The organism is Streptomyces sp. NPDC002580, assembly GCF_042889485.1.
Taxonomy (GTDB): domain Bacteria; phylum Actinomycetota; class Actinomycetes; order Streptomycetales; family Streptomycetaceae; genus Streptomyces.
The window spans coordinates 1-114,014 of record NZ_JBIAQZ010000007.1 but is presented as its reverse complement, the minus strand read 5'-3'; the positions used below and the strand labels follow the sequence as shown (position 1 = coordinate 114,014).

The following is a 114,014-nucleotide window of genomic DNA, read 5'->3' as shown; positions in this document are numbered from 1 at the left end:
TTCTCCGGCAGTTCCAGCAGACCCTCGCCGAGCATGCGGGCCATCCCCACCGTCACGGTGTAGGCGCCGAGGCCGGTCGCGAAGGCGATGTCACGGGCGGTCCGCCGGCCGTCCGCGTGGGCCAGTAACTCCCTCTGCGGGGCGGGCAGTCGGTCGCGGACCTCGTCCGGCAGCACGGCGGCGGGCACGGGCCGTTCACGGTCCGGCCGTACGGGCCGCGGCAGGGCGGCGACGGCGGCCAGCTTCCTCGCCGCGTCCTGCAGCAACCGCCCCGGGGCCTCCCCGAGTTCGACCGGCGCGTACGGCTCGAAGGCGGCGTCCAGCGGGTCGCACGCCTCCACGTCGCCCGCCACGACGGCGAACGCCGCGTCCTGCATGGCCATCATGCAGACGACCCGCAACTGCGCGGCCCCCGCGTACCCGTGCGCGATCAGCCCGGCCTCCGGCCAACGGGTGCCCCCGCCCTCCCGGAGCAGTTCGGCCCACTGCTCGCCGCTGATCCGGCCGGAGCGCAGCAACCGCGCCTCGGGACCGGGGGCGCCCGGACTCTCGACGGCGACGACGCAGCCGTCCCGGAGATGGAAGACTCCCCCGGGTGTTCCGGACACGCGCAGTTTCCCCGTCGCCAGCGTGCCCTGGCATTCGCTCAGCGCGTTCGACAGCAGGTCGTATCCGACCCTGCCAAGGGAATCCCGAATGCCCGCCATCACTCCCCTTGGAACTTCCGGCACTTCGCACTGATGCCTGACTCGTCACACCGAGGGGTCATGTGTACCAGTCGGGGCGCATATTCCAGCGAAAGTCGCACTACCTGACGGAAGTTGAGATTTCTCGCTTGCCGTTGGGCCTCATCGGTCGTTCGAATGACCGACTCTGTACGGGGGTTCGGGCTTTCGGGCCGACACTCCTACGGGCGGCGGACAGAACGTCTGCTCGGGCGGCCGTGCGTACGCCGGGACCCGCCCGGACCTTCGGAGCCCCGCTCACCTGGGGGTGAGCGGGGCTCCGGTCATGCTGGTTCCCGGCGGCGGCACGACCGGGGAGGAATCCCTACGGTGTCAGGCGCTGGGCCGGGGAGGCGTCCAGCGCGGTGGCGCCCCGGGGTTCGGGGGCATGGCGCAGGTCCGCCTCCCGCGCGTACGAACGCAGGTAGGCGACGACGGTGTTGGTCACCGCGACCAGCGGGACCGCGACGACCGCTCCGCCGATGCCGGCGACCATGCCGCCCGCGGCGACCGAGAGGACCACCGCGAGGGGATGGACGCGGACCGCTCGGCCGAGGATGAACGGCTGGAGGATGTGCCCCTCGATCTGCTGGACGGCGAGGACCACGGCGAGGGTCATGACGGCGACGAAGACGCCCTGGGTCACCAGCGCGACCACCACCGCCAGCGCCCCGGAGATCACCGCGCCCACCAGCGGGATGAACGCGCCGAGGAAGATGAACACGGCGAGCGGCACGGCCATCGGGACCTTGAGGAAGTAGATGCCCAGACCGATGAAGGTCGCGTCGATCAGAGCGACTATCACCGTGCCCCGGACGTAGGCCGTGAGGGTGCGCCACGCCCGCGGGCCCGCGCCCGCGACGCCGGGCCGGGCGGCGGCCGGGACGAGCTTGAGCGACCACTCCCAGATCCGCTTGCCGTCGTAGAGCAGGAAGAGGGTCGAGAACATCGTGAGCAGGATGCCGGTGAGGGCCTCGACGATCACGGTGACGCCCTGGAGGCCCGCCGAGGTGATCTGATCGGTGTTCGCGCCGACCGCCTCGCGGAGGTTCTTGGCGATCTCGTTGATCTGTTTGTCCGTCACGTGGAACGGGCCCTTGAGGAGCCATTTGCGCAGCTCGTCGATGCCGTCCTGGATCTGGCCGGAGAGGTTGTCGATGTTCTCCTGGACCTGCCAGACCACGAACCAGCCGACCAGCCCCATGATGACGAAGCCGAGGATCGCGGTGAGCGCGGTGGCGAGCCCGCGCGGTACCCCGTAACCGGTCAGCCAGGCCACCGTCGGCTGGAGCAGCGCGGTGATGAGCAGCGCGGCCACGAAGGCCAGCACCACCAGTTGCACGGCGCTGATGACCCGCATCAGCACCCAGACGGTGCCCGCGAGGATGAGCAGCCGCCAGCCGGCCTCGGCTGCGACGCGCACGCCCCACGGCACGGCGAGGGTGGGGTCGGGACGGTGCGGCGTCAGCACGTCCACGGCCGGTGCGGCCTGCACGGCCGTCTCCTCGGAGGGGCGCTGGACCGGGAGCGCGGACGGCTCGGTGTCGGTCTCCCGGCCGTCCGGGGGCTCGGGCGCCGCCGAAGGGGTGCCGGACGGGCCGGCCTGCGCACGCACGTGGGGAACGCCGTCGTCACCGAGGGCGCCCTGGGACTCCAGCTCGACCTCGGCGCGGCGTTCGTCCAACCGCTCTCCCAGCTCGGTGAGTCCGGCTCCGAGCCGGCCGAGCCATCCTGGTACTCGCGACATGATGCGTCCTCTTCCCCCGCTGCTCCCCACCACTCCCCCCAGGAGTCGTCGGGTCCGACCGTACATGGCCGAAGCCCCTCCCCCTAGGACGGGGAGGGGCTTCGGAAGGTTGAGCGGCCGGCGTGCGGCATGCGGCTCAGTACCAGTGGTTGGCCTGCCAGAACGACCAGGCCTCACACGGGCTGCCGTAACGGCCGTCCATGTAGCTGAGACCCCACTTGATCTGCGTGGCGGGGTTCGTCTGCCAGTCGGAGCCGACCGAGGACATCTTGGAGCCGGGCAGGGCCTGGAAGAGACCGTAGGCACCGGAGGAGGCGTTGACCGCCTTGTAGTTCCAGCTGGATTCGTGGTTCACGATGTTGCTGAAGCACTGGAACTGGGCACTCGGAACCATCTGGCGCGCCATGGCCTGGATCTGAGCGACGGTGTACGAGGACTGGACGGAGAAGCTGGAGGCGTCACGGGTCGCCGAGCGGCTGGCCGCCTTCTTGGCCTCCTCGCGCTCCTTGGCTTCCTTCTCGGCCTTCTCCTCCGCAGCCTGCTGCTTCGCGACGGCGTCGCCGGCAGCCTGCTTGCGGGCAGCGGCCTCCGCGTCCTTCTTGGCGCTCGCGTCGGCGGCGATGGCCTGCGCGTCCGCCTGCTGCGTCAGGGACGCGGTCTGCACCTGGGCCTGCTGGCCTGCAGGTATGTCAGCGAGGAGAGTCGAGTCGCTCGCCGTCGCCTCGGCATCGATCGAGGGCTGGGCGACGCTGCCCGAGGCAACTCCAACGACACTTCCGACAGCGGTGACCGCGGTGGCCGAAGCCACTGCGAATCCCCGGACCGAGATCCGGCTCACACGGGTTTCCTTCCAGCATCGCCCGCTTAGGTGACCCTCGCGGACGCAATCGTGCCCCTCGGCGCTGGCCTCCCAACTGCGGGGTCACGGGAGGCACGGGCCCGGTGGGCAACTCCCGCTCGGGGAGCGCCACGTGGTGCGCGGGCGGCATACGACGGCTCTATGGAGTTCTGAGGTTCCGGTGCTGCGGTACGGCTGGGGGTACAGCTGTGTCGTATGCGGGGCCTGACAGGAGTGAGACTCTAGCCGTTCCCCCGCGCCGCAAGGCAATTTCGCATCGAGTGTGAAAGCTCACACCTCGTTTGCCTCAACTGTTTCCAGGAAACCTGAGCGCAGCAAGACGCCGCCCGGCTAGGATTTTCACCTTTGCCGGACGGCGCCAACCAACATGCATCCACCACCCTTTGACCAGGTGGGGACAGTCGGGATCAGATCTGCCCGTCCTCCAGCATTTCGGTCACGAGTGCCGCAATCTGGGACCTCTCGGAACGATTCAGCGTGACATGCGCGAAGAGCGGATGGCCCTTCAATTTCTCGACGACGGCGACCACTCCGTCATATCGGCCGACACGCAGATTGTCTCTCTGCGCCACGTCGTGGGTCAGGACGACCCGCGAATTGGCACCGATCCTGGACAGAACGGTCAACAGGACGTTCCGCTCCAGGGACTGGGCCTCGTCCACGATCACGAACGCGTCGTGCAGCGAGCGGCCGCGGATGTGCGTGAGCGGCAGGACCTCCAGCATGCCGCGCGCGGTGACCTCCTCGATGACCTCGCGGCTGGTGACCGCGGAGAGCGTGTCGAAGACCGCCTGGGCCCAGGGGCTCATCTTCTCGGACTCGGAACCGGGCAGATAGCCGAGTTCCTGCCCGCCCACCGCGTACAGCGGCCGGAAGACCATCACCTTCTGGTGCTGGCGGCGTTCGAGGACGGCCTCCAGGCCCGCGCAGAGCGCGAGCGCGGACTTGCCGGTGCCGGCCCGGCCGCCCATCGACACGATCCCGATGTCCGGGTCGAGCAGCAGATCGAGCGCGATGCGCTGCTCGGCGCTGCGGCCCTTGATGCCGAACACCTCGCGGTCGCCGCGCACGAGCCGGACGTTCCCCTCGGGAGTGACGCGGCCGAGGGCCTTGCCACGCTCCGACTGGATCATCAGCCCCGTGTGCACGGGCAGGTCCGCCGCTTCGGCGGCGTAGACGCATCCCTCCTCGAAGAGGACGTCCACCTGCTCGCCGGGCAGGGTCAGTTCGGACATTCCGGTCCATCCGGAAGAACCCGTGATGGCGAGTTCCGCGCGGTACTCCTCGGCGAGGAGGCCCACCGAGGACGCCTTGATCCTGAGCGGCAGGTCCTTCGAGACGACGGTGACGTCGTATCCCTCGGCCTGGAGGTTGCGGGCGACCGCGAGGATGCGGGAGTCGTTGTCCCCGAGGCGATACCCGCTGGGCAGGACGCTGGGGTCCGAGTGGTTGAGCTCGACGCGAACCGTCCCGCCGAGGTCCCCGACGGGAATCGGGGAGTCGAGGCGGCCGTGCCGGACCCGGAACTCGTCGAGCAGGCGCAGTGCCTGCCGGGCGAAGTAGCCGAGTTCGGGATGGTGCCGCTTGGCCTCCAGCTCCGTGACCACGACGATCGGGAGCACCACTTCATGCTCGTCGAAGCGGCTCAGGGCGTTGGGATCGGCCAGCAGGACGCTGGTGTCGAGAACATAGGTGCGCCGGTCTGGCTTACGGCGCTTTGTGCTGGTCACCACGGAAGGACGTACCCCCTCGGATGAGGTCGGGGAGCGACGAAGGAGATCTGGACCGGTTCGCGGCGCCGATGCACGGGCCGAGAACCGGCCCTCCGCTTCGTCCGTACTGACCGCACGGTCGGGCTGGTGCAAAGGGCCTCCCGGGCGGACGGCCCCGTGCCGTCCGCTGAGATCCGACACCCGTGGTTCGGGTGTCGACCTGCAAGGCTTATGCCCTCGAACGAGCCAAGCCATGCCACGGCATATGACGGCGCGTTCGTTAACTCCCGATGACGTACGTCCCCTCAGGGTGCCCCGGGTGACGCGGGGCACCCCGGTGTTCAGCCTCCGTAACGGCGGTGTCGCGCCGCGTAGTCGCGCAGGGCGCGCAGGAAATCGACCTTGCGGAAGGCCGGCCAGAAGACTTCGCAGAAGTAGTACTCGGAGTGAGCGGTCTGCCAGAGCATGAATCCGGACAGTCGCTGCTCGCCGCTGGTGCGGATCACCAGGTCCGGATCGGGCTGGGCACCGGTGTAGAGGTGCTTGCCGATGAGGTCCACGTCGACGCGTTCCGCGAGGTCCTCCAGGGAGGTGCCCTTCTCGCCGGCGTCGAGGATCATCGCGCGCACGGCGTCGGCGATCTCCTGGCGGCCGCCGTAGCCGATGGCGACGTTGACGACTATCCCCTCGACATGGGCGGTGGCCTCCTCGGCCTCCTTGAGGGTCGACTGCATCCCGGACGGCAGGATGTCCCGGGTGCCGACGTGGTGCACACGCCAGCGGCCGTCGGCGGCCAGGGTGCGGACGACGCCCTCGATGATGCCGAGCAGCGGGCCGAGTTCCTCCTGCGGCCGGTCGAAGTTGTCGGTGGACAGCAGCCACAGGGTGACGACCTCGACATCGGTCTCGGAGCACCAGCCGAGGAATTCCTCGATCTTGTCGGCTCCGGCCCGATGGCCCTGGGCGGTGGTGGAACCCGCCGCCTTCGCCCAGCGGCGGTTGCCGTCCATGATGACCCCGATGTGCTTGGGCACCTGGTCGTGGTCGAGGTGGCCTTCCACCCTGCGTGCATAGAACCTGACCAGCAGACGGCGCAGGTTGTCGCGCAAGGTCACGTGTTGTCAGCCCCTCCGTGCGAATCGGACAGACGCGCCCGAGCACAGTCCCTGTCCATATGGCGGTCCCCCGGGGCGAAGCCTACCTCTGCAAAACTTCGGGGCCGCCGAGGGGGGCTCGGCCCCCGGCAGGGACGGCTCTCCGGCGTGGACGGCTCCCGACGGAGCGGCACGTCCGGGCAGGCGCCACGTCCGGCGGGTGGGCGACTCCGGGCACGATCCCCCGGCCGGACAGCACCGAGTCACCGGAATCCGCCGCCACGGGCCGCGGCCGGTCCGGGGGGGGCGCACGGGGGCGCCTGTCGGGCGGGCCGTCACGGGCACAAAAAACGGGCCGGTCCGTGGGGGGGAGACGGACCGGCCCGAGGGGGGGTTTCCACCATAACCCTTCGTAAGTGATGCTGCGCGCATCCGCGTGCCACAACTACTCTCCGGAGTCGCCCGGCGACGCCGAGATGGGCCCGGAACCATCGATTCCGGGCCTGATCATGGCCGGATCACAGCTGATTCAAAGGGAATCGCGGAGGATCGGGAGAGATCCAATGGGTCTGCACCCACTCGTGGGGTGTGGCTCCGACTTGTCCCGACGTCCTCCGGGAGGGTGACGCGCGTGGCGCGCCGCCGCTTGACGCCACCGCTAACTTCGCAGCCATGGCCACCTTCACGACGGACACCACGGAGGGGACGCGCGAGCCGGTGCCCCTGGAGGTCGCCGCGACGGCACGGGCCCGACGGCGCGGGCTGCTCGGGCGGGCGGGGATCGAGGGCGCGCTGCTGCTGACACCGGCGAACTCGGTGCACACACTGGGGATGCGCTTCGCGATCGACGTCGCCTATCTGGACCGGTCGTCGCGGGTCCTGGCGGTGCGCACGATGCGTCCGGGGCGACTGGGGCTGCCGAGGCCCCGCTCCCGGCGGGTCCTGGAGTCGGAGGCCGGGACGATGGAACGGTGGGGAGTGCGGCGCGGGACGCGGGTCATCGTCCAGGAGGACTGACGTCACGTCACCACGCAAGGCGGCACCGCGCAGCCCCCTCCGCTGCGCGGTGCCACACGCACAGCTTTGCTGACGCGAATTACCTTGGCCTGAACCTACGTGAGCCGACCGGACGGGGCGACATCCTCTCGATAACGATGTGGACAACCCGTGCAGATTCGCGGCGGACGGCCCGGAACACCGCCCGGTTCACGCCCCGTTCCCGTCCGCCATCCGGACGGGACATCTCACCCAGAGCGCCCTTCATCGGTCGGTTTTCGGTCAATCGCCCCAGACCCGCTTCGGCCGCCCCCGCACGCCGCACGGCACCCCCTCCTGACCGCCCCCGCGGCTCACCGCCGCGTTCCGCGGGCGACGACGAACGAGTGCCTCCGCCTCCCGCCGGCGGCGAGGAGCCGGGCCTTCGGAACCCGGCCGGCGCTGTCGGTGGCCACTGCTACGTTCCGGACATGACTGCGAATCCGGAAAGCGCGCCGACGCCCTACACCAGCGGAGAGAAGCAGACCCTTCACGAGAGTCTCGACTGGCATCGGGACGCCGTGCTGTGGAAGCTCGAGGGCCTGGACGACGAGCAGGTCAGAAGAGTGATGACGCCGTCGGGCACCAACCTGCTCGGGCTGGTGAAGCACCTGGCCTCGGTCGAGTACGGCTGGTTCCGCACGACCTTCGGGCGCGAGGTGGAACCGCTGTGGTTCGACCCGTTCTCCGAGGAGGACATGAGCGCGGGCCAGGGCGAGACGACGGAGCAGATCGTCGAGTTCTACGGCCGGGCCCGCGCCGCCTCCGACCGGACCATCACCGAGCTGGGGCTCGACGACACGGGCACGTCGGGGCACGGCCGCACGGTCTCACTGCGCTGGGTGCTGGTCCACATGATCGAGGAGACGGCACGGCACGCCGGCCACATGGACATCCTGCGGGAGCTGATCGACGGGGCGACGGGGGATCACCAGCCGGGCTGACCAGCGGGGTGAGCGGCCGGGCCGACCGGGATGACCGATCGGCCCGGCGCCGGCAAGGGGCACCCGGTCTCACTCGCCGGCGGGCCCCGTGGCGTCGCCGGCCGCGTCGCGTTCGTAGCGCAGGAGGACGACGCCGTTGCCGAACTCCCGCGTCCCGACGAGCCGCAGCCCGGTCAGCGCCTCGGAGTCGGGGAAGAGGGGCTTGCCCCGCCCGATGAGCACGGGGTGCACGTAGATCCGGAACTCGTCCACGAGGTCGTGCCGCAGGAACGTGGCGGCGAGGTCCGCGCCGCCGAGGCAGAGGTCGCCGCCCGGCTGCTCCTTGAGCGCCCGGATCTCCTCGGGCACGACCTCCCGGACGATGGTGGTGTGCCAGTCGGCGTGCTGGAGTGTCCGCGAGAACACCACCTTGGGGATGTTCCGCCAGATCCCGGCGAACTCGGTCATCTCCGGACCGGCCTCCGGGTCCTTGTCTGCGTTCGGCCAGTACGCGGCCATGAGTTCGTGCGTCACCCGCCCGCTGAGCAGGGCGCCGAACGTCCGGATCTCGTCGTTGAAGTGCTGGTGCAGCTCGGCGTCGACCTGATGCCAGTCGATCTCCTGGTTCGGGCCCTCGATGAAACCGTCGAGAGACACCGAACTCATCAACACGATCTTCCTCATGACGGACTCCAGCGACCTCGTGCGCGACCGATTCGTCCGAGGCATGCTGCCAGGCGACCCGGCCCTGGAGAAGGTGACGCGCTCGTCAGGCCTTGCTCCCCGCGGCCGAGCCCCTCGGGAAGGTCACCTCCACGCGCCGGTTCTTGCGGCGGCCCTGTTCGGAGGTGTTGTCGGCGATCGGGTAGTCCTCGCTGTAGCCGCGCACCTCGAAGGTGATGTCCGTCGAGCCGAGCGCGGCGGCCAGCCGGTCGTGGACCTGCTCCGCGCGCTTCTTCGAGAGGGCCAGGCCGTGCGCGTACGAGCCGAGGTTGTCGGTGAAGCCGAAGACGCGGACGGTCGTCGCTTTCTGGGCCTTGATCTCGTCCGCGATCGCCTGGATACGGGACTGGGCGTCCGGGTTGAGCTTCGAGCTGTCCTTGGGGAACAGCACCTCGGCCTGGAGCGCGAACGTCACGTCCGAGTTGGTGTCCTCCCGGCGCTCCTCTCCCCCGAGGTCCTCCACGACCGACTTGATGTCCAGCACCTTGGCGGGCGCCAGCGTCGCGCCGTCGGCGAGCTTGAGGCCGGGGCTGTTGGCGTCGACGTCGGGGGGCGGGGAGGTGGTGACGCTGCCGGGCGGGGCGCTGGGGTCGCCGTCGTCCGCGTGGGCGGGACCCGGAAGACCGAGGGTGATCAGCACGGCGAGGGCCGTGAACGTCGTCGCGGCCGCGCGGGAGGGGAGGGCCATGGCTCAGCCCTCGGAGATCTCGATGGAGGCGGGGGGCATCGAGCCGACCTGGAAGTCGACGGCGGTGGTGTCGGCGGGGGGTGCGGGGAACTGGGCGAACCATTGGGTGGTCGCGCCCTGACGGACGCCGCCGGTGAACTGCGTGCAGAGACAGCGGCCCGAGGTGTCCCGGAGGATGAAGTACCGCTTCTTGCCCTTCTGGTCGATCAAGCTGGCACCGGCGATGGATGCCCCGTTCTTCGACAACTCGCGCTCGTCGCCACGCCAGTTCGCCGCGATCCAGGTGTTGTCCGTATTGTTCGTGACCGTACCTTCGACGGTCACGAAGCCCCCTTGGTCACGCTTGGCGGACGTGACCGTCAAGGTCAGGCCGTTCTCCCCCTTGACCTCGGCAAGGACCGCCTCGGGTTCCGGCGTCCGAGACTCCGCCTTGCCGCCATCACTACTGCTCCTTGCGGCAGCGGACGGGGAAGACCCCCGGTCATCGGACTTCCCATCACCTCCCCCACCACAGCCCGCCACTGTGAGAAGTAGCCCCACAGTGATCGCCACCGCGCTCAGGGCCCTACGGCCCTTCATCGTGTGCCGAAAGTCCATCGGTGCGGCTTCCTCTCACTCGGCCAGGTGCACGGAGAAGAGCACCGACGCGTCCGGTAGGTCGTCCGGGTCGAAGTGTCCGGGGTCGATGTCCACGATCTCCCCGTCGCAGTCGAGTTCGACGGGCTTGTCTGCATCCGCGGCCGGATCGAAATCGCAACGCGGCTGGATCACAGCGATCGCATGGGCCTTCGCCTGCATGCCCTCCGTGCCGGGAATGATCGACTCGCCGACGGTGTAGTTGGTCTGGATGTCGGCCTGGAATCCCGGGTAGCCGTTCCTTCTGACGAACTGCATGCCCTGGAGAGTGGAGTCGTTCTCCCCGGCCAACTGCTGTGCCGCCGCGGCGGCTCCGGCCCCGGGTACCTCTTGGTCGCCGTCGAGCCAGTCCAGCCAGTCGTCGTCATGGCCGATGGCGCCTTCCAGGCGGGCCATCAGCTCGTCCCGGGTGTCCTGCGCGGCCGCCAACGCGGCGGCGTCCGCCGCGGATTGAGCTCCATTCCGGGCGGACGCTGCTTGAGCGAAGACGAAGAAGGCAACGGCAGAGAAGAGCAGAATCCCCGTCAACCAAATGTAGATGGGGAGAGTCTGACCCCGGTCGCTTCGTGATTGAACGAGGGTCAGCCGCCGATGACGTCGTTGACCGCGTTGAGAATCGCCGTCGAGATCAGCCCGTCCAAGCCGAGACTGTCGATCAACGTGAAGATCCCCGCAATGATGATCATCAGGCCCGCGTACTCCACGAAGCCCGCCCCCGCGTCCCGGCCCTTGCCCCGCATCCGGGAGACCACGGTTGTTGTCCACATGGTGAAGCCGCTCATCAGCACTGCCCTCCCGCTCGACGCCACTTACGACCCGAGCACCGTACGTGAGAGGCCGCCTACTCCGAGTGGGCCCAGGGGCCCAACTTCCCTGGCGGGGAAGGAGGGACGGAGTCATCGGGTCCACCCTTCCTGGGCCGTGCCCAGCCAGCGGGCGATCGCTTCGCTGCGCGAGGTGCTGTGCAGCTTCGCGAAGATCCGGTTGATGTGGTTCTTGACGGTCTTCTCGGTGATGAAGCAGGTGGCGGCGATCTGGCGGTTGTTCATGCCGGCGGCGATGAGGTCCATCACCTCCACCTCCCTTGAACTCAGGCCGAAGTCGGGCTGGTTGAGCGTGCGGCGGTGAAGTCCCGCCATCGGTACGGGCCCGACCTCCGACGACTGTGACACAGATGGTTGCAGCTGCGAAGAGGATGCGGTCGGTTGGTGCGAAAGTCCGAGTGAATCCGGGACAGCCGGGCGCCCGGCGCGAACGTCCCGCACGGCGGCGATCAGTTCGGGCGCCGTGAACTCACCATGGACGAGATAGCCGGCCGCGCCTTTGCGCAGGGCTTCCGCCACGACCTCGGGTTCGCGGCTGTATGTCAGCATCATCACCGGGGCGATCCTGGACAGTTCGGGCAGCGCGGTGAGACCGTCCGTGCCCGGCATGCGGACGTCGAGGAGGACCACGTCCGGCACGAGGCGGGCGGCGCAGGCCAGCGCCTCCTCGCCGTCCCGGGCCGCCGCGACGACCACGATGTCGGGGTGCGCGTCAAGGAGCGCGCCCAGTCCGGCTCGTACGACCGGGTTGTCGTCGGCCACGAGTACGCGCAGGGGCGGGCCGGAAAGTGCCTGTTCAGGCATGTGCGGCCTCCTCTTGGAGAGTGGGGGAAGCGGGAAGGGGCGCCGCCGGGAGCGGAAGCGTCAGACGGATCTCGGCGCCTCCCCGCGGGGATCGGTCCAGGGCGATGAGGCCGCCGAGACAGGCGGCCCGTTCCGTCATGCCGAGCAGGCCGAAATGGCCGGATCTCGTCCAGGCGGCCAGTGCGGCGGGGGTCGCCGGGGTCGGCAGCCCCACTCCGTCGTCCCTTACGCACAGCGCGAACTCGACCGCCGATACGTCGATTTCGACCGTCACTCCGTTCGCGCCCGCGTGCCGGTGGGCGTTCTCCAGGGCCTCGGACACGATCGCCAGGACGTGGTGCGCCGCGGCGCTGGGGAGAACCGGGTCCGCGCCCCGGTGCCGTACGGCGACGGGAAGGCGGGTGCGGGACTCGAAACACGCGGCGAGGGAGGCGAGTTCGGCGAGGAGTTCGGTGTCCGGGGCCGTCAGGTCCGTGTGGCGGCGCAGGTCCGACAGCAGGGTGCGGGACTCGGCGGCCGCGACGCGGGCCGCGTCGGCAACGGCCGTCGCCTGCCGTTTGAGCGTCGGGGGATCCGCGTCGTCCGCCGACGCGGCCAGCGCCTCAGCCGCCAGCGCGAGCCCGTAAAGCGTCTTGGCCACCGAGTCGTGCATCTCGCGTGCCAGGCGCGCCCGTTCGGACTCCACGGCCTCCGCCACGGCGAGGCGGGAGGTGGCCTCCGAGAGCGCCTGACTGGCCGTGCCGAAGCGGAACATCAGGTTGCGCAGGGTGACCCCGATGACGCCCGCCCCGACGCAGAAGCCCGCGATGAGGAGGGTGTTCGCGCCCGCGCCCGGCCGGTGCTCCCAGGCCCGGAACACCGTCAGCAGGACGATGAGCTGGAGCCCGGTGAAGACGCCCGCGCCGCGCCAGCCGTACAACAGGCCCGTCAGGAGCGGGGTGCAGACGGTCGCGTAGGCGAGGGGGGAGGCCGGGGACGCGGTCAGGAGCAGGACCGCGCCGAAGGTGAGGTCGAGGGCCATCAGGGTCGGGTGGGCGAGGAGGCGGGGCCCGAAACGGTCCCAGTCCCTGAGCATGGCGTAGGAGCCCATGACGCCGAGGACGGCCGCGGCGAGGACCGCGTAGCGCGGGGGGCCGTCCGTCGCGTTCGTCATCGCGAACGGGGCGCCGATCGCGATGGCCGCGAGGCGGACGCCGAAGGCCTGACGGCACAGGGCCTGCAGGGCGTTGAGCTGGAGGCGGATGCCGCCGGGGGCCGGGGCGTCGTCCGCGAGATAGCCGGTGCGCCGATCGCGGGATCGGCGCCGGGCCGACCCGGGTCCGAGCCGCTCCCCCAGTCGTTCCCTCAGCCGTCGCACGAGCCGGTGCGCACGCCGCAGCCGGCTCGTCCGCCCCGGCCGGTTCGCCGATTCCAGCCGGTTCACCGGCTCCAGCCGTTGTCCTTGGCCTTCTTCCTGACCCTGACCCTGACCCTGACCGCGGCCAGGGCCCCGGCTTTGGCCCTGGCCGAGTGAGGAGGGCCGCTGTCCGCTGTCGGCACCGATCCGCGCGTACCTGTGCCTGAGGCTGTCCATCAGCGCCCCAGGATCGAGCCGAAGTTCGTCCCCGAGCCCAGGAACATGCCCGTCGCGATCAGGATCATCGTCGCCGGGAGCATGAAGACGAGCGTGACCATCGTGGCCTTGGGGATGGTCTTGGCGGCGCGGCGGCGGGCGTTCTGGGCGTCGGTGCGGCGCATGTCGGTGGCGAGCTGGATGAGGGTCTCGGCGATCGGGGAGCCGAGTTCCTCGCCCTGCTGGAGGGCCGAGACGAACTGGGCTACCTGTTCGGAGGAGTTGCGCCTGCGGAGTTCGTCGAAGGCCTGCCGGCGGCTGACGCCCATGTCCATCTGGCGCAGGGTGATGCGCAGTTCGTCGGCCCAGGGCCCCTCGTACTTCTCGGCGACGCGGTCCAGTGCCTGGCGGAAGCCGAGGCCCGCCGAGACGACGACCGCGAGGACGTCGAGGAAGTCGGGCAGGGTGCGGTCGATGACCTCCTTGCGTTCGCGGACGGCCTGCCAGATGGCGGCGTCCGCGGCGACCAGGCCGAAGGCGAGGGTGAGCACGGCGAAGAGGAGCTGGCCGTTGGAGAGGAAGACGAGGCCGAGGACGACGCCGAAGACGCCGTACACGGCACGGCGGGCCGCGTAGCGGTTCAGGGTCAGACCGCCGGGGTTGCCCGCCATGTCGATGCGGCGGCGTTTGGCGTCCACCCGCCGGGGGCCCATCAGGCGCAGGACGGTCGGCGCGAAGCGCATGCCGAGGCGGTCGACGGCCGAGTCAGCGGCGGAGACCCGGGTGCCGCCGACCTCCAGCGCGAGCGCGAGGTCGCTGGGGAGCCTGGCATCGGCACGGATCATCCGGACGCCCAGGAGGACGCCCGCGACGCCCGCGCCCATCAGGACGGCGAGCAGCAGTGGCGGCAACATGACCCCTCCCTCACACTTCGATCTTGCCGAGCCGGCGGATGACGAAGAAGCCCACGGTGTAGAGGCCGAGGGCCAGCAGGACCAGGCCCTGGCCGAGCGGGGAGCCGGTGACCCGGGCGAGGGCTCCCTCGTTCGAGGAGTTGATCAGGACGAGGGAGCCGATGCCGAGGAAGGGGACCGTGAAAGCGGTCGCGTTGACCTCGGAGAGCATCGTGCGGACCTCGCGCCGGGTCTCCTTGCGGTCCTCCAGGGTCTGGGTGAGGTTGCGCAGGGAGCTGACCACGGAGCCGCCCGCCTTGTTGGCGAGGACGAGGGTGGTGACCAGGACGATCAGCTCGCGGGACGGCAGCCGTTCGGAGAGCTCGCCGAGGGCGTCGTCGATGGTGCGGCCCAGCATCAACTGGTCCGCCACGTGCGCGAGTTCCTCGCCGGCCGGGGCCTCCAGCTCCTCCGCGGCCATGGCCAGCGCCGTGCGCAGGGCCAGGCCCGCCGCCGTCGCGTTCGCCAGCAGGCGTGCCACGTCCGGGAGCTGGTTGATGAAGGCCTCGATGCGCTTCTGGCGCTGCCAGTTGAGGAAGAAGGCCGCGCTCCACACGCCGAGGACGCCCGCGATCGGGCCGAAGAAGGGGGCGAGCGTCGCGGCGGCGATCAGCCACAGGGCGATGACGACCGCGGTGACGTAGGTGGCGAACTCGCCCGCCGTGAGGTCGAGTCCGGTGGCCGACAGGCGCAGGTGGATCGTGCGGCCGAGGCGGGTGCGACGCAGCCGGCGGTCGATGCCCGCGAAGCGGCGCACCCGGCCGGACGCCGTGCGGAGCGGGCCGCCGCCGGCGAGCCGGTCGACGAGGGCCTGGCGCTGGGCGCGGCCCGAGGCGTAGGAGTGCACGCCTGCGACGGCGAGGGTGCCGCCGAGGACGGTCCCGCCGAGCGCGAGGAGGGCGGGGTCGTTCATGACTGCCTGCCTTCGGAGATGGGGGGCGTCATCCGATCGCCTGCCTCGGGTTGAGCACGTCGATGGCCTCGGTGACGCCGAAGGCGGGCGGCAGCGGCTCGTTGGCGACGTACAGCTTCTCCGCGATCGGGCGTGGCAGCGGGAGGTGCTCGAAGTGGCCCCGGACGACACGGTCGGGGCCGACCGGGCGGGGTACGAAGCGGGTCACCGGGACGACGCGGAACTGTTCGCGGCCGTGCGACACGAGGAGCGCGATCTCCGTGACCTTGCGGGAGCCGTCGGCGCCCCGGGACAGCTGGACGACGACGTCCACGGCGGAGTTGATCTGGTCCTTGAGCGCCTCGAAGGGGATCTGCACCTCGGACATCGAGCCGAGGGTCTGGAGGCGCATGAGGGCGTCCTCCGCGGAGTTAGCGTGGACGGTGGCGAGCGAGCCGTCGTGGCCGGTCGACATGGCCTGGAGCATGTCGAGGGTCTCGCCGCCGCGGACCTCGCCGACGATGATGCGGTCGGGGCGCATGCGCAGCGAGTTGCGGACCAGGTCGCGGATGGTGATCTGTCCCTTGCCCTCCACGTTCGGGGGGCGGGACTCGAGGCGGATGACGTGATCCTGCTGGAGCTGGAGTTCGGCGGAGTCCTCGATGGTGATGATGCGCTCGTGGGACGGGATCAGGCCGGAGAGCGCGTTCAGGAGGGTGGTCTTGCCGCTGCCGGTGCCGCCGCTGACGATGACGTTGAAGCGGGCGCGGACGAAGGCCGCGAGCAGCATGAGCATCTGCTCGTCGAGCGAACCGAGTCCGATCAGCTCCGGGAGCGTGTACGCGCGGGGGAAGCGGCGGATGGTGAGGGTGGGGCCGGTCAGGGCGAGCGGCGGGATGATGACGTTGACGCGCTCGCCGGTGGGCAGGCGGGCGTCGACCATCGGGTTGGACTCGTCGACGCGGCGGTTGACCGTCGAGACGATGCGTTCGATGGTCTGCATGAGCTGCTCGCCGGACGCGAAGCGGAGCGGGAGCTGTTCGACCCGGCCGGCTCGTTCCACGAAGATCGAGTCCGGTCCGTTGACCATGATCTCGGTGATCGAGGCGTCGGCGAGGAGCGGTTCGAGGACGCCGAGCCCGAGGGCCTCGTCGACCACCCGGCGGATCAGCTGGGAGCGTTCGGCGGTGGAGAGGACCGGGCCCTCGCGGCTGATGATGTGGCCGAGGACCCGTTCGAGACGGACCCGGCGTTCGGCGGCCGCCAGGCTGGACATCTCGGCGAGGTCGATCTCCTCGAGGAGTTTCGCGCGGTAGACCGCGACGAGGTGTCCGTCCTCTCGGTCGGGTCCCCCCTCGTCGGGGGCCGCGATACGGGAACGCAGGCTCATGGTGTCGGCTCCTCCCGGTCAGTCGTCGGTGGGCATGGTGACGCGGCGGGACACGGGGTAGGGGCCGAGAAAGGGGATGACGCCGGGGACGGTGACCTGGACGGTGGCGGTGGTCAGGTCGGACCCCGGCCCTCCCTCCGGCGACACCTGCGGGTCGAGCCAGCCGCTCACGGCGGCCTGTCCGGCCGCCGTCCCGTCGCCTCCCTGGGACTGGACCCGCGCGGCGGCCCGTGCCCCGGAACCGGCCTGGTTGACGCCGTACCCGATGAGGCCGAGCTGGACGGCGGCCATGCCGACGAGCAGCAGGATGGGCAGGAACCCGGTGAACTCCAGGATGGAGACGCCCCGGTCGCCGCGGAGTCGGCGCGTGGCCCGGAGGCCGCCTGAGCGGCCGGGCCGGGCCGCGGTCCGCGGCCGGGCCGCCGAGCGGGGCCGGACCACCGTGCCGGGCCGCCGGATCACGGCTCGGAGACCGCGCGTGGCACCGGGCCCACTCGTGGCACGGAACGCGCGCCGGAGGTGCGGCCTCATCCGTCGTCCCCCTCCAGCGCCGCGCCCGCGCTTCCGCTCACGTGCCAGCCGGCGTCGAACCCCGGGAAGAACAGCGGGACGTCCACGTCGACGGTCGCCTTCATGACGGAGCCGGCCGGACCGCAGCTGATGTCGGCGCCGCTCCACGCCCCCGGCAGATGTCCGCTCCCCGCCGCCGCGCACGCGCCCGCGACGTCACCGTTGACCGCGTACGCGGCGGTGGCGGCCCGGGCGGCCTCGTCCGCCGCGTTCCCGGCCAGCGAGTACGAGTAGCCGTACAGCACGCACTGCCACAGGATCGTCATGACGACGAGCAGCAGCGGGAACATCCCGGCGAATTCGAGGGTGACCGCGCCCCGGTCGCCACCCCGTCGCCGCGCAGCCGTCGCGCCCCGGTCCGACGGGGAGGTCTTACGGCGCCGGCCGCCGCCCCCGCCTTCCTGGGGGACCACGAGACCCAGCTCGCCCGCCAGTGCCCACAGCGCCTGCTTGACGGTGGAGCGGGCGTCCAGGTCCTGCAACCGCCCCGCGTCGACGACCGACTGGAGTTCCTTGAAGGCGGCGGGGACCGTGGAGCGGGCGACCTTGGTGCCGGTGACGCGTTCGACGAGGGACGGCTGGATCTCCGTACCTCGGCCGAAGCGGTTCACCACCGTCGTGGTCTCCTCGGCCTTGCGGATCTGGAGGCGGTCCCACATGCGGACCATGCGTTTGGCGGCGCGGACGGCGATGACGTCGGGGGTGACGAGGAGCAGTGCCTGGTCGGCCATTTCGACGGCCGCCGCGGTCGCCGCGTTCATCTGGGAGCCGCAGTCGACGACCACCACGTCGTGGCGGGAGCGCAGCGCGCCGAGCACCTGGCGGGCCACGCGGTCGGTGACCTCCTCGCCGCGTTCGCCCTCGGCGGGGGCGAGGAGCAGCGCGATGCCGCTGTCGTGGGTGTAGGCGGCGTCCTGGAGGACGCGGGGGGTGATGTCGCTGATGGCGGCCAGGTCGGCCACCGACCGGCGGAACTGCACGTCGAGGTACGAGGCCACGTCCCCGGACTGGAGGTCCAGGTCGAGCAGCGCCACGTTGTGGCCGGAGGCCTTCGCGGCGAGGGCGAGCTGGACCGCGGTGACGGTCGCGCCGACGCCGCCCTTCGCGCCGGTCACGGTGACGACGGTGCCGCCGGGGCCCGCGTACAGCTCGGGCGCGCCGCTGTGCAGGTGGCGGCGCATGCCGACGGACCAGGCGGCGGCGGCCTGGACGCGCTCGGCGAGGGCGTCGTAGCCCAGCGGCAGGCCGATGATGCCGCGGGCGCCGGAGTCCATGGCGGCGGTCAGGACGCCGGTGCTGGCGTCGGCGGTGATGAGCACGACGCCGACGGCCGGGAAGCGCATCACCAGGTCGCGTATCAGGTCCAACGCCGGTACGGGGCCGATGCGTTCGTGGACCAGGACCACTTCGGGCAGCTCGTCGAGGGATTCGGCGGCGAGGCGTGCGAGGGTGTCGAGGAGGGCGGTCGAGTCGGGGACGGGCGGGGCGGGTTCGGTGTCGGCGAGCTGGCTCAGCAGGGTGGTCAGCGCGCGGGCCGAGTCGATGTCGCCGACGGCGGGAAGGATGCGGACGGTCATAGGCCCGGCCCCTCGCACCCGCGTCGCCCGGGGGGTTCGCGACGGCTCCGCGGCGCTGGGCCGCGGAGATCCGTCGGAAGCGGCCTGCTGCGCGGCCTTCGGCGCGGCCCCGTGGGCATGGACCTCATGCGCGGCCTCCTACTTGTCCTCGTCGAGGGTGTACGTACGGTCGCCGGGCGTGACGGCCGCGTCGGAGCCGCCCGCGACCAGGGCGAGCCGGACGTGCTCGGCGAACGACTCGGCGTACGCGACGCGTTGGGCGTCCGCGGTGCCGAGCGCGAAGGTGATGGGGACGGCCTGGTTCGCGCTGTTGCGCCGGTCGGAGCTGGACTGGCCGGGGTCGAGGGCGGTGAGTTTGCCGACGTCGATGACGCGGGCGTTCTCGACGATGACCTTGGACTGGTCGACGCCCTTGTCGTTCTCGGCCTTGAAGGTGGCGTAGATGTTGACCCGCGAGCCGGGGTTGATCTTGCCCGCGACCCCGGTGGCCGCGTCGACCATGATGGCGATCTCCTGCTGTCCGGCGGCGAGCCGGGGCCGCTCCACGATCATGTCGGCCTGGAGCAGGGAGCCCTTCTCCAGCTGGGTGACGGCGATCTTGCCGCGGATCCGGGACAGGCTGGTGACGGCGGTGGACGACAGCCAGCGTTCCGGCATCGAGATCTTCTCGAACTGGTCGGGCGACAGCTCCTTGTAGGGGGCGATGTCGCTCTTCAGGCGGTACGCGGTGACCTCGGGGCCGACCTTGGAGTTCACGTCGCGGATCACCGAGAGGACTCCGGCGAAGGCGCCGAGGGCGCACAGGACCGAGAGGACCAGCAGGATGACGCCGCGGCGCTGGCGCGAGTTCACCGAATCTCACCTCGTGGAGCGGTACCGGGGACTGGACCGGGCTGTCGTGCCTGCCGGGGTTCCGGGGGTCGGCCCCCGGGGTGATGCAGCATGTTCCGGACAACCTCGATCTACGGGGACGGCGGGGTCGGGCGGGCGTGCGGGTCGGGCGGGGTCGGGCAGGTCGTTCCTGGTGCTGTTCGGGTGTGCCGGGGGGCCTAGGTGGCGCCTCGGGGCAGAGCGCGTACCGAGGAGGCTGCCCGGACCGCGGGGGCCGGAGACTCCTGTGGCGAGGGCGGCGGCAGGGGCGCGGCGCAGAACCCGCAGCGGTCGCCGATGAGTTCGAGGCCGCACCAGCGGCACTCCTCCCGCCGGACGGACGAGACGAGCTGGTAGAGGACGGAGACGTCGTACAGTCCCGCGGCGAACTCGACGAGCCGTGGCGTGCCCCACCAGCGGGCCGACTCGCCGGGCAGCGGGACGCTCGCGACGCCCTGGACCCGCCAGGCGGGCGCGAGCGTCGTGGTGACCCAGTCGGAGGGCGGCTGGCCGGCGGCCCAGAGCAGCCGCGTGCCGAACTCGGGCCCGGGCAGCTCCTCCTGACCGACTCTGATCAGTTCGGGCCGGGGATTGGCGAGTACGGCGAACTGGGCGCCCGGTACCCACGACTTGGCGTGCGACTTCAGCGAGACCGGGACCCGGTCGAGCTTGGCGACCGATCCGAGCAGGGCTCCGGCGTAGATGTAGTGGGCGAGCAGCCGGGCGGCGGAGGCCAGGACGCCGGGACTGAAGTCGCAGACGGACAGCTGGCGCAACTGCTGGGCCAGCAGGGCGATCCCGAGCGGCGGCAGGTCGATGCCGAGCAGTGCGATGCGGTCGCTCTCCAGGACGGAGCGGACCGTGTGCAGCCGCTGGACGACGGCGTTCTCGGGGGAGGACGGACCGCCGGAGGAGGACGGATAGAGGGAGATGACGTACCCGTGCTGCTCGATGAGCGCGTGCATCCCGGTGAGGGAGCTCTCCAGCGTGTCCAACGGCTGGACGACCGCCGGCGGGGTCCCCCGGTCGTGCGGTGGGAGCACCAGTTCGGGACTGGTGACGGCTATCGCGGTCGGCACGCTGCACACACCCCGTTCGCTGGGGCGGGGTGGTCAACCACCGCCTCAGATCGCCCCTTTATCGCCATGGAGCGTCACGGACGACCCGGATACGGCCGCAGATCGTCACGGTGACGTCCTCTTGCATCAGCACCATATCCACGGCATGGCCCGCTCAACACCGAATCTCCGAGATCATCTCACCGAAGGTGCGGGCGTGATCAACGGAGAGTTAGGCGGTTCCGACAACTCGACGCCCCCTCAAGGGGGTTGGTGACCCCACAGGTCTTGACAACCGGATTGGTCTGGACCAGCTTGTACCCACCGGCGGTGGCCACCGTTCCGTTCCCCCCTCCCTCCCCCACCTCCCTGGAGGCCCCAGTGGACCGCGTCACCCGTATGCCCGGACGGAGATGGGCGGGAGCCCTCGCCGCCGCCGTCACCGCGTCCGTCCTCTCCCTGACCGGTCTGGCCGGCCAGGCCCAGGCCGCCGACGTCAACAACGTCAAGAACGCCGGCTTCGAGTCGGGCCTGAGCAACTGGACCTGTTCGGCGGGCAGCGGCACGACCGTCTCCTCGCCGGTGCACGGCGGCTCGGCCGCGCTGAAGGCCACGCCCGCGGGGCAGGACTACGCCCAGTGCTCCCAGTCCGTCGCCGTGAAGCCCAACTCGACGTACACCCTGAGCGCCTGGGTGCAGGGTGGCTACACCTACCTCGGTGTGACCGGCACCGGGACGACGGACGTGTCGACCTGGACGCCCAACACCACCTGGACCCAGCTGACGACCACCTTCACCACCGGCGCCTCCACGACGTCGGTGGCGGTCTGGACCCACGGCTGGTACGGGCAGCCCGGGTACCTCGCGGACGACTTCTCGGTGTTCGGCCCCGACGGCGGCGGTGGCGGCGACCCGGCCCCGACGGTCCCGGCGACCCCGGCGGGCCTCACCGTGCCGTCCACGACCTCCTCGTCCGTCTCCCTGGCCTGGAACACGGTGTCGGGCGCGACCGGCTACAACGTCTACCAGGGCGGCTCCAAGGTCCAGGCGGTGAGCGGGACCTCCGCGACCGTCTCGGGGCTCTCCGCCTCCACCTCGTACTCCTTCCAGGTCACGGCGACCAACTCGGCCGGTGAGTCGGCGAAGTCGTCGGCCGTCACCGGGAGGACGACCGCTTCGGGCGGCGGGGGCGGCGGGACCGTTCCCGCGCACGCCGTGACGGGCTACTGGCAGAACTTCAACAACGGCGCGACCGTCCAGAAGCTCTCCGCCGTGCAGTCGCAGTACGACATCATCGCGGTCGCCTTCGCCGACGCCACGAGCACGCCGGGCGCCGTGAGCTTCACCCTCGACTCGGCCGGGCTCGGCGGCTACACCGTCGACCAGTTCAAGGCCGACATCAAGGCCAAGCAGGCCGCCGGCAAGAAGGTCATCATCTCCATCGGCGGCCAGAACGGCACCATCTCGGTGAGCGACTCGGCGTCGGCCGCGAACTTCGCCAACTCCGTCTACTCCCTGATGCAGACGTACGGCTTCGACGGCGTCGACATCGACCTGGAGAACGGCCTCAACGCGACCTACATGTCGCAGGCGCTGCGGTCCCTGTCCGCGAAGGCGGGCTCGTCCCTGGTCATCACCATGGCCCCGCAGACGATCGACATGCAGTCCACGTCGAACAGCTACTTCCAGACCGCGCTGAACATCAAGGACATCCTCACCGTCGTCAACATGCAGTACTACAACAGCGGTTCGATGCTCGGTTGCGACGGCAAGGTCTACTCGCAGGGCTCGGTCGACTTCCTGACGGCACTCGCCTGCATCCAGCTCCAGGGCGGCCTCGACCCGTCCCAGGTCGGCCTCGGCCTCCCCGCCTCCACCAGCGGCGCGGGCAGCGGCTACGTCTCCCCGGCCATCGTGAACAACGCCCTCGACTGCCTGGCCAAGCTCACCAACTGCGGTTCCTTCAAGCCCTCCAAGGCCTACCCGGGCCTGCGCGGCGCGATGACCTGGTCGACGAACTGGGACGCCTCGGCCGGCAACGCCTGGTCGAACGCGGTGGGCCCGCACGTGCACGCGATGTAGCCCCGCCCCCCTCCCGTCCTCCCCGGACCCCGTCCACCGCGACCGCGGCGGACGGGGTCCGGCTGTGCCGCCGGGGGAGAACCGCGCGCCGCACGCCGTCGCGGAGGGGGCCGCCGCACCCCGTCACGGCCGATTCCCGCCACCGGGCTCCGCGTTCTATTGACCTGCTCATGCCACGGCCTCCACCATGAGCGCCACACCCGCACCAGGCACGTCACCTTGAGCCGCCCCCCGGCTCCGCTCCCCCACAATTCCGGAGATCCCGGAATTAACGGAGAAACAAGGAGACTTCATGCGACTTCGCCCACGTGGCAGCGGAAGCGCCGACGGCAGAGGCAGAGGGGGCCGGCGCTCCGCCGCCCTCGCCGTCCTCGCGGCGCTCGCTCTCGCGGCTCCCCTGACCGCCACCGCCACCGACGCCACGGCAAGCGGGGCCAGGGCTCTTCGGCCGTCGTCCGACGACATCAGGCAGTACGAGATCCACCAGAGCTCGACCTCCGCGTCCCGTACCGAGATCCAGCGGTCGGGGGTCACCGTGGACGAGGCCGACGAGGAGACCGTCGTCGTCTCGGGCCGCGCGGACCAGATCGCCGCGCTGCGCAAGAAGGGCTACGACGTCTCACCGCTGGGCGCCGCGCCCGACCGCTCCACCGCCTCCGGCGACGTACGCCTCTTCGACTTCCCGACGGCGGACTCGAAGTACCACAACTACGCCGAGATGAACACGGAGATCAACCAGCGGCTCGCGGCGTACCCGAGCATCATGAGCAAGAAGGTGATCGGTAAGTCCTACCAGGGCCGGGACATCGTCGCCATCAAGGTGAGCGACAACGTCGCCACCGACGAGAGCGAGCCCGAGGTCCTGCTCACCTTCCACCAGCACGCCCGTGAGCACCTCACGGTGGAGATGGCGCTGTACCTGCTGCGAGAGCTCGGGGCCGGGTACGGCGGCGACTCGCGCGTCACGAACATGGTGAACAACCGCGAGATCTGGATCGTCCCGGACCTGAACCCGGACGGCGGCGAGTACGACATCGCGAGCGGTTCCTACCGCTCCTGGCGCAAGAACCGCCAGCCCAACTCCGGCTCCTCGTACGTCGGTACGGACCTGAACCGCAACTGGAACTACAAGTGGGGCTGCTGCGGCGGCTCTTCGGGTTCCACGTCCTCGGAGACCTACCGCGGCGCCTCGGCCGAGTCCGCGCCCGAGGTGAAGGTCGTCGCCGACTTCGTGCGCGGCCGGGTCGTCGGGGGAAAGCAGCAGATCAAGGCCGGCATCGACTTCCACACCTACAGCGAGCTGGTGCTGTGGCCGTTCGGGTACACCAACGCCGACACGGCGACGGGGATGACGGCGGACGACTACAACGCCTTCAAGACCGTCGGCCAGAAGATGGCCGCCAGCAACGGCTACACGGCCGAGCAGGCCAGTGACCTGTACATCACGGACGGCTCGATCGACGACTATCTCTGGGGCACCCAGAAGATCTTCGACTACACCTTCGAGATGTACCCGACGTCCAGCTCCGGCGGCGGTTTCTACCCGCCCGACGAGGTCATCGAGCGGGAGACGTCCCGCAACCGGGACGCGGTGCTCCAACTCCTGGAGAACGCCGACTGCATGTACCGGTCCATCGGCAAGGCGGCGCAGTACTGCTGACATGGGAAACCGCGCGCCCCGTGGTGACCGGGCGCGCGGTTTCCGTACCGCTCAGGCCTTTTCGGCCTTGGTGTCGGCCTTGGCCTCGGCATTGACGTCGGCCTTGGTATCGGCTTCCGCTTCGGCGTCGGCTTCCGTGTCGGCCGCCGAGCCGGACTCCTCCGCCGCCTCCGCCGCGGTGACGGACGTGCCGTTCTGGGCGTCCTCGCCGGCCTCCACGGCCTCGGTGGTGTCGTCACCGTCCTCGAAGTAGGCGTCCAGGACGGCGTCGAGCTGCTCCTCCCACTCCTTGAAGCGTGCTCGGGCGTTCGCCTCGATCTCCAGCGGGTACCAACGGCGGTCCGGCGTGTGCACCGTGACGGTGAACCGCTTGCCGAAGCGCGGCGACTCCGTCTCGACGGCGCCGATCTCGTCCCAGCGGAACTCCGCCTCCTGGTCGTCCAGACGCAGGCGTACCCCTCTGTGGTCGGCCGTGATCGACGCGCGCCGGTCGGCGGCCTCGAAGACGGGACCCTCGGGATCGGGAACGGACTCGGGCCCGGTACCGGATTCCGGTTCCGTCCCGGAGTCGGTCTCCTCCTCGGAGTCGGTCTCCTTCGGGGTCTCGGCGGCGGGCGCCTCGTCGGTCGCCGCGTCCTCGGAGACCGCCTCGTCCAAGACGGACTCCTCGGCGGCCTCCTCGGCCCGCTCGACCACGTCCTTCGGCTCCGCCGGCACGGGTGACGTAAGCCCGGGGACGTACGCCGGGTTCACCGCGGCGGCGTCCAGGGGCTGGCTCTTCGAACCTATGCGCTGCTCCACAGCGGAAGTATGGTCGAAGATCCTGTGCCGGACACAGCCAGCCCCCTGATTGGCTATGCCTCTGTTACACGAAGAGGCTCACCGCGGCGGCCACGGCGAACCCCGCGACGGACAGCACCGACTCCAGGACGGTCCAGGTCCTCAGGGTGTCGCGCTCGCTGATGCCGAAGTACTTGGCCACCATCCAGAAGCCGCCGTCGTTGACGTGCGAGGCGAAGATGGAGCCCGCCGAGATCGCCATGATGACCAGCGCGACGAAGGCCTGCGAGTGGTCGCCCTCGACGAGCAGCGGCGCGACGATGCCGGCCGTGGTGACGATCGCGACCGTGGCCGAGCCCTGGGCGACGCGCAGGACCAGCGAGATGAGGTAGGCCAGGACGATCACCGGAAGGCCCACGTCGTTGAAGGTGTCCGAGAGGGCCTGCGCGACCCCGCTCGCCTTCAGCACGGCTCCGAAGACTCCGCCGGCTCCGACCACGAGCAGGATGTTGCCGACCGGCTTCAGGGACGACGTGGACACGGTCTCCAGGGACTTGCGGGACCAGCCGCGCCGGATGCCGAGCAGGTAGTAGGCGAGCACGAGGGCGATCGTGAGGGCCACGAAGGGGCTGCCGAAGAACTCGACGACGGAGCGGAGGGTGGAGGGGTCCAGGGCGATCGACGAGAAGGTCGCCGCGAGGATCAGCACCAGCGGCGTACCGATGATGCCGAGGACGACGCCGAGCGGAACCGGCTTCTCGTGCGGCTCGACCCCGGCCGCCCGCTGTTCCTCGACGACGGCCCGCTTGGCCTCGGCGGCCGCCTCGACCATGTCCTGCGGTACGGGGACGAAGATGCGCTTGCCGACCCAGGCTGCGTACACCCAGGCGGCCAGCACGGCGGGGACGCCGCAGACGATGCCCATGAGGATGACCCAGCCGAGCTGGACGTGCAGCAGTCCGGCGGCGGCGACCGGGCCGGGGTGCGGGGGCAGGAAGGCGTGGGTCATCGACAGGCCCGCGAGCAGCGGCAGGCAGTAGAGCAGGATCGACTTGCCGGAGCGCTTGGCGGCGGCGTAGACGAGCGGCGCGAGGACGAAGATGCCGACGTCGAAGAAGACCGGGATGCCGAAGACGATGCCGGTCAGGCCCATGGCGAGCGGGGCCCGCTTCTCGCCGAAGAGATTGAGCAGCCGGGATGCCAGCACCTCCGCGCCGCCGCTGACTTCGAGGATCGCGCCGAGCATCGTGCCGAGGCCGATGATGATCGCGACATGGCCGAGGATGCCGCCCATGCCGGATTCGACGACCGACACGGCGGTGGACTTCTGGACCGTGCCGAACAGTTCGGTGACCGAGAGTCCGGCGGCGAGGCCGACGGCTATGGAGACGGCGAGCAGGGCGACGAACGGCTGGAGCCTGACCTTGATGATCAGGAGGAGGAGGAGCGCGATACCGAGGGCGGCGACGGTGAGCAGTCCGGCCGTGCCGTCGAGGAGGAGCAGGAGACCACCGGTGTGGGGTGGCGCCTCGGGAGCGGGGACGGGGGCTGTCGCTGCGAGCGGGTACGACGACATGGAGGGGGGCCTCGTTCTCGGGGGTCCATGGTGCTTTCGGGCAGGGCGGATCGCGGTGCGGCGGCCCAGGGGTGGCGGGCGCCGCACCGTGACGACGTACGAGGTGCGGGAGTTGCGCGGGCGGTGGCCCGGGGGGACGGGGTCAGCCGAGGACGGCGAGCACGTCGATCTCGACGAGGAGTCCGGCCGGCAGGCCGACGTAGACCGTCGTGCGGGCGGCGGGGGGCGCGGTGAGGCCCTGCTCCTCGAAGTACTGGTTGTAGATCTCGTTCATCTCGGCGAAGTGGCCGGTGTCCGTGAGGTAGACGCGGATCATCATCGCGTCGTCCCAGCCGGAGCCGCCCTCTTCGAGGATCGCCTTGACGTTGGCGAGGGTCTGGAGGGTCTGTTCGCGCAGGGTCGGCCCGGCGGGTGTCGGGGGCCTGCCCTCCTCGGCGGGCAGGAAGCCGACCTGGCCGGCGACCTGGAGGATGTTGCCCTTCCTGACTCCGTGCGAGAACTTCGCGGGCGGGGCGGTGTGGGTCGTGGGGGTGAGGGCGGTCTTGTCGGTCATGCGGTGATCATTCCTTCGGTGCTTCCTTCGTGGGGGCTCTGCCGGAGTAGTCGCGGCTGATGGCGTCCGCCGTACGGCGCACCAGCGGGAGCAGGGTGAGCAGTTCGTCGGCGGTGACGACGACGTTGGGCGCGGAGAGGGACATGGCGGCGGCGACGCGTCCGTCGGCACCGCGGACGGGGGCGGCGACGCAGTTGATGGACTCCTCGTGGCCGCCGAGGTCGGTGGCCCAGCCCTGTTCGCGCACCGCCGCCAGCTCCTTGAGGAAGGCGGGCGCGTTGGGGGTCGAACGGGCGGTGTACATGGGGTAGTCGAGCTTGTCGGCGAGGGCGCGGCGCTCGGCCTCGGGCAGGTCGGCGAGGAGCAGTTTGGCGACCGCCGCGACGGTGATGGCGACGGGCTTCCCGATCCGCGAGTACATGCGCACCGGGTAGCGGCTCTCCACCTTGTCGATGTAGAGCACCTCGTTCTCCTCGTGCACGGCGAGGTGGACGGTGTGTCCGCACTGCTCGTTGAGGCGGACGAGGTGGGGGTGGGCGATCTCGCGGACGTCGAGGTTCTCGACGGCCTCCTGGGCGAGGGCGAAGAGGCGGGCGCCGAGGCGGTAGCGCTGGTCGGACTGGCGGTACACGAGACCGTGTTCGTGCAGGGTGCGCAGCAGGCGCAGGGCCGTGGACTTGTGGACGCCGAGGCGGTCGGCGACCTGGCCGAGGTCGGCGGGGCCCTCGGCGAGCAGGGGCAGGATGCTCAGCGCTCGGTCGACGGTCTGGCTCATGGCGTACGTACCTCCTCGGCGGCCCGTGCGTCGGCTTCGGTCCAGCCGGGGCCGAGACGAAGTCTCCCCCACGCCTCGTCGTCCAGGGCGGCCAGCCGGTCGGCGTGGTCGCGGGAAGGCGGCTCGGCGAGGTCGCCGGGGGCGGTGAGGGCGGCGGCGGCCATGAGGTGGCCGTGGCGCAGCCGGTCGCGGACGGGCAGGCCGCGCAGGGTGGCGGAGAGGAAGCCGGCCGCGAAGGCGTCACCGGCGCCGACGGCCGCGACGACGTCGACGTGCAGGGCGCGGACGAGGGTGGCGGTGCCGTCGGCGTCCCCGGTCCCCTCGGGGGCGTCCTTGGTGAACGCGACGGCTCCGCCCCTGCCGTGCTTGACGACCAGGACGGTCGGTTCGGGCAGCGCCTCGCGGATCGCCGCGGCCCCGCTCAGCCCCCAGGCGTCGCGGGCCTCGTCCTCCCCGACGAAGACGAGGTCGGCGCCGCGCGCGAGGTCGAGCAGGACGCGCGGTCCTTCGGGGTGGTCGCGCCACAGCCCCGGGCGGTGGTTGACGTCGAAGGAGACGAGCGGCCGGCCGGGGCGCGGGGCGGTGAGTTCGCGCATCAGGGCGAGGCAGCCGTCGGAGAGCGCGGCGGTGATGCCGGACAGGTGCAGCACGCGTCCGGAGCGGGCGGCGGCCAGGTCCGTGTTCGCGGCCGTCATCGCGGAGGCGGCGGATCCGGCCCGGTAGTAGGCGACTTCGTGGGCGTCGGTGGCCCGGTCGCCCGCGGTGCGGAAGTAGACGCCGGTCGGGCGGCCGGGGTCCCGGCGCACGGCGGAGGTGTCGACGCCGTGCGCGGCGATCGCCTCGACGAGGTGGTCGCCGAACCCGTCGGCGCCGACCCGGCCGACCCAGCGGGCCGGGTGACCGGCCCGGGCGAGCACGCAGGCCACGTTCGACTCGGCGCCGCCGATGCCCCGTTCGAACGACGGCACGTCGGCGAGGCGCCCGGCGCGGGTGGGCAGGAAGGTGACCATGGACTCGCCGAGGGCCACCACGTCGAAGGTGCCGGTGCCGGTGCCGGTATCGGTGCCGACGCCGGTTCCGGTTCCGGCGTCGGGGGACGCGGCACCTGCGGGTCCGTTGCTGGTCACGGTCGTCGGGGCTCCTCGCTCTGGCGGCCGACGGCGGCGAACGGCACCGTTGACCCTGCGTTGGCTGGGATGTTAGACAGCAGTGAGCGACATACGCAATGAGCGTTGCAGACAGTGCAACGCACCTGAGAACGCCCTGGAGGCCCCATGAGCGCCGACTCCGCCGCCGCACCGCTGGCCGCTCTCGCGGCGGACCGCGTCGACCACCGCTTCAAGGGCCTCCCCCCGGACGCGGACGGGCTGAGCGTCGGTGAACTGGCCGCCCAGCGCCGCAACCTCTTCACCGGCGGCTTCACCACGCCCGTCCTCGCGCTCTCCGCCGAGCGCCTGACCCACAACCTCGAACTCATGGAGACGTACGCCACCCGGCACGGCCTCGCGTTCGCCCCGCACGGCAAGACCTCCATGGCGCCCCGGTTGTTCTGGCGGCAGATCGAGCACGGTGCCTGGGGCATCACCCTGGCGGTCCCCCACCAGGTGCGCGTGGCCCGGGAGTTCGGCATCGACCGGATCTTCCTCGCGAACGAACTCGTCGACCCCGCGGCCCTGCGCCGGATCGCCGCCGAGCTGGCCCGGGACCCGGACTTCCGGTTCGTCTGCTACGTCGACTCGGTGCGCGGGGTGGAACTGATGGACGCGGCCCTGCGCGGGAGCGCCCGCCCGGTGGACGTCGTCGTCGAACTCGCCGCGGGTGAGGGCGCCCGCACCGGCGTGCGGACGGAGGCCGGGTGCGCGGCGGTCGCGGACGCGGTGGCGGCGACGCGGACGCTCCGGCTGGCGGGCGTCGCCGGGTACGAGGGCGAGGTCCCGGACGCGGACCCCGAGCGGGTGCGCGCCTGGCTGCGGCGGCTGACCGGGCTCGCGGCGGCGTTCGACGAGGCCGGGCGGTTCAAGGGCCTGGACGAGGTGGTGGTGAGCGCGGGGGGCAGCGCCTGGTTCGACGCGGTCGCCGACGTCTTCGCGGAGATCCCCGAACTCTCGCTCCCCGTACTGAAGCTGCTGCGCTCGGGCGCGTACGTCTCGCACGACGACGGGCACTACCGGAAGCTGACCCCCTTCACCCGGGTCCCCGAGGAGGGCGCCCTGCACCCGGCGTTCCGCCTCTGGTCCCAGGTCGTCTCCCGGCCCTCCGCCGAACAGGCCTTCACCAACGCGGGCAAGCGCGACGCGGCGTACGACCTCGACCTCCCCCTCGCCCAGGTGGTGCGCCGGGACGGCCTCGAACGCCCCGCCGCCGGTATCGAGGTCACCGGCCTCTCCGACCAGCACGCGTGGCTGCGGACGGCGCCGGAGGCGGACCTGGAGGTCGGCGACTGGGTCGGCATGGGCCTGTCCCATCCGTGCACGTCCTTCGACAAGTGGCAGCTGATCCCCCTGGTCGAGGCGGACGGCACGGTCGTCGACTACATCCGCACGTTCTTCTAGAAGCGGGAGACGCTCCATGGACCACGCCGATCTCGTCATCCAGGACGTGGACGTCGCCGACGGCACCGGCGCCACCACCTACCGCGCCGACGTGGCCGTCAAGGGCGGCCGGATCGTCGCGATCGTCAAGGAGGCCGCCGCGGCCGGCTGTCAACGGCCGCGCGGCACAAGGGAGGTGGACGCCGAGGGGCTCGTCCTCTCCCCCGGCTTCATCGACATGCACGCGCACAGCGACCTCGCGCTGCTGACGGACCCGGACCACAGCGCGAAGGTCGCCCAGGGTGTGACCCTCGAAGTCCTCGGCCAGGACGGGCTGTCGTACGCGCCGGTCGACGACCGTACGCTCGCCGAGGTCCGCCGGGCGATCACCGGCTGGAACGGCCACGGCGACGACGTCGACTTCACCTGGCGCTCGGTCGGCGAGTACCTGGACCGCCTCGACCACGGCTTCGACGGCGCGGGCATCGCGGTGAACGCCGCCTACCTGATCCCGCAGGGCACCGTCCGCATGCTCGCGGTCGGCTGGGAGGACCGCGAGGCGAGCCCCCGGGAGCTGGACCGGATGCGGCGGTTGGTGGCGGACGGGCTGCGGGAGGGCGCGGTCGGCATGTCCTCCGGGCTGACGTACACGCCCGGGATGTACGCCGGGGACGCCGAACTCACCTCCCTGTGCCGGGTGGTGGCGGAGCACGGCGGCTACTACTGTCCGCACCACCGCTCCTACGGCGCGGGCGCCCTCCAGGCGTACGAGGAGATGGTGACCCTCGCCCGCGAGGCGGGCTGTCCGCTCCATCTCGCCCACGCCACCATGAACTTCGGCGTGAACGAGGGCAGGGCGCCGGATCTTCTCGCCCTGCTGGACAAGGCGCTGGCCGAGGGCGCGGACATCACCCTCGACACCTACCCGTACACCCCGGGGTGCACCACCCTCGTGGCGATGCTGCCGAGCTGGGCGGGCGAGGGCGGCCCGGAGGCGGTGCTCGCCCGGCTGCGCGACGACGCGAGCGCCGAGCGCGTCCGGCACCACATGGAGGTCGTGGGCGCGGACGGCTGCCACGGTGTCCCCATCGACTGGGACACCATCGAGATCTCGGGGGTGGGCGACCCCCGGCTCGGCGAGTACGTCGGCCGGACCGTCCAGGAGTCCGCCGGCCTGCGCGGCGAGGCACCCTGGGTCACCGCCCGCCGTCTGCTGATCGAGGACCGGCTGGGCCCGACGATCCTCCAGCACGTCGGCCACGAGGACAACGTGCGGGCGATCATGCGCCACCGGGTGCACACCGGCGGCTCCGACGGCATCCTGCGCGGCGACAAACCGCACCCCCGCGCCTACGGCACCTTCCCGCACTATCTCGGCCGGTACGCGCGGGAGTTGGGGGTCCTCTCGCTGGAGGAGTGCGTCGCCCATCTGACCGGCCGCCCGGCCGCCCGGCTGCGGCTGCCCGACCGCGGGCTCGTCCGCGAGGGGTACCGCGCCGACCTGGTGCTCTTCGACCCGGCGACGGTGGCGGCGGGTTCGACCTTCGAGGCGCCGCGCGCCCTCCCGACGGGTATCCCGCACGTCCTGATCGACGGCCGTTTCGTCGTCGAGGACGGACGCAGGACGGACGTGCTGGCGGGACGGGCGGTCCGCCGCACGGCGTGACCACCCGCCCCCGCCCGTCCCGCGGGTCCTCCTACGGCTTGGGCAGGACGCAGCCGCTCTGGTTCAGGGCGAGCCGGTTGCCCGTCGTGAAGCAGGCCGGGATCTGGTAGGTCTCCTCGGCGTAGTTGATCCCCTGGCGGACGGTGACGTTGCCGCTCGCGTCGACCTCGCAGGGGTTGTTCACCGTGCAGCGCTCACCGTCCTCGTTGCCGGTGTTGTTGACGGCGACGACCTTGCCGGTGGACTGGTCGACGACCGGCGAGCCCGAGGTGCCGCCGATGGTGTTGCAGGCGGAGGTGTAGCGGACCGAGTCCTTCCAGGTCCAGCTCCCCTCCTTGAGGCGGTAGGCGAAGCCGTCGATGGAGCAGTTGTAGAGCCTCTTCCAGTAGCCGGAGGCCACGGTGATGGCCGTCCCCGCGACCGGATGCGTGTTCTGCACGGTCAGCGCGCTGATCCCGTAGGAGTTCCTGATGGCCGCGTAGGTGGTGGTGAGCTGGTAGATCGTGATGTCCGTGTCGGTCATCGTGGAGTACGCGACCTTGCTCGCGCGCAGCGTCGCGACCTTGGTGCCCGCGGAGTTGAGCAGACCGAAGGTGCGGCTGGACGCCTGACCGACGATCACCTCACCGGGGTCGGGGAAGCCGGTCTCCAGGCAGTGGCCGTTGGAGAGCACGAGCGCCGGGTCGGTGTCGGCCGAGCCGGGGAAGCGGACGACGGATCCGGAGCAGTTGCTGAGCGCGACGGTCCCGGCGAGGCTGACGGCCTGGAGCGTGGGCGCCGCCGCCCCGGTGTCCGCCGGGACGGCCTGGGCCGAGACGTGCGCGGGGGCGGACTCGGGAGCCGCGACCGCGGGTGCCGCGCCCGCCCCGGCGATCACCAGGGCGAGGAGTGCGGCGACGAGAGGCTTTCTCATGTGGGGGTCCCCTCTTACGACATGGACGACCGGAGGTCCTCCGGTCGTCTTGCGTTGACCGGAGGTCTTCCGGCCCTCTTGTCATGCGCATTGTGAGGGGGGAGGGGAAGGCGGGCAAGGAGCGGATTCCGGCCGAACAGGCGCGAAGCGCCGCCTGTTCCGGCGCCTCCTCGGCATACCGGCCGCGCCGCGCCCCGGAACTCGGTGCCGCAAAGCCGGTGTCACGGAGCCCGGCGCCGCAGGGCCCGGTGCCGCAGGGCCCGGTGTCACGGAGGCCGGTGTCACGGAGCCCGGTGCCGCAGGGCCCGGCGCCACGGAAGAAGCCCGGTGCCGCGTAAGCCCGGTGTCACGTCAAAGCGGTGTCACGTAAGAGCGGCGCGCCGATCGTGGCGGCCCGCGCGCGGAGTTCCCGGGCGCGGGCCTCGCGGTTCGGGGTCGTACGGCTGGAGAAGGTGACGACGGGCCCGGAGTACCGCTCGCCCTCCCGTCGGCCGGTCAGGTCGCCGGGCCGCGCCACCCGGTTCGCCCCGCGCCGCGCGTCCGGGACGAGCGGGCTGGTCCGGGGGACCCCGAGGACGTGTCCGGCGCGGCCCCGCTCGACGGCGGAGCCGGTCCACCGGCACGGGAACGTGCCGGACGGCTATCCGTCTCCGTGGCCGCCGCCGTGCCCGTGGCCGGGTCCGTGCCCGCCGGCGCCGCCCGTCGCCGAGTCCGCCGGCGACGGCGAGGCCGAGTCGGTCGGCGTGGGGGAAGCGGAGACGGACGTGCTCGCGGACGCGCTCGGCGACCCGCTCGCGGACTCACCGGGGGAGACGGCGTCCGCGCTCGCGGACTCCGGGGTCGAGACGGTGACCGACGAAGTGGCCGAGGCCGTCGCCGACGGGCTGGGCGGGGGGTCGCTCCGCGGCGCGACGGAGACGGCCGCGGCGGGCGACTCGTCGCCGACCGGCTCCGCGGGGCCCGTCGCGAGACGCACGGGCCCGGCCGTCGGCCCGGGGTCGCCGCCGCCCGGCCCCTCGAGGGCCCCCGGGTCGAGCGCCCCCACCACGGCGACGCCGAGGACGACGACGCAGGCCGCGCCCCCGGCCACGGCCAGCCGCCGGGTCAGCCGCGTACGCCGGTGACCCCGCGTCCGCTCGCGCCGATCCGCCCGGCCCCCGGGCACGATGTCGAGCGCGGCGGTCTCGTCCCCGTCCCCTTCGGCGGACACCTTGCGCCAGCCGTGCGCCTCGGCCGGATCGTGGTACGCCTCGTAGGCCAGAGGTGTCTCCGCGTCGCCCTGAGGGAGGTACACCTGCGGCCGGGCTTCGGGATCTCCGGGCTGCCAGGACATGAACGCGCATTGTAGGGACCACCTGGCCTTACCGCGTAACGGGAGGACAAAGAGGCCGGTACCGCCATGTCTCACGTGGTGGAAAACACGCCCCCGTGCGCGGTGGGCGGCCGTAAGCTCACGGACATGCAGGTGATCCAGTCCACGAAGCTCGCCAACGTCTGCTACGAGATCCGGGGTCCGGTTCTTGAGGAAGCGATGCGGCTCGAAGCGGCCGGCCACCGCATCCTCAAGCTCAACACGGGCAACCCGGCCGCCTTCGGGTTCGAGTGTCCGCCCGAGATCCTGGAGGACATCCTCCGCAACGTGTCCTCGGCGCACGGCTACGGCGACGCGAAGGGCCTGCTCGCCGCCCGCCGCGCGGTCGTGATGCACAACCAGACCCTCGGCATCGAGACGGACGTCGACCACGTCTTCATCGGCAACGGCGTCTCCGAGCTCATCGTCATGGCGATGCAGGGACTGCTGGACGACGGCGACGAGGTCCTCGTGCCCGCCCCGGACTACCCGCTGTGGACGGCGGCCGTCTCGCTCTCCGGCGGCACCGCCGTGCACTACCGCTGCGACGAGCAGTCGGACTGGATGCCGGACCTCGCGGACGTGGAGCGGAAGGTCACCGACCGCACCAAGGCGATCGTCATCATCAACCCGAACAACCCGACCGGCGCGGTGTACGACGACGCGATGCTCCGGGGGCTCACGGACATCGCCCGGCGCCACAACCTGCTGGTCTGCTCCGACGAGATCTACGACAAGATCCTCTACGACGACGCCACGCACACCTCGACCGCCAAGATCGCCCCGGATCTGCTCACCCTCACCTTCAACGGCATGTCGAAGGCGTACCGGGTGGCGGGCTACCGGGTCGGCTGGATGTCGGTGTCCGGACCCCGCGCGCACGCGTCCTCCTACATCGAGGGACTGACGATCCTCGCCAACATGCGGCTGTGCGCCAACATGCCGGGACAGCACGGCGTGGTGGCGGCGCTCAGCGGGCGGCAGACGATCAACGACCTGGTCCTGCCGGGCGGGCGCCTGAAGGAGCAGCGGGACGTGGCGCACGAACTGCTGACCCAGATCCCCGGCGTGACCTGCGTGAAGCCGAAGGGGGCGCTGTACCTCTTCCCGCGCCTCGACCCGAAGGTCTTCAAGATCAAGGACGACCGGCAGATGGTGCTCGACCTGCTGCGCAGCGAGAAGATCATGGTCGTGCAGGGGACGGGCTTCAACTGGCCCGAGGCGGACCACTTCCGGGTGGTCACGCTGCCGACGGTCGCGGACCTGACGGACGCGGTGACCCGGATCGGATCGTTCCTCGACGGCTACAGCCAGCCGTGACACTCGCGGGCGGCGCCCGGCACGCTCACCGTGCGTACGCGTCGCGCCCCATTTCACGAACCGGCTCAACTTTAGATTGAATCCAAGCTAGGATGGTTTCCTGTCAGGCACAGGAGGCCACCCCATGTACGAACCGATCCGCTCGAAGTCGGTCCACACGGCGGCCGGCGCCCCCTCCTCCGATTTCCCCCACCGGTCGCGCGAGGAGGAGCTGGACATCCAGCTCGCCGGCCATCTCGCGGCGCTGCTCGCCGTCACGGACGAGATCCGCGCGCTCACGCCGTCCGCGGATCTGGACACCGGTGCCGAGCGGCTCGCCGAGCAGGTGACCAGGCTGCGCGGCGGTGCCTCACCGGTCCGCTTCCGGGCCGCCGCGGCATCCCGCGACTCCCGTCCCGCGACCCTCCACCGCCGGGCCCACGCCCTCGCGGGCCGCGCCCTCGTGGTGGCGGCCTCCCGCGCCGACACGGCCGCGGCGATCCTCTCCGCCGAACGCATGGACGCGCACGCCCTGGCCGTCGGAGCCCGCGAGCCGGCGACCCGCTGAGCCCCGGCTCCCCAGCCCGGGGCCCCCATCCGGCCCCGGTCCGCGCGCTCCCGCAGCGACGCGCGGACCGGGTGTCACAGACACCGTGGACACCCGTCACGCGGCCGCGCGCGCCGGCATAGCGGCGGTCTCCCCTCCGGTTGCGTACCGGGACCCGGTGGTCACTCCGCGTTCACCCTCCGGGACCGGGAACGTTGAATTCCGGAGTGCACTCTCCAGGCGTGAGACGTATCGCGGGAATCGTCCTGGCGGTCCTGTTGATCGGCGGAGTGGCAGCAGCCGTCGTCGAGGGCCGCACGGAACAGGACAGGAGCACGGCAACGAAGACCGTGCGCGGCATGATCGGTTCGGAGAAGGCGGAGTTCTTCGCCGACCCCGACGTGGTGAAGGCCCTGGCCGCCAAGGGCTACACCGTGAAGACGGAGACCTCCGGGTCCTGGGCCATGGACGGCCTGGACCTCGAGGGGTACGACTTCGCCTTCCCCTCCAGCCAGGCGCCGGCCGACGAGCTCGCGGACAAGTACCACGTCCGCCGGCCGCTGCCCCGGCCCTTCTACTCGCCCCTCGTGGTGGTGGCCCACCGCGGCGCGGCCCAGGTCCTCGCCGCCAACGGCCTCGCCACCCTCGACAAGCACACCGGCACGCTGAGGATGGCCGCCTATCTGGACGCGGCCCGGCACGAACGGACCTGGCAGCAGCTCAAGGGCGCCGGGGCGCACGGTGAACTGACCGGAACCCTGTACATCGCCAGCACGGACCCGGAATCCTCCAACTCCGGCGCCCTCTACCTCGCCGCCGCCTCCTACGTCGCCGACGGCGGACGCGTCGCCGCCGACACCGCGGCGATCGACCGCACGGCGCCCCTGATGCACCGGCTCATCAGCGTCCAGGGTGCCCAGCAGCCCAGCAGCGAAGCCGCGTTCGGGGACTTCGTCAGCGGCGCCGGCAACCCGCTCGTGCTCGTCTACGAGTCACAGGTCGCCGCCCTCCTCGACGAGGGCGGGGACACCGGCGACCTCACGGTCCTCTACCCGGACACCACCGCCAACAGCGACCACACGGTCGTACCGCTCACCCCGGAGGGCCGCGCGCTGGGTGAACTCCTGAGCAGCGACCCGACCCTGCGCGAGCTCGCCGTCCGGCACGGGTTCCGGCCGCAGGGCTCGACCCGCGAGTTCACGGCGGCGACCGCCGACCGTGCCTCGTACCTCAACCAGAAGCTGACCGGCGTCCGGCAGGCGCCCGTGCCCGCCTCCGAGGTGCTGCACGAGATGGCGCGCCGGGCCGGGAACCAGGGGGACAGCACATGACCACCGAAGAGACCTTCACCCTCACTCCGCCCGAGGCCGTGGCCCCCGTGCCCAGGGACAAGGCCGGCGGACTCGTTCCCGTCGACCCGGGCGTGCGGGACGAGATGGCGCGCCGCGCCGCGGAGTACATCGACGGGCTCGCCCACCTGGACGCCCGCTCCCCCGAGTTCGCCGGCAAGGTCGGGGAGATCGCGGGTCTGGGGTCCGGCGAGATGCGGGGCGCCGCCGCCCAGTCCAACCGCATGCTGGAGCGGACGATCCGCAGTCTGCCCTCGAAGGGTGAGGACGCCCAGTCGCACGTAGCTGGCTCCCTCGTCGAACTCCGGCGCGTGGTCGAGGACCTGGACCCGCGGGACCTGTCCGCGAGCAAGGGCCGGAAGTTCCTCTCCAGGCTGCCCGGCGGCAACAAGCTGCGGGACCACGTCGCCAGGTACGCCTCCGCACAAGGCACGTTGAACAAGATCGTCGGCTCGCTGCGCGGCGGGCAGGACGAACTGCGCCGGGACAACGCGGCCCTGCAGACCGAACGCGTCCGGCTCTGGGAGACGATGGGCAGGCTCCAGGAGTACGTCGTGCTGACCCAGGCCCTGGACTCCGCCGTCGAGGACCACATCGCGGGCGTCGACGCCGCCGACCCCGCCCAGGCGGACACCCTCCGCTCCGACGTGCTCTTCCCGGTCCGGCAGAAGCACCAGGACCTGCTCACCCAGCTCGCCGTGTGCGCCCAGGGCTATCTGGCGATGGACGTGGTCCGGCGCAACAACGAGGAACTCATCAAGGGCGTCGACCGGGCAGCCACCACCACGGTCTCGGCGCTGCGCATCTCCGTGATGCTCGCCTCCGCGCTCGACAACCAGCGCAAGGTCGTCGACCAGGTCAACGCCCTGCGCGGCACCACCGAGGACCTGATCCGCGGCAACGCCGAGATGCTCTCCACCCAGAGCGGCGAGATCCAGCGCATCGCCGCCGACCCGACCATCGGCGCCGAGACCCTGCGCAGCGCCTTCCAGCAGATCTACCGCACCCTCGACGCGATCGACACGTACAAGGCGCGGGCGACCGAGACGATGGCCGCGACCGTGGAGTCCCTGACGTCCGAACTCCAGAACGCCGGAACCTACTTGGAGCGCAGCCGTTCGCAGGGCGCACTGGAGGGCGGGCTCGGATGAGACGGATCCGACAGGCGGCCGGTGCCCTCGTGGCCCTGCTCGCGGTCACGGCCTGCACGGCTCAGGACGGGGGGAGGTCCGACGGCGACAAGGCCCCGGAGCCCGGCACCCTGCGCGTCCTCGCCTCCAGCGAACTCAGCGACATGAAGCCGGTGCTGGACCGGATCGGGCGGGACACCGGCATCACGGTGGAGCCCACCTACACGGGCACCCTCGCCGCGGTGGACCTGCTCGCGAAGGGCGGGGTGGACGGCAGGTACGACGCCGTGTGGCTCTCCTCCAACGACTACCTGCACCTGCGTCCGGACGCGGTACGGAAGGTCGTCTCGGAGACGCCCGTCATGTCCAGCCCGGTGGCCATCGGGGTCAGGCCGGCCACGGTGAGCGCCCTCGGCTGGAAGCCGCGGGACGTCACCTGGTCGCAGGTGGAGAAGGCCGTCGCGAACGGTCGGCTGACCTACGGCATGACCGACCCGGCCCGCTCCAACTCCGGCTTCTCCACGCTGATCTCGGTGGCCTCCGGACTGTCCGGCGCCCAGTCCGCGCTCACCGACGCCGACGTGGACAGGGCGACGCCGCGCCTGCGGGAGTTCTTCGAGGGACAGAAGCTCACCTCCGGGTCGTCGGGCTGGCTGGCCGCCTCCTACCGGCGCCGCGGCACGGTGGACGCCCTGTTCACCTACGAGTCCGTCCTCAAGGGCGTGAAGGGCCTGACGGTCATCCGCCCGCGCGACGGCGTGGTGAGTGCCGACTACCCGCTCACCTCCCTCGCCTCGTCCTCCAAGGACACCCGCGACACGGTCCGGCGCCTCACCGAGGCGCTGCGCGCACCGGCCGCGCAGAAGCTGATCACCGAGCGGACCCACCGCCGCCCGGTCGTCGCCTCCGTCACCCCCGCGGCCGGACTCGACACCGACCGACGGCGCGAACTCCCCTTCCCGGGCACCCGGTCCGTCGCCGACAAGCTCCTCGACGCCTACGAGAACAAGCTCCGCCGGCCGTCCAGGACGGTGTACGTCCTCGACACCTCGGGCTCGATGGGCGGCGAGCGCATCGAGCGGCTGAGGAAGGCGCTCGGCAATCTGACCGGCGACTTCCGCGACCGCGAGGAGGTGACCCTGATGCCGTTCGGCTCGGCGGTCAAGAGTGTCCGCACCCATGTCGTGCGCCCCGAGGCCCCCCGGACCGGACTCGACGCGATCTCCGAGGACGTCCGCGCCCTGAGCGCCTCCGGCGACACCGCGATCTACACCTCCCTGGAGAAGGCGTACGGGCATCTGGGCTCCGACGACGACACGTTCACGTCGATCGTGCTGATGACGGACGGCGAGAACACCACGGGCGCGAGCCCGGCCGACTTCGAGGCCTTCCACCGCCGGCTTCCGGGCGGACAGCGGGAGATCCCCGTCTTCCCCATCCTGTTCGGCGACTCCGACCGGAGCGAACTCCAGCACATCGCCGACCTGACCGGGGGCCGGGTCTTCGACGCCCGCAAGGACACGCTCGACGGCGCCTTCGAGGAGATCCGTGGCTACCAATAGGTTCGTCGGCTTCCTCGAGTCCCGCAAGAACCTCACCGGCAGCGCGTGCGGGATCGCCGGGCTCGCGCTCACCTTCGCCGGGATCGCGGGACCGTACTGGCCCGTCGTCGTCGCGGGCCTGTACGGCGCGGGCGCGCTGATCGCGCCGCCGGAGCGCCCGGCGCTGCCCGACTTCCCGGACCCCTCGGCCCAACTGGAGGAGCTGAGGGCCGACTTCGGCAAGCTGCGGGAGTACCTCGACGGCGTCGAGCTGCCTCCGGCGGCCAGGGGCCGGCTCACCGAGCTGACCGAGGTGCTCACCGCCCTGCTCGATCCGGGCTGGGTCGCCGAGGTTCTCGCCCAGGACCCGGAGGGCGTGCACGCCCTGTCCCGCGCCGTGCGCCAGGACGTCCCCGAGGCGGTCGACACCTTCGTCCGCACCCGGTGGTGGACCCGGCTGACCCCGGGCACCGAACCGCCCGAACGTCACCTGGAGCGTCAACTCGGGCTGCTGCACGAGGAGTCGGAGCGGCTCGCGGCGGCCCTGCGGGAGACGGAGGCACGGCGCCAGGAGTCGCACACCCGCTATCTGGAGGACCGCGGCCGCTCGCAGTGACCGGGCCGACCCCGCCCGGCTCGCTGATGCCGCCGGCCCCGGCTCACGCGTTCGCCGCGATCACCACCAGGATCACGACCACCAGGATCAGGAGGGCCACCTTCAGCGCCGCGGGCCACGGCTCCCCCGGCACCGGGGCAGCCGGGACCGGCGGTCCCGGTGCCGGCCGCGCCACCGGCCCGTTGAAGACGTCGTGCCCGGTGTGCGCGGCCCGGGCGCACCAGGGGCACGAGGCCAGGTGCGAGCCGAACGCGTGCAGCGGGCGCCCCGGGCAGACCCGTACCAGCGCCCGTTCCTTGTCCAGCGCGCGCAGCCACGCCTCCGCCGGGGGCCGCGTGGCGGGGTCGTGCACCCCGGAGCCGAACGCGGTGCGGGCGAGGGCGAGCAGTTCGGGCGGGAGCACGGAGGGGTCGATCGTGCCGCGCGGGATGACGACCCGTTCGGGGCGTACGACGTACGAGCAGCTGGCGGCGATGTTGTCCTTGACCGTCGACTCGGAGGCGCTGTCGTGCGGGACGCCGCCGAAGGGGTGGTTGCCCGCGGTCAGCAGCTGGTAGACGAGGACCGCGAGGGCGAAGTCGTCGGTGGCGCGGGTGGCCGGGCCGCCGGCCTGCCGCTCGGGGGACGAGTAGTCGGTGGTGTGCATCAGGCAGGGGAAGAGTTCCCCGGTCACCGGGTCGTCGAAGGCGATGGAGTCGCAGTCGAGGAAGGTGACGAAGCCGTTGGCGTCGACGACGACGTTGCTGCTGGAGAAGTCGCCGATGACGAGGTCGTCGTAGTGCATGCGGGCGGTCATGAAGGCCAGGTTCCAGGCGACGCCGAGCAGGAAGCGCCAGTCGGCCCGGTCGCCGAAGAGCTTGAGGCGCTGGGCGCGGGTGAACAGGCCGATCAGCTGGACGTGCTGGGGTTCGCCGAAGCGGCGCATGGCGTAGCCGAGGAACTCGCCCCCCGAGCCGCGGGCCAGCGCGGTCGGCCAGGCCAGTTCGGGCGGCTGGGAGGCGTCGGTGGGGCGGGCCGCGAGCGGGGACATCGTCAGCATCCGCGTCAGCCGCCGCTCCTGTTCGGGGCCCGGCGCCTCGCGGTAGACCTTGACGACGATGCCGTCGTCGCCGACGACCGGGTAGACGGCCGCCTGACCACCGCCCTTCAGGGGCAGCTCGGCGAGGGTGACCGGCCTGCCGTCCAGGAACACGGTGCGGCCGCTCATGGCCGCGCCTTGAGCACGGCCCGCAGCAGGGTCTTGTCGTCGGCGTTGAGGGCGGTGAGCCGGTCCGACCGGAGCAGGGTCGCGAGCCCGTCGTGGGCGCTGTCGGTCACCGGCCCCGGCACGTCGAGGGAACGGAAGACGGCCTCGGCGAACGACACGTTCGGGGACAGCGCGCCGCCCGAGGACCGGTTGAGCGCGGCCTGCGCCAGGCCGTCGGTGGACAGCAGCACCCCGTCGATCCCCGCGTCGGAGACGCAGTCGGTGTGCACCCAGCGGGCCGCGTCCGGCGAGGTGAGGAAGACCGTCTCGTTGCTGTACTCGCTGGGCGCGGCCGGCTGCGGCAGCAGATGGAACTGCCGCTCGCCCTCCTCCGTCCCGGCGCGCAGGACGACGAAGCCGTCGCCGACGGTCAGGTGGCCGAGCCAGCCTCGCGCGAGCACCACCACGGTGAGCGTGGTGGCGAAGTCCGCCGCGTCGGCGCCCGTGCGGTCCAGGAACACCTTGCAGACGTCGTGGAAGGCGTCCTCCAGCAGCTCGTGCACGGCCTCGCCCGGGCGGCGGTCCGCCGCGGTGGCGGCCCGGCGCGCGAAGTGCTCGGCCGCCAGCTCGACCGCGAGCCGCGAGCCCTCCTCGGAGCGCGGTCTGCTGCCCGCGCCGTCCGCGACCGCGAGCACCGCGACGGACGCGGTCGCCGTGTAGGCGCAGGCGTCCTGGCAGGGCAGCCCCTGGCGGCGGTGCCGGTAGCCCTCGACGCTCATGCCGTGGATCCGCCACGGCGCGTTCCGCTCGTCGACTCCGGTCATCGGTCAGGCATCCCATCCGGTCATCGGGGTCACGACTCCCAGGCCGGGCGCTGCGTCTTGAACTGGCTGAAGATCTTCTCGAAGACCTCGTCGCCCGCGCCCTTCTGCTCGGCGTTCGCGCTCGCGGACATCATCTGGAGCAGTTCACGGAACGGGAATCCCTGGAGCCGGGCGTTGAATTTCGGCGCGAACGCCCGGAGCACCTGCTCGCCCCGGTCGGTGATGCCGCCGACGCCGATCGCGTACAGCCGGAAGCGGCGGGCCCGCTGTTCGTCGGCGAGCACCGGCGTCAACCGGTGCCAGGAGTCGGTGAGATGCCCCGTGGCGTCGGTCGGGAGCCCGTCGGTGACCAGACAGATCTGCGGCCGGTAGTACTGGAGTCCGGAGGCGCGCAGTTCGGCCTTGCGGGCGGCGATGACGTGCATCGACAGTTCGAGTGCCTCGGTCATCAGGGTGACCCCGGCGGCGGCGAGCTGCGGCGGCTGGAACATGTGGGCGGGCACGAAGGGGCTCACCGGGGCGCGCGGGGCGAGGAGTTGGGGCCCGCGCCAGGCGGCGACGCCCTGGCCGCCGAAGGTGACGACGGCGACCTCGACGCTGTAGCTGAGGCTGACGTCGTCGTGCAGTTCCCGGGTCCACTCGGCGAGCGCGTTGTTGAGCGTCTGGATGGGCTGACCCGCCATGGAACTGGAGATGTCGAGGCAGAGCACGAGCGGCAGCCGCTGCGCGTTGTTCTCGAACTCGATGTCGGCGTACTCCGCCGGCAGGGTGGGCGGGTATTCGCTGTGCATGGGGTTCTCTCCTGGTGTCAGGGCCGGGCTGCTGCGGCGTGCCGCCGGGCGGTCGGCGGGAACGCGTAGAGGACGTCGGCGTCCGGCTCGCCCGCCTCGGTGACGTCGACGGGCAGGCCGGGCGCGGGCGGCGGCCGGCCCGGCTCGGCCCACACCGCCCGGTACAGCACGTGGTCGACCTCGACGTAGCCCTGCGGGTGCAGTTCGGTGCGTACGACGGCGGGCCGGACGGGTCCGCTCACGTTGCCGACCCGGCGTCCGTGGCGGGGCGCCGGTCCGGTCCTGAGCCGGGTGGTGGCCTCGTCGGGCGTCCGGGGGCGCCGTGCCGGGGCGGCCGGTGCGGGACCGACGCCGCCGACGCCCGGCGCGGCGAGCTCACGCCGGGACAGGGTGCCGACGGCTTGCGAGGAACGGCGGATCAGCAGGAGGAGCAGGGCGAGGAGGAGGACGAGCACGGCGCACAGGACGGCGAGCACCTGGGTGGCGGTGTCCCAGCCTGAATCGGCGACCGGGTCGGTGGCGTGGTCGGTGACCTTCGCGGCGCCGCCGTCCCGGTCCGTCCCGCCCTTCCCGTCGCCCTGACCCTCCTGCCCGCCCCGGTCGTCCAGGCCGTTCCCTCCCTGTTTCCCGGAGGTGGCGGTCCCGGCGGGGTTCGAGGCGTCGCCCGCCGGGTCGGCCGAGCCGGCGGTGTAGACGTGCTCGGCGAGGTCGACGGCGAAGCCCCCCGCGACGAGGTCGGCGCCCTTCAGAGGGTGTCCCTCGTGCAGCCGGGCGCACGGGTCCTTGTCGTCCTTGGGGTCGCAGGCTCCGAGGACGGCCAGCTCGTTGACGGCCTCGGTCGACAGCGGGTCGACGGCGGCGTCCTTCGCGACGAGCCTGTGCGTCGGGTCCGCCAGGATGAGGAGCACCGTTCCGCCGGCCCCGGTGTGGGCGCCCGGGGGTACCTCGACCACGAGTCTGCCGGGCCGTCGCGTCAGGTCCCGCTCGGCCGTCCTGCGGTTCCCGGCGTCGCCGTCGAACGCCACCGCCCGGTCGAGGGTGACGTGCACGGCCCCCCGGTCGATCGACCCGGACCAGCAGGCGAGGCGTTCGTCGAACCGCGCGCCGCAGGGTTCACCGGCCGCCGCGGGCGCCGCCGGAGCGAGCCCGACGAGCAGTCCGGAAAACATCGTGAAAGAAACCCGACGCCACATCCACAACCCCCCGTGGACCAAAAGAACACCCCCGCGGCCCTGAAAGGCACCCGCCCATAGTGGCGGCAACCGGCCTGCTCCCGAAAGGGTTTGAGGAAGGCAACAGGCATATCTTCTACAACTCGAACACCTGATGGCATCGGGTGAACATCTGTCTCGCCCGTTGCACCCAATCACTGGCCAAAGCATCGAAATCCGTTTGCGTCATTCGACAGGTCAGGGGAAGGTCGCACACCCCTGCGAGACAAGGGCGGGGCCCCCGCACGTCCCATACGGACAGCATGGGATGCAGTTGCTCGGTATTCCACGCGTTCGACGCGGCGGCGGCCACGGCCAATTGGTCGCGGCGCAGGTAATGCCCGTCGGTGGCGAAGGCGACCAGGAGCCTCTTGGTCGTCATGAATCGCACGGTGACCATCCGGCCCGTTTCCTCCAGGTCGAACCGCATGGAGACGGAAACGGTGTCGCTCTCGGCGCGGTAATTCCGGCCGGCCACCCAGTTCTGCACCAACCGGCGCCAATGAACGCCTATTTCGAGGATCTCCCGGCCGCGGCCCGAGGACGGCTCAGGCGTCGCCACGGCCCACCGCCTCGGCGACCATCGCGTCGGTCAGACCGGCGTCGAGCAACGCCTGGGCGTGCGACAGCAGACAGGAGGGCACGGACACGCTGGCGCTCTCCTGGCGGCGCTTCACCAGGTCCTGGGTACGCGCCTTGATGCTGTGCGCCACCGTGGGCGGCGGCCATCCGGAACCCCGGGGCTCGGCCTCCAGCAACCCGGCCAGGAGATCCTCCGGTCGGGGCCGGTCCTGTGGCCGTTTCGCCAGGCAGCGCGCGACCAGGTCCCGCATCGGCCCGGTGATGCCGGCGAGTTCGGGCGCGGCGAGGACCACCCGGCGCCGCACGCCCTCTCCGCTGCCGTGCGGCGGACGTCCGGTGAGGGCGTACACCAGGACCCCGCCGAGGGAGAAGACGTCGCTCGGCGGTCCCACCGTGGCCCCCTTGATCTGCTCGGGCGACATGAAGGGCGGGGTGCCGACGACGACACCGACCTGGGTGAGGCCGGGGGCGCCGTCCACGCGGGAGATCCCGAAGTCGATGACGCGCGGCCCGTCCGAGGCGAGGAGCACGTTCGCCGGTTTGAGGTCACGGTGCACCACGCGTGCGGCGTGGATGGCCTGCAGCGCCTCGACCAGACCGGCGCCGAGCCGTCGTACCTGCGGCTCGGGCAGGGGGCCGTCGGCCTTGACCGCTTCGGCGAGCGAGGGGCCGGGCACGTACAGGGTGGCCAGCCAGGGCAGTTCGGCCTCGGTGTCGGCGTCGACGACGGCCGCGGTGTAGGCGCCGCTGACCACGCGCGCCGCCGCGACCTCGCGCGCGAAGCGCTCCCGGAACTCGGCCTCCGCCGCGAGTTCGGGACGCACGACCTTCACCGCGACCTCGCGCCCGGCCGGCGAGCGGCCGAGGTACACCCATCCCATGCCACCGGATCCGAGCCGCCCCACGATGCGGTACGGGCCGATCTTCATGGGGTCACTGACAGGCGTGCGCACCCCCGCCCACCTCATTTCGGGGTCGACTGACGGATGTCAGGAGTGTCCCGCGAAATCCGTGCTTTTTCAGCCGTTCCGGCACGGGCAGGGGCGCAGGGGACAAAAAAGCCGGGGTCCCGCACAGATGTGCGCGGAACCCCGGCGGGGTGCTGTCACCGCGGCCGACCCCCGCTACGGTCGCAGTCAGGGCGACGCGAGTCGGCCGCGGCGGCACAGGGGGCGTCAGCCCAGGCGCTGCACCAGAGCGCGGTACTGGTCCCACAGTTCCTTCGGCGTGTGATCACCGAAGGTGTTGAGGTGCTCGGGGACCAGGGCGGCCTCCTCGCGCCAGACCTCCTTGTCGACCGTGAGCAGGAAGTCGAGGTCGGACTCGGAGAGGTCGAGACCGTCCGTGTCCAGGGCCCCCTTGGCCGGCAGGACGCCGATGGGGGTCTCGACACCCTCGGCCTTGCCGTCGAGGCGCTCCACGATCCACTTCAGGACGCGGCTGTTCTCGCCGAAGCCCGGCCACACGAACTTGCCCGCGTCGTTCTTGCGGAACCAGTTCACGTAGTAGATCTTCGGGAGCTTCGCCTGGTCCTTGCCCTTGGCGACGTCGACCCAGTGGCCCATGTAGTCGCCCATGTTGTAGCCGCAGAACGGCAGCATGGCGAAGGGGTCGCGGCGCAGTTCGCCGACCTTGCCCTCGGCGGCGGCGGTCTTCTCGGAGGCGACGTTCGCGCCGAGGAAGACACCGTGGTTCCAGTCGAAGGACTCCGTCACCAGCGGTACGGCGGTGGCGCGGCGTCCGCCGAAGAGGATCGCCGAGATCGGCACGCCCTTGGGGTCCTCCCACTCGGGCGCGATGATCGGGCACTGCGAGGCGGGCACCGTGAAGCGGGCGTTGGGGTGCGCGGCGGGCGAACCGGACTCCGGCGTCCAGTCGTTGCCCTTCCAGTCGGTCAGGTGGGCCGGAGTCTCCTCCGTCATGCCCTCCCACCAGATGTCGTTGTCGTCGGTGAGCGCGACGTTGGTGAAGACGGAGTTGCCCCACAGCGTCTTCATCGCGTTGGCGTTGGTGTGCTCACCGGTGCCGGGCGCGACACCGAAGAAGCCGGCCTCGGGGTTGATCGCGTACAGCTGGCCGTCCTCGCCGAACCGCATCCAGGCGATGTCGTCGCCGATGGTCTCGACCGTCCAGCCGGAGATCGTGGGCTCCAGCATGGCGAGGTTGGTCTTGCCGCAGGCGCTCGGGAAGGCCGCCGCGACGTACTTCGACTCACCCTGCGGGGGCGTGAGCTTGAGGATCAGCATGTGCTCGGCGAGCCAGCCCTCGTCGCGCGCCATGACGGACGCGATGCGCAGGGCGTAGCACTTCTTGCCGAGGAGCGCGTTGCCGCCGTAGCCGGAGCCGTACGACCAGATCTCCCGGCTCTCGGGGAAGTGCGAGATGTACTTCGTGGAGTTGCACGGCCACGGCACGTCCGTCTCGCCCTCGGCCAGCGGCGCTCCGAGCGTGTGCACTGCACGCACGAAGAAGCCGTCGTCGCCGAGCTCGTCCAGGACGGGCTGTCCCATCCGGGTCATGGTGCGCATGGACACCGCGACGTAGGCGGAGTCGGTGATCTCGACGCCGATCGCCGAGAGGTCCGAGCCGAGGGGACCCATGCAGAACGGGACGACGTACATCGTCCGGCCCTTCATCGAGCCGCGGAAGACACCCTGCTCGCCCGAGAAGATCTCGCGCATCTCGGCGGGGGCCTTCCAGTGGTTGGTCGGGCCCGCGTCCTCCTCCTTCTCGGAGCAGATGAACGTCCGGTCCTCGACCCGCGCGACATCGGTCGGGTCGGAGGCGGCGTAGTACGAGTTGGGGCGCTTGATCGGGTCGAGCTTCTTGAAGGTGCCCTTGCGGACGAGCTCCTCGCTCAGTCGCTCGTACTCCGCCTCGGATCCGTCACACCAGACCACGCTGTCCGGCTGGGTCAGTTCGGCGATCTCGTTGACCCACGAGATCAGGTCCTTGTGGTTGGTCGGGACGGGAGCCGCGATGTCGCGCGCCACGATTGCTCCTAAATGAGGGATTTGTTGTTGTGCCCCGTGGGGGCTGCGACCCGGATGCTTCTCGGTGAGGGAACCCTTGGCGCTCATCCGGTGCCGACCGCACTCATTTGATGATCCGACCGGCGCGCGCATATGTCCAGAGGGCCTCACACCTGAGCGGAGTGAGCATCGCCACTTCCCGGGAGGTTTCCGCCCGCTCGCCCGGGGTTCATCGCGAGTACCCCGCAAAACCCGCCCGAACGCGTGAGACCATGGCCACTGTCGCGAGTCGATCGGGTCGTACTGACACGTAACCTACGGTTCCGTAGGTACGATTCGGCGCATGACTGCGCCCGTCCCCGAAGCGCCCACGGACTCGGCGGCCGCCGGCCCCTCGTCCGTCGCGCACGCCCTGTCGGAAGAGATCAAGCCCAAGCTCCGCGGCTGGCTGCACCTCGGCATGTTTCCGGCCGCCCTCATCTCCGGCCTGGTCCTCACCGCGCTGGCGGACTCGACCCGTGGCCGCGTCGCCTGCGGAATCTTCGCCCTGACGGCCTGCCTGCTGTTCGGGGTGAGCGCCCTCTACCACCGCGGCGACTGGAGCCCGCGGATGGACGGCGTCCTGCGCAGACTCGACCACGCGAACATCTTCCTGATCATCGCGGGCACCTACACCCCCCTGACCATGCTGCTGCTGCCCGAGGCCAAGGGGCAGTGGCTCCTGTGGAGCATCTGGGCCGCCGCGGCGGCCGGCATCGTCTTCCGGGTGTTCTGGGTCGGCGCCCCGCGCTGGCTCTACACCCCCTGCTACATCGCGATGGGCTGGGCGGCCGTCTTCTTCCTGCCCGACTTCATGCGGACGGGCGGCATCGCCGTCCTCGTACTGGTGATCGTCGGCGGTCTGCTCTACAGCGCGGGCGGAGTGATCTACGGCATCAAGCGCCCGAACCCCTCACCGCGCTGGTTCGGATTCCACGAGGTCTTCCACTCCCTGACCCTCGCGGCGTTCACCGTGCACTACGTCGGCATCTCGCTGGTGGCCTACCAGCACGGCTGACCTCCTCCCTCGACTCCCCTCAGTGGCCGCGGCTCCCCAGCCGCGGCCACTGCGCGTTTCCGGCGCGGCGACCTCGCCCCTCGGCCCCCACCCCGTCCCCCGTGAATTGAGAGTCGCACTGCATTGACAGTACCCCTCTTTTGGAAGTTACTCTCATTTCATGGAGACTCTCACACAGGACGACGCCGCTCGGCGTGATCCCCGCCGCTGGTGGGCCCTCGGGGCCCTGGTCGCGAGCATGCTCGTGCTCGGCTTCGACATGACGATCCTCAACGTGGCGCTGCCGACGATCGCCCGGGACCTGGGCGCGTCCACCGGTGAACAGCAGTGGATGGCGGACGCGTACGTCGTCGTCTTCGCCGCGCTGATGCTCCCCGCGGGCCTGCTCGGCGACCGCTTCGGACGGCGCCGGATGCTCGTGACCGGCCTCGGGATCTTCCTCGCGGGTTCCCTGGTGGGCGCCCTCGTCGACGACGTGACCTGGGTGATCGCCGCCCGCGCGCTGATGGGTGTCGGCGGCGCGCTGGTGATGCCGCTCGCGCTCGCCGTGCTGCCCTCGCTGTTCGGAGCCGACGAGCGCGCCAAGGCGGTGGGAGCCGTCTCCGCCGCCTCGGCGCTCGGCCTGCCGCTCGGCCCGATCATCGGCGGCTGGCTGCTGAACCACTTCTGGTGGGGCTCGGTCTTCCTGGTCAACGTGCCGATGGCGGCCATCGGCATCACCGCCTGTCTCCTCCTGCTCCCCGAGACCCGCGACCCCGCCTCCCCGAAGGTCGACGCCGTCTCCACCGCGCTCACCGCGGTCGGCCTCAGCGCCCTGATCTACGCCATCATCGAAGCCCCGTCCCGCGGCTGGGGCGACCCTCTCGTCCTCGGCTGCTCCGCCGCCTCCGCCGTCCTGATCGCGCTCCTGGTCGTCCGCGAACGCCGCGCCACCCGCCCGATGCTGGACCTGTCCCTGCTCGCCCGGCGCGGATTCCTGCTCAACACCCTCGCCGCGACGCTCGTCATGTTCATCCTGTCCGGCCTCATGTTCGTGCTGCCCCAGTACCTCCAGGCGGTCCTCGGCCACGACGCGCTCGCCACCGGCGTGCGGATGCTGCCGATGATGGGCGGGCTGCTCGTCGCCTCCCGCGGCGCGCAGCCGCTGATCACCCGCTTCGGGGCGCGCGCGGTGATCAGCGGAGGGCTCGTCGTCCTCGCCCTCGCCGCGTTCCTCGGCAGCAGCACGACCGTCGACGACGGGTACGGCCTCACCGCCCTGTGGCTGTCCGTCGCCGGGCTCGGCTTCGGCTTCGCCGTCGTGCCCGCGATGTCCGCCGCCCTCGGCGAACTCCCCCGCGACCGGGCCGGCAGCGGCTCCGGACTGCTGATGACGGTGCGGCAGGTGGGCGGCGCGATCGGCATCGCCCTGCTCGGCTCGCTGCTGGCGAGCACCTACACCGACCGTCTGGACACCGCCGCGCTGCCGGGCGCCGCCGCGGACCTCGCCGACGGCTCGGTGGTCGGGGCCCACGTGGTCGCCGAGCGGCTCGGCGACCCCTCCCTCGCCGCCGCCGCGGACGCCGCGTACGTCCACGGCATGGACCTGACCCTGCTGGTCAGCGGGATCGCGGCGCTGGCCACGGCCCTGCTCGCGGCGACGCTGCTGCCCGCCGGCCGCCCCGCGGCCGCCGTACCGGAGGAGGACACCGACATGGCCCCGGCCCCGGCCGATGCCGGACAATGAGACGCATGGCCGCCACCGCACAGAGTTCCCCTCCCGCCGCGGAGCCCCAGCCGGGGCTCCGCGAGCGGAAGAAGATCAAGACCCGCACCGCGATCCGCGAAGCCACGTACCGGCTGATCGAGGAGCAGGGGTACGACACCACGACGATCGAGCAGATCGCGGAGGCGGCCGAGGTCTCCCCGTCCACGGTGTTCCGCTACTTCCCGACCAAGGAGGACATCGTCCTCACGGACGAGTACGACGAACGCCTGGAACAGGAACTGCGCGAGCGCCCCGACGACGAGCCGTGGTTCGAGTCCCTGCGCCATGTGCTCAAGAAGGCCATCGGCATCGGCAGCACCGAGGACCCCCAGGTCTCCCGGCTCCGGACGCGGCTGATGGTCGAGGTCCCCGCGGTGCGGTCCCGGATGATGGAGAGCATGTCCGTCACCGGGCGGCTGCTGAGCCGGGCCATCGCGGAGCGCTCCGGACTGGACCCGGACAGCCTGGAGGTCCGCGTGTTCGCGATGTCGCTGATCGGCGGACTGATGGAGACCTCCCTGTACTGGGCCGAGACCGGCCAGCGGGGCGACTTCGCCGAACTGGTCGAGCGCACCGTGAACGTCCTGGAACACGGACTGCCGTCGCGAAACCCGGAGGCCCGGAACACGCCCGCGTGACATCCTGACCGCGTGAACGGACCGGAGATCCACATCGAATTCGCCCCCGAACTGGGGCTGTTCGTCCCGCACGCGCGCCGGACCGGAGCCACCGCCGCGGGCACCGACGGCTCCTCCACGCTCGGTCACGTCGTCGAGTCGCTCGGCGTCCCGCTGACCGAGGTCGGCGCCCTGGTCGTGGACGGGCACGAGGTGCCCTTCTCCCACATCCCCGCGGCGGGCGAGTCCGTGCGGGTCCGCCCGGTCGAACGCCCGCAGCGGGTCCCCGGCGCGCCGCTGCGCTTCCTGCTCGACGTCCACCTGGGCACCCTGGCCCGCCGGATGCGCCTCCTCGGCGTCGACACGGCGTACGAGTCCACGGACATCGGCGACCCGGCCCTCGCCGCCCGGTCGGCGGCCGAGCGGCGGGTGCTGCTCAGCCGCGACCGCGGACTGCTGCGGCGCCGCGAACTGTGGGCGGGCGGTTTCGTCTACAGCACCCAGCCCGACGACCAACTCCGTGACGTGCTCGGCCGGTTCGGCCCCCAGTTGAAGCCCTGGACGCGCTGCATCGCGTGCAACGGCCTGCTGGAGACGACCACCAAGGAACAGGTCGCGGACCAACTGGAGAGCGGCACCGAGCGGTCGTACGACGTCTTCGCCCGGTGCGCGGGATGCGGGCGCGCCTACTGGAAGGGCGCGCACCACGACCGGCTGGAAGCCGTCGTGGAGCGCGCCCTCACGGAGTTCGGGCCCTGAGGACCGGCCGGTCGGCCGGCCGGTCCCGCCGGACACCTAACGCCTGATCAGATCCCTGGCACCACAGGCCAGTCCGTCCCCGTCGGGGTCGAGCCGGAGCGGATCGTCCTTGCCGTTGATCCGCAGCCTCCCGTAGTCGTTCTTCTTGAGCCACGCGCAGCGGGAGGCCGTCGTCTTCCTCACCCCGTCGGGGAAGACCGTCGGGACGCAGACGTTGATCGTGCCGTAGTGGCGGTCACAGCCGGAGATGGTGGTGGACACCTTCTGCGAGGTGCGCTTCCCGCCCGCCCCGGTGACGATGCCTTCCAGGGAGTCGGCGAAGGAGTGGACGTGCGCCGAGGCGGTGTCCGCGGCGAGCGCGGACGGGCCCTGGAGGTGCACCCACTCGGCCACCGAGGGAACGCCGTTGGCGTCGACCGCGAAGAGCATGTACCAGCCGGGCGGCGCCATGTTGGGGTTGCTCGTCACATTCAGGTCGACGTTGTTCCCGTCCACGCTCAGCGGCAGGTCGACGAACCGCTGGTTGGGGTCGGAGGAGTGCGTCACCGCGGCGGGCCGGATCAACTCCGCCTTGACGATGGGCCGGTCGACCGTGATGCGCTGCGTGTCCCCGTACACCCATTCCTTGTCGATGACCGAAGTGATCTTCGGACGGGGGCCCTTGAGGAGGTACGGCGGGGTGTAGACGGACACGTCGTGGTTCCAGGTGCCGTTGCCCGGGTTGTCGCCGGTGGCCATCACCCGGCCGTCGGGCAGCAGGAACGCGGAGGAGTGGTAGCCGCGGGCCTCGGGGTCGGCGGTCACCGGGTCGAACGTCGAGGTCGCGGGGTCGAAGATCGACGCCTCGAAGACAGGGTCGGCGCGGTTGTGCAGTCCGCCGCCCGTCTCCAGGACCTTGCCGTCGGGCAGCAGTACGGCGGAGACGTACATCTTGCCCTGGGCGCCGGTCTGGGCCACCTTGCCGTTGCCGAGGTCCACCGTGCCCTGCGGGATCTGCGGGCCCTGTGTGTACGCAGGGCTGGCGGCCTTCAGGTCGATGATGTCGGTGAGCCGGTTCGCGGCCGGGTTCGAGTCGATGTTGCCGCCGCCGAGGGTGAGGACCTTCTGGTCCTGCGCGGGAGGCAGCAGCACGCTCGCGGACTGGTCGCGTTCGTCCTTGCTCTGGAGGCCGGGGACCGCGGTCGTGGTGTTGGCGTCGTAGTCGTAGACCGCAGAGCCGGTGCCCGGGGTGCCGTTGCCGAAGACGTGGCTGCCCGAGTAGAAGAGCCGGCCGTCCTGCATCAGGATCATCGACGGGTACAGGCCCCAGAACGACCAGGTCTGGTTGACCTGCCACAGCGGCAGCCACTGCTGCCGGGCGTTCGACCAGCGCTCGGCGGTCACCGAACCCGACGAGTCCTCGCGCAGACCGCCGAAGGAGATGATGTCGCCGTTGCCCAGCTCGGTCGCCGACGGGTACCAGTGGCCGTCGTTCAGGTCATTGGTCTTGCTGTAGGTCTCGGTGACCGGGTCGAAGACGTACGAGTCCTTGTACCCCTCGTACCCGTGCCCGCCCGCGACCGGGAACGCCTTGTTGCCGCTCATCACGAGCACCCGCCCGTCGGCGAGCTGGACGTGACCTGCGCAGAACATGTCCTTGGGCGTGGGGACCACCTTGTACGCGCCGGTCGCCGGGTTGTAGACCGCCGACGTGAACGTGCCCGCGGCGAAGTTCTCCTCGCTGTTCCCGGAGCCCGCGATCAGCAGCACCTTGCCGTTCTTCAGGACGACGGAGTGCATGGAGCGCACCGGGTTCTGCGTCGGCAGGACCGTCCACCTCCCGTTCGCGCACTCCTCGGCCGTTCCCGTGCAGGTGGCCGGCGGTACGGGGTCGGAGACCTGTTCCATCGTGTAGTCGTCGGTGGTCGCGGACCCCGTGCCGTACACGGAGACGCCCCAGGTGATGCGGTCGGTGCCCGCCGGGACGGCCGGGGTGCGGACCGTCGCCTGCGTCCAGGCCGCCGCCATGTCCAGGGTCTTCAGGTCGGTCCAGTACTGCCAGCCCGCCGTGGTGTCGTGCCGGAACAGCGTGATGGCCGCGTCCGGGGTGGTCGTCTTGTAGTGGAGCCCGAGGTCGTACTGCTTGCCCACGGTGACCACCGGCGCGCACGCGGCGGACTCGGTGATCAGCGCCTTGCGGTCACCGTCGACCCGGCGGGTCAGCGTGACCTTCATGGCCTTGGAGCCGGAGTGGGCGTCGGTCACGGTCGCGAAGCTGAAGTCGTTGTCGCCCCAGCCGGACTTCTCCCAGCAGGACGGCATGCCGTCCGTGCCGGCGGTCTCGAAGCCCGGGTTCGTGACGAGGTTGGCGGCCGACGCGGGCTGCGGCGACCCGAGCAGCAGCCCGGCCGCGAGGCCCGTCACGGCCAGCAGGGCGGTTCTCCGTCGTGGTCTCACCCGGAATCTCACGTGGTTCTCCTCGCTGTGCGGCTCCCACGCCCGCTCTGGCTGCTGCGGCGCGGCAGATAGACCAGCGCTTCGGTCCCGGCGAAGCGCAGAACGAAGGTCGTCACCAGGGCCAGCGCCGTGGCGGACAGGGCACCCATGCCGAAGCGGTGGACGAAGAGCGCGATCAGCGGGATGCGCAGCACGAGATCGGCGTTGGCGAGCAGCGCGAACCGGCCCACGCGGTCCCACCAGGTGCGATGCCCCCGGCGCTCACGGAACAGCAGATGCTCGATCAGCAGGAAGTTCCAGGCCACGCCGAGCTGGTTGGCGAGGATCTCCGCCGGTACGTAGTGCAGTCCGGCGGCGGTGAGCGCGTACAGGCCGAGCAGGTTCGGCAGGAAGCCGGTGGCGCCGATCAGTCCGAAGCCCACCATGCGGGCGACCGGCGAGGCGGTGCGCAGTCCGGCGAGGTGGCGCAGGAACCGGAAGCCCTCCCGCGCCGTCGACTTGGACTCGCCGGCGAACCGGTCCTGGAAGACGAAGGGCACCTCGGTGACCCGGCGCGGACGGCTGCGCACGGCCAGTTCGAGAAGGATCTTGTAGCCGAGCGGTCGCAGGACGTCGGCGGTGACCGCGCTCCGGCGGATCGCGAAGAACCCGCTCATCGGGTCGCTGACCCCGCGCAGCTTGCGCGGGAAGAGTGCCTTGGTGAGCCAGGTCGCGCTCCGGGACACGGCGATGCGGTAGCCGCCCGCGAGCCCTTCCCGGCTGCCGCCCTTGATGTAGCGGCTGGCGACCACGAGACCCGCGTTCGCGCGTTCACCGGAGGCGACCAACTCCGGTATCAGGGACGGCGGATGCTGGCAGTCCCCGTCCATGACGACGATCCAGTCGGAGCTCGCCGCCTTCAGTCCTTCCACGACCGCGCCGCCGAGCCCGCCCTCGGGCACCTCGCGGTGCAGCACGGTCACCGGGAACGGGCAGTCCCGCGCGGCCTCGGAGATCACCGCGGGGGTGTCGTCCGTGGAGTCGTCCACGAAGATGACCTCGCAGGGCAGCCGGGCCGGCACCGACGCGGTGATCTGGTGCAGCAACTCCCGTATGTTCGCGGACTCGTTGAAGGTGGGGACGACGACGGTCACGGCGCCGGGCTCGGGGACCTCGGCGGCGCGTACCGCCGGGTCGCCCAGCTCGTCGGGGACAGTGCTCTCGAAGCTGCTCATCGACTGCCTCCGGAACGGGCCGTGGTGGTGGTCTGGTCGCTGTGGTCGATCCGCCGGATCTCGATGCGGTCCTCGCCCCTGCCGAAGGTGGCGACCGCCGTGGAGTGCTCGATCGCGGCCTTCACGTTGGGCAGGTCGACGGCGTCGCGCCGTACGGTCGGGGAGGCGACCACGTAGTCGAGGTCCTTCCAGCCGTGCGGCATCGTCTTGGCGACCGCGGGGTCGAGGTCGGCCTTGTAGAACCAGATGGCGCCGAGGCCCGGCCGGTAGCCGTCGTGCACGAGGTCGAGCCAGAGCGCGTCGTCGACCAGGACCCGGGTGTCCTCCGGGTCCGCCACCTCCGTCTTCAGCCAGGAGGAGGCCGCCCGGTAGGGGGCGTTGGCGTCGGCGGTCACGGCGGTGCGGTCGCCGTCGTACCAGTGGGGCACGACATAGGCGCCGGCGGCCACCGCGAGCACCGCCGCGAGCCCGCGGCGCCCCCAGGTCACGTACGTCCGCTCCTGTTCGGTCCGCCGCCTGCGCAGTACGGCGTGGGCGACGCTCGCGGTTCCTCCGGCGAGGACCAGGGCGAGGAACGGCAGCGCCTGGATGACGTACATCGCGGGCAGGTAGCCGTTCGGGCGCAGGGCCACCAGGGCGAGGATCGCCACGGTGAGCGCGGGTCCGGCCAGGGCCCGCGCGGTCACCGACCAGCGGAAGGTGACCAGGAGCAGCAGGGCGCCCGCGAGGCCGCCGAGCGGGAGCACCCGGTCGTAGTACAGCCAGGACCGCAGGACGCCGTACGAGCCGGTGCCGTGCTCCAGGATGAATCCGGAGCCCGGTCTGCTCATCTGGTAGGTGATGCCCTCCCAGAGCGAGACGTGTCCGCCGCCCGGGAACAACTCGCCCTTGAGCAGCGCGAACAGCGGGTACGCGGTGCCGATCAGCACACACGCGGTGATGGCGCCGGTGAGTGCGAACTTGCGGGTGTCGCGGTGGCTGTGCCGCCACATCGTGACGAGCAGCGCGGGCAGGACGACGAGCATCGTCTCCTTGGTCAGCACGCCGGCGGCGGCGGCGAGGCCCGCGCCGAAGTGGTGCCACAGATGGCGGCTCGGGGAGGCGGCCAGGCAGAACGCGAGCAGCGTCCACATCACCGCGATGTTGTCGAGGAAGATCTCCCGCTGGAGCACGACCGAGAGCGGGGAGAGTCCGAAGAGGACCATCGCGAGGCCGGCCGCCCAGCGGGGCAGCGACAGACGGCGCGCCAGGACGTACAGCAGGACCGCGCTCACCGCGCTGACCACGAGCATCGCGAAGCGCATCGAGCCGACGGTCATCGACGCCGGGCTGAGGTGCGCGGGGATCCAGGTCAGCACGGCTATCTGGATCCAGCCGAGCGGCGGATGGTCGTACCAGTACGTGTAGTGGGCCAGGCCCTTGCCCTGCTGGACGGCCCAGGCCTGGGCGAGGTAGGTGCCCTCGTCGTCGCTGAGGGTCGGGTAGGCGGAGATGTTCCAGCCCTGCACGACGAGGATCGCCGCGAGGAGCACCGCGCAGAGGATCAGATCGGCGCGCGATCTGCGAAAACGCGGGGCGGGAACGGACGTCGGGACGATTTTTGGCGCACGCGGCCGCTGCGCGGGGACCGTGGGTGTGGTCGCCGCGGGAAGGGTGGAGGTCACGCGGGAACGTCCTCTCGGGTCACTTCGGTGAGATGCGCTCCGACATGACTGGTCAACTCCCAGTCGTTACGCCCCCGTTGTTCACGCCAGACGGCGCGCACGGCGGCACCCGCGAGCAGCACCTGGTAGAAGGGACCGCCGACGACGAGCTTCAGGTAGTGCACGAAGCGGACGCGAAGCCCGTACTGCTTGCCGAAGTCGTGCAGCCCGACCAGCTCGAAGACGAAGGTGACCAGGGCGGTCACGGCCGGGAGGAACGTGATGAAGGCGATCCCGACGGGCACGTCGAGGAAGAGCGCGACCGCCACGTTGAGCGGGATGATCACACCGGAGACCGCCTGGAGGTACGGCGTCATCAGCGTGTAGCGGGCGAGCAACCGCTGCCCGAATCCCGGCAGTTGCTTCCAGTCCCGCTTGCGGTAGACCTGGAGGAAGCCCTGGTTCCACCGGGTGCGCTGCTTGAGCAGCGACATCAGGGAGCCGGGCGTCTCCTCCTTGGTCACCATGTCGGAGTCGTACGCGACGACGACCTTCTTGCCGACACTGGACAACCGTACGCCCAGATCGCAGTCCTCGGCGAGACAGTCGGGGTCCCAGCCGCCGGCCTCCCGCAGGACGTCCGTCCGGACGAAGACGGTGTTGCCGCCGAGCGGGATGAACCCTTTCTGCGCGTGCAGGTGCAGGCGGGAGCGGAACCAGAAGAAGTACTCCAGGCAGTTGCGCAGGCTGTACCAGCTGGAGTGGAAGTTGATGAGCTGCACCCCACCCTGGACGACGTCCGCCTCCGTCGTGCGGAACGCGTGGTCGACGTGGGCGAGCAGCTCCGGATGGACCTGGTCCTCGGCGTCGAAGACCCCGACCACGTCGCCGCGGCAGTGCGGCAGGGCCGTGTTCATGGCCTTCGGCTTGTTCTTCTTCTCATGGTGGTCGACGACGACCCGCACCCGCGGATCGCGCGCCTCGGCGTCCCGGGCCACCTCGGTGGTCTCCGGGTCGTCGTGCCCCACGATGACGATGATCTCGAAGTCGGTGTGGCTGGATTCCAGCAGCCGCTGGATGGTGTGGTCGAGCACCGCCTGCTCGTGCCGCGCGGGCAGCAGCAGCGAGAAGGACAGGCCCTCACCCCCGTCCGGTCTGTCGAACCGGGTGGAGGCGAGCACTTCGGGCGTACGCCACGCGTGCATCTGCCACCACAGGGTGAAGGCCGCCATCCAGAAGAGCGCCAGTGAAACGGCAGCGATGAAGACAGACGTGAGCAACAGATCCCCCCAGATCCCCAAAAACCCCCAGTCGCGACAGTGCGTCACACTTGTCGCGTCACCATGCAGAGACTATGGGTGATCTGTGAAGCGCATAGGTTGTTCTGGTGAAGAGCGTGTTTCATCACAGTCGGTCGACTTGCTGAACAATCCACACACTAAAGGCGTTTGAGCCGGTACGGGATCACACGTTTCGGCCGTTCAGAGCCGTGCGAAGCCGGTCAGGATCGGTCGTCGGGGCGTCGCAGGTGAAGTTGCGGCAGACATAGGCGGCCGGTTCACCGTCCACCAGCGGTCGGCCGGAGAGCAACGGCAGCTCACCACTTCCCGGCGCGCCCACGGCCACGACGGCACCCGGGGCGGTCCCCAGAAGTGCCGCGCGCCGCAAGGCCGTTGTGGCCGGATCGTCGGCATCCCCGACCACCGCGACCTCCCGGGGCCCGTCGAGCAGCGCCTCGGCGACCGCGAGCCCCCAGCCGATGAAGCGGGGCGCCCGCGGCCCCAGCGCCTTCACCACGCCGAGCGCCCGCTCGGCGGCGACGCGATGCGGCTGCGCACCGGCCTGCGCGGTATACGACAACAGCGCCCCGGCGGCCGCGCTCCACCCCGACGGGGTGGCGTTGTCGGTGGGGTCCTGCGGCCGGCGGATCAACCGCTCGGCGTCGGCCGCCGTGTCGTACAGCGCGCCCGACCCGGCGTCCGTGAACTGGGCCAGGACATGGTCGAGCAGGAACCCGGCGAACTCCAGCCAGACCCCTTCCCCGGTGACGGACGTCAGCGCGAGAAAGCCCTCGGCGACGTCCGCGTAGTCCTCCAGGACCCCCGCGTGGGCGCCCACCCGCCCGTCCCTGCTGGTCCGGGCCAGCCGTGCCCGGTCGTCCATGTGCAGCCGCACGAGGAGGTCGGCGGCGCCGATCGCGGCCTCCACGAGGTCGGGCCGGTCGAAGTAGGCGCCGGTCTCCGCGAGGGCGGCCACCGCGAGCCCGTTCCAGGCGGCGACCACCTTGTCGTCGCGTCCGGGGGCCGGCCGCCCGGCCCGCGCGGCCAGCAGCCGCTCCCGCAGGGAGGCCATCCTCTCCGCGTCGAACACCTGCTCCGACTGCGGGAGTTGGAGTACCGAGGCGCCTTCCTCGAAGGTGCCCTCCTCGGTGACCCCGAAGTACCGGGCGACGAGTTCGGCGTCCGCGTCCCCGAGGACCTCACGCAACTGCGCGGGCGTCCACACGTAGTAGGCGCCCTCGACGTGCCGGCCGGTGCCGTCGTCACTGTCCGCGTCGAGCGCGGAGGCGAACCCGCCCTCGTCGGTACGCAGTTCGCGCACCATGAAGTCGGCGGTCTCCAGCGCGACCCGGCGGGCCAGTTCGGACCCGGTGGACCGCCAGAGATGGGCGTAGACCCGGCACAAAAGGGCATTGTCATAGAGCATCTTCTCGAAGTGGGGCACCACCCACTCGCGATCGACCGAGTACCGGGCGAAGCCGCCTCCGAGCTGGTCGTAGAGACCGCCGCGCGCCATCCGCTCACAGGTGTCGGCGGCCATCTGCAGCGCGCCCTCGGCGCCGGTCCGCGCGTGGTGACGCAGCAGGAACTCGATCACCATGGACGGCGGGAACTTGGGCGCCCCGCCGAATCCGCCGCGTGCGGCGTCGTACTCCCGGGTGAGTCCCAGCAGCGCGCCGGCCAGGTCCTCCTCGCCCGGAACCCGGCTGTCCCCGAAGTTCATCTCCCGCTCGGCGAGATCCCGGGTGATCTTCCCGGCGACCTCGGCCACCTCGTCCCGCCGGTCGGTCCAGGCGCCGTGCACGCCCTCCAGCACCTGCCGGAAGGAGGTCATGCCGTGCCGGGGCTCGGGCGGGAAGTAGGTGCCGAAGTAGAAGGGCTCGGCGTCCGGGGTGAGGAACACCGTCATGGGCCAGCCGCCCTGTCCGGTCGCCGCCTGCACCGCCTCCATGTAGACGGCGTCGACGTCGGGGCGCTCCTCGCGGTCCACCTTGACGCTGACGAAGTGCTCGTTGAGGTACGCGGCGGTCGCGTCGTCCTCGAAGGACTCATGGGCCATGACGTGGCACCAGTGACAGCTGCTGTATCCGACGCTCAGCAGGACGGGCCTGCCGCTCCTGCGTGCCTCGTCGAAGGCCTCGGCCGACCAGGGCCACCAGTCGACGGGGTTGTCGGCGTGCTGGAGAAGGTACGGAGACGTCTCATGGGCCAGTCGGTTCGCCATGCTCCCATCCTGCCTGACGTGCTCCCGTCCGGCGCGGAACGGCCTGACGGCCCGGGCGGTCGAACCGGTGGAGAGTCGGTGTCCGTTCCGGGTGGGTGGCGGGCGTCCGCCTCCCGTCACCTCCGACCGCCCCCGGCCGCCTTCCGCCGAACGGTGATCCCCGGCCCTCTCGCGCTCGCGTCCTCTCCGAAGGACACTCATAGGCCAAGCGGTTGCCGTTGGAGGGGGACGTCACATGCGGGACAGCCATCGGGCAGAGGCCGAGCGGCTGTTGGCCCGGGCCGTCGAGGAGGAGGTGCGCCGCTCCGGGGGACGGGTGGACGGGGGTGTGCTGCTGTCGCGGGCGCGGGCCGCGCTCGACGCGATGGCGGAGACGGCCGCCGAGGAGTACACGGCGTACACCCGGGCGCTGGAGGCCTCGGAAGCGGGACGGCAGTCCTTCGGACAGCGGTACGCCCGCGAGGGGGCCGGAACTCCCCTGCTGGTGGCGGGCGTCGGCGCGCTCGCGGCCGTCGTCGCCGACCTGGCGCTGGGCACCGGAGCGGGCGCGGCCGTGGGCACCGGAGCGACGGTCGCCGTGGCGGGGGCCGCGGCCACCGTCCTGAAGGTGACGGCCACGCACCTGCCCGCCGCGAGCCGCCGGGCCGGGGCCCTGGGCCAGCCCGGAGGTCCCGAGCAACTGCGTCTGGCGTGGCTGACGGCCCTGGAGGTACGGGGCATCCGGCCGTTCCTCGATCAGCAGCGCGTCCTCAACGCCTCGACGGGCGCCAAGAAGGGCGCGCCGCAGTTACGGCGCACCGACAAGAGCGCGGCGGCCCGTCGGCGCAGCGTCCTCGAGCAGTCCTTCGGTCAACTGCCTGAGCCGGACGGCCCGTTCAGCGGGCGGCGGACCGAGATGGCGCGGATCGCGCAGTGGGTGCACGCCGCCCGGGCGAGCACGGAGACGAAGCCGACGGTCGTGGTGCTGCACGGCGCGCCGGGCTCCGGCCGCAGCACGCTCGCGGTCCGGGCGGCGCACGCCCTGCGGGACCAGTTCCGCGGCGCGTGCGTGGTGGACCTGCGGGGGGACCTCCCGGACGACCCTCCGCTTCCCACCCGCGACGCGCTGCTCCACCTGCTGAACCGGCTCGGCGCCCCGCGCGAACAGCTGCTCTTCCGTGAGCGTTCCTCGCCGGACCAGCAGGTACGACGGCTCAGCGAGCTGTACCACCAGCACCTGACGGGCCTGCCGGTGACGATCGTGCTGGACGACGCGAGCGACGTCCGGCAGGTGCGGACCCTGGTTCCCGAACGCTCGGAGAGCCTCGTGCTGGTCACCTCGCGCGAGCCCCTCGACCTGCCCGCCGATCTGGCCGCCTGGGTGCACCGGCTGCCCGTCGAGGCGCTGGACCCGGCGGGCTCCGAGGAGCTGCTGACCGCGTCGGCGCAGGACGCCTCGGGCCCGTACGACGCCGAAGCCGTGGAACGGGTAAGGGAGTTGTGCGGCGGGCTGCCGCTGGCCCTGCGCGTGGCGGGTTCCTCGATCGGCCCGCGCACCCCGCGCGCCCTGGCCACCGACCTCGCGGCGTACGGCCCCGTGGAGCCCGTCGAGCGGGTGCTGTGGCTGCGGTACACGGACCAGTCGGAGCCGGCGCGCCGGCTGTTGCGCAGACTGGCCCTGGCCGGGCGCGCCTCGATGGGCGCGGCGGCCGCGGCGTCGCTCCTGGCGACGGACGAGCCGGAGGCCACCCGCCATCTCACCGCCCTCTCCCGGGCGGGCCTGATCGATCACGTGCGCGGCAGTCGCTACCGCCTGCACGATCTCGTGCGGGCCTTCGCCTCGGCCCGCCTCCTGGACGAGGAGGAGCCCTCCGAGCGGACCGCCGCGCAGGAACGCCTGATCGTCAACTACGCGGAGCTCGCCGACTCGGTGATCCGCCTGGTGGACGGCAGGACGTCGACGCGCGCCGACCGGTTCGGGCCGCAGGGCTTCACCTCGCTGGACGCCGCGCTGCGCTGGCTGGACGACGAGTCGAGCTTCATCACGGCGGCCCTGCGGCACGCGGAGGGGGTGGACCAGGCGGCGGTGCTGCACCTCCTGGGCGCGCTGTGCGACTACTGCCTGCTGCGCGGCGACCTCTACCGCCTGGGGGAGATCAGCGAGCTGGCCCAGGCCGTCGACCAGGGGCTTCTCGTCCGCTCGGTGCAGTGGCGTACGGGCATCGCGGCCCGCCAGCTCGGCGAGCTGGACAAGGCGCGGACGACCCTGTCCTCGGTGGTGGACCTCTACTTCGAGGCCCACCACGACGCGGGGGCCGCCAGGGCGCTGTGCTCCCTCGGCATCACGCTGCACCACCAGGGCAACCTCACCGAGGCGGCGGCCAAGCTCCAGGAGGCCATGGACCTCCAGGCCTCCGAGGACCTGGCGGCCGACCGCGCCTGGACGATGCACGCGCTGGCGGCGGTGGAGCGTGACAGGTCCCGGCTGGCGCACGCCCTCGATCTCCTCACCCGGGCGCTGGTCCTGCACCGGGAGAGCGGCTCGGTGCACGGGGAGGCCTGGGCCCATTTCCAGCTCGGCCAGCTGGGCCTGCGGATGGGCGACGTGCCGCGCGCCGACCGTGAACTGCGTGCCGCGCTCGATCTGTACGGCCGTACGCGCGACGCCCGCGGCGAGGCGTGGGCGCTGACCCAGCTGGCCCGCGCCCGGCTCGTCGAGGGCGATCCGTCCTCCGCGGTCGACGGGCTGCGCCAGGCGGCCTCCCGCCACCGCGAGAACGAGGACGCGCGCGGTGAGGCCTGGACGGTCTACTACCTGGGCCAGGCGCTGGAGGAGACGGGCGACCTGAACCAGGCGGTGCGCGAGCTGGAGCGCTCCCGGACGATGTTCTCCCGCATGCGGGACGTCTACGGCCTGGCCTGCGCCCGCCACCACTCGGCGCGGGTGACCCGGGACCAGCGCGCCGCGCAGACGGGCTCGCTGCGGAACTCGGGCTTCGCCCGCCAGTTGTTCGTCGACGCCCGCGCGGACTTCCGTCGCATCGGGGTGGCGCACGGCGAGGCGTGGACGTGCCTGGAGCTCGCCGTCGTGGACGGGGGGAACGCGCGTGCCGGGCAGGCGCTGGCCCTGTGCGACGAGGCCGTCGCCCTGTTCGCCTCGTACGGCGACCGCCGGGGTGAGGACTGGGCCCGCTTCCTGCGCTGCACCCTGCTGCCCTACGCGGCCCCGGGCGGTTACGAGGTGGGTGCCGCGGTGGCCCAGGAGGAGCTGTCGCAGCTCTCGCTCGGCGGCCACCCGACCCGCGACGGCAGGCTCGACGACTTCATCGAGACGTACCAGCTGCTGTTGGAGCGGGGGATCGACCTGGACGCCGGCTGGCAGGCGTGGCGCCTGGGCATGGTGCCGGGACGGCACGCCCGCGACGTGATGGGAGTGACGGTGGTGACGTGAGGCCGATGGCGTGACGGTGCCGGCGTGCGGGCCCCGGGGGAACGCACGCCGGGCGGCCGGTCAGGGCCTGCGCGCCCGCGGGGGCCGGGGCCCCCGCGGGCGCGGGCTCAGCCCTTCGCGGGCGCGGCCCCGCCGGCGGGAGCGGAACCCGCCGCCTCGTTCTCGGGGTCCTCTTCGAAGGTGACCTTGCCCATGTGGCGGTTCATGGACTTCATCAGGCCCCAGACGGCCAGGGCCATCACCGCGAAGACGATGAAGCCGAGGACGCCGGGGGTGACCTTGTTCTCGTCGACCTCCTTGGCGAGGGGGACGAGGTGCGTCAGTGCCAGGCTTGCGCTCATGTCAGGCATTGTCGCGGATGCCCGCAAAGAGGTCGTCCTCGGGGAGGGATGTGTCCACGAGGGACTTGGCGAGCTCGTACTCCTCGGTCGGCCAGACCTCCCGCTGGATGTCCATGGGGACCTTGAACCAGCCGCCGTCGGGGTCGATCTGCGTGGCGTGCGCGATCAGCGCCTTGTCACGGATCTCGAAGAAGTCCGCGCACGGAACGTGCGTGGTCAGCGTGCGCTCGGCGCGCTCGAACTCGCTCCAGCGCTTCAGCCACTCCCCGTACGGCGACTCGAGGCCGCGGTCCAGGAGGGCGTGGTGCAGCGCCTCGGTGCGCGGACGGTTGAAGCCCTGGTTGTAGTAGAGCTTCTGCGGCTGGTACGCGGGGCCGAACTCCGACTCCGGGTACTTCTCGGTGTCGGTCGCGCCCTCGAAGGCCACCATCGAGATCTTGTGGGTCATGATGTGGTCGGGGTGCGGGTAGCCACCGTTCTCGTCGTACGTGGTGATCACCTGCGGGCGGAACGAGCGGATCCGCCTGACCAGCTCGCCGGCCGCCTTGTCGAGGTCCTCCAGGGCGAAGCAGCCCTCGGGGAGCGGCGGCAGCGGGTCGCCCTCGGGCAGGCCCGAGTCGACGAAGCCGAGCCACTGCTGCTCGACGCCGAGGATCTCGCGGGCCTCGTCCATCTCCTTCTTGCGTACCTCGTGGATGTTCTCCTCGATGTACGTGTCGCCCTGGAGCTTGGGGTTGAGGATGGAGCCGCGCTCCCCGCCCGTGCAGGTCACGACCAGCACGTCCACCCCCTCGGACACGTACTTCGCCATGGTGGCCGCGCCCTTGCTCGACTCGTCGTCGGGGTGGGCGTGCACGGCCATCAGTCGCAGCTGGTCAGTCAAGACTCAATCCTCGGTCGGTCGGCTGTCGCCTGAGTGGGTCGGCTGTCGGCGCCCGGCGTGAATCAGCGCTGAGGGCGGCTTCTATAGTGACGGAATCGGGGGGCGAATAATTCCGGGGTCCCCATCCACGGATCCCCGCCGGGAGGACGATCATGAGCACGGCGAGCACGCGGCTGCCCGAGGGCCGGTACGGCCGTTCCGCGGACCAGCGCGCCGACCGGAAGCTCAAGGTCGTCGGCGGGGTGCTGGGTGTCGCCCTGATCGCCCTGATCGGCTGGTTCGGCTACGACTACGTCGGCGGGACCGGGATCAGCGCCCAGGTGATCAGCTTCAAGGCGGTCTCGGACGGCGCGGTCGAGGCGCACCTGGAAGTGCGCAAGGACGCGGGCGTGAGCGGCTACTGCACGCTGCGTTCGCAGAACGCCGAGGGCGTCGAGGTGGGCCGGGCCGACTTCCGCTTCGGCCAGGACTCCTCCCGCGTCGACAAGGTCGTCACCCTGCGTACGACGGCCAGGGGTTCCACCGCGGAACTCCTCGGCTGCCACACGGGCTGAGCACCACCGCCCACCGGCGTCGGAGCGGGTCGGCACGGCTCCGCGTCACTCTCGGCAACCGTTGACTGACCTGCGTCGATGCAATTCTGATGTCTTATGTCCTCCCGTCCGAGCCGCTGAATTGTTAGGCTCGTGGTTTCGCCCACCCGTGAAAGAACATGCTTCTGGGTAGGGCGATGCTTTGTATTCCCAGTACCTACGAGGAGCACCTGTGACCCAGACCAGCGAGAACGTCACCTGGCTGACCCAGGAGGCGTACAACCAGCTCAGGGCCGAGCTGGAGTACCTGTCTGGTCCCGCGCGCACGGACATCACCGCCAAGATCGCGGCCGCGCGCGAGGAGGGGGACCTGCGCGAGAACGGCGGGTACCACGCGGCCAAGGAAGAGCAGGGCAAGCAGGAGCTCCGTGTGCGCCAGCTGACCCAGCTCCTGGAGAACGCCAAGGTCGGCGAGGCTCCCGCGGCGGACGGCGTGGTCGCGCCGGGCATGGTCGTCACCATCGCCTTCGACGGCGACGAGGACGACACCCTGGACTTCCTGCTCGCCTCGCGCGAGTACGCGAGCGCCGACATCGAGACGTACTCTCCGCAGTCCCCGCTGGGCTCCGGCGTGACCGGCAAGAAGGTCGGCGAGGACGCCCGGTACGAGCTGCCGAACGGCAAGCTCGCCTCGGTGAGGATCCTCAAGGCCGAGCCTTACCAGTCCTGAGCCTCGGACCAGCGACGACGATGCCCCCGGCCGCGCCGGGGGCATCATCATGTCCGCTTCCTCGTCCAGCTCCCGCTCACGCCGTCGCCGAGCGGTACTTGCGGACCGCGAGCGTCCGGAAGATCAGCACGATCAGGATCGAGTAGATGACCGAGGCCCAGATCGAGTGCCGCATGGGCCAGGCCTCGGAGTGCGACACCCCGGGGTTGGCGAACAGCACACGGCAGGCCTGGACGGTGGCGCTGAACGGGTTCCAGTCCGCGACATGCCGCAGCCAGGGCGTCATGTTGGCGGTGTCCACGAACGCGTTCGAGATGAACGTGACCGGGAAGAGCCAGATCAGACCGCCGGAGGTGGCCGCCTCGGGTGTCCGCACGGACAGGCCGATGAGCGCGCCGATCCAGGTGAACGCGTATCCCAGCAGGAGCAGCAGTCCGAAGGCTCCGAGGACGCGGAACGCGTTGGTGCTCCCGGTCGTCCCGACCCGCCAGCCGACCATGAGGGCGACCAGCGCGAGGACCAGCAGGGTCAGCGCGGTCTGCACGAGGTCGGCCAGGGTGCGTCCGGTCAGCACCGCGCCGCGTGCCATGGGCAGTGACCGGAAACGGTCGATGAGGCCCTTGTGCATGTCGTCGGCGATGCCCGCTCCGGCGCCCGCGGTGGCGAAGGTCACCGTCTGCGCGAAGATGCCCGCCATCAGGAAGTTGGTGTACGCCTCGGCGCTGGTGCTGCCGCCGATCTTCATGGACCCGCCGAAGACGTAGGTGAACAGCACCACGAACATGATCGGCTGGATGAGCCCGAAGATCACCATCTCGGGGATCCGGGACATCCTGATCAGGTTCCGCCTGGCGATGACCAGGGAGTCCCGGATCGACTGGTAGATCGGGTTCGAGGGTGCCGTGACCTGCACGGCGTCGCTGACGGCGCTCACTTCGCGGCCTCCTTCTTGTTCCTGCCCGTCCGGGCGTCGGCGGGAACGCCGTTCTCCTCGGCCGCCTCTTCGGCCACGTGGCCGGTGAGGGAGAGGAAGACGTCGTCGAGGGTCGGGCGGCGCAGACCGATGTCGTCGATCTCGATGCCGCGGGTGTCCAGCTCGCGGATCACCTCCGCGAGCAGCTTCGCGCCGCCGGTGACGGGCACGGTGAGCTTGCGGGTGTGCTCCTCGATCTTGGTCTCGCCCTTGCCGAAGCCGCGCAGCACCTCGGCGGCGGTCTCCATGTGCTCGCGCTCGTGCACGACGACCTCGACGCGTTCGCCGCCGGTCTGCGCCTTGAGCTCGTCGGCGGTGCCGCGGGCGATGACGCGGCCGTGGTCGACCACGCAGATGTCGTGCGCGAGGTGGTCGGCCTCTTCGAGGTACTGCGTGGTCAGCAGCAGCGTGGTGCCACCGGAGACCAGCTGCTTGATGACGTCCCAGAGCTGCTGGCGGTTGCGCGGGTCGAGACCGGTCGTCGGCTCGTCCATGAACATGACCGGAGGTGACACGACCAGGGCCGCGGCCAGGTCGAGGCGCCTGCGCATACCGCCCGAGTACGTCTTGGCGGTGCGGTCGGCGGCCTCGGTCAGGTGGAACTGCTCCAGGAGCTCGTCCGCGCGGGCCTTCGCGGGCTTCGCCCTCATCTGGTAGAGCTGGCCGACCATCTGGAGGTTCTCGCGGCCGGTCAGGTACTCGTCGACCGCCGCGAACTGTCCGGAGAGGCCGACCCTGCGCCGTACGGCGTCGGGGTCCTTGAGCACGTCGATGCCCGCGACGACGGCCCTGCCGCTGTCGGGGCGGAGCAGGGTCGTGAGACAGCGGACGGCGGTCGTCTTGCCCGCGCCGTTCGGCCCGAGCAGGCCGAGCACGGTCCCTTCCGGGACATCGAGGTCGACACCGTCCAGAGCCCTTACGTCACCGAAGGTCTTCACCAGGCCTTCGGCGTAGATGGCGCCCGGCATGAGAGTTCTCCACGTCGTTGGGGATTTTTCGGATATACGCGCAATGAGACCATTCTTCCGGTCTGCCCCGACCCGGGACCGACCAGGACGCGCACACCCTAACGCGATGTATCGCGTCGCTCAACGGATTTTCCCGCACCGGAGGATCGGACCACGAGGACGGTTCCGGCTCAGCCGATGACCGTGTACCCCGCCTCGCGCAGCGCCAGATTCACCTCGGCGCAGTGCTCGGGGCCCTTCGTCTCCAGGTGCAGCTCGACCTCCACCTCCGTGAGCCCGAGCCGTGGATCGGTCCGTACGTGGCTCACGTCGAGCACGTTAGCGTCCGCCACTGACAACACCCCGAGAAGCGTCGCCAGGGCTCCCGGCCGGTCGGTGAGCCGCAGGGTGACCGCCAGGTAGCGGCCGCCCGCGGCCATGCCGTGCCGCAGGATGCGCTGCATCAGCAGGGGGTCCACGTTCCCGCCCGACAGCAGCGCCACCACCGGTCCCTCGAAGGTGTCCGGAGCGCTCAGCAGTGCCGCGACGGAGCTCGCGCCGGCCGGCTCGACGACCAGCTTGGCGCGCTCCAGGCAGAGCAGCAGCGCGCTGGACAGATGGTTCTCGGAGACCGTACGGACCTCGTCGACCAGCCCTTCGACCAGCCGGAACGGCACGTCGCCGGGGCGGCCGACCTTGATGCCGTCGGCCATCGTGGCCGGGTTCTCGATCGACACCGGCCGCCCGGCCGCCAGCGAGGGCGGGTACGCCGCCGCGCCCTCCGCCTGCACCCCGATGATCCGTACGTCCGGACGCAGCGACTTCACCGCGAGGGCGACGCCCGCCGCCAGTCCGCCGCCGCCGACGCCGAGGACGATCGTCCGCACCTCGGGGCACTGGTCCAGGATCTCCAGGCCGACCGTGCCCTGGCCCGCGATGACGTCGGGGTGGTCGAAGGGGTGGATGAACACCGCTCCCGTCCGCTCCGCGTACTCCTGCGCGGCGGCCAGCGTCTCGTCGACCACCTGCCCGTGCAGCCTCACCTCGGCGCCGTAGTCACGGGTGGCCGCGACCTTCGGCAGCGGGGCGCCGGTCGGCATGAACACCGTGGAGCGCACACCGAGCAGCGCGGACGCGAGCGCGACGCCCTGCGCGTGGTTGCCCGCGCTCGCGGCGACGACACCCGCCGCGCGCTCCTCCGGAAGCAGGCCCGCGATCCGCACGTACGCGCCGCGCAGCTTGAACGAGCCCGTCCGCTGGAGGTTCTCGCACTTGAACTGCACGGGAGCGCCCACCAGCTGGGACAGGTACCTGCTGCCCTCCATCGCGGTCACCCGCGCCACACCCGCGAGCATCTTCTGCGCGCCGCGCACGTCGTCGAGAGTCACATCGGGAAAGGAGTCAGCGGTGCTGTAGCTCATGACCGCCAGTCTCGCAGTTCACGCGGGCGCACTCCGGGGGTGACCACGCACCGAGACCGGGTTTGCACAGCCCCGGTACGGCCCGCGCCCCGGCCGCGTACCCTGTCCCCCAACCCAGCTCCCCACGCATGAATTGAGCCCCCGGCCATGCCCACAACACCAGAAATGTCGATGGACATGACGACCGTCGGTGACACCGGTCTTCTCGAAGCCCTTCAGCACGAGGTCGCGGTCTTCGCGCGCCGTGCGGAACAGACCCGGCTCGGCGGGGTGGGGCAGGTGCGCAACTCCATGGACCGCGCCGCTTACCTGCTGCTCAACCGCCTCGACAAGGAAGGCCCGATGGGCGTCAAGGCGCTCGCGGCGAGCATGGGGATCGACTCCTCGACGGTCACCCGGCAGGTCGCCCCGCTGGTCGACACCGGGCTCGTCAAGCGCACCTCGCACCCCGAGGACGGCCGGGCCGTGGTGCTCCAGCTGTCCCCGCGCGGCCAGTCCCGTCTCGACGAAGTGCGCGGCTCGCGGCGTCAGTTGATGGCCGAGCTGACACACGAATGGGCGCCTGAGGAGCGTGAGGCGTTCTGCGCGCTCCTGACGCGCTTCAACAGCGCTCTCTCCGCCCGCCAGGCGACCCAGGGCACGGCGGCGCCGGAGCCCGAAGCGGCCTCCTGATCCACCCGGCGCTCCCCCGCCGCCCCCGCGCCCCGTCGCCCGGGGCCTCCGCCCCGGTTCCCCGCGCGCATGTGCGCCGCGCTCTTGACCGGAAGGCGCCCCCTGGCCTCATATGAGACCGGGTCCTCGTCGTACGCGGTGCGGCGGGCCGCACGCGGCCGCGGACCCGTTTCCTCAGGGGCACCCTCAGGGGGGAGGCGTGGTGGGAGAACGGCGCGCGACCCAAGAAGCCCGCCGGGCCCGGGAGTTCAAGGCGTTCGTCGCGGGCGCGGCAGGCCGTCTGCTGCACGCCGCGACCCTGCTCACGGCCGAGCCCCGGGACGACAACCCCCGCGCGCGGGGGCTGCTGACGCGGGCCCTCGCCCACACCTACGCCTCCTGGGACCGGCTGCACGGCGAGGATCCCTACGACAGCGCCCGTCGGCAGCTGGCCCTGCGCTTCCAGCGCGCCGCCTGGCACGAGTACGGCGGCCTGGGGCGGCCGCGCCCCGCGCCGGACAGTGTCCTGGCCCGGCTCACCCCCCAGGAGCGGCTGGTCCTGGTCCTCAGGCTCTACGAGGGGGTCGCCGAGGAGCAGACGGCGGCCCTGCTCGGGCTCTCGGGGGAACGGGTACGGGCGATCTGCGCCCGGGCGATGACGACGTTGCTGCACCCGCCGAGCGGCCCGGCGACGGCCAGGGTGGAGGTGGCGCCGTCATGAACCGTCCGGAGCGCGAGGCGACCGTACGGCGGATGCTGGACCAGCACCCGCCCGCGGTGCCCCCCGACCTGTACGGCGAGGCCGTGCGCCGCGGCGGGCGCATGCTGCGCCGCAGGACGGCCGTCCGGCGAGTGCTGTGGCTGCTGCTGTTCGCCGCGGCCGTCGCCTTCACCGTCTGGGCCGCGACGGTCCGTCCGTGGGTGGAGCCGCCGTCGGAGACGACTCCACCACTGACGGGCTGGTGACCCACCGGCCGCTCCCGGCCCAGGGTCCGTACCCGGCCGGGTACGCCGGGGATCAGCCGCCCAGTGCCTGCTGAAGGTCCTCGAGCAGGTCGTCGATGTTCTCGATGCCCACGGAGACGCGGACCAGGTCGGCGGGGACCTCCAGCGCCGAACCGACCACCGAGGCGTGCGTCATGCGTCCGGGGTGCTCGATCAGGGACTCCACACCGCCCAGCGACTCACCGAGCGTGAACACCTTGGCGCGGTTGCAGACCTCGACGGCCGCCTCCTCGCCGCCCGCGACCTGGAAGGAGACCATGCCGCCGAACGCCCGCATCTGCTTGGCGGCGACCTCGTGACCGGGGTGCTCCGGGAGACCCGGGTACAGGACACGCGACACGCGCGCGTGCCGCGTGAGCATCTCGGCGACGCGGCCCGCGTTCTCGCTGTGCCGGTCCATGCGCACGGAGAGCGTCTTGGTGCCGCGCAGCACCAGCCAGGAGTCGAAGGGCCCGGCGACCGCGCCCATCGCGTTCTGGTGGTACGCCAGCTCCTCGCCGAGTTCCTGGTCGCCGGTGATCAGGGCGCCGCCCACGACGTCCGAGTGACCGCCCATGTACTTGGTCAGGGAGTGCACGACGACGTCCGCGCCGAGCGCCAGCGGCTGCTGGAGGTAGGGCGTGGCGAACGTGTTGTCGACGACGAGCCGGGCGCCCGCCTCGCGCGCGATCTGCGCGACCGCGGCGATGTCCGTGATGCCGAGCAGCGGGTTGGAGGGCGTCTCTACCCAGATCGCCTTGGTCTTCGGGGTGAGGGCCGCCCGGACCGAGTCGGGGTCGCTGGTGTCGGCCACCGACCATTCCACGCCCCAGCGGGAGACGACCTTCGCGAAGAGGCGGAAGGTGCCACCGTACGCGTCGTCGGGGATCACCACGTGGTCACCGGGGCTCAGCAGCGTACGCAACAGGCAGTCCTCGGCCGCCAGTCCTGACGCGAACGCGAGCCCACGGCGGCCACCCTCCAGGGCGGCGAGGTTCTCCTCCAGGGCCGTCCTGGTGGGGTTGGCGCTGCGGCTGTACTCATAACCGCCGCGCAGCCCGCCGACGCCGTCCTGCTTGTAGGTCGAGACCTGGTAGATCGGCGGGACGACCGCGCCCGTGAGGGGATCGGCGGTGTTGCCCGCGTGGATCGCGAGCGTCTCGAAATGCTGACTGATGTGCCTGTCGCTCATGAGCCCCGAGCGTAGTGCTCCCCCGGGGTTCATGACGGCACACGCCCCGCGCCGAGTCCTCCCGGGCCACGCGCCGGCCCGCCGAGAACGGTCGGGAACCGTCGACGGACCCCCACGGAACCGGGCCCGTCCTCACCTCCGTCGCCGGTCGCGGGACCGGGCCGGGGGACCGGCTGGCCAATTGTCGGACCCGTCTGGTTCGCTTGAGGCATGCAGATTCTCTGGGTCCTGATGGCGCTGGCCATGTTCAGCATGGTCCTGCTGCCGGTTTTCCGGCGCAGGAGCACCGGTGTGCAGCTGGTGTCGCCGGGTGACCCGGACGCCGCGGACCCGGCGAACTACGGGTTCCTGCGGCAGGAGGAGCAGGACATCCGCATGCCGGGCCCCGACGCGGATCTGCTGAACGTCCTGGACCTGGTGCAGCGGAACCAGGACTACCGCGCGGCCTCTCAGCTGCTGGCCGGCACGGAGATCGAGGGCGAGAACCGCTGGCAGCGCGTGCAGGCCTTCGCGGGCGCCGCCTCGCTGGAGCTCCAGCAGCGTCCCGGCGGAGTCAGCGAGACGCCCGGCGGGCAGTGGCTCCGGGTGTGGCGTGCCGAGGTGCCCAAGGACGCGGGCGGCGCGGCGGTGCACGCCGAGTTCCTGGTGCAGCAGGCGTGGCGGACGTCGACGCCGGGGACCGACGACTTCCGGATCATCATGGAGGAGGCGCGGGCCGCGTGCGGCGAGGCGGCGCTGCTGTCCCCGGGCGATCCGATCCCGTACATCGTCGAACTGTCCGTGGCCCGTGGACTCTCCTACTCCCAGCCCGAGTTCGAGAAGCTGTGGCTGAAGATCCTGGACCGCGCGCCCTCCCACATGGGCGCGCATCTGGCCGCCCTCCACTACTGGTGCGAGAAGTGGCACGGCTCGCGCGAGACGGCGTACTCCTTCGCGGAGGCCGCGGCGGCCCGCGCGCCACGGGGTTCCCTCCTGGCGGCCCTGCCGCTCTTCGCGGTCTTCGAGCACCTCCCCGAGGTGAACCTGGTCCGCAGCTTCTACCAGAGCGAGGTCGTGACCAAGGCCGTCCACGGCGCGCTGCACGCGGTCCACTCGGCCCGCCCCGACGACCCGATGCTGGCCCATGTCCGCCACCTGCTGGTCTTCTTCCTCGTGCGCGGCGAGCGCTGGTCCGAGGCGATGAACCAGCTGGTGCACGTCGACGGTCACGTGGGCGCCCTGCCGTGGACCCTGACCCACGACCCGGCCGCGGACTACGCGATATACCGCGCCCTGGCGGTGGCGGGCTACGAGGCGAACGGCGGCAACCCGGCGACGCTCTCCCACTGACCACGGAACGCACGCCGGCCTCGGGCCGACCTGGCGACCTGGCGGATTCGCAGGGTGCCGGGGTGCCGGGGGCGGGATGAAGGGGATGCCGGACCACCGTAGAGCGGGCAAAACCGTTCGACGGCCGTCACCTCGCCAATCGATCATGTGTTCATGCCGTTGCGAGAGACCCTTTCCCGAGTCGACGCCGACCTGACTGCAGGCCGGATCCCCGTCGCGCGCCAGCGCCTGCGCGGTCTGGTGTCGTCCTTCCCGAACGACCTGACGCCTCGCCGCCGTCTGGCCGAGGTGTACCGGCTGTACGGGGAGTCCGCGGAAGCCGGCCGCTGGAACTACCTGGAGGAGGAGCGGGACGCGGCCGAGACCTCCGCCTTCGAGGCGAAGTACGCCACGGCTTCGCGACGCATGCGCGCGCTCGCCTGGAGCGGCCCCGAGTCGCTCGCCTCCTCGACCTTCGCGGCGGAGCAACTGGCCGCCGTCCGAGCGGCCTGCACCGAGGAGTCGGGCCACCCCGTCACATGGGAGACGGTGCCCACCGGCCGGGAGGAGGAGGGTGCGCGGGGCGGGTTCGCCGGATTCCTGGCGGGCGCCGGATGCCTGCTGGCCGTGCTCGCGTTCCTCGCGATCTGGGTGAACGGGCTCGTCGCCCTCTTCGACTGACCCGGACCGCACCACCGGAGGCCGGGCGCAGGGGCCGCAGTGCGCCGGGCCTCCGCCGTGTCTCCGCCGGGCGTTCGCCGGACCAACCGTCCAAGGTCCCCCGGTGCCGCTCGTCCCCGGTCCCGCTCGTCCCCGTGGGCCGAGCGCGGCCGGGCTGACGGAATTCCCCCGGTCCCGTCGTCGTCGGGGTGGCGCCTCGGCCGAGGCGTCCTGGCTGGTTCGGGCAAGCGGAAGGGGCCGGCTGTGAACACGCGCCCTGGCGACTCCCGCCGAGCGCCTTCGCCGGCCTCCGTGACGAAGTGGTCCCGGGCCGTGACCACCCCCTTCCACGCGCGCGATTGCTTGCATACGCCGAGTGTCGCCATGTCACTCCTGCCGAACCGCCGAGCCGAGAGGAACCGGAGAGTCGCGGGCGGAGATCGGAAGGAGGAACATCGGAGTCACGGAGACGAAGTGGTGGTGATGGGGACGCCCTCGATGCATTTCAGTGAGAGTCCGGAGGATCCGTTCGCTCTGGGGCATGCCGCTTCGGCCGTGCTCGACGATCACGGCAGAGTGGTCGGCTGGAGCGCACGTGCGCAGGAGCTGCTGGGCTACCGCGCCAAGGAAGTGATCGGACGGGCGTGGCGGGACCTCCTGGTCGACGCCCGTGACCTGCCTGTCGCGCGGTCCGTCGTCGTGGGCGCCATGAGGGCAGGGGGCTGGTTCGGAGTCCTGCCCGTCCGGCACCACGACGGACGGCGTGTGGAGATGGGTTTCCGGGCCCGCGCGATCACCCGCGACGGAGATCACCAAGAGTGGTTCCTGGTCGGTGCCCCTGCCACGGAAGTCGTTGCCTGGCAGCGGGACCGTGCACTGCTGGACGGCCTGTACCACCGGTCCCCGATCGGTCTGGCCATCCACGGCACGGACCGGAAGGTGATTCGGGTCAACCGTGCGATCCAGAAGGCGAGCGGCCTCACGGCCGAGGCGCCGGTGGGCCGTAGTCCCGGCGAATTCCTGGTCGACGAGGACGCGGGTCCGGCCGAGGAGCGGGTGCGCCACGTCTTGGAGACCGGCGAGCCGTTGATCTTCACAGAGCAGTCGGCGCGCACACGCCATGCTCCGGGGCGGGAACGGATGGTGTCCGTCTCCGCGTTCCGGATGGAAGACTCCTCGGGCCGGGTTCTCGGCGTGGCGGAGACGATCGAGGACGTGACCCAGCGCTACCGGGCCCGCCGCAGGCTCACTCTGCTGAACGAGGCGAGCGCCCGGATCGGAACCTCACTGGACGTGGCGCAGACGGCCCGGGAGCTGGCCGAGGTGGCCGTCTCCGGCTTGGCCGACCACTGCTCGGTGGACCTCCTCAAGCCGGTGGCACTGGGTGACGAACTGCCCTCGGACATGGCCGGTGCCCTGGTGCGAGTGGCCCTTTCGCCCCCGGAACCACGGGTCCCGTTCCAGGAGGGCGACGTGGTCCCGCTTCTTCCGGAGTCCGCGCAGGCGCGGTGCCTGGCCGAGCGCCGCCCGATTCTCGAACGGCTGTTGTCCCTCCGGCCCGAGTGGTACGCCATGGACCGGCGGCGGATCGAGATCGCCCTGGGGCTCGGCGTTCATTCCCTGATCGCGGTGCCCCTGATGGCACGCGGCCTGATCCTGGGCATAGTGACCTTGTGGCGCGTGCGCCATTCGGAGCCTTTCGAGGACGACGACGCCGCGGTGGCCCATGAGTTCTCCTCGCGTGCGGCCGTCTGTATCGACAACGCGCGCCGCTTCACCCAGCAGCAGAGCGCCGCTCTGACCCTGCAGCGCAGTCTGCTGCCGGGCACGGTGTCCGACCTGCCGGCCGTCGAGGTGGCCTACCGGTACCTGCCGGCGAGCGGTGAACCGGGCATCGGCGGTGACTGGTTCGACGTGATCCCGTTGTCAGGGGCCCGGGTCGCCCTCGTCGTGGGAGACGTGGTCGGCCACGGAATCCACGCCGCGGCCTCGATGGGGCGCCTGCGCGCCGCCGTGCGCACCCTGGCCAGCCTCGACCTGGAACCGGACGAGGTGGTGGCCCGGCTGGACGATCTGGTCGGTCTGCTGGCCGCCGAGGGGGAGACGAACGCCGAGGGCAACCAGTCGTCGATCGAGCAGGTGGTCGGGGCCACGTGCGTCTACGCGGTCTACGATCCGGTCTCCCGGCAATGCTCCCTGGCACGCGCCGGCCACCCGGCACCCTTGGTGTCCACACCGGACGGCCAGGTGAGCGTGCTCGACCTGCCCGCGGGTCCACCGCTCGGTCTGGGCGGACTGCCGTTCGAGATGTACCACCTGGACCTCCCTGAGGGCAGCCTGCTCACGCTCTACACCGACGGCCTCCTGGAGGCGCGCGACGGCGACATCGACGCCACGCTGGAGAACCTGGCGGAATGTCTCGCCCACAGTGCCGACGCTCTGGAGCGCACGTGCGACGGGGTGGTCGAAGCGCTGCTGCCCACAGACCGCCGCCCCACCGACGACATCGCGCTGCTCATGGCCCGTACCCGGGTACTGCCGCCGGAGAACTTCGCCACCTGGCACCTACCTCTGGAAGCGACCGCTGCCTGCCGCGCCAGGGAGCTGACCACGGCGAAACTGGCCGAATGGGGGCTGTCGGAAATGACCTTCACCACCGAACTGGTCGCCAGCGAACTCGTCACCAACGCCTACCGGTACGCGGAGGGCCCCGTCACCCTGCGCCTCATCCGTACCCACTGTCTGATCTGTGAGGTGTCCGACGCCAGCCATACGTCCCCTCACCTCCGAAGGGCCCTCAGCACGGACGAGGGTGGACGAGGGCTCTTCCTGGTCGCGCAGCTCACGGAGCGGTGGGGCACCCGCTACACCCACGACGGCAAGACAGTCTGGACGGAACAGCCTCTGCCGCCCTCCTGACCACCCACGTCCTCCACGGCCACGGCCCACCGCGACAGCCGGCTCGCCGTCCGACGGGACCGCAGTGACGGCCCCGCCGTAGTTCGCGGGCACCTCGACTCGCCCCCGGGGTTGAGAACGGGCGGAGTCGCGGTCCGCAGAGACTTCTCACCAGCCGGGCAGATGTCTGCGAACGCTGCTTGACATGGATCATCAAGCGGCGTTCACCGACCTTTGCCGCCATGTGACCCCTGAGCGATACCGGCCGTTGTGCCCGGACTGCCGGTCAGGGACACAGGTGGGACAGCAGTTCGTCACCGGCGGGGTATCCCTGCTCCTGAGGGAGCAGTCGGGCCGCTGCGTCCAGGTCGCCGCCGGTGACGTGCGCGTGGATCTCGCGGGCGAGCGGGGTCACGTCGTTGATGGACACGATCCACTCGTCCGCGTAGCGCTCCGATGCCTCGCCCGAGAGCCCCAGTTGCAGTGAGCGGTGCGGCAGGGGACGCAGGTGCAGATCGCGTTCGGGGTCCCACTGGACGCGGGCCGGCGCGCGTTTGAGGTCGCGCTGCCAGGCGCCGCGATCGGGATGCAGTCCGCGGACGTAATGCGACAGGCAGGAATGACGCAGCGCCCAGTCGAAACCGTCGCGAGTGATCTCGACGGCCAGGACGGTCTCCTGCCCCTCCTTCGTGCCCCAGCCGGAGCGGTACATCATCCACAGGAAACTGGGTTTGATCCACGTCAAGCCTTGTTCACAGACCTTTCGCGGGCTTGTATCACGCATCCCTGGCCGCGCACGAAGCCCGAAGCCAGATCTTGAGCGTCCGTCGTAGCCTTTGCCTCGTGACCAGCGAGAACCAGCAGACTGACAATCTGACGCCCGATGAACTGCCTGGGCATCAGTCGTTGTTGGACGGCACGGCTTGGGCCTCACTCGGCACCGCGAGAGGGAACGGCGGATTTCTGTCGGCCGCGCTGCCTCGCCTCCTCGACGCCGACCCGACGATTCAGATCAGGGCCATCGGCGAACTGGAGCCGGTATGTCATCAGAACAGCTTCTACGAAGCCACGCTCCCCGTGGCGCTGTATGTGGCCGCGATCCTCGCCCACCCCGCGACGGCGACCGTCGGGCCCGGCCGTCGGGCTGACTCGGAAAGAGACTGTCCGGTGAGGGCGGCTCTGCTGGACTGGCTCAGATCACTCGCCTACGACGCCGACGACGAGCGCCTTGCCGTCGCCGAGCGTCACTTCAACAGTGACGACCTCGACGATCATCCAGAAGTGCGCGTCTTCCTGGACCACCGCCCCACGTTCTACCGTGCCGTTTCAGCTTTCCTGGACCACGAAGACACTGCTGTTCGTGAGGCTGCGGTCGTTGCCGCCATCCCCTTGACCGAGCATCCAGCCCTCATTTGTCACAGGGGCGAACTCGGACGCCGCGTCCGCCGCCTCCTCGCCACCAGTACCGACCGCCACAACCGCAACCGCTGTCTGGACGCACTCAGGAACTGGGGCCACGACACCGCTGCCCTGGAGAGTCCCGCTGACGTTGCCGCACGCGCTCGATATGTCCGTGACGTCTGGACCGGCGGCTGCACGGAGGAACCTCCGTTCTGACTCCGGAGGCTACTTGGCCCGCACGAGCGACTGTCTGCCACTTGCGGTCGGCGTGCGCCGTCGCGTCACGCAACGGTCGAAAAATCGGTGGTCACCCGAGCCGGCCGAGCCCACGCTGTACGCCATGGAAGAACCGCACCGCAGGATCCGCGCGCTCCACACGGCGTCCACGATCACCGTCTACCAGGCCTACCGCCCGGAGATCGGCGGACCCGCCGCCCGCAAGGGCCGTTTCCCCGCAGCGTGGAAGCCCGACCGCATGACGTGGATCAAACCCAGTTTCCTGTGGATGATGTACCGCTCCGGCTGGGGCACGAAGGAGGGTCAGGAGACCGTCCTCGCCGTCGAGATCACCCGTGACGGTTTCGACTGGGCGCTGCGTCATTCCTGCCTGTCGCACTACGTCCGCGGACTGCATCCCGATCGGGTCACCTGGCAGCGTGACCTCAAGCGCGCACCGGCCCGCGTCCAGTGGGATCCCGAACGCGATCTGCACCTGCGTCCCCTGCCGCACCGCTCACTGCAACTCGGCCTCTCGGGCGAGGCATCGACGCGTTACGCGGACGAGTGGATCGTGTCCATCAACGACGTGACCCCGCTCGCCCACGAGATCCACGCGCACGTCACCGGCGGCGACCTGGACGCAGCCAACCGACTGCTCCCCCAGGAGCAGGGATACCCCGCCGGTGACGAACTGGTGGCCCACCTGCGTCCCTGACCGGCACCCCGGGTACAGCCGTCGGCACCATCCACGGGTCACATGGCGGCAAAGGTCTGTGAACGCCGCTTGATGATCTAGATCGTCAAGCAGCGTCCACAGCCTCTTCCGTGCTGAGGGCAGTCACCGCCCGAGGCTGCTCTGCTCCACGTCGGTGCCGTCCCGTGGCAGACGTGCGCAGGGCCGTGCGTCCGGGCCGCCTGCCGCCGTTCGGATCACTCAAGGCGGCCCTTCAGGTGACTGCCGGACGCCTCATGCGCCAGGCAGCCGTCGCAGGGGTACGACGTCTCAGCAGAGAACGAACCCGGAACGCCGTGAGGAGCTTGGCGATGTACGCAGCAGTCCGGCGGTACGAAGGGGTGACCGATTCGGCCGAGGCGGCACGTCTCGTGAACGAGGGGTTCGTGGCACTCATGCGCCAGGTCTCCGGCTTCGTGGCCTACTACTGGATCGATGCCGGGGACGGAGTGATGGTCTCGACCAGCGTCTTCCAGGACCAGGCCGGCGCCGAGGAATCGATCTCTAGGGCCGCGGACTTCGTGCGGGACAACCTTGCGTCACTGCTCCCCAACCCTCCCCAGGTCATGGCCGGCGAGGTGGTGGCTTCCGCATGACGGCGTTCGGACCGGCCACATGAAGCCTCCAGGGCTGTACCGGCCCGCAGTGCCCACGTGGTCGCCCTTCACCGCGTTGATCCCGCGAGGTGCGTCGGCCGCAAAAAGCACTGCGAACGCGGCTTGACGTGGATCAAGCCGTCCTTCACGTGGATGGTGTACCGCTGCGGCTGGGGCACCGAGGCCGGCCAGGAGACCGTCCTGGCCGTCGAGATCACCCGCGAAGGCTTCGACCGGGCGTTGCGCCACTCCTGTCTGTCGAGCTACGAGCGCGGAGCGCATCCCGACCGGGACGCCTGGCAGCGTGAACTCAAGCGCGCACCCGCTCGTGCCCGGTGGGACCCCGAACGCGACCTGCACCCGCGTCCCCTGCCGCACCGTTCGCTGCGACCGGGGCTCTCGGGCGAGGCGTCGTCGCGGTACGCGGACGAGTGGATCGTGTCCATCGGCGACGTGACCCCGCTCGCCCGGGAGATCCACGCGCGCCCTCGTCCCGGTCCCGCCGCGGCCGGGGTGATCGCCGGGATCGCCCGACGCACGAACCGTGCCGAGAGGATCGCCGGCCCTGAGGGACCGATTCGGGCTAGTTTCGGCTCATGGCGGACATCCAGGGCTCCTACGACGACCTGTTCACCGCGGTGCCCGAAGCGCTGGCCGGGATGCTGGACGACGGGGACGTCGGGGCCTCGGTCGCGGTCTTCGTGGACGGCGAGCCGGTGGCGGACGTCTGGGGCGGGTTCGCCGACGCGGACCGCACGGTCCCCTGGCGACGGGACACGATCGCCAACGTCTTCTCGGTGACCAAGACGATGACGGCACTCTGCGCGCTGGTCCTGACCGACCGCGGCGACCTCGATCCTGACGCACCGGTCGGCCGGTACTGGCCCGAGTTCACCGCGGCGGGCAAGGAGAGGGTGCTGGTGCGCCACCTGCTCTCGCACACCGCGGGCCTGCCCGACTGGGAGGGGCCGATCGAGGAGCTCTACGACTGGCGGGCCGCCACGGCCCGGCTGGCCGCGCAGGCTCCGCGTTGGGAACCGGGGACCGCGGCCGGGTACCACTCGCTCACCCAGGGATTTCTCGTCGGCGAGGTCGTACGCCGGATCACGGGCCGGAGTCTGGGCACGTTCTTCGCCGAGGAGGTGACCGGACCGCTCGGTGCCGACTTCCACATCGGACTGGCCGCCGAGCACGACCACCGGGTGGCGCTCTCGGTCCCGCCGCCCTCCCGGGACGAGGACTACGCCGCGGGCGCGCCCGATGACGACGCGTCCGCCGCCACCGCCACCGTCCTGCGGGTCCGCGACGGGAACGGCGTGGCCTGGCGCCGCGCGCAGATCCCCTCGGCGAGCGGCTTCGGCAACGCCCGCTCCGTCGCCCTCGTGCAGTCGGTGATGGCCTGCGGAGGAACCGTGGGCGGCGTGCGGCTGCTGTCGCGGGCGACCTGCGAGCGTGCGCGACGGGAGCAGTTCAGCGGCGAGGACCGGGTCCTGGGCATGCCGGCCCGCTACGGGCTGGGCTACGGCCTGTTCGGCGACAGCGTCGGCTGGGGCGGCTGGGGCGGTTCCCTCGTCATGGTCGACCCCGGGGCCCGCATGGCGGTGGCGTACGTGACCACCCAGATGCGCGAACCCGCGGACGACCAGCGGGGACTGCAACTCGTGGCCCTCGCCCACGAGGGACTCCGGGGACCCCGGGTCTGATCCGACCGGGCCCGTAGCGCCGAAGGACCGCCGGGACGCCGGTCCCGTGCCCGACCGGGCCCACCGAGGCGGCGACCGGGCCACCCCGCCCGGATCACCGAACCGCCCTCGGTCCCCGGAGCCTCCTGGCTGCCCGACGAGTTCAAAGGGTGCCCGAAGGTTCCAAAAGGCAGGCGTGAACAACCCCACCCCGTTGCAACCCAGTTGGCCACTTACGATCACTTTGGCCACCTCAAGGGAAATGGGCAGGCATTGTTTGACGCGGTCTTCGGCGACGACGTGTGGTTCCTCGCCGGGCTCACCGTCGTCGCCATCGCGACGGGACTGGCTGCGTGGGCTGCCGGCCGTCGCCTCGAAGCGGACCACGCGGTGTGGTGGCTGCCTCTGGTGTTCTGTCTCACCGGTGCGCTCGGCGTCACTCTCGCGCTGCGGGCAGGCGAGTCCGGACGGGCCGAATGCGTGATCAACCACGAGATCGCCGAGCCGTTGGCCACCACCCAGGGCTTGTGGAATCTGGCCATGTTCGTCCCGCTCGGCCTGTTCGGCGTTCTGGCGCTGCGGCGTCCGTTGCCCGTCCTCACAGGTGTACTCGCGCTGCCCGCTGTCATCGAACTCGCCCAGGCCCTGGCCCCGTTCGTGAGCGGCGTCTGCGACAGCGCCGATGTGGAGATGAACGCCGCCGGAGGGGTCCTGGGCGCGGCCGCCGCCCTCGTCCTGGTGCGGGGTCGGGTCGCGTGGCGCTCGTGGGCCAGGCCCACGCTGACGACAGCCGGGGTTCTCGCGGCGGCCGGACTGGTCGTCTTCCAGACCGCTGTCACCGCCGATCACCTGGACGGCTCCACCCTTCACGACGCGAGCGGGGACGAACGTCGGGCCGCCGAGCGGGCCGTACGTCAGGCTTTCGGCGATCGCTACCAGGTAGGCGCCGTGCGGGTCGTCCCCGGCGTCGACGGCTACAACGGCTGGCTGTCCATCCAGATCGCCGACGCGTTCCCCGCGCAGCTGATGTGGCCGGGCGGGCGTCAACTGAGTGTGAGCTTCGCGGACTCCGTCCATCCGGCCCGGGCGAGCTACCCCGTTCCCCGCGCGACCGCACCACGGGACGCGCGGGACGCGTACCGCATCGCCGTCGCCTACATGAAGGCCCACTACCCATGGGCCGGGGCAGCCTCCTGGCACGAGACGCGCCCCGTGGGCGGCCGAGCCGGGTCCGGATGGCTCACCTCGTGGCGGTTCAAGGAACGCGGGGTGACCATGCCGCGCAGCCTCGACGTGCAGATCAACCGCTCGGGCCGCGTCTCCCGGATGCTGGTCGACCTCGGACCCCGACACGTCGCCCTTCCGGGCCGGCTCATCTCGGCGAACAGGGCCGAGGCCGTCGTCCGTGACGAGCGGCGTGGGAACGACGCCGCCCTCGGCGGCCTTCGCGTCCACGCCGACCTGCTGAAGACCGAACGCGCCAAGGGCTGGCAGGGCCCCTGGCGCGTGGTGTGGTCCGTGAGCGTCACCGACACCGGGTGCACGCCCGACGCGGACGGCGACGGCTGCGACCCGGTGATCACCGCCGTCGACGCCGGCACCGGCAGGGTCCTCGACGAATGAGCCCGGCTCCCCGGTTCACCCGCTCACCGCCCCGCGCCGACGTCCCCCGGACGAGCCCCGACCGCCGGCCACGAGGTCCGTGTTCCCGCGCCGCCACCACGGCGCGAGCTGGAGGACACCGAACGCCACCTCGACTCCCAGGAACAGCCACAGCAGCCTCGACGCACCGTGGGCCAGCGCGTACGCCTGCCACGCCGCGAACAGGGAACGCGCGACACCGTCGAACAGCCCGTGCTCCGGCAGCGGTCCGACGATGCGCAGGACGGCCCAGACGACCACCACCGAGCCCATCAGATTGGCGAACAGCACCTGCCACGGGTCGAGTTCGGGCAGCGCGCCGAACCCGAGCGCGCCGCCGAGCGACGACAGCCCGTCGTGGACGAGGGCGTAGGTCCATGGTGTCGCGAATCCCGCCGTCACGACCAGGTCGTACCAGGCACTCGCTCGTACGAGGCGGAGGTAGGCGGGCTGCGCGGGCGTGCGGAAACGGCTCACGAGGGGCTCCTGCGGGGGCTCGGGACAGCGACGCCTCACGCTAAACAGTGGAGTATGGTCCAAGGTCAAGCCCGGCATCCGATGGAGGGCCATGCGCATCGGCGAACTCGCCGCACAGGCAGGCATGACCAGGGACACGATCCGGTTCTACGAGAAGGTCGGCCTCGTCTCCGGCCGACGGTTGCCCAACGGGTACCGCGACTTCGCGCCCGAGACCGTGGCCTGGTTGCAGTACATCCGCACGGCGCAGGCGCTCGGATTCTCCCTGGCGGAGATCGCGCGGAACGGCGAGAGGCTGCGTGAGGCGCCGGACACCGCGGTGGCCCTCTCCGCGCTCTTCGAGGAGAAGATCCGGGTCATCGACGCCCGGGTCGCCGAACTGGCCTCCCTGCGGGCCGACTTGACCGCACGCGTCGGCACCGGATGCCCCCTGCGGGCGGCCGGTCGGTAGCCGCCCTGAGGTCGGCCCGGGGCAGCGACGTAAGCACGTCACCGACCTGGGGGCGACACCGCCCGGACCCGCCCCGGCGGGTCGACAGCGGCCGATGGTGACGGACGCCGGCGGTGACGGACGCCGAGGACCGAGCCCGTCGCGCGGCGCGGCGGCACGGGCGGGCGCCACGGCCCTCCGCTGCCTCCGCCCTGGCCCTTGCCCCTCTTCTCGCCCCACCCCGCCCCCGGGCTGCGATCGCGTGGCTGGTCGAGTGGCTGTACGCGCGGCGCCGATCGAGTGGACTCGCCGGAACGCGCGTCGGACGCGGGCTCTCGCCAGGTGTCCGGATGGTGGTGTTGCCGTCTGCTCCCTCGACCCGGAAGAGGCGCCCCCCACATGCGACGTACCCCCTACCGCCGTCCGTTCGCCGCGGCACTGCTCGTGGCGTCCGTACTGGCCCCGCTGACCGCGACGCCCGCCGCGGCCGTCCGCACGACGGCCTTCCACCCGGCCGGCGCCTCCACGGCGGGCACCCCTTCGGCGGACGGCGATCACTGCGGCGCCGGCCGCCACGAGAAGGACGGCTGTCCGCAGCAGGCTCTCAGCCCCCGGCTGACCGCCCGGCTGGACAAGGCCGTCGAGGACGTCCGCCGGCAGGCCCACATCCCCGGCGTCATCGTCGGACTCTGGATGCCGGGCAAGGGGGACTACGTCCGCGCGACCGGTGTCGCGAACACCGCCACCCGGGCCCCGATGGACGTCCGCTCCTTCGTCCGGATCGGCAGCGAGACCAAGACGTTCACCGTCACCGCGCTGCTCAAGCTGGTCGACGACCACCGGATCGGGCTGGACGACCCGATCTCCAAGTACGTCCGCGGTGTCCCGGACGGCCGGCACATCACCCTGCGCCAGCTCGCCGGGATGCGCAGCGGTCTGTTCCCGTACACCTCCGACGCGGACTTCGAACACGACCTGCTGAGCGACCCGCAGCGCACCTTCACGCCCCGGGAACTGCTCGCGTACGGGTTCAAGCACCCGAACACCTTCGCGCCCGGCGCGGAGTTCCAGTACTCCAACACCAACCTCATCCTGCTCGGCCTGGTGATCGAGAAGGTCAGCGGTCACCCTCTCGCCGACTTCATCCACCAGCAGGTCCTCCGCCCGGCCCACCTGCGGCGCACCCTGTTCCCGCGGGGCAACGAGTTCCCCGACCCGCACCCGCACGGGTACACCGACCAGACCCTGAACGGCGGAATCGCGGACGCCACCTACTGGAACCCCAGTTGGGCCTGGGCGGCCGGGGCGATGATCTCGAACCTGCACGACCTGCGCCGCTGGGCCAAGATCGTCGCCACCGGCACGCTGCTCAGCCCCAGGACCCAGGCCCAGCGTCTCAGGACGCTGCCCACCGGCTTCCCCGGAACGACGTACGGGCTGGGCATCTTCGACGCCAACGGGTGGATCGGGCACAACGGCTCCCTGCCGGGATACGAGACCGTGACCGTGTACCTGCCGTCGGAGAAGGCCACCCTGGTGCTCATGATCAACACCGACGCCACCTCCGGCGGCCAGGAGCCGTCCACGCTGCTCGCCCGGGCCATCACCCAGATCGTCACCCCGGACCACGTCTACGACGGAGCGGTCGTCGCCCCGTAGGGGCGGCCGGAGGGCCTGGCCCGAGGGGCCGGCCCAAGGGGCCTTGACGCGCAGGGCGTACGAGGGCCTTCCTGGCGTCGGTGCGGAGACCACGATCCGCGCCGACGCCCGGAGGACCCTCACCATGACCGGGGAAGGGCCCCGCGCGCGATCGTCAGGGGACCACCACGGGAATCACCGCGCGATGCCGCCGTGCCCCCAGGCCCGCCAGGCCCGCCAGGCCCGCCAGGCCCGGCCTACTCCACCGCGATGCCGAAGTCCCGTACGAGTTCTTCCAGGCCGCCCGGGTAGCCCTTGCCGCCGAGGACGAACTTCCAGTCGCCGTCGGCCCTCCGCCGGAAGGAACCGAGCACCAGGGCCCTCTCGCCCGGCCGGCCGTCGGAGACGTCGAGCCGGTCCAGTTCGGCCAGGCCGGGATCGAGCAGCCGGACGCAGGCGTCCGTGAACCCGGCGAGGTCGGCGTCCGGGTTGACCTCGGGGTCGACGGCGGCCACGAGCACGAACCGGTCGGCCTCCGGCGGCAGCCCGTCGAAGGAGACACGGATCGCGGCCTTGTCGGGCGCCGTCGCGGGCAGCGCCCGGACCGAACCGTCCGGTGTCACGGGGTTGTTGAAGAAGACGAAGTGTTCGTCGCTCAGGACCCGGTCGCCCCGGCAGACGAGTGCGCAGACGTCCAGGGCGACGCGTCCGGTCCACGTCATGCCCAGGATGCTGAAGTCGTCGGCCGCCGGGCTCTCCGGGCCGGGCGGCGCCGGACGCGACGGCTGCGAAGACCCAGGGGGTTCCGATGGCCCCGAGGGCTGCGGCTGCCCCGACGGCCGCGTCCGCCGTGCCGCCGCCGGACGGCCACCGTCGCCCAGTCGGCCGCGCAGTCCGTGACGATGCAGCAGGTCGACCAGTTCGGGACCCGCGACGAGTTCCAGCGGCTTGCCTTCGGCGAAGCTGTGGGAGCCCGGGCCGAATCCCGAAGTCGTCACGAGCACACCCTTGTTGGCGCCCGCGTCCTGCACCGTCCCGAACAGATCGCGCACGGCGGTGGGGGGCACGGTGTGCCGGTAGCGCTTGACCTGCACGACGATCTTGCCGCCCCTGATCGGTGCCGGGTCCAGGGCGTCGACGTCCACACCGCCGTCGTTCGAGCGCTGGGTCGTCACCGCCTGCATCCCCATGGCCCGGAAGAGTTCGGCGACCAGCTCCTCGAAGGCGATCGGATCCATCGCGTACAGGTCCGGATCCTCGTCGCCGCCGTGGGCGACGACGCGGTTGCCGACGTCCTGCGGGCGCCTGCCAGGACGTACGGGAGTGAGCTGGTCCGGCCGGGCCGAGACCTGTCCGCGCAGCCCGTCGGCCAGACAGCTGCCCGCGTCCACCTGCGCGAGGTGCAGCTCCAGGAACGAGGAGCGGGAGACCATGACCGTCGTGAGGAAGATGTGGCCCGGCCGGCCCGTCGTGGGGTCGTGTCCGTCCACGAAGCCGTTCAGGACCACCGATTCCAGCGCGCCCTGTTCGTCCGCCGCGAAGAGCTCGTGCAGCACGAGGAGCACGCACTGCGCGAGGACCTCGCGGTACAGGCTCCGGCGCTGGGTCACCGGACGCGGGGTCTCCTTGTCCTGGTCGGTCCCGAACATGTACCGGACGGCCTTCGTCCCGGGGACCACGTCGTACGCGGGCAGCTCCCAGTCCAGCACCAGCTGACCGGCCGCCGCGTCGTAGGCGGCGGCCACCTGCCGCGGGAAGCCCTCGGGCCAGGCCGACGAGGAGTAGAGCGCGGCGGAGAAGTACTCGATCACCGAGTCGGGATCCCGGCGGCGGACCCCGTCGGACACTTCGACGACACCGGCGTTGTGCCGACGCACGTCCGCCAGCTGATCATCGGCCCACCGCTGGTACTCCTGCTGGTACGACGCCAGTTGCCGGAGTCGCTGCGCCTCGGCGGCCTGGGCGGCGTGCCAGTCCCGCTCGAAGCGGGACTGCGCCTCGGCCTGCGCCTGAGCTCGACGGCTCGCCGTCCAGCCGCTCTGTGCCTGGTACCGACCCGCGTCCGGCATCGGCACCGGCTGCGCCAGCGGTCCCGGGGCGAAGGCCTGGACGTGCTCGGGGCGCATGAGCGAGGAGGCCCGGAACGCGGGAGCCCGGCAGCCGGCGGCCAGCAGGGTCTGGAGTCCGGCGACCTGGGCGTCCAGTTCTTCGGTACGGCGTTGCGCCTCGGCCTGCCGGTACTCGCGGTACTCCTGGGCGGCTCGCCGCTGATGGGCCCGCGCCTGCTGGGCTTCCTGTCTCCGGCGCCTGGCTTCCAGCTCCAGCTGGCGCTGCTGCTGCCGTTGCACCTCGGCCCATACGCCGACAAAACCGGCAGAGCGACGACTCATGTGCTGCTGGCCCTCCCCAGATGTCGGCAGCCGAAAGGCGCCTTGACCGTCCCCACGACCACGCGTAAGGAAGCGACTCTATCGAGTGACGGGCCTCCCGGGCATCCACTCGGCGAGGCCTGCAGCCGCGGGGCATCCTCGCAGCTCACACGAGCCGGACACCGCGCGCCCCGGGCGACGGACCGCCCGGCCGGCCGGACCCGGCCGGCACGGGCCGACGCCGTACCGGGGAACAGCGAGGCGCCGTTCCCGTCGTACGTACGACGGGAACGGCGCCCACGGCCCACACGTCTCAGGCCGGCACACGTGCGGTCACCGGAACCGCCGGGATCTCCGGGGTCTCCGGGACGGCGGGGATCACCAGGGACTGGCCTGCGGGACCACCCGGACCCCGGACCGCCCGGACCGGGTCTAGATCGTGGCCGCGTCGATCACGAAGCGGTAGCGGACGTCGCTCGCCAGCACCCGCTCGTACGCCTCGTTGATCTCGGAGGCGCCGATCAGCTCGATCTCGGCGCCGAGGCCGTGCGCGGCGCAGAAGTCCAGCATCTCCTGGGTCTCCCGGATGCCGCCGATGCCGGAGCCCGCGAGGGTCTTGCGGCCGCCGATCACCGAGAAGAGGTTGAGGCGGACCGGCTCCTCGGGGGCGCCCACGTTCACGAAGGCGCCGTCCGTGCGCAGCAGCGCCAGGTAGGCGTCCAGGTCCAGCGGGGCCGAGACGGTGGACAGGATCAGGTCGAAGGTGCCGCGCAGCTCCTTGAAGGTCTCCGGGTCGCTGGTGGCGTGGTAGTGGTCGGCGCCGAGCTTCAGGCCGTCCTCCTTCTTGCGCAGCGACTGGGAGAGGACCGTGACCTCGGCACCGAGCGCGTGCGCGATCTTGACGCCCATGTGGCCGAGACCGCCCATGCCGAGGACGGCGACCTTCTTGCCGGGGCCGGCGTTCCAGTGCTTGAGCGGGGAGTACGTGGTGATGCCCGCGCAGAGCAGCGGCGCGGCGACGTCGAGGGATATGCCGTCGGGGATGCGCAGGGTGTAGTTCTCGTCGACGACGATCTTCTCGGAGTAGCCGCCGTAGGTGGGCTCGCCGTCCTTGCCGACGGAGTTGTACGTGCCCACGCCGCCACCGGTGCAGTACTGCTCCAGACCGGCCACGCAGTTGTCGCACTCACGGCAGGAGTCGACCAGGCAGCCGACGCCCACGCGGTCGCCGACCTTGAACCTGGTGACGGCGGAGCCGACCTCGGAGACGATGCCGGCGATCTCGTGACCCGGCACCATCGGGAAGGCTGCCTTCCCCCAGCCCTCGCGGGCCTGGTGGATGTCGGAGTGGCAGATGCCGGCGAACTTGATGTCGATCAGGACGTCGTGCTCTCGGACCTCGCGGCGCTCGATGGTGGTGCGCTCCAGCGGGGCCTTGGCGGCGGGAGCGGCGTAAGCGGCGACAGTGGTCATGCCGGGGTTCTCCTCGGGAGGGGGTGGACCGTGCCCGGCTGTCTTCCGTCGGGCACGGCGTCCAGCCTGCCCGATCCCCCGGGGTTCACCCAGGCCACGGTTCTGCGTACGTCCACCGGTCCTACCACTGGCGGGGTCAGGCTCACCGGCGTACGACCGTGAATACTGGACGTATGGACGAACAGCCCCCCGTGGGACCCGCCGGCGAGGCGGCCGCTCCGCTGGACCGGCGCGCCGAGCTCAGCGAGTTCCTGCGCAGCCGTCGCGCCCGGCTGAAGCCGGAGGACGTGGGCATGCCGGACTTCGGGCGGCACCGCCGGGTGCCGGGGCTGCGCCGCGAGGAGCTGGCCCAGCTGGCCGGGGTGTCCGTCGCCTACTACACGCGGCTGGAGCAGGGCAACGGGCGCAACGTCTCGGCGGAGGTGCTGGACTCGATCGCGCGGGCGCTGCGTCTGACGGACGCCGAGCACAACCACCTGACGCACCTCGCGAAGCCCAAGCAGCACAAGAAGAAGCAGACCGCCCGGCCGCAGCAGGTCCGCGGCGCCCTGCGTCAGCTGCTCGACACCCTCGACGGCGTCCCGGCGTACATCACCGGGCGGCGCTCGGACGTGCTCGTCTGGAACCGGATGGCCGCGGCCGTCTTCGGGGACTGGTCGGAGCTGCCGCCGCAGGAGCGGAACTGGGCGCGGATGGTCTTCCTCAAGCCCGAGTACCGGGACCTGTTCGTGGAGTGGGAGCAGAAGGCGATCGACATCGTCTGTCTGCTGCGCATGGACGCGGGGTGCCATCCGGACGATCCGCGACTGGCCGCGCTGGTCGGGGAGCTGTCCGTGAAGAGCGATGACTTCCGACGGCTGTGGGCGACGCACGACGTGAAGGAGAAGAGCCACGGGGTGAAGCGGCTGCGGCATCCGCTGGTGGGCGACCTCGCCCTGCAGTTCGAGTCGTTCCGGCTGATCGGCGACGCCGAGCTGGCGCTGGTCACCTACCACGCGGAGCCGGGGTCGAGCTCGGCGGAGGCGCTGCGGCTGCTGGCGTCCTGGGGTACGGACGCGACCCGCGCGGGAGCCTCCTCGCCCCAGTAGGCCAGGAGGGCCCGCCCCGGCGCCCGACGCCCCACCCGGGCGCCCCGCCACGTGGGCACCCAGGCGGCCGGCGCCCCCGCCGCCGCGCCGATGGCGGCGACAGGGGCGGGCCGTGGGCTCGGCGGGGAATCAGGGCCGGGGACGCGGCTGCGTCACGGCACGTACGGCGGTGCGGCCCCCCAGGTCCACTTCGGCACCGGCTGCTCGGCCGGGGGCTTCGCGTCCGGGCCGGAGAAGTGGACGGCCAGCCGCGTGCCCCACTCGGCGTACGCGACGAAGGCGGAGCGGAACTCGGCGTCGGTGGGAAGTCCCGCGTCGTCGGCCGCGTCCTGGAGCAGATTGACCCAGCGGCGCCGCTGCGCCTCCGTGATGCCCTTGCCCAGGTGCATGGCGACCATGTGACCGTGGCCCCCCTGGGTCTCGGAGTACGCCGCCGGTCCGCCGAAGACCTCGCCGAGCCACAGGGCGACGTGACCGGCGTGTTCGGGCGCCAGGTCCGCGAACAGGGGCGCCAGCAGGTCGTCCTCGACGACCTTGTCGTAGAACGCGTCAGTGAGGCGGGTGAAGGCCTCGGCGCCGCCCGCCCAGGCGTAGAGCGTGGGCACGGAGGCGCCCCGGCCCCGCACCGACGTCGGCTTGTAGTGCCGCATCTCCTCGATGTCGGCGATGTAGGGGCGGATCGCGGCCAGGAAGTCGGGGAACAGCTCGGAGGTGCGGAAGCCCTCGACGTGGTCCTGGGTCGAGGTCCAGGTGATCCTCAGGATGAAGTGCTCGAAGTCCTCCTCGCAGCGCGCGAGTTCGTAGTCGACGCAACTCGGGGCCGCGGCGAGCTGGACGGCGGCCCGGGTGTAGGCGGCGAGGAACTCCGCCGACTGCTGCTCGGAAATCCGGTAGCGGATGTATTCGACTGTCGAAACGGTCATGCCCCACACAAACACGGACGGGCCACCGGAAGCCCTCTCTCCGGTGGCCCGTTCGCTCCTGGCTCACTTCCCCGCCCGCGTCGCGGGCCGCCGGGGTCGCCCTGCCGGCACTACGCTCCCGCGTTCTCCTTGACGGTGATCCTCCCCTTGCGGATCGTCGCGACGCGCGGGGCCTTCTTCGCGATCGAGGAGTCGTGCGTGACCATGATGAAGGTGAGCCCGTGCTCCTTCCACATGGCTTCGAGTACGTCCATGATCTCGTCGCGCATGGACTCGTCGAGGTTGCCGGTGGGCTCGTCGGCGAGCAGCACCTTGGGCTGCTTGACCAGGGCGCGGGCGATGGCCACGCGCTGCTGCTGGCCGCCCGACAGTTCGGCGGGCAGATGTCCGAGCCGCTCGGCGAGTCCCACGGACTCCAGTGCCGCGGCGGCCCGTTCGCGCCGCTCCTTCGTCTTCACGCCGAGCGGCACGAGGGCGGTCTCGACGTTCTCCTGGGCGGTGAGCGTCGGGATGAGGTTGAAGCTCTGGAAGACGAAGCCGATGTTCTCGCCGCGGACCTTGGTGAGCTTCCCCTCGGACAGCTTCGCCATGTCCGTGCCGTCGAGTTCGACGCTGCCGGCGGTGGGACGGTCGAGTCCGCCGAGCATCTGGAGCAGGGTGGACTTGCCGCCGCCGGTGGGTCCCTGGATGACGAGGCGGTCGCCGTCGCCGATCGTCAGGTCGATCCCGGCGAGCGCGTCGATCGTCTCCTTGCCCCGCGTATAGCGCTTGGTGACGCCTCTGAGTTCGTACATGGTGCAACTCCTGGGATACGTAAGTGCGTGAGGGGCGGGGCTTATTCGACGCGCCGCAGGGCGTCCGCGGGGCGCAGCCTGGAGGCGCGCCAGCCGCCGAACGCGCCGGCGATCAGACCGCCGGCGACGGCCAGGGCGACCGCGACGACGATGGTGTCGACGCTGACGGGCGCGGTGAGCGCGACGTCGAGGGCCTTGGACGCGGTCTGCCGGGCCGGGCCGCCGAAGCCGCCGCCCCCGCCGGGACCGCCGCCACCGGGACCGCCGCCGCCCGTGTTCCCCAGCTGGGCCTGGAGGTTGGGGCTGATCTCGGTGACGGCGTAGGCGCCCGCGAGGCCGAGGGCGATGCCGAGGGCGCCGCCGACGAGGCCGTTGACGATGGCCTCGCCGACCACCTGCCGGGTCACCCGGCTCGACTTCCAGCCGAGCGCCTTGAGGGTGCCGAACTCGCGCACCCGGCGGGAGACGGCCGAGGAGGTGAGCAGTCCCGCGACGAGGAACGCGGCCACGAGCACCGCGATCGACAGCCACTTGCCGACGTTCGAGGCGAGGTCGGAGGCGGTGGACAGGGAGCCGGAGACGGTGTCCGCGAGGTCCGCGGAGGTGGTGACCGTCGTGCCCGAGATGTTCTTCTGGATGGTGCTCTTGACGCCGGAGATCTGCTGCGAGTCGGACGCCTTGACGTAGATCGTGGTGACCTTGTTCTTGGAGTCGCTGAGCGTCTGCGCCTGCTTGAGCGGCATGTAGAGGTTGGCCGCCGCGTCACCGCTGTCCGGCGTCGCGATACCGATGATCTCGTACTTGACGCTCTTGACGGTGACGGTGCCGCCGAGCTTGAGCTTCTTCTCCTTGGCGTACGACTTGTCCGCGACGACGACCTTGGCGTTCGTCTCGGAGGTCTTGAACGTACGGCCGCTGGTGATCTTCGACGAGGTCAGCGGGCCCAGCGCGGGCTCGGTGACGTCGGTGCCGTAGACCGAGTAGTTGTTGACGTCGAAGTCGGCTCCGCCGCCCTTGACGGTGCCCTGCGGCGAGGGCTGGGCGCCGCCGCGACGGGCGCCGCCACCACCGCTGTCGGGGTCCTGCTGGAACTGTCCGCGGGTGAACTGGCCGTTGACGCGGATGACTTGGAGGCTCAGCCCGCCGACGGCGTCCGCGACGCCCTGCTGGGACTCGACCTTGGCGACGGTCGAGGAGGCCAGGGTCTGGAAGCCCTGGACCATGACGCGGTCGCTGCTCTGCTCCTTGTCGGAGCCGCTCTCCCGCGCGTCGAAGTTGAAGCGCGGGCGCTCACTGGTACCGGTGGCCGGCGCGGCGGCCTTGGTGACGGTCATGTCGGTGCCCAGCCCGTACAGCGACTGGAGGACCTTGCCCTGGGCCTTCTCCATGCCCGAGGACACGGAACTGACCACGATGACCAGGGCTATGCCCAGGGCGAGCCCGGAGGCGACGACGAGGGCCGCCTTTCTGCGGCGGCGCAGTTCGCGCCTCAGGTAGGTGAAGAACATGGCCGCAAGCTAGGCACGGCGCGTGACGAAGCGATAAGGCCGACATAAGAGAACGATGAGAAGGCTGTGGCCGGGCCCGGAAATCTTTGAGAAACGCCGATGCGGCGGCGGCCCGTGGGGGCCGCCGCCGCATCGGCGTCGGGTTTCGCGCTTCGGCGTCAGACGGCCGAACCGGCCTTCCAGGCAGCCCAGTCCAGGTTCCAGCCGTTGAGGCCGTTGTCCGGGGCGATGGTCTTGTCGCCGGTGTTCTTGACGACCACGACGTCACCGATCAGCGTGTTGGTGTAGAACCACGACGCGGGCGTGTTCGGGTCCTTGGCACCCTTGGTGTCGGAGAGGCCGACACAGCCGTGGCTGGTGTTGACGGAGCCGAAGATGGACTTCGCGCCCCAGTAGTTGCCGTGGATGAAGGTGCCGGAGTTCGACAGACGCATCGCGTGCGGCACGTCCTTGATGTCGTACTCGCCCTTGCCGTCGTCGTTCTTGAAGCCGACCGTCGAGCCGTCCATCCGGGTCTCCGTGAACTTCTCGGAGATCACCATCTGGCCCTGGTAGGTCTTGTTCTCGGGCGAACCGGCGGAGATCGGGATGGTCTTGATCGTCTTGCCGTCCCGCGTGACCTTCATCGTCTTGGTCTGGGCGTCGACGATGGAGACCTGGTTGCGGCCGACCTTGAACGTGACCGTCTTCTGCTGCACACCGAAGACACCGTTCGCGCCCTCGACGCCGTCGAGGTCCAGCTTGAGGGTGACGGTGGAGCCGCCGGTCCAGTAGTCCTCGGGACGGAAGTCCAGGCGGTTCGCGTTGAACCAGTGCCCGACGACCTCCTGGCCGCTGCTGGAGGAGACGGAGATCCCCTTCTGCACCGCGGCCTTATTGGTGATCGCCTTGTCGAAGTTGATCGAGACCGGCATGCCGACGCCGACGGTGGAACCGTCCTCCGGCGTGAAGTTGCCGATGAAGCTGTTCGACGGGGAGACCGTCGTGAACGACGCGTTCTCGTGGGCGGTGCGGCCCTCGGAGTCGGCGGCGGTCGCGGCGATCTTGTACGTGGTGGCGCGCTCCAGCCGGTTCAGCGGCTTCCAGCTCTTCTTGTCAGCGGATATCTGACCGGCGACGGCGGTGCCGTTCGCGGTCTTCATCGTGACGGACTTGAGCGAGCCCTTGCTGACCGTGACCTCGGTGCCGTTGTTGATCGAGGCGTTGTCGGAGCCGTCCTTGGGCGTGATCTTGATCTGCGCCTCGGAGGACTTCTTGGCCGCCGCCTCGTCGACCTTGGACTGCGAGGTGCCCTCGCCGCCGTCCGAGGCACCGGACTTGTCGTCCCCTCCGCCGCACGCGGTGAGCACCAGCACCCCGCCGAGCAGTGCGGACGCGGCCATCAGGCGCTTGCGCCGCTTACTGTCCGTCATCACACGCTTCTCCATCGTTGCCGAATCCCGAAAAGAATCACGAGAGCCCCGTGAACATCATCAACGCCAGGACCGGTTCCCCCCGTTCCACTTCTCACGAAAGTGTGGCCCACACCACGTCCGAGCAGGTGGGACGGGAGCGACACGAGGCGGCCTGCGCGTCTGGTGAGACGAGAAAACCCCGGCGGCGGTTGCCGACCGGGGCCACTGTCTCCCCAAGCCGCGTCAGCCGCGCGCGCCTTCCTCGTCGTCCTCCTCGGCATCATCCTCGTCGATGCCCCAATCCGGCGAATCAGGGTCGTAGTCGACGGGCTCCGTACTCCAGGACGCCTGGGCGAGTTGAACGCCCGGAACCTCGCTGACCAGGTCCAACGGGTCGACGAGATACGCGAGGGCCTCGGACGTGTCTTCCGTCACCGCGCCCTCCGCCTGCGCCCGCTCGTCGGCCGGCACGGCCTCGTCGTCGCCGATCCGGAGCAGCGCGGCCTTGGTGACGGCGTCCGCGTCGTCGATCTCCAAAACGAGTTCGACACGAAGCAACACAAATCGTGATGTCTCAGAGGTAGTCATGGGAGGGAGCGTACGGCCCTTGGGATGCGCGACTTTCCCACGACCCGCGCCTTTCATTAGCATCGCCCCACACGGCCAATTCACCAGCGCCACAAGGGGATCGATATTTCGTGTCCGCCGCACGTCGATCGTTGCTGACCGCCACCGCAGCCGGGACCCTCCTGGGGGCCCTGTGGTTCGTCCCGTCCGCCAACGCGACCCAGGACGTACCCGCTTCGAGCGGTTCGGCGTCCTCGCCCGGGCCGGTCGGCACGACCTCCGCGCCCGCCGGTACGACCGCGACACCGCTCTCCGCCGGCTCGGACCCCGCGCCGGACCATGAGGCCGCCGGTGGCGGGACCCGGCTCGCCGACACCGGCGGCATAGACACGACGCCGTATCTCGTCGGCGGCACGCTCTCCCTCGCCCTCGGCGCCGGATTCGTGACGTACTCCGTGCGCCGTGAGCGCACGATGGCCTACTGAGCGCACCGCCCGCACTCCGGACGGACCACCCACAGCACAGGGAAGTCATGCGAGAGCTGAGCGAGCTGACCGACGTCGAGGAACCTGCCTGGCCGCTGCTGTCCCAGGCGCTGGCCGCCAGCGGGGTGTCCATGGAAGTCCTCCCGGTGGACCCCGACCTGGGCCGCGCCAGCCTGCTCCAACTGCAGGTCACCGCCCGGTCCTGGCTGGGCGGGATGGTGCTCAACTGCGGTGGGGTGGTGCTGGACAGCGGGTGGCTGCGGATCTACGGCAGCCCGGCAGAGGACCTGTCCGCGGGGTTGCCGGGCGGTTCGACGGACCTGCCCTCGCTGGCCGAGGTCAACGACTTCCCCGAGCGGTTCGATCCGGCCTGGCGCCCCCGCGACGGCGGGCTCGTCGTCGGCCACGACGTACTGGGCGGGGCGTTCGTCCTCAACGGCGCCGACCCCGCGTCCGACGGACGCCCCGGACACCCCGGCGAGGTCGTGTACTTCGCGCCGGACTCCCTGAAGTGGGAGACGCTCGAGGTGGGGCACGGGGCGTGGCTCCAGTGGCTCCTGAGCGAGGGCACGGACCAGTTCTACGACACGCTGCGGTGGCCCGGCTGGCGGGCGGAGTCCGGCGCCCTGACGGGCACGCAGGGCCTGTCGGTCGTGCCGTTCCTGTGGTCCGCCGAAGCACGGCGCGACCTCATGTCGACGAGCCGCCGCGCGGTCCCGCTGAACGAACTCCTCGCCCTGCACCGGGACTTCGGCCTGAAGCTGGACAAGGTGGACCCGGGTTTCCTCGGCGACGTCTGACCTCCCCGCCCCTCCCCCACCCGCACCGCACCCGCTGCCACCGCGTCCGGGCGGGGCGAACCGCAGGTTCCGGACAGCGGCCGGCGGGCGGGTGCCCGGCGCGCCGGGGCCGGACATGCCGCGGCCCCGCGACCCGGAGAGGGTGCGGGGCCGCGGCGAGGCCGATCGGTCAGCCGGTTCAGGCGGCCCTGCGGCCGCCACCGCTCTGGCCGCCGTTCTGGCCGCCACGCTGCGGAGCGCGCCCACGGCCGCCCGCGCGGCCGGCACCGGCGCCACCGCCCTCGGCACGACGGCCACCACCGGCGCCACCGCCCTCGGCACGACGACCCGTACCCGCGCCACCGCCTTCGACACGACGGCCACCACCGGCGCCACCGCCCTCGGCACGACGGCCCGCACCGGCGCCACCGGCGCCCGTGCGGCGGCCGGTGGCCGCGCCACCCGCCGCGCCGCCCGTGGCCGGACGTCCGGCGCCCTGCCGGCGCCCCTGGCCGTCCGATCCGGCGCCCGTGCGCGTGGCCGTACCGGCGACCGCGGGCCGCCTGGCCCCGCCACCGGTGGCACGTCGCGCCTTGGGCTGCCGCTTCGGCTGCTCGGCCTGCTGCGGGACCTCGATGACGACCGGGACCCCGGAGGGCTCGCGGGCGCCGGTGAGGCGGGTGAGTTCCTCGTCGCTGGACTTGACCCGGGCGGTGCGCGGCGTGATGCCGGCGTCCTCCATCAGGCGGGTCATCTCACGCTTCTGCTCGGGGAGCACCAGCGTGACGACGCTGCCGGACTCTCCGGCGCGGGCGGTGCGGCCGCCGCGGTGGAGGTAGTCCTTGTGGTCGACCGGCGGGTCCACGTTGACGACGAGGTCGAGGTCGTCGATGTGGATGCCGCGGGCCGCCACGTTGGTGGCGACGAGCGCGGTGACCTGTCCGTTCTTGAACTGGTCGAGGGTGCGGTTGCGCTGCGGCTGGCTGCGCCCGCCGTGCAGGGCGGAGGCCCGGACACCGCTGGCGAGCAGTCGCTTGGTGAAGCGGTCGGCGCCGCGCTTGGTGTCGACGAAAAGGATCACCCGGCCGTCGCGGGCGGCGATCCGCGTGGCGACGGCCTTCTTGTCGGTCTCGTCGGCGACGTGCAGCACGTGGTGCTCCATGGTGGTCACCGCGCCCGCGGACGGGTCGACGGAGTGCACCACGGGGTCGGTGAGGAACATCCGGACGAGCCGGTCGATGTTCTTGTCGAGCGTGGCCGAGAAGAGCAGCCGCTGACCGCCCGGCTCGACCTGGTTGAGCAGGGCCACGACCTGCGGCATGAAGCCCATGTCGGCCATCTGGTCGGCCTCGTCGAGGACCGTGATCGAGACGTCGCCGAGGGCGCAGTCGCCTCGCTCGATGAGGTCCTTGAGCCGCCCGGGGGTGGCCACGAGCACCTCGACACCACGGCGCAGCGTGCCGGACTGCCGGCCGATCGACATGCCGCCGACGGCCGTGGTCACCCGGAGGTTGACGGCCGTGGCGTACGGCGTCAGCGCGTCGTCGACCTGCTGGGCGAGTTCGCGGGTGGGGACGAGGACCAGCGCGAGCGGCTTCTTCGGCTCGGCGCGGCGCCCCGCCGTACGGGCGAGGAGGGCGAGTCCGAAGGCGAGCGTCTTGCCGGAGCCGGTCCGTCCCCGGCCGAGCACGTCGCGCCCGGCGAGGGAGTTGGGCAGGGTCGCGCCCTGGATCGGGAACGGCTCGGTGACGCCCTGGGCCGCGAGGGTCTTCGTCAGGGCGGCGGGCATGTCCAGCGCGTCGAACGAGTCGACGGAGGGCAGCGCCGGTGTGATGGTCTCGGGCAGGGAGAACTCCTGCGGCGGCGCGACCTTGCGGGCGCCACCACGGCCGGCGCCCCGGCCGGTGTTACGGCCGGCGGCGCTCTTCGCGGAGCCGCCGGTCTGAGCGGCGCGCGCGTTTGCCGGCCGCTTACGGACGGGACGTTCGGATCGAGTCATGCTGGATCTGGATTTCCTTCCTGGGCCCACGGACTGCACACACAGCGCTCACCGACTGCATGAGCTGTCACAGCGCTGAGCCGGGACCAGCACCCGAAGGTGCGGGACCCGGCTCTGGAAAAGCGCGCTTCGAACTAGGCGGGGAGAATGTTCTCCGCCTGCAGGCCCTTCTGGCCCTGCGTGACCTCGAAGGAGACCTTCTGGCCCTCGAGGAGCTCACGGAAGCCGGAGCTCGCGATGTTCGAGTAGTGGGCGAAGACGTCGGGGCCGCCGCCGTCCTGCTCGATGAAGCCGAAGCCCTTTTCCGAGTTGAACCACTTCACGGTGCCAGTAGCCATGTTGTTCTCCTGAACAGGTAGTGGGCCCCCATCCGGAGATGCACCGGGTAATGCCGGAGATGCCGGTAAAACAAAACGCGCCTGCGGAGGATTCCGATCAGGCGCACAAAGTAAATGGGTACCAAAAACGTATCAATGAGACAGTAGCACACGCTCGTGCGAGGGGGCGAGGCCGAACCCTGTGGCCCGTGACACGCCCGGGACGACGCGACGGCCCCGGAAGGGGTTCCGGGGCCGTCGCGCACCGGACCCGGCGCCGCGCCTTCCGCGCCGCCGGGTTCCCGGGTGCCATGTCCTTAGGCGAGGGGGCCGGTCACCGGCTCCACCGCCGCCACCACACCGCCCGCGCGCACGAACGCGTCCGCCGCCGCCAGGTCGGGGGCGAGGAAGCGGTCCGGGCCGGGACCCTGGACGCCGGCCGCGCGGACGGCGTCGATGACCGCCCGCGACGCCGGGGCCGGGGCCAGGCCCTCGCGCAGTTCGATCGCACGGGTGGCGGCGTACAGCTCGATCGCCACGATGCGGGTCAGGTTGTCCACGGAGGTGCGCAGCTTGCGCGCGGCCGACCAGCCCATGGAGACGTGGTCCTCCTGCATGGCGGAGGAGGGGATGGAGTCCGCCGACGCCGGTACGGCGAGCCGCTTCATCTCGCTGACCAGCGCGGCCTGCGTGTACTGGGCGATCATCAGGCCGGAGTCGACGCCGGCGTCGTCCGCGAGGAACGGCGGGAGGCCGTGCGAACGGTTCTTGTCGAGCAGCCGGTCGGTGCGGCGCTCGGCGATCGAGCCGAGGTCGGCCGCGGCGATGGCGAGGAAGTCCAGGACGTAGGCGACCGGGGCGCCGTGGAAGTTGCCGTTGGACTCGACGCGGCCGTCGGGCAGCACGACCGGGTTGTCGACCGCGGAGGCCAACTCCCGCTCGGCGACGGTGCGGGCGTGCGCGAGGGTGTCCCGGCCGGCGCCCGCGACCTGCGGGGCGCAGCGCACGGAGTAGGCGTCCTGGACGCGCGGGGCGTCGTCCTGGTGGTGACCGGTGAGCTCCGAACCCTTCAGTACCGCCAGCATGTTGGCGGCGCTGGCACCCTGGCCGGGGTGCGGGCGGATGGCGTGCAGCTCGGGGGCGAGGACCTTGTCCGTGCCGAGGAGCGCTTCGAGGGAGAGCGCGGCGGCGACGTCGGCCGACTTGTAGAGCATGTCCAGGTCGGCGAGGGCCATGACCAGCATGCCGAGCATGCCGTCGGTGCCGTTGAGGAGGGCGAGGCCCTCCTTCTCACGCAGCTCGACGGGGGCGATGCCGGCCTCGGCGAGCAGCTCGCCCGCGGTCCGCACGACACCGTCGGGGCCCTCGGCGTCGCCCTCGCCCATCAGCGCCAGGGCGCAGTGGGACAGCGGGGCCAGGTCACCGGAGCAGCCGAGCGAGCCGTACTCGTGGACGACCGGGGTGATACCGGCGTTCAGCAGGTCCGCCATGGTCTGGGCGACCTCGGGACGCACACCCGTGTGCCCGGAGCAGACGGTCTTGAGCCGCAGGAACATCAGCGCGCGGACGACCTCGCGCTCCACCCGGGGGCCCATCCCGGCGGCGTGCGAGCGGACGATGTTGCGCTGCAACTGGGCGCGCAGCTCCGGGCTGATGTGCCGGCTCGCCAGGGCGCCGAAGCCGGTGGAGACGCCGTAGACGGGCTCCGGCTTGGCCGCCAGCGCGTCGACGATCTCGCGGGCCGCGGCGAGGGCCGCCACCGCCTCGTCGGAGAGCTCGATCCGGGCGCCGTCACGCGCCACGGCGAGAACGTCGGACGCGGTCACTCCGGACGTCCCCACCACCACAGTGTGCATATCCATATTCAGGAGCGTACGCAGTGAATTCAATGATGTCACTAGTGGGCCGCCGGTTGACCCCTTACCTCGGCGTACGTCACAGGAGGCGCCGGCGCCTCCGCCCGGGCCGGCCGCGCCACCTTCACGGGCCGGGCTGCCCGTGCCGCCCCCGGAACCTGCGGCGCTCGCCCGCCGCGGGCGACGGCGCGTCCGCCAGGCGGACGACGGGGTCGTCGGGGCCCTCCCGCCCGGCGACCACGGGTTTCGCCGCCCGGACGGCCTTCGCCCGGTACTGGGCCGCGTCGGCCAGCCGGAACAGCCGGCGCGCCGACCGTACGGGCCCGATCGGGTCCCCGGTCGAGGCGACCCCGCACGCCACACCCTCGCCCAGCTCCAACTCGGCCGCGCGGCGGCAGAGTTCGTCGGCGATGCGGACCACGTCGTCGGCCGGCGGTCCCACCGACAGCAGACAGAACTCGTCCCCGCCCAGCCGCGCGGCGAGGGTGCCGGGGAGCATGGCCCCGCACAGCGAGAGCACCGAACCGAACCGTTCGAGGAGCCGGTCGCCCACCGCGTGCCCCCGGGTGTCGTTGACCCGCTTGAGGCCGTTGAGGTCGCAGACGACGAGACTGACCACGGCCCCGTCGCTCTTGTACGTCTCGACCGCCTCGTCGAGACGTATGTCCACGGCGCGACGGTTCGCGAGCCCGGTCAGGGCGTCGGTGTAGGCGAGGCGCCGGGCCTCCTCGAGCCGCTCGGTCTGGGCGATCCCGGCGGCGACGACGGAGGCGAGGACGGTCGCGAAGTCGGCGTCCGCCCGGCCGAAGACGGGGGCGCCGGCCGGGCGGGCCACGTACAGCTCCCCCCACGCCCGCCCGTGCAGCACGATCGGCGCGACCACGCAGCAGCCGCGCCCGCGACGGCGCAGCGCGGCGACGCGCTGGTGGCAGTACCCGGCGGGACCGGCCGCCGGGCCCTCGGCGGTCTCGACCCAGGCGTCGGGCTCGCCGCCGCCCGCCCACCGCTCGTGCAGGAACTCGGTGATCTCCGGGAACTGGTGCACCGGATAGGCCTCGGCCTCGGGGAACTCGTCCTCGTCCGGGGCGCGGTCGCCCACGTTGGCGAGCACCCGGAGCCGGCCGAGTTCGCGCTCCCACACGGAGAGGGCGGCGAAACTCCCGGTCAGCGCGTGACACGCGCCGAGCGCCGCCGCCCGCCACGACTCCCGAGGGGTGTGCGCCGCCGCCATCCCCTGAGCCAGTGCCACCACGGCCCTCAGCCGACTGTCCTCACCCATCACCCCAGGCTAGGGATAATTAGTCATATTTGAGACATTTGTAGGGCGAACAGGGGTCCAGGACGCCGGGCCGGGCCGCGCCGGAGCACCGCGAGGGCTACTCCCCCGGCCACTCGGGCCTGCGCTTCTCGTTGAAGGCGGCGACACCCTCGGCCCGGTCCCCGGAGAACGCGACGGAGCGCCAGGCCGCGTCCTCGACCTCCAGGCCCGCGCGCAGGTCGAGCCCCTGCCCCAGACGCAGGGCGCGCTTGGCGGCACGCAGCCCGACCGGGGAGTTCGCGGCGACACGCGCGGCCAGGGCAAGCGCCTCGGCCCGGTCCTGTCCGGCCTCCACCAGCTCGTCCACGAGCCCCAACTCCCGCGCCTCGACCGCCTCCAGGCGCCGGGCGGAGAAGATGAGCTCGGCCGCGCGCGCGGCGCCGACCCGGCGCGGCAGCAGCTGCGTGCCGCCGCCTCCGGGGATCACACCGACCGACACCTCCGGGAGTCCGACGACCGCGGTACGGTCGGCCACGATCACGTCGCAGGACAGCGCCAGCTCGAACCCGCCGCCCAGCGCGAACCCGTGCACGGCGGCGACGGTCGGCATCGGCAGCTCCAGGACACCGGTGTACGCGGCCCGCGCGACCGGCCGCTGCCGCACCAGATCGGCGTCGCTGAAGGAGTTCCGCTCCTTCAGGTCGGCGCCGACACAGAAGGCGCGCTCATGGGTGGACGTCAGGACGACCACGCGCGCGTCCCGGTCGGCGGCGAGGGCGTCACAGGCACCGGCGATCGAACGCGCCATGTCCGTGGACACGGCGTTCATGGCCTTGGGCCGGTCGAGGACGAGCTCGGCGACGTACCCGTGCCGCCGTACGACGACGAACTCCCCGAACCGCCGCTCGCCCGGCTCCACCCCTTGCTGCGCCATGACACCCTCCTGGTTAACGCGGGTTAACTTTCGACGCCCCGATCATCGCAGCCGGGACCGTCCGGCGGAACCCGCCCCCTCGCCCCGTACTTCCTCGTTCGAGTGACATACCGCCCAAGCGCGGTTCATCGCCCTCAGACCGCGCATAACCTGCGCACCGCCACAGCGCATTCGGGACGCCGGCACACCGGGGAGGGACGACCATGACGAACCGCGAAACACCGCAGGCCACCAGCGCCCGGCCGGCCCCACGACTCACGCACCCGCCCGCCCGGACGCGGCCGACGGCGCCGAGGCAGCCCGGGGCCGCGACGACCCCGCCCGACGCCTCCCCCGACGGCCCGCCCCCGGCGGCCCCGGCGACGGTCAGCACCCGGTGGGTGCGCGTCACCCCGCTCAGCGAGGCGATGTCCACTCCCACGCCGTTCGGCGCCACCGACTTCGGCGCGCGGGAAGCGGTCACCGTGCGGACCGCGACCGTCAAAACGGGCGCGGCCGCGGAGGCCGCCCCGAAGGACGGCCCGGCGGCAGGGTCCACGGCGGCCGGCGCCGGAAGGACGAGCGGCCTCGGCCCGGAACCCACGCCGCCCGGACTCCCGGCGCCCCGGCACGAGGACCCCGCACCCCGGGCACCCCGATCGGCCCCTCCCGCGGTGACGCCCGCCGCCGGGCCGACCCGAGCCGCGACGCCCGCCGGTACCGGCGCAGCCGGGCCCTCGTCGACCCGCGCCGCGAAGAGCGCGACCGAGAGCGCGGGGACCGCGACCACCGGCACCGCGAGGACCGACTCCGTGACGGCCGGCTCCGTGACGGCCGGCTCCGCGAACGCCGGGACCGCGAACGCCGGGACCGGGCACGGCAGGGCCGCGAAGGTGTGGGTCACCGCGCCCGGCGTTCCCAGACCGAGGACCGCGACAGACCCCCGTACACGGGCCACCGGCGCTCCGACAGGCACCCGGGAGCCGAGGGCCGGGGCCGAGACCGCGCCGTTCTCCCGGACACGGAGGTTCGTCACCGCGTCAGCCACCCGAGAGCCGCTGGCCGAGACCGGGGTCGGAGCCGGAACTGGAGCCGGAACGGTGCCAGGCTCCCGCGGGCAAGAGGCCGACCCGGTGGCAGGCGTCCAAGGCCTGCGGGCCGGGGCCGAGACCGGAACCGGGGCCGTGTCAGGCTCCCGGACACGACGGGCCGGCGACGCGGCGGGTGCCCGAGAGCCGCTGGCCGAGACCCGCACAGGGGCTCCTGTCGCGCCGGGCTCTCCGGTGGAGAAGCCCGCGAGGGCGGCAGCGGCGGGCGGCGGAGCACGCGGCGCGGAGGCCCCGGCGGGCGTTCGCGCGGCGGGGAACGGGACCGATGTCGCCGCTCAGGAGCGAGGGATCGTTCCGGCGACGCGGCCGGCGGCGGGCCCGGGCGGACCGGCGGACGCGTCCGACGACGAACCCGCTCCCGTCCGCCTCCGTGCCCCCCGGGGACGGCACCGCAGGCCCCGGCCGCGCCGGGTGCTCTTCGCCGTCGGGGGATTCGCGCTCGCCGCGGGAGTGCTGAGCCTCGCCAGGATGACCCCGGAGTCGGTGACCGGGGGCGGCGGAAAGGCGGAGGCGGAGCCCCGGGCCGCGTCGGCCACGGACAGGGGGGCGGATTCGTCGGGCGACACCGTCGAAGCCGCCGACTCCGTGCCCCGGCCCACCCGTCCCGGGGCGCCCACCGCGAGCGCCGCGATGGGCGGGGCGGTCCCGGCACCCACCTCGGACGGAAGCCTTCCCCCGACGTCGCACCCGTCGGCGTCGGCCGCGATCCCGGCGGCCCACGGCCGCGCCCCCGCCGCCCCCGCGCCGGACACCACCGGCATTCCGACGGCCGCCGTGCCGACGTCCCCGCCGCCCGCTGCGACACCCACGCCGGCACCCACCACGGCGGCCCCGCGCCAGACTCCGCGCCAGACCCCGCCCCCGAGCACCCACGCGCCGGCCCCGTCGCACCAGCCGCCGAACGTGTGCGTACCGATCGTCGGAATCTGTGTGAACGGGCTGCTGTCGCCCGGTCGGCAGGGATGACCCACGCCGGGACGCGTCAGGCACCGGGCCGGGCGGCGGGGCGCGAAGAGGTCTCCCGCGTCACCCGGGTCTCCCGGCCGACCGGACCGGTTACGCGTCGCCGTTCCGTCGGGCCAGCAGCCACGGTTCGATGACGCCGAGCCCACGGACGGGCCGCTGCCACATCGGCTGGAGCGCGAAGCGGTACGAGGGAGGCTCCTCGCCCTCCTTCTCCGCGGCGGCCGCGGCCTCGGCGGCCTCCGCCTCGGAGGCGGGTGCGTCACCGGTGCGCGTCAGCTCCTCCGCGAAGGCACCGTCCACGAGCACCGCGTCGCGCGGCGCTATCGACGTGAGCCGGCTCGCCAGGTTCACGGTCGTGCCGAACACGTCGCCCATCCGTGTGGTGACCGTGCCGAAGGCGATGCCGACGCGCAGCTCCGGCATCGTCTCGTCGTTCGCCATCGTCTCGATGAGCCGGAGCGCGATCTCGGCGGCGACACCGGCGTCGTCCGCGGAGTAGAGCACCTCGTCGCCCAGGGTCTTGATGAGCCGGCCCCCGTGGGCCGCCACCAGGTCCGCCGCGGTGGTCTCGAAGGCCTCGACGAGCTCGCCGAGCTCCTCCTCCTCCATGCGGCGCGTCAGCCGGGTGAAGCCGACCAGGTCGGCGAAGCCGACGGCGAGGCGGCGGTCGAACATCTCCTCGTCGTCCGCCGCCTGCACGACCCGGCCGGTCGCGGCGGCGAGCTGGCGGCGCCAGACGTAGACGAGGAACTCCTCCAGCTCCGGCAGGAGCAGTTCCATCAGGGGGTACGTCACCTCGGTGCGCGTCATCCCCGGTTCCGGCGGCTCGGTCAGCCCCTCCAGGAAGGAATCGATCTGCCACTCGGCCAGACGGGCGGTGGTCTGCCCGGTGGACCGGGCGACCTGGACGGCCATGGGCTCGCTCAGCAGGCCCGCCTCGACGAGACCGGCGAGGCGGCGCAGGGCGAGCACGTCCGCCTCGGTCAGCGCCCTGGCCTGGCCGATGTCCGCGAAGCCCATGGCCCGCCAGAAGCGGGAGGCCAGCTCCATGGAGACGCCCGCGCTGCGGGCCGCCTGGAACGGGGTGTACCGCCGCTCGGCGCCGAGGATGAGCCCTTCGAGGCGCAGCGCGAGCGGGTCCCCCTCGGCGTCCGGATCGGCCTGGGGGTCCACCCGGCCGTTCGCCTCGTGCCGCGCGTCGGGCCGGACGTCCGGTCCGACGCCGGTCCGGTGGTCCCTGCGGATGTCGCTCCCCACGTCGGAGTGGTCGTCGCCGCGGATGCCGGTTCCGGCGTCCTGGCGGTCTTCCTGACGGTGATCCGGACGGCCTTGCGGACCGGGGCCGGTCCCCGCGTCGACCGGCCGGCTGTCGCCGGCCCCCTGCGGTTGCGCGTCCGTGACCGGCCCGGCGGTACGGCCCGGCTCGGCGTCAGGGGCGGGGTGGGCACCCGGGCCGGAGCCGGTGTCGTCGACGGTCACGCCTGCTGCCCTTCCGATCTGCCATGGTCAGGTATCGACCGCGCTCAACTCTACGGCAGGTGTGCGCTGGCTCACTCCCGATGCCGGGACCCGTGCCAGGGCCGCGGTCCGGGCCCTGGCCGGGCCTCGCCCGGGACACCGCCGAAGCCGGGTGGACGAGGTCCTGCCGCCCACCGTCGCACCGGTCGCACGGGCCACGGACCCCGACGCGACGCGTCACACCGCGTCCCACCACCTTGGGCCCCGTCACCTCACACCGCGCGCGGACCGGCCCCGGCCGCACGCCCCCGCCCCGCGATCCACCCGCCGCGCCCCGTCACGGCTTCCCGGGACCCGGCGGCTCACACGGCCCGGAGGTGGATCACGTCCCCGGCACCTACCGGCTCCCGCCCGCCGTCCTTCGTGGCGATGACGAGCCGCCCGTCCCCGTCGACGGCCACGGCCTCCCCGACGATCGTCCGGCCGCCGGGCAGTTCGGCCCGCACCTCGCGTCCGAGGGTCGCGCACCCGGCCGCGTACGTCTCCTGGAGACCGGACACCGCGGGATCGCCGCCCGCCGCGCGCCAGCGCTCGTACCACTGCTCCAGGGACCGCAGCACGGCCCGCAGCACGGTGGCACGGTCCGTGGTCGTCGCGCCCGCCAGGACCAGCGATCCCGCGCCGGGCACGGGCAGCTCGTCCTCACGCAGCGAGACGTTGACGCCGATGCCGACCACGACCGCGTCGGTTCCCGCCCGCTCGGCGAGGATGCCGCCCGCCTTGCGCTCCTCACCACCCACGGTGACCAGCAGGTCGTTGGGCCACTTGAGTGCCGTGTCGACCCCGGCGGCGCTGGAGAGCGCCGTCGCGACGGCGACGCCGGTGAGCAGCGGCAGCCAGCCCCAGCGCTCGACGGGAACGCCGGCGGGTTTCAGCACCACGGAGAAGAAGAGGCCGGAGCGGGGAGGTGCCGTCCAGCGGCGGTCGAGACGGCCGCGCCCGGCGTTCTGCTCCTCGGCGACGAGGACCGCGCCCTCGTCCGCGTCCCCCTTGGTCACGAGACCGACCAGGTCCGAGTTGGTCGACCCCGTGCGCTCCACCACTTCCACGTCCCGCCACAGGCCGCCGTCACGCACCAGCGCCCTGCGCAGGACGGGCCCGTTCAGGGGCGGACGGTCCAGGTCGGACCACCGATTGTCGTTCGTGTCTGATGCATCTCGCGGCGTCATGCAACCCACCCTAGGTGTGGTAAACGCCGCACTGCCGATCGGTAGACACGCCACTACTCTACGGATCAGTAGCCAACCCCCTTTTCTGAGCAACTCACCCTCACGTCCCCCAGAGCAGGCAGGGAGCCGCATCCCGATGTCCGAGCCGGAAGAGCTGCAACACCCCGACATCCACACCACCGCGGGCAAGCTCGCGGACTTGCAGCGCCGCATCCAAGAGGCGACGCACGCCGGCTCGGAGCGCGCCGTCGAAAAGCAGCACGCCAAGGGCAAACTGACGGCGCGTGAGCGCATCGAGCTGCTGATGGACGAAGGCTCCTTCGTCGAGTTCGACGAGTTCGCGCGGCACCGGTCGACCGACTTCGGGCTGGAGCAGAACCGCCCGTACGGCGACGGCGTGGTCACCGGTTACGGAACGGTCGACGGCCGCCCGATCGCCGTGTTCTCCCAGGACTTCACCGTGTTCGGCGGTGCCCTCGGCGAGGTCTTCGGGCAGAAGATCATGAAGGCGATGGACTTCGCGCTGAAGACCGGCTGCCCGGTCATCGGCATCAACGACTCGGGCGGCGCGCGCATCCAGGAGGGCGTCGGCGCGCTCGGCATGTACGGCGAGATCTTCCGCCGGAACACGCACGCGTCGGGTGTCATCCCCCAGATCAGCCTGGTCGTCGGTCCGTGCGCGGGCGGTGCGGTGTACTCGCCGGCCATCACCGACTTCACGGTCATGGTCGACCAGACCTCGCACATGTTCATCACGGGTCCGGACGTCATCAAGACGGTGACGGGCGAGGATGTCGGCTTCGAGGAGCTGGGCGGCGCGCGCACGCACAACGCCGTGTCGGGCGTGGCCCATCACATGGCGGGCGACGAGAAGGACGCCATCGAGTACGTCAAGCAGTTGCTGTCGTACCTGCCGTCCAACAACCTCAGCGAGCCGCCGGTGTTCCCGGAGGAGGCCGACCTCGCCCTCACGGACGAGGACCGCGAGCTGGACACGATCGTGCCGGACAGCGCGAACCAGCCGTACGACATGCACACGGTCATCGAACACGTCCTGGACGACGCGGAGTTCTTCGAGACGCAGGCGCTGTTCGCGCCGAACATCCTCACCGGCTTCGGCCGGGTGGAGGGCCACCCGGTGGGCATCGTCGCCAACCAGCCGATGCAGTTCGCCGGTTGCCTGGACATCGACGCGAGCGAGAAGGCGGCGCGCTTCGTGCGGACGTGCGACGCGTTCAACGTGCCCGTCCTCACCTTCGTGGACGTGCCCGGCTTCCTCCCGGGCGTCGGCCAGGAGCACACGGGCATCATCCGCCGCGGCGCCAAGCTGATCTACGCGTACGCCGAGGCGACCGTCCCGCTCATCACGGTCATCACGCGCAAGGCCTTCGGCGGCGCGTACGACGTCATGGGTTCCAAGCACCTGGGCGCCGACCTCAACCTCGCCTGGCCCACCGCGCAGATCGCCGTGATGGGCGCGCAGGGCGCGGTGAACATCCTGCACCGCCGCACCATCGCGGCCGCCGAGGACCAGGACGCCACCCGGGCCCGGCTGATCCAGGAGTACGAGGACGCGCTGCTGAACCCGTACACGGCGGCCGAGCGCGGCTACATCGACGGCGTGATCATGCCGTCGGAGACCCGCTCCCACGTCGTCCGCGGCCTGCGCCAGCTGCGGACGAAGCGGGCCTCCCTCCCGCCGAAGAAGCACGGCAACATCCCGCTCTAGTCCCCGCCGACCAGGATCCTGGGAGCAGACATGACGATCAAGGTCGTACGGGGCAATCCGACCCCGGAGGAGCTGGCCGCCGCACTGGCGGTGGTCCGCGCACGCGCCGCGACGACGGCATCCGACCCGTCCGGCGCGTCCGGGCCGCGCGACTCCTGGTCCGACCCCGCCCGCGTCGCCGCCCACCGCCTCCCGCGGCCGGGCCCGACGGCGTGGGGGCGCAGCTACTGGCCCGGCTAGCGGAGCCGGGGTTCGGCCCCCACCACCGGCGCCGAACCCACTGACCAGAGGCAGGACACGAAGGCCGGTTTCCCCGAATTCGGGGAAACCGGCCTTCGTCGCGACCGCGCGCATTCACCGACCCCGGACACCCGTTTTCACAGAACGCCCCCAAGTTGAGTACGCGTACTCAGGTGCCCGGCCCTCCCTCCGCCGCACGATCGGAAGCATGCTCTGGTCCGACCCCGAGAACGAACCCCCCAAGGAACTCCGCGACATGCAGGACATGCTGCGGCGCCTGGGCGTTCTCCTGGCGCTGGCCATGGTGGTCGCGATGATCCTGCTGGGCGTCCGCTGACCGGGCCGGCCCGGTCCGGCGGCCCACCGGGGGAACGGCGGCCGAGGCGAGGTCCGATCGGCGCCGATACCCTGATCGCATGACCGATCAGCCGCGCCGCCGTCTCGTGCTCGCCTCGCAGTCCCCCGCCCGGCTCAACCTGCTGAGGCAGGCCGGACTCGCCCCCGAAGTGATCGTGAGCGGGGTCGACGAGGACGCCGTCACCGCGCCCACCCCCGCCGAACTCGCCCTCGCGCTGGCCGAGGCGAAGGCCTCCGTCGTCGCGGCGCGGCCCGAGGTCCAGGGCGCGCTGGTGATCGGCTGCGACTCGGTGCTGGACCTGGACGGCGAGGCTCTCGGAAAGCCCGCGGACGCCGAGGAGGCGACCGCGCGCTGGAAGGCGATGCGCGGCCGGGCCGGCACGCTCCAGACGGGGCACTGCGTCTGGGACACCGCGCAGAAGCGGTGGGAGTCGGCCACCGCCTCCACCGTGGTCCGCTTCGGGAAGCCGACCGACGCGGAGATCGCCGCGTACGTCGCCTCGGGCGAACCCCTCCACGTGGCGGGCGCGTTCACCCTCGACGGCCGCTCGGCCCCCTTCATCGAGGGCATCGACGGCGACCACGGGAACGTCATCGGCATCTCGTTGCCGACGGTCCGCAGGCTGATGGCCGAACTGGGCGTGTCCATCACCGAGTTGTGGACGCCCCGGGAGAAGTGAGCTGCGCCGGGGGCGATCTGGGGCGTCACCCGGACTCCCGGGTGACGCCGCCCGCCTCGGGGCCCGGACGTGAACACCGGAACGCGTGATGCCGGGCGGCCGTGAGAACCGGCCGACCGGCATCACCTTCAGGACGCCTAGATCGCGGACACCGGACTCGCGGGCGCCGAGCTCGCGGGCGCCGAAGTGACGGCGGCCTCGCCCGTATCGGCGTTCTTCGCGTCGGCGCCCTTCTGCAGGTCGACGCTCTTCCCCTCGCCGGAGGACTGCGGCGCCTCGGCGTCCCTCGCCCCGTCGGCCGCCGTGTCGACGCCCTCCCCCTCGCCGTCACCGCTGCCCGTGTCCTGCGGCGCGGCGTCGACGGGGCCGGCCTCCCGGCGGTCGTACGCCAGGAGTGTGAAAACGATCAGGCCGAGCACCACCATCATGAAGACGAAGGCGCCCCAGCCGACCAGGCCCACCGTGAAGGCGCCGAGCAGGGCGTGCACCACGGCGGCGCTGATCAGCAGGACACGCCCGAGGAGACCGGGAGCGCGCGCACGGAGCGCGACCAGCAGGGCGGCCACCGCGCACGCGGCGAAGTAGAGGCCGAAGACCAGCCCGCCGACCTTGGACGACATCGACATCAGGTCGGAGTCGAGCCCCGCCAGGGACATGTCCTGGCGGTCGACGATCACCCCCATGAACCAGTTGAGGAGTCCGATCCCCAGCGCTTCCGCGAAGAGCACGATCGCCGCCACCCATGCCACCGGTCTGCGCACCACCGGCCCCACCCACTTCCGCGTGCTGTTACCCCAAGTACGTCCGAGTCATCCCGAACGCTACTAACGGGTAAACCCCGGGACAAGGGTTCTGCCGAGGGCAAAGAATCATTGGGCCATTCGTAGGGACTCGACAAAGAATCGTTGTGGGCCGCAGCACGGAGTCACAGAGACCTTGGCCACATCGGAGGGCTAGGGTTCAAGGAGGGATTCCCTGGCGCCTTGGCGCAACAAGGGATTTCGAGGATCGAGTGAGCCTCGCATCACGCTCCGTGTGGGCAAGCTCACCACTGGGGACGGGTCGAAACGTCGTGTTGGCTGTCCCTAAACTCGGCGTGTTCCAAGGAGGGAGCCATCGTGCGCAAGGTGCTCATCGCCAACCGTGGCGAAATCGCTGTCCGCGTGGCCCGGGCGTGCCGGGATGCCGGGATCGCGAGCGTTGCCGTTTAT

General features: G+C 71.5%; 101 protein-coding genes and 2 pseudogenes (1 of these 103 running past the window's edge). 41 read left to right on the top strand and 62 right to left on the bottom strand.

The features are described from left to right. The 5 genes from ACFYW7_RS22100 to ACFYW7_RS22080 form a co-directional block, all read right to left on the bottom strand. Positions 1-707: the 5' portion of a hypothetical protein gene (locus ACFYW7_RS22100; RefSeq protein ID WP_389504867.1), read on the bottom strand. It extends 658 nt beyond the left edge of the window; 707 of the gene's 1,365 nt are visible here — the first part of the coding sequence; it begins with the start codon at positions 705-707; its stop codon lies beyond the left edge, outside the window. Positions 708-1,050: 343 nt separating this feature from the next. After that, entirely contained in the window at positions 1,051-2,472 is a 1,422-nt protein-coding gene (locus ACFYW7_RS22095) for an AI-2E family transporter (protein WP_389504865.1), read from the bottom strand. A gap of 136 nt (positions 2,473-2,608) precedes the next feature. Beyond that, positions 2,609-3,310: a transglycosylase SLT domain-containing protein gene (locus ACFYW7_RS22090; RefSeq protein WP_389504863.1), complete on the bottom strand. Its 702-nt coding sequence runs from the start codon at positions 3,308-3,310 to the stop codon at positions 2,609-2,611. 428 nt (positions 3,311-3,738) lie between these two features. Then, the gene (locus tag ACFYW7_RS22085; protein WP_389504861.1) at positions 3,739-5,064 is read right to left on the bottom strand and encodes a PhoH family protein; all 1,326 of its coding nucleotides are present in this window, start codon (positions 5,062-5,064) and stop codon (positions 3,739-3,741) included. Positions 5,065-5,384: 320 nt separating this feature from the next. Beyond that, positions 5,385-6,158 carry an isoprenyl transferase gene (locus tag ACFYW7_RS22080; protein WP_389504859.1) on the bottom strand — a complete coding sequence of 258 codons (774 nt, stop codon included), beginning with the start codon at positions 6,156-6,158 and terminating at the stop codon, positions 5,385-5,387. A 651-nt stretch (positions 6,159-6,809) separates the two neighbouring features. On the opposite strand from ACFYW7_RS22080, the gene ACFYW7_RS22075 reads away from it, so the two are divergent. Further along, complete coding sequence (locus ACFYW7_RS22075; RefSeq protein ID WP_389504857.1) at positions 6,810-7,154, top strand: DUF192 domain-containing protein; 345 nt, start codon at positions 6,810-6,812, stop codon at positions 7,152-7,154. Between the two features lie 449 nt (positions 7,155-7,603). Next, positions 7,604-8,116, top strand: a complete 513-nt coding sequence (locus ACFYW7_RS22070; protein ID WP_389504855.1) for a DinB family protein — start codon at positions 7,604-7,606, stop codon at positions 8,114-8,116. A 69-nt stretch (positions 8,117-8,185) separates the two neighbouring features. Here ACFYW7_RS22070 and ACFYW7_RS22065 read toward each other — a convergent pair whose 3' ends face one another. The 14 genes from ACFYW7_RS22065 to ACFYW7_RS22000 all read right to left on the bottom strand — a co-directional run bounded on the left by ACFYW7_RS22065 (position 8,186) and on the right by ACFYW7_RS22000 (position 20,653). Then, positions 8,186-8,779, bottom strand: a complete 594-nt coding sequence (locus ACFYW7_RS22065; protein ID WP_389504853.1) for a dihydrofolate reductase family protein — start codon at positions 8,777-8,779, stop codon at positions 8,186-8,188. Between the two features lie 85 nt (positions 8,780-8,864). Further along, positions 8,865-9,506, bottom strand: coding sequence for an OmpA family protein (locus ACFYW7_RS22060; protein ID WP_389504852.1), 642 nt, complete (start codon positions 9,504-9,506; stop codon positions 8,865-8,867). Positions 9,507-9,509: 3 nt separating this feature from the next. Beyond that, positions 9,510-10,103 (bottom strand): hypothetical protein, encoded by a 594-nt coding sequence (locus ACFYW7_RS22055; protein WP_389504849.1) that lies wholly within the window; start codon positions 10,101-10,103, stop codon positions 9,510-9,512. 15 nt (positions 10,104-10,118) lie between these two features. Next, positions 10,119-10,727: a pilus assembly protein TadG-related protein gene (locus tag ACFYW7_RS22050; RefSeq protein WP_389505570.1), complete on the bottom strand. Its 609-nt coding sequence runs from the start codon at positions 10,725-10,727 to the stop codon at positions 10,119-10,121. Then, the gene (locus tag ACFYW7_RS22045; protein WP_389505568.1) at positions 10,724-10,909 is read right to left on the bottom strand and encodes a hypothetical protein; all 186 of its coding nucleotides are present in this window, start codon (positions 10,907-10,909) and stop codon (positions 10,724-10,726) included. The genes ACFYW7_RS22050 and ACFYW7_RS22045 overlap by 4 nt, the downstream gene beginning before the upstream one ends. 129 nt (positions 10,910-11,038) lie before the next feature. Continuing rightward, positions 11,039-11,770, bottom strand: a complete 732-nt coding sequence (locus ACFYW7_RS22040) for a response regulator (RefSeq protein WP_389504846.1) — start codon at positions 11,768-11,770, stop codon at positions 11,039-11,041. Continuing rightward, complete coding sequence (locus ACFYW7_RS22035) at positions 11,763-13,193, bottom strand: sensor histidine kinase (protein WP_389504844.1); 1,431 nt, start codon at positions 13,191-13,193, stop codon at positions 11,763-11,765. Before ACFYW7_RS22035 ends, ACFYW7_RS22040 begins: the two co-directional genes overlap by 8 nt. A 149-nt stretch (positions 13,194-13,342) precedes the next feature. After that, positions 13,343-14,236 carry a DUF5936 domain-containing protein gene (locus ACFYW7_RS22030; RefSeq protein ID WP_389504842.1) on the bottom strand — a complete coding sequence of 298 codons (894 nt, stop codon included), beginning with the start codon at positions 14,234-14,236 and terminating at the stop codon, positions 13,343-13,345. A 10-nt stretch (positions 14,237-14,246) separates the two neighbouring features. Beyond that, positions 14,247-15,188, bottom strand: a complete 942-nt coding sequence (locus ACFYW7_RS22025; RefSeq protein ID WP_389504840.1) for a type II secretion system F family protein — start codon at positions 15,186-15,188, stop codon at positions 14,247-14,249. A gap of 28 nt (positions 15,189-15,216) precedes the next feature. Further along, a complete protein-coding gene (locus ACFYW7_RS22020) occupies positions 15,217-16,557 on the bottom strand; it encodes a CpaF family protein (RefSeq protein ID WP_389504837.1) in 1,341 nt (446 codons plus the stop codon). 18 nt (positions 16,558-16,575) lie between these two features. Next, positions 16,576-17,016: a TadE/TadG family type IV pilus assembly protein gene (locus tag ACFYW7_RS22015; RefSeq protein ID WP_389505566.1), complete on the bottom strand. Its 441-nt coding sequence runs from the start codon at positions 17,014-17,016 to the stop codon at positions 16,576-16,578. A gap of 68 nt (positions 17,017-17,084) precedes the next feature. After that, positions 17,085-18,704, bottom strand: a complete 1,620-nt coding sequence (locus ACFYW7_RS22010) for a CpaE family protein (protein WP_389504835.1) — start codon at positions 18,702-18,704, stop codon at positions 17,085-17,087. Positions 18,705-18,842: 138 nt separating this feature from the next. Continuing rightward, entirely contained in the window at positions 18,843-19,556 is a 714-nt protein-coding gene (cpaB, locus tag ACFYW7_RS22005; RefSeq protein WP_389504833.1) for a Flp pilus assembly protein CpaB, read from the bottom strand. Between the two features lie 197 nt (positions 19,557-19,753). Then, complete coding sequence (locus ACFYW7_RS22000) at positions 19,754-20,653, bottom strand: hypothetical protein (RefSeq protein ID WP_389504831.1); 900 nt, start codon at positions 20,651-20,653, stop codon at positions 19,754-19,756. A gap of 378 nt (positions 20,654-21,031) precedes the next feature. On the opposite strand from ACFYW7_RS22000, the gene ACFYW7_RS21995 reads away from it, so the two are divergent. Continuing rightward, a complete protein-coding gene (locus ACFYW7_RS21995; RefSeq protein ID WP_389504829.1) occupies positions 21,032-22,714 on the top strand; it encodes a chitinase in 1,683 nt (560 codons plus the stop codon). A 292-nt stretch (positions 22,715-23,006) separates the two neighbouring features. After that, positions 23,007-24,374: a M14 family metallopeptidase gene (locus ACFYW7_RS21990; RefSeq protein ID WP_389504827.1), complete on the top strand. Its 1,368-nt coding sequence runs from the start codon at positions 23,007-23,009 to the stop codon at positions 24,372-24,374. Between the two features lie 51 nt (positions 24,375-24,425). On the opposite strand, the gene ACFYW7_RS21985 is transcribed toward ACFYW7_RS21990, so the two are convergent. The 5 genes from ACFYW7_RS21985 to ACFYW7_RS21965 form a co-directional block, all read right to left on the bottom strand. Beyond that, positions 24,426-25,175: a hypothetical protein gene (locus ACFYW7_RS21985; protein ID WP_389504825.1), complete on the bottom strand. Its 750-nt coding sequence runs from the start codon at positions 25,173-25,175 to the stop codon at positions 24,426-24,428. 64 nt (positions 25,176-25,239) lie between these two features. Next, on the bottom strand, positions 25,240-26,730 hold the full coding sequence (locus ACFYW7_RS21980; protein ID WP_389504823.1) for a GntP family permease: 1,491 nt from the start codon (positions 26,728-26,730) through the stop codon (positions 25,240-25,242). 142 nt (positions 26,731-26,872) lie between these two features. Beyond that, positions 26,873-27,283 carry a RidA family protein gene (locus ACFYW7_RS21975; protein ID WP_389504821.1) on the bottom strand — a complete coding sequence of 137 codons (411 nt, stop codon included), beginning with the start codon at positions 27,281-27,283 and terminating at the stop codon, positions 26,873-26,875. A 7-nt stretch (positions 27,284-27,290) separates the two neighbouring features. Then, positions 27,291-28,058 carry an IclR family transcriptional regulator gene (locus ACFYW7_RS21970; protein WP_389504818.1) on the bottom strand — a complete coding sequence of 256 codons (768 nt, stop codon included), beginning with the start codon at positions 28,056-28,058 and terminating at the stop codon, positions 27,291-27,293. Next, positions 28,055-29,089, bottom strand: coding sequence for a sugar kinase (locus ACFYW7_RS21965; RefSeq protein WP_389505563.1), 1,035 nt, complete (start codon positions 29,087-29,089; stop codon positions 28,055-28,057). Before ACFYW7_RS21965 ends, ACFYW7_RS21970 begins: the two co-directional genes overlap by 4 nt. 243 nt (positions 29,090-29,332) lie before the next feature. Between ACFYW7_RS21965 and ACFYW7_RS21960 the strand changes: the two genes are divergently transcribed. Then, on the top strand, positions 29,333-30,610 hold the full coding sequence (locus ACFYW7_RS21960) for an amino acid deaminase (protein WP_389504816.1): 1,278 nt from the start codon (positions 29,333-29,335) through the stop codon (positions 30,608-30,610). Positions 30,611-30,626: 16 nt separating this feature from the next. Further along, on the top strand, positions 30,627-32,255 hold the full coding sequence (locus tag ACFYW7_RS21955; protein ID WP_389504814.1) for an amidohydrolase family protein: 1,629 nt from the start codon (positions 30,627-30,629) through the stop codon (positions 32,253-32,255). 31 nt (positions 32,256-32,286) lie between these two features. Here the strand turns inward: ACFYW7_RS21955 and ACFYW7_RS21950 are convergent, their stop codons facing one another. The 3 genes from ACFYW7_RS21950 to ACFYW7_RS21940 form a co-directional block, all read right to left on the bottom strand. After that, positions 32,287-33,168, bottom strand: a complete 882-nt coding sequence (locus tag ACFYW7_RS21950) for a serine protease (protein ID WP_389504812.1) — start codon at positions 33,166-33,168, stop codon at positions 32,287-32,289. Between the two features lie 346 nt (positions 33,169-33,514). Further along, on the bottom strand, positions 33,515-33,685 hold the full coding sequence (locus ACFYW7_RS21945; protein ID WP_389504809.1) for a hypothetical protein: 171 nt from the start codon (positions 33,683-33,685) through the stop codon (positions 33,515-33,517). Positions 33,686-33,808: 123 nt separating this feature from the next. Then, positions 33,809-34,501, bottom strand: coding sequence for a hypothetical protein (locus ACFYW7_RS21940; RefSeq protein WP_389504807.1), 693 nt, complete (start codon positions 34,499-34,501; stop codon positions 33,809-33,811). Positions 34,502-34,627: 126 nt separating this feature from the next. On the opposite strand from ACFYW7_RS21940, the gene ACFYW7_RS21935 reads away from it, so the two are divergent. The 6 genes from ACFYW7_RS21935 (at position 34,628) to ACFYW7_RS21910 (ending at position 41,001) form a co-directional block, all read left to right on the top strand. Next, positions 34,628-35,839 (top strand): pyridoxal phosphate-dependent aminotransferase, encoded by a 1,212-nt coding sequence (locus ACFYW7_RS21935; protein ID WP_389504805.1) that lies wholly within the window; start codon positions 34,628-34,630, stop codon positions 35,837-35,839. Between the two features lie 124 nt (positions 35,840-35,963). Further along, positions 35,964-36,386: a hypothetical protein gene (locus ACFYW7_RS21930; RefSeq protein WP_389504803.1), complete on the top strand. Its 423-nt coding sequence runs from the start codon at positions 35,964-35,966 to the stop codon at positions 36,384-36,386. Positions 36,387-36,607: 221 nt separating this feature from the next. Further along, positions 36,608-37,696, top strand: coding sequence for a hypothetical protein (locus ACFYW7_RS21925; protein WP_389504802.1), 1,089 nt, complete (start codon positions 36,608-36,610; stop codon positions 37,694-37,696). Then, on the top strand, positions 37,693-38,865 hold the full coding sequence (locus tag ACFYW7_RS21920) for a toxic anion resistance protein (RefSeq protein ID WP_389504800.1): 1,173 nt from the start codon (positions 37,693-37,695) through the stop codon (positions 38,863-38,865). Before ACFYW7_RS21925 ends, ACFYW7_RS21920 begins: the two co-directional genes overlap by 4 nt. Then, positions 38,862-40,406: a substrate-binding domain-containing protein gene (locus ACFYW7_RS21915; protein WP_389504798.1), complete on the top strand. Its 1,545-nt coding sequence runs from the start codon at positions 38,862-38,864 to the stop codon at positions 40,404-40,406. Before ACFYW7_RS21920 ends, ACFYW7_RS21915 begins: the two co-directional genes overlap by 4 nt. Beyond that, a complete protein-coding gene (locus tag ACFYW7_RS21910) occupies positions 40,393-41,001 on the top strand; it encodes a hypothetical protein (protein WP_389504796.1) in 609 nt (202 codons plus the stop codon). Before ACFYW7_RS21915 ends, ACFYW7_RS21910 begins: the two co-directional genes overlap by 14 nt. A gap of 43 nt (positions 41,002-41,044) precedes the next feature. Here ACFYW7_RS21910 and ACFYW7_RS21905 read toward each other — a convergent pair whose 3' ends face one another. From ACFYW7_RS21905 to ACFYW7_RS21875, 7 genes are all read right to left on the bottom strand, one after another. Further along, entirely contained in the window at positions 41,045-42,208 is a 1,164-nt protein-coding gene (locus tag ACFYW7_RS21905) for a hypothetical protein (RefSeq protein WP_389504794.1), read from the bottom strand. Continuing rightward, a complete protein-coding gene (locus ACFYW7_RS21900) occupies positions 42,205-43,011 on the bottom strand; it encodes a PP2C family serine/threonine-protein phosphatase (protein ID WP_389504792.1) in 807 nt (268 codons plus the stop codon). The genes ACFYW7_RS21905 and ACFYW7_RS21900 overlap by 4 nt, the downstream gene beginning before the upstream one ends. 29 nt (positions 43,012-43,040) lie before the next feature. Beyond that, positions 43,041-43,802 carry a hypothetical protein gene (locus ACFYW7_RS21895; protein WP_389504790.1) on the bottom strand — a complete coding sequence of 254 codons (762 nt, stop codon included), beginning with the start codon at positions 43,800-43,802 and terminating at the stop codon, positions 43,041-43,043. Between the two features lie 17 nt (positions 43,803-43,819). Continuing rightward, complete coding sequence (locus tag ACFYW7_RS21890; RefSeq protein ID WP_389504788.1) at positions 43,820-44,971, bottom strand: hypothetical protein; 1,152 nt, start codon at positions 44,969-44,971, stop codon at positions 43,820-43,822. Between the two features lie 139 nt (positions 44,972-45,110). Further along, positions 45,111-45,575, bottom strand: coding sequence for a hypothetical protein (locus ACFYW7_RS21885; RefSeq protein ID WP_389504786.1), 465 nt, complete (start codon positions 45,573-45,575; stop codon positions 45,111-45,113). Then, complete coding sequence (locus ACFYW7_RS21880; RefSeq protein WP_389504784.1) at positions 45,562-46,548, bottom strand: serine/threonine-protein kinase; 987 nt, start codon at positions 46,546-46,548, stop codon at positions 45,562-45,564. Before ACFYW7_RS21880 ends, ACFYW7_RS21885 begins: the two co-directional genes overlap by 14 nt. Before the next feature lie 222 nt (positions 46,549-46,770). Beyond that, the gene (locus ACFYW7_RS21875; RefSeq protein ID WP_389504782.1) at positions 46,771-48,588 is read right to left on the bottom strand and encodes a phosphoenolpyruvate carboxykinase (GTP); all 1,818 of its coding nucleotides are present in this window, start codon (positions 48,586-48,588) and stop codon (positions 46,771-46,773) included. A gap of 322 nt (positions 48,589-48,910) precedes the next feature. Here ACFYW7_RS21875 and ACFYW7_RS21870 point away from each other — a divergent pair, with 322 nt between their 5' ends. From ACFYW7_RS21870 to ACFYW7_RS21855, 4 genes are all read left to right on the top strand, one after another. Further along, positions 48,911-49,624, top strand: coding sequence for a hemolysin III family protein (locus tag ACFYW7_RS21870; protein WP_389504780.1), 714 nt, complete (start codon positions 48,911-48,913; stop codon positions 49,622-49,624). A 160-nt stretch (positions 49,625-49,784) separates the two neighbouring features. Continuing rightward, positions 49,785-51,350: an MFS transporter gene (locus ACFYW7_RS21865; RefSeq protein ID WP_389504778.1), complete on the top strand. Its 1,566-nt coding sequence runs from the start codon at positions 49,785-49,787 to the stop codon at positions 51,348-51,350. Further along, positions 51,347-52,009: a TetR/AcrR family transcriptional regulator gene (locus ACFYW7_RS21860; protein WP_389504776.1), complete on the top strand. Its 663-nt coding sequence runs from the start codon at positions 51,347-51,349 to the stop codon at positions 52,007-52,009. Before ACFYW7_RS21865 ends, ACFYW7_RS21860 begins: the two co-directional genes overlap by 4 nt. A gap of 12 nt (positions 52,010-52,021) precedes the next feature. Further along, positions 52,022-52,747, top strand: coding sequence for a Mut7-C RNAse domain-containing protein (locus ACFYW7_RS21855; protein WP_389504774.1), 726 nt, complete (start codon positions 52,022-52,024; stop codon positions 52,745-52,747). A gap of 36 nt (positions 52,748-52,783) precedes the next feature. On the opposite strand, the gene ACFYW7_RS21850 is transcribed toward ACFYW7_RS21855, so the two are convergent. The 5 genes from ACFYW7_RS21850 to ACFYW7_RS21830 form a co-directional block, all read right to left on the bottom strand. Further along, positions 52,784-55,048, bottom strand: a complete 2,265-nt coding sequence (locus ACFYW7_RS21850) for a galactose oxidase-like domain-containing protein (protein WP_389505560.1) — start codon at positions 55,046-55,048, stop codon at positions 52,784-52,786. Positions 55,049-55,191: 143 nt separating this feature from the next. Beyond that, positions 55,192-56,397, bottom strand: coding sequence for a glycosyltransferase (locus ACFYW7_RS21845; RefSeq protein WP_389504772.1), 1,206 nt, complete (start codon positions 56,395-56,397; stop codon positions 55,192-55,194). Beyond that, positions 56,394-58,061: an ArnT family glycosyltransferase gene (locus tag ACFYW7_RS21840; RefSeq protein WP_389504770.1), complete on the bottom strand. Its 1,668-nt coding sequence runs from the start codon at positions 58,059-58,061 to the stop codon at positions 56,394-56,396. The genes ACFYW7_RS21845 and ACFYW7_RS21840 overlap by 4 nt, the downstream gene beginning before the upstream one ends. Further along, positions 58,058-59,320: a glycosyltransferase gene (locus tag ACFYW7_RS21835; protein ID WP_389504768.1), complete on the bottom strand. Its 1,263-nt coding sequence runs from the start codon at positions 59,318-59,320 to the stop codon at positions 58,058-58,060. Before ACFYW7_RS21835 ends, ACFYW7_RS21840 begins: the two co-directional genes overlap by 4 nt. Before the next feature lie 184 nt (positions 59,321-59,504). Then, the gene (locus ACFYW7_RS21830; RefSeq protein ID WP_389504766.1) at positions 59,505-61,544 is read right to left on the bottom strand and encodes a thioredoxin domain-containing protein; all 2,040 of its coding nucleotides are present in this window, start codon (positions 61,542-61,544) and stop codon (positions 59,505-59,507) included. A 235-nt stretch (positions 61,545-61,779) separates the two neighbouring features. Here ACFYW7_RS21830 and ACFYW7_RS21825 point away from each other — a divergent pair, with 235 nt between their 5' ends. Continuing rightward, on the top strand, positions 61,780-64,974 hold the full coding sequence (locus tag ACFYW7_RS21825) for an AAA family ATPase (RefSeq protein ID WP_389504764.1): 3,195 nt from the start codon (positions 61,780-61,782) through the stop codon (positions 64,972-64,974). 107 nt (positions 64,975-65,081) lie between these two features. Here the strand turns inward: ACFYW7_RS21825 and ACFYW7_RS21820 are convergent, their stop codons facing one another. Together ACFYW7_RS21820 and mca are read right to left on the bottom strand one after the other, a co-directional pair. Then, positions 65,082-65,324, bottom strand: a complete 243-nt coding sequence (locus ACFYW7_RS21820) for a hypothetical protein (protein WP_389504761.1) — start codon at positions 65,322-65,324, stop codon at positions 65,082-65,084. After that, a complete protein-coding gene (gene mca, locus ACFYW7_RS21815) occupies positions 65,317-66,177 on the bottom strand; it encodes a mycothiol conjugate amidase Mca (protein ID WP_389505558.1) in 861 nt (286 codons plus the stop codon). Before mca ends, ACFYW7_RS21820 begins: the two co-directional genes overlap by 8 nt. Before the next feature lie 173 nt (positions 66,178-66,350). Here mca and ACFYW7_RS21810 point away from each other — a divergent pair, with 173 nt between their 5' ends. Continuing rightward, positions 66,351-66,752 carry a DUF4307 domain-containing protein gene (locus ACFYW7_RS21810; protein WP_389504758.1) on the top strand — a complete coding sequence of 134 codons (402 nt, stop codon included), beginning with the start codon at positions 66,351-66,353 and terminating at the stop codon, positions 66,750-66,752. Between the two features lie 211 nt (positions 66,753-66,963). Continuing rightward, positions 66,964-67,461, top strand: coding sequence for a transcription elongation factor GreA (greA, locus tag ACFYW7_RS21805; RefSeq protein WP_389504756.1), 498 nt, complete (start codon positions 66,964-66,966; stop codon positions 67,459-67,461). Positions 67,462-67,537: 76 nt separating this feature from the next. Here greA and ACFYW7_RS21800 read toward each other — a convergent pair whose 3' ends face one another. From ACFYW7_RS21800 to ilvA, 3 genes are all read right to left on the bottom strand, one after another. Continuing rightward, entirely contained in the window at positions 67,538-68,395 is an 858-nt protein-coding gene (locus tag ACFYW7_RS21800; protein ID WP_389504754.1) for an ABC transporter permease, read from the bottom strand. Further along, positions 68,392-69,402 carry an ATP-binding cassette domain-containing protein gene (locus tag ACFYW7_RS21795; protein ID WP_389504752.1) on the bottom strand — a complete coding sequence of 337 codons (1,011 nt, stop codon included), beginning with the start codon at positions 69,400-69,402 and terminating at the stop codon, positions 68,392-68,394. Before ACFYW7_RS21795 ends, ACFYW7_RS21800 begins: the two co-directional genes overlap by 4 nt. Positions 69,403-69,572: 170 nt before the next feature. After that, the gene (ilvA, locus tag ACFYW7_RS21790) at positions 69,573-70,802 is read right to left on the bottom strand and encodes a threonine ammonia-lyase (protein WP_389504750.1); all 1,230 of its coding nucleotides are present in this window, start codon (positions 70,800-70,802) and stop codon (positions 69,573-69,575) included. A 165-nt stretch (positions 70,803-70,967) separates the two neighbouring features. On the opposite strand from ilvA, the gene ACFYW7_RS21785 reads away from it, so the two are divergent. The 3 genes from ACFYW7_RS21785 to ACFYW7_RS21775 all read left to right on the top strand — a co-directional run bounded on the left by ACFYW7_RS21785 (position 70,968) and on the right by ACFYW7_RS21775 (position 72,419). After that, entirely contained in the window at positions 70,968-71,474 is a 507-nt protein-coding gene (locus tag ACFYW7_RS21785; protein WP_389505556.1) for a MarR family winged helix-turn-helix transcriptional regulator, read from the top strand. Positions 71,475-71,676: 202 nt separating this feature from the next. After that, complete coding sequence (locus tag ACFYW7_RS21780; RefSeq protein ID WP_389504748.1) at positions 71,677-72,174, top strand: sigma factor-like helix-turn-helix DNA-binding protein; 498 nt, start codon at positions 71,677-71,679, stop codon at positions 72,172-72,174. Beyond that, positions 72,171-72,419, top strand: a complete 249-nt coding sequence (locus ACFYW7_RS21775) for a hypothetical protein (protein ID WP_389504746.1) — start codon at positions 72,171-72,173, stop codon at positions 72,417-72,419. Before ACFYW7_RS21780 ends, ACFYW7_RS21775 begins: the two co-directional genes overlap by 4 nt. 52 nt (positions 72,420-72,471) lie before the next feature. Here the strand turns inward: ACFYW7_RS21775 and ACFYW7_RS21770 are convergent, their stop codons facing one another. Beyond that, entirely contained in the window at positions 72,472-73,629 is a 1,158-nt protein-coding gene (locus ACFYW7_RS21770) for a cystathionine gamma-synthase (protein ID WP_389504744.1), read from the bottom strand. Between the two features lie 210 nt (positions 73,630-73,839). Between ACFYW7_RS21770 and ACFYW7_RS21765 the strand changes: the two genes are divergently transcribed. The 3 genes from ACFYW7_RS21765 (at position 73,840) to ACFYW7_RS21755 (ending at position 78,516) form a co-directional block, all read left to right on the top strand. Continuing rightward, on the top strand, positions 73,840-74,958 hold the full coding sequence (locus tag ACFYW7_RS21765) for a hypothetical protein (protein ID WP_389504742.1): 1,119 nt from the start codon (positions 73,840-73,842) through the stop codon (positions 74,956-74,958). Between the two features lie 153 nt (positions 74,959-75,111). Further along, positions 75,112-75,618 carry a DUF6584 family protein gene (locus tag ACFYW7_RS21760; RefSeq protein WP_389504740.1) on the top strand — a complete coding sequence of 169 codons (507 nt, stop codon included), beginning with the start codon at positions 75,112-75,114 and terminating at the stop codon, positions 75,616-75,618. Positions 75,619-76,080: 462 nt separating this feature from the next. Beyond that, the gene (locus tag ACFYW7_RS21755) at positions 76,081-78,516 is read left to right on the top strand and encodes a SpoIIE family protein phosphatase (RefSeq protein ID WP_389504736.1); all 2,436 of its coding nucleotides are present in this window, start codon (positions 76,081-76,083) and stop codon (positions 78,514-78,516) included. A 265-nt stretch (positions 78,517-78,781) separates the two neighbouring features. Here the strand turns inward: ACFYW7_RS21755 and ACFYW7_RS21750 are convergent, their stop codons facing one another. After that, positions 78,782-79,279 (bottom strand): DUF4291 domain-containing protein, encoded by a 498-nt coding sequence (locus tag ACFYW7_RS21750; RefSeq protein WP_389504733.1) that lies wholly within the window; start codon positions 79,277-79,279, stop codon positions 78,782-78,784. Positions 79,280-79,338: 59 nt separating this feature from the next. On the opposite strand from ACFYW7_RS21750, the gene ACFYW7_RS21745 reads away from it, so the two are divergent. From ACFYW7_RS21745 to ACFYW7_RS21720, 6 genes and pseudogenes are all read left to right on the top strand, one after another. Further along, positions 79,339-80,112 (top strand): hypothetical protein, encoded by a 774-nt coding sequence (locus ACFYW7_RS21745; RefSeq protein ID WP_389504731.1) that lies wholly within the window; start codon positions 79,339-79,341, stop codon positions 80,110-80,112. A 124-nt stretch (positions 80,113-80,236) separates the two neighbouring features. Continuing rightward, the gene (locus tag ACFYW7_RS21740) at positions 80,237-80,830 is read left to right on the top strand and encodes a DUF4291 domain-containing protein (RefSeq protein ID WP_389504729.1); all 594 of its coding nucleotides are present in this window, start codon (positions 80,237-80,239) and stop codon (positions 80,828-80,830) included. A gap of 329 nt (positions 80,831-81,159) precedes the next feature. Next, complete coding sequence (locus ACFYW7_RS21735; protein WP_266756748.1) at positions 81,160-81,444, top strand: hypothetical protein; 285 nt, start codon at positions 81,160-81,162, stop codon at positions 81,442-81,444. A 57-nt stretch (positions 81,445-81,501) separates the two neighbouring features. Further along, positions 81,502-81,942 (top strand): annotated as a pseudogene (locus ACFYW7_RS21730) (DUF4291 family protein); the annotation flags it as partial. Between the two features lie 98 nt (positions 81,943-82,040). Then, complete coding sequence (locus ACFYW7_RS21725; RefSeq protein ID WP_389504727.1) at positions 82,041-83,147, top strand: serine hydrolase domain-containing protein; 1,107 nt, start codon at positions 82,041-82,043, stop codon at positions 83,145-83,147. A gap of 252 nt (positions 83,148-83,399) precedes the next feature. Continuing rightward, on the top strand, positions 83,400-84,749 hold the full coding sequence (locus ACFYW7_RS21720; RefSeq protein ID WP_389504725.1) for a VanZ family protein: 1,350 nt from the start codon (positions 83,400-83,402) through the stop codon (positions 84,747-84,749). Between the two features lie 15 nt (positions 84,750-84,764). On the opposite strand, the gene ACFYW7_RS21715 is transcribed toward ACFYW7_RS21720, so the two are convergent. Beyond that, positions 84,765-85,244, bottom strand: a complete 480-nt coding sequence (locus tag ACFYW7_RS21715) for a hypothetical protein (protein ID WP_389504723.1) — start codon at positions 85,242-85,244, stop codon at positions 84,765-84,767. 91 nt (positions 85,245-85,335) lie between these two features. On the opposite strand from ACFYW7_RS21715, the gene ACFYW7_RS21710 reads away from it, so the two are divergent. Both ACFYW7_RS21710 and ACFYW7_RS21705 read left to right on the top strand, forming a co-directional pair. Beyond that, entirely contained in the window at positions 85,336-85,695 is a 360-nt protein-coding gene (locus ACFYW7_RS21710) for a MerR family transcriptional regulator (RefSeq protein WP_389504721.1), read from the top strand. A 378-nt stretch (positions 85,696-86,073) separates the two neighbouring features. After that, entirely contained in the window at positions 86,074-87,333 is a 1,260-nt protein-coding gene (locus ACFYW7_RS21705) for a serine hydrolase domain-containing protein (RefSeq protein ID WP_389504719.1), read from the top strand. Between the two features lie 236 nt (positions 87,334-87,569). Here ACFYW7_RS21705 and ACFYW7_RS21700 read toward each other — a convergent pair whose 3' ends face one another. Both ACFYW7_RS21700 and ACFYW7_RS21695 read right to left on the bottom strand, forming a co-directional pair. Then, the gene (locus ACFYW7_RS21700) at positions 87,570-89,702 is read right to left on the bottom strand and encodes a restriction endonuclease (protein ID WP_389504717.1); all 2,133 of its coding nucleotides are present in this window, start codon (positions 89,700-89,702) and stop codon (positions 87,570-87,572) included. Positions 89,703-90,113: 411 nt separating this feature from the next. Further along, entirely contained in the window at positions 90,114-91,154 is a 1,041-nt protein-coding gene (locus tag ACFYW7_RS21695) for an NAD(P)-dependent alcohol dehydrogenase (RefSeq protein WP_389504715.1), read from the bottom strand. Positions 91,155-91,327: 173 nt separating this feature from the next. Between ACFYW7_RS21695 and ACFYW7_RS21690 the strand changes: the two genes are divergently transcribed. Next, positions 91,328-92,242, top strand: coding sequence for a helix-turn-helix domain-containing protein (locus ACFYW7_RS21690; RefSeq protein WP_389504713.1), 915 nt, complete (start codon positions 91,328-91,330; stop codon positions 92,240-92,242). A 152-nt stretch (positions 92,243-92,394) separates the two neighbouring features. On the opposite strand, the gene ACFYW7_RS21685 is transcribed toward ACFYW7_RS21690, so the two are convergent. The 5 genes from ACFYW7_RS21685 to ACFYW7_RS21665 all read right to left on the bottom strand — a co-directional run bounded on the left by ACFYW7_RS21685 (position 92,395) and on the right by ACFYW7_RS21665 (position 97,449). Then, a complete protein-coding gene (locus tag ACFYW7_RS21685; RefSeq protein WP_389504711.1) occupies positions 92,395-93,165 on the bottom strand; it encodes a group II truncated hemoglobin in 771 nt (256 codons plus the stop codon). Positions 93,166-93,275: 110 nt separating this feature from the next. Further along, positions 93,276-93,959: an ABC transporter ATP-binding protein gene (locus ACFYW7_RS21680; RefSeq protein WP_389504709.1), complete on the bottom strand. Its 684-nt coding sequence runs from the start codon at positions 93,957-93,959 to the stop codon at positions 93,276-93,278. A gap of 41 nt (positions 93,960-94,000) precedes the next feature. Then, the gene (locus tag ACFYW7_RS21675) at positions 94,001-95,467 is read right to left on the bottom strand and encodes an ABC transporter permease (RefSeq protein ID WP_389504707.1); all 1,467 of its coding nucleotides are present in this window, start codon (positions 95,465-95,467) and stop codon (positions 94,001-94,003) included. 158 nt (positions 95,468-95,625) lie between these two features. Then, a complete protein-coding gene (locus tag ACFYW7_RS21670; protein ID WP_389504705.1) occupies positions 95,626-96,879 on the bottom strand; it encodes an Ig-like domain-containing protein in 1,254 nt (417 codons plus the stop codon). Positions 96,880-97,104: 225 nt separating this feature from the next. Further along, entirely contained in the window at positions 97,105-97,449 is a 345-nt protein-coding gene (locus ACFYW7_RS21665) for a hypothetical protein (protein WP_389504703.1), read from the bottom strand. 110 nt (positions 97,450-97,559) lie between these two features. On the opposite strand from ACFYW7_RS21665, the gene ACFYW7_RS21660 reads away from it, so the two are divergent. Together ACFYW7_RS21660 and ACFYW7_RS21655 are read left to right on the top strand one after the other, a co-directional pair. Beyond that, positions 97,560-97,913 (top strand): LPXTG cell wall anchor domain-containing protein, encoded by a 354-nt coding sequence (locus ACFYW7_RS21660; RefSeq protein ID WP_389504701.1) that lies wholly within the window; start codon positions 97,560-97,562, stop codon positions 97,911-97,913. Between the two features lie 47 nt (positions 97,914-97,960). Then, the gene (locus ACFYW7_RS21655; protein ID WP_389504699.1) at positions 97,961-98,713 is read left to right on the top strand and encodes a DUF2625 family protein; all 753 of its coding nucleotides are present in this window, start codon (positions 97,961-97,963) and stop codon (positions 98,711-98,713) included. Positions 98,714-98,891: 178 nt separating this feature from the next. Here ACFYW7_RS21655 and ACFYW7_RS21650 read toward each other — a convergent pair whose 3' ends face one another. The 7 genes from ACFYW7_RS21650 to ACFYW7_RS21620 all read right to left on the bottom strand — a co-directional run bounded on the left by ACFYW7_RS21650 (position 98,892) and on the right by ACFYW7_RS21620 (position 109,797). Further along, positions 98,892-100,691: a DEAD/DEAH box helicase gene (locus tag ACFYW7_RS21650; protein ID WP_389504697.1), complete on the bottom strand. Its 1,800-nt coding sequence runs from the start codon at positions 100,689-100,691 to the stop codon at positions 98,892-98,894. A gap of 134 nt (positions 100,692-100,825) precedes the next feature. After that, a complete protein-coding gene (locus ACFYW7_RS21645) occupies positions 100,826-101,029 on the bottom strand; it encodes a cold-shock protein (protein WP_053727847.1) in 204 nt (67 codons plus the stop codon). A gap of 296 nt (positions 101,030-101,325) precedes the next feature. Further along, entirely contained in the window at positions 101,326-102,864 is a 1,539-nt protein-coding gene (gene hutH, locus ACFYW7_RS21640; RefSeq protein ID WP_389505554.1) for a histidine ammonia-lyase, read from the bottom strand. A gap of 124 nt (positions 102,865-102,988) precedes the next feature. Then, positions 102,989-104,143 (bottom strand): diguanylate cyclase domain-containing protein, encoded by a 1,155-nt coding sequence (locus tag ACFYW7_RS21635; protein ID WP_389504694.1) that lies wholly within the window; start codon positions 104,141-104,143, stop codon positions 102,989-102,991. 97 nt (positions 104,144-104,240) lie between these two features. Further along, positions 104,241-105,056 (bottom strand): enoyl-CoA hydratase/isomerase family protein, encoded by an 816-nt coding sequence (locus ACFYW7_RS21630; protein WP_389504692.1) that lies wholly within the window; start codon positions 105,054-105,056, stop codon positions 104,241-104,243. Positions 105,057-107,200: 2,144 nt separating this feature from the next. Next, positions 107,201-108,283 (bottom strand): adenylate/guanylate cyclase domain-containing protein, encoded by a 1,083-nt coding sequence (locus ACFYW7_RS21625; RefSeq protein WP_389505551.1) that lies wholly within the window; start codon positions 108,281-108,283, stop codon positions 107,201-107,203. Between the two features lie 647 nt (positions 108,284-108,930). After that, positions 108,931-109,797 (bottom strand): biotin--[acetyl-CoA-carboxylase] ligase, encoded by an 867-nt coding sequence (locus ACFYW7_RS21620; RefSeq protein WP_389504690.1) that lies wholly within the window; start codon positions 109,795-109,797, stop codon positions 108,931-108,933. Positions 109,798-109,933: 136 nt separating this feature from the next. On the opposite strand from ACFYW7_RS21620, the gene ACFYW7_RS21615 reads away from it, so the two are divergent. The 4 genes from ACFYW7_RS21615 to ACFYW7_RS21600 all read left to right on the top strand — a co-directional run bounded on the left by ACFYW7_RS21615 (position 109,934) and on the right by ACFYW7_RS21600 (position 112,803). Then, positions 109,934-111,526, top strand: coding sequence for an acyl-CoA carboxylase subunit beta (locus tag ACFYW7_RS21615; RefSeq protein WP_389504687.1), 1,593 nt, complete (start codon positions 109,934-109,936; stop codon positions 111,524-111,526). 30 nt (positions 111,527-111,556) lie between these two features. Beyond that, positions 111,557-111,766 (top strand): acyl-CoA carboxylase epsilon subunit, encoded by a 210-nt coding sequence (locus tag ACFYW7_RS21610; RefSeq protein ID WP_389504684.1) that lies wholly within the window; start codon positions 111,557-111,559, stop codon positions 111,764-111,766. Between the two features lie 208 nt (positions 111,767-111,974). Beyond that, a complete protein-coding gene (gene mmpB, locus ACFYW7_RS21605) occupies positions 111,975-112,103 on the top strand; it encodes a morphogenic membrane protein MmpB (protein ID WP_389504682.1) in 129 nt (42 codons plus the stop codon). 79 nt (positions 112,104-112,182) lie between these two features. Next, positions 112,183-112,803: a Maf family protein gene (locus tag ACFYW7_RS21600; RefSeq protein WP_389504680.1), complete on the top strand. Its 621-nt coding sequence runs from the start codon at positions 112,183-112,185 to the stop codon at positions 112,801-112,803. A 323-nt stretch (positions 112,804-113,126) separates the two neighbouring features. Here ACFYW7_RS21600 and ACFYW7_RS21595 read toward each other — a convergent pair. Continuing rightward, a pseudogene (locus ACFYW7_RS21595) lies at positions 113,127-113,567 on the bottom strand (hypothetical protein); the annotation flags it as partial. A gap of 354 nt (positions 113,568-113,921) precedes the next feature. On the opposite strand from ACFYW7_RS21595, the gene ACFYW7_RS21590 reads away from it, so the two are divergent. Beyond that, on the top strand, positions 113,922-114,014 hold a 93-nt coding region (locus ACFYW7_RS21590; protein ID WP_280842533.1), incomplete at its 3' end, for a biotin carboxylase N-terminal domain-containing protein.

Bases quoted from the DNA above. Each gene is read 5' to 3' on its own strand.
- ACFYW7_RS22095 (WP_389504865.1), bottom strand. From the start codon at position 2,472: ATGTCGCGAGTACCAGGATGGCTCGGCCGGCTCGGAGCCGGACTCACC.
- ACFYW7_RS22075 (WP_389504857.1), top strand. From the start codon at position 6,810: ATGGCCACCTTCACGACGGACACCACGGAGGGGACGCGCGAGCCGGTG.
- ACFYW7_RS22070 (WP_389504855.1), top strand. From the start codon at position 7,604: ATGACTGCGAATCCGGAAAGCGCGCCGACGCCCTACACCAGCGGAGAG.
- ACFYW7_RS22065 (WP_389504853.1), bottom strand. From the start codon at position 8,779: ATGAGGAAGATCGTGTTGATGAGTTCGGTGTCTCTCGACGGTTTCATC.
- ACFYW7_RS22060 (WP_389504852.1), bottom strand. From the start codon at position 9,506: ATGGCCCTCCCCTCCCGCGCGGCCGCGACGACGTTCACGGCCCTCGCC.
- ACFYW7_RS22055 (WP_389504849.1), bottom strand. From the start codon at position 10,103: ATGGACTTTCGGCACACGATGAAGGGCCGTAGGGCCCTGAGCGCGGTG.
- ACFYW7_RS22045 (WP_389505568.1), bottom strand. From the start codon at position 10,909: ATGTGGACAACAACCGTGGTCTCCCGGATGCGGGGCAAGGGCCGGGAC.
- ACFYW7_RS22040 (WP_389504846.1), bottom strand. From the start codon at position 11,770: ATGCCTGAACAGGCACTTTCCGGCCCGCCCCTGCGCGTACTCGTGGCC.
- ACFYW7_RS22030 (WP_389504842.1), bottom strand. From the start codon at position 14,236: ATGTTGCCGCCACTGCTGCTCGCCGTCCTGATGGGCGCGGGCGTCGCG.
- ACFYW7_RS22025 (WP_389504840.1), bottom strand. From the start codon at position 15,188: ATGAACGACCCCGCCCTCCTCGCGCTCGGCGGGACCGTCCTCGGCGGC.
- ACFYW7_RS22020 (WP_389504837.1), bottom strand. From the start codon at position 16,557: ATGAGCCTGCGTTCCCGTATCGCGGCCCCCGACGAGGGGGGACCCGAC.
- ACFYW7_RS22010 (WP_389504835.1), bottom strand. From the start codon at position 18,704: ATGACCGTCCGCATCCTTCCCGCCGTCGGCGACATCGACTCGGCCCGC.
- ACFYW7_RS21995 (WP_389504829.1), top strand. From the start codon at position 21,032: ATGCCCGGACGGAGATGGGCGGGAGCCCTCGCCGCCGCCGTCACCGCG.
- ACFYW7_RS21990 (WP_389504827.1), top strand. From the start codon at position 23,007: ATGCGACTTCGCCCACGTGGCAGCGGAAGCGCCGACGGCAGAGGCAGA.
- ACFYW7_RS21980 (WP_389504823.1), bottom strand. From the start codon at position 26,730: ATGTCGTCGTACCCGCTCGCAGCGACAGCCCCCGTCCCCGCTCCCGAG.
- ACFYW7_RS21975 (WP_389504821.1), bottom strand. From the start codon at position 27,283: ATGACCGACAAGACCGCCCTCACCCCCACGACCCACACCGCCCCGCCC.
- ACFYW7_RS21970 (WP_389504818.1), bottom strand. From the start codon at position 28,058: ATGAGCCAGACCGTCGACCGAGCGCTGAGCATCCTGCCCCTGCTCGCC.
- ACFYW7_RS21960 (WP_389504816.1), top strand. From the start codon at position 29,333: ATGAGCGCCGACTCCGCCGCCGCACCGCTGGCCGCTCTCGCGGCGGAC.
- ACFYW7_RS21955 (WP_389504814.1), top strand. From the start codon at position 30,627: ATGGACCACGCCGATCTCGTCATCCAGGACGTGGACGTCGCCGACGGC.
- ACFYW7_RS21950 (WP_389504812.1), bottom strand. From the start codon at position 33,168: ATGAGAAAGCCTCTCGTCGCCGCACTCCTCGCCCTGGTGATCGCCGGG.
- ACFYW7_RS21940 (WP_389504807.1), bottom strand. From the start codon at position 34,501: ATGTCCTGGCAGCCCGGAGATCCCGAAGCCCGGCCGCAGGTGTACCTC.
- ACFYW7_RS21935 (WP_389504805.1), top strand. From the start codon at position 34,628: ATGCAGGTGATCCAGTCCACGAAGCTCGCCAACGTCTGCTACGAGATC.
- ACFYW7_RS21930 (WP_389504803.1), top strand. From the start codon at position 35,964: ATGTACGAACCGATCCGCTCGAAGTCGGTCCACACGGCGGCCGGCGCC.
- ACFYW7_RS21920 (WP_389504800.1), top strand. From the start codon at position 37,693: ATGACCACCGAAGAGACCTTCACCCTCACTCCGCCCGAGGCCGTGGCC.
- ACFYW7_RS21915 (WP_389504798.1), top strand. From the start codon at position 38,862: ATGAGACGGATCCGACAGGCGGCCGGTGCCCTCGTGGCCCTGCTCGCG.
- ACFYW7_RS21905 (WP_389504794.1), bottom strand. From the start codon at position 42,208: ATGAGCGGCCGCACCGTGTTCCTGGACGGCAGGCCGGTCACCCTCGCC.
- ACFYW7_RS21900 (WP_389504792.1), bottom strand. From the start codon at position 43,011: ATGACCGGAGTCGACGAGCGGAACGCGCCGTGGCGGATCCACGGCATG.
- ACFYW7_RS21895 (WP_389504790.1), bottom strand. From the start codon at position 43,802: ATGCACAGCGAATACCCGCCCACCCTGCCGGCGGAGTACGCCGACATC.
- ACFYW7_RS21890 (WP_389504788.1), bottom strand. From the start codon at position 44,971: ATGTTTTCCGGACTGCTCGTCGGGCTCGCTCCGGCGGCGCCCGCGGCG.
- ACFYW7_RS21870 (WP_389504780.1), top strand. From the start codon at position 48,911: ATGACTGCGCCCGTCCCCGAAGCGCCCACGGACTCGGCGGCCGCCGGC.
- ACFYW7_RS21865 (WP_389504778.1), top strand. From the start codon at position 49,785: ATGGAGACTCTCACACAGGACGACGCCGCTCGGCGTGATCCCCGCCGC.
- ACFYW7_RS21860 (WP_389504776.1), top strand. From the start codon at position 51,347: ATGAGACGCATGGCCGCCACCGCACAGAGTTCCCCTCCCGCCGCGGAG.
- ACFYW7_RS21850 (WP_389505560.1), bottom strand. From the start codon at position 55,048: ATGCCGTCCTGCTGGGAGAAGTCCGGCTGGGGCGACAACGACTTCAGC.
- ACFYW7_RS21845 (WP_389504772.1), bottom strand. From the start codon at position 56,397: ATGAGCAGCTTCGAGAGCACTGTCCCCGACGAGCTGGGCGACCCGGCG.
- ACFYW7_RS21830 (WP_389504766.1), bottom strand. From the start codon at position 61,544: ATGGCGAACCGACTGGCCCATGAGACGTCTCCGTACCTTCTCCAGCAC.
- ACFYW7_RS21825 (WP_389504764.1), top strand. From the start codon at position 61,780: ATGCGGGACAGCCATCGGGCAGAGGCCGAGCGGCTGTTGGCCCGGGCC.
- ACFYW7_RS21820 (WP_389504761.1), bottom strand. From the start codon at position 65,324: ATGCCTGACATGAGCGCAAGCCTGGCACTGACGCACCTCGTCCCCCTC.
- mca (WP_389505558.1), bottom strand. From the start codon at position 66,177: ATGGCCGTGCACGCCCACCCCGACGACGAGTCGAGCAAGGGCGCGGCC.
- ACFYW7_RS21810 (WP_389504758.1), top strand. From the start codon at position 66,351: ATGAGCACGGCGAGCACGCGGCTGCCCGAGGGCCGGTACGGCCGTTCC.
- ACFYW7_RS21795 (WP_389504752.1), bottom strand. From the start codon at position 69,402: ATGCCGGGCGCCATCTACGCCGAAGGCCTGGTGAAGACCTTCGGTGAC.
- ilvA (WP_389504750.1), bottom strand. From the start codon at position 70,802: ATGAGCTACAGCACCGCTGACTCCTTTCCCGATGTGACTCTCGACGAC.
- ACFYW7_RS21785 (WP_389505556.1), top strand. From the start codon at position 70,968: ATGTCGATGGACATGACGACCGTCGGTGACACCGGTCTTCTCGAAGCC.
- ACFYW7_RS21775 (WP_389504746.1), top strand. From the start codon at position 72,171: ATGAACCGTCCGGAGCGCGAGGCGACCGTACGGCGGATGCTGGACCAG.
- ACFYW7_RS21770 (WP_389504744.1), bottom strand. From the start codon at position 73,629: ATGAGCGACAGGCACATCAGTCAGCATTTCGAGACGCTCGCGATCCAC.
- ACFYW7_RS21765 (WP_389504742.1), top strand. From the start codon at position 73,840: ATGCAGATTCTCTGGGTCCTGATGGCGCTGGCCATGTTCAGCATGGTC.
- ACFYW7_RS21760 (WP_389504740.1), top strand. From the start codon at position 75,112: ATGCCGTTGCGAGAGACCCTTTCCCGAGTCGACGCCGACCTGACTGCA.
- ACFYW7_RS21755 (WP_389504736.1), top strand. From the start codon at position 76,081: ATGGGGACGCCCTCGATGCATTTCAGTGAGAGTCCGGAGGATCCGTTC.
- ACFYW7_RS21750 (WP_389504733.1), bottom strand. From the start codon at position 79,279: ATGCGTGATACAAGCCCGCGAAAGGTCTGTGAACAAGGCTTGACGTGG.
- ACFYW7_RS21740 (WP_389504729.1), top strand. From the start codon at position 80,237: ATGGAAGAACCGCACCGCAGGATCCGCGCGCTCCACACGGCGTCCACG.
- ACFYW7_RS21735 (WP_266756748.1), top strand. From the start codon at position 81,160: ATGTACGCAGCAGTCCGGCGGTACGAAGGGGTGACCGATTCGGCCGAG.
- ACFYW7_RS21725 (WP_389504727.1), top strand. From the start codon at position 82,041: ATGGCGGACATCCAGGGCTCCTACGACGACCTGTTCACCGCGGTGCCC.
- ACFYW7_RS21710 (WP_389504721.1), top strand. From the start codon at position 85,336: ATGCGCATCGGCGAACTCGCCGCACAGGCAGGCATGACCAGGGACACG.
- ACFYW7_RS21705 (WP_389504719.1), top strand. From the start codon at position 86,074: ATGCGACGTACCCCCTACCGCCGTCCGTTCGCCGCGGCACTGCTCGTG.
- ACFYW7_RS21700 (WP_389504717.1), bottom strand. From the start codon at position 89,702: ATGAGTCGTCGCTCTGCCGGTTTTGTCGGCGTATGGGCCGAGGTGCAA.
- ACFYW7_RS21695 (WP_389504715.1), bottom strand. From the start codon at position 91,154: ATGACCACTGTCGCCGCTTACGCCGCTCCCGCCGCCAAGGCCCCGCTG.
- ACFYW7_RS21690 (WP_389504713.1), top strand. From the start codon at position 91,328: ATGGACGAACAGCCCCCCGTGGGACCCGCCGGCGAGGCGGCCGCTCCG.
- ACFYW7_RS21685 (WP_389504711.1), bottom strand. From the start codon at position 93,165: ATGACCGTTTCGACAGTCGAATACATCCGCTACCGGATTTCCGAGCAG.
- ACFYW7_RS21680 (WP_389504709.1), bottom strand. From the start codon at position 93,959: ATGTACGAACTCAGAGGCGTCACCAAGCGCTATACGCGGGGCAAGGAG.
- ACFYW7_RS21675 (WP_389504707.1), bottom strand. From the start codon at position 95,467: ATGTTCTTCACCTACCTGAGGCGCGAACTGCGCCGCCGCAGAAAGGCG.
- ACFYW7_RS21670 (WP_389504705.1), bottom strand. From the start codon at position 96,879: ATGACGGACAGTAAGCGGCGCAAGCGCCTGATGGCCGCGTCCGCACTG.
- ACFYW7_RS21665 (WP_389504703.1), bottom strand. From the start codon at position 97,449: ATGACTACCTCTGAGACATCACGATTTGTGTTGCTTCGTGTCGAACTC.
- ACFYW7_RS21655 (WP_389504699.1), top strand. From the start codon at position 97,961: ATGCGAGAGCTGAGCGAGCTGACCGACGTCGAGGAACCTGCCTGGCCG.
- ACFYW7_RS21650 (WP_389504697.1), bottom strand. From the start codon at position 100,691: ATGACTCGATCCGAACGTCCCGTCCGTAAGCGGCCGGCAAACGCGCGC.
- ACFYW7_RS21645 (WP_053727847.1), bottom strand. From the start codon at position 101,029: ATGGCTACTGGCACCGTGAAGTGGTTCAACTCGGAAAAGGGCTTCGGC.
- hutH (WP_389505554.1), bottom strand. From the start codon at position 102,864: ATGCACACTGTGGTGGTGGGGACGTCCGGAGTGACCGCGTCCGACGTT.
- ACFYW7_RS21635 (WP_389504694.1), bottom strand. From the start codon at position 104,143: ATGGGTGAGGACAGTCGGCTGAGGGCCGTGGTGGCACTGGCTCAGGGG.
- ACFYW7_RS21630 (WP_389504692.1), bottom strand. From the start codon at position 105,056: ATGGCGCAGCAAGGGGTGGAGCCGGGCGAGCGGCGGTTCGGGGAGTTC.
- ACFYW7_RS21620 (WP_389504690.1), bottom strand. From the start codon at position 109,797: ATGACGCCGCGAGATGCATCAGACACGAACGACAATCGGTGGTCCGAC.
- ACFYW7_RS21615 (WP_389504687.1), top strand. From the start codon at position 109,934: ATGTCCGAGCCGGAAGAGCTGCAACACCCCGACATCCACACCACCGCG.
- ACFYW7_RS21610 (WP_389504684.1), top strand. From the start codon at position 111,557: ATGACGATCAAGGTCGTACGGGGCAATCCGACCCCGGAGGAGCTGGCC.
- mmpB (WP_389504682.1), top strand. From the start codon at position 111,975: ATGCTCTGGTCCGACCCCGAGAACGAACCCCCCAAGGAACTCCGCGAC.
- ACFYW7_RS21600 (WP_389504680.1), top strand. From the start codon at position 112,183: ATGACCGATCAGCCGCGCCGCCGTCTCGTGCTCGCCTCGCAGTCCCCC.